This window comes from Veillonella sp. ZSJB6, assembly GCF_051549505.1.
Classification (GTDB): domain Bacteria; phylum Bacillota; class Negativicutes; order Veillonellales; family Veillonellaceae; genus Veillonella.
Genome location: NZ_JBPUGE010000001.1, coordinates 403,700 through 519,042 on the forward strand (window position 1 = coordinate 403,700; position 115,343 = coordinate 519,042).

The 115,343-nt window shown below is 36.6% G+C and carries 113 protein-coding genes, 5 tRNA genes, 1 pseudogene and 1 riboswitch (2 of these 120 running past the window's edge); of the genes and pseudogenes, 5 read left to right on the forward strand and 114 right to left on the reverse strand.

Translation table 11 applies throughout. From position 1 onward, the window contains the following. From ACSV5T_RS01860 to cobU, 11 genes are all read right to left on the reverse strand, one after another. Positions 1 to 265, reverse strand: the 5' portion of a protein-coding gene (locus tag ACSV5T_RS01860; RefSeq protein ID WP_178884980.1) for an Asp23/Gls24 family envelope stress response protein. 116 nt of this gene lie to the left of the window's left edge; 265 of the gene's 381 nt are visible here — the first part of the coding sequence; it begins with the start codon at positions 263 to 265; its stop codon lies off the left edge, out of view. Between the two features lie 145 nt (positions 266 to 410). Next, on the reverse strand, positions 411 to 968 hold the full coding sequence (gene efp, locus ACSV5T_RS01865) for an elongation factor P (protein ID WP_005386642.1): 558 nt from the start codon (positions 966 to 968) through the stop codon (positions 411 to 413). A 15-nt stretch (positions 969 to 983) separates the two neighbouring features. Beyond that, on the reverse strand, positions 984 to 2,057 hold the full coding sequence (locus ACSV5T_RS01870) for a M24 family metallopeptidase (protein WP_438320139.1): 1,074 nt from the start codon (positions 2,055 to 2,057) through the stop codon (positions 984 to 986). A 70-nt stretch (positions 2,058 to 2,127) separates the two neighbouring features. Continuing rightward, the gene (locus tag ACSV5T_RS01875) at positions 2,128 to 2,826 is read right to left on the reverse strand and encodes a pseudouridine synthase (RefSeq protein ID WP_438320140.1); all 699 of its coding nucleotides are present in this window, start codon (positions 2,824 to 2,826) and stop codon (positions 2,128 to 2,130) included. Beyond that, positions 2,826 to 3,464 (reverse strand): alpha-ribazole phosphatase, encoded by a 639-nt coding sequence (cobC, locus tag ACSV5T_RS01880; RefSeq protein ID WP_438320141.1) that lies wholly within the window; start codon positions 3,462 to 3,464, stop codon positions 2,826 to 2,828. The genes ACSV5T_RS01875 and cobC overlap by 1 nt, the downstream gene beginning before the upstream one ends. 7 nt (positions 3,465 to 3,471) lie before the next feature. After that, complete coding sequence (locus tag ACSV5T_RS01885) at positions 3,472 to 4,602, reverse strand: pyridoxal phosphate-dependent aminotransferase (RefSeq protein ID WP_438320142.1); 1,131 nt, start codon at positions 4,600 to 4,602, stop codon at positions 3,472 to 3,474. Between the two features lie 24 nt (positions 4,603 to 4,626). Beyond that, the gene (locus ACSV5T_RS01890) at positions 4,627 to 5,511 is read right to left on the reverse strand and encodes a GHMP family kinase ATP-binding protein (protein WP_438320143.1); all 885 of its coding nucleotides are present in this window, start codon (positions 5,509 to 5,511) and stop codon (positions 4,627 to 4,629) included. 63 nt (positions 5,512 to 5,574) lie between these two features. Next, positions 5,575 to 6,468, reverse strand: a complete 894-nt coding sequence (cobS, locus tag ACSV5T_RS01895) for an adenosylcobinamide-GDP ribazoletransferase (RefSeq protein WP_438320145.1) — start codon at positions 6,466 to 6,468, stop codon at positions 5,575 to 5,577. Beyond that, positions 6,468 to 7,460, reverse strand: a complete 993-nt coding sequence (cbiB, locus tag ACSV5T_RS01900) for an adenosylcobinamide-phosphate synthase CbiB (RefSeq protein WP_438320146.1) — start codon at positions 7,458 to 7,460, stop codon at positions 6,468 to 6,470. The genes cobS and cbiB overlap by 1 nt, the downstream gene beginning before the upstream one ends. Positions 7,461 to 7,472: 12 nt before the next feature. Beyond that, the gene (locus tag ACSV5T_RS01905) at positions 7,473 to 8,990 is read right to left on the reverse strand and encodes a cobyric acid synthase (protein ID WP_438320147.1); all 1,518 of its coding nucleotides are present in this window, start codon (positions 8,988 to 8,990) and stop codon (positions 7,473 to 7,475) included. Continuing rightward, positions 8,983 to 9,561: a bifunctional adenosylcobinamide kinase/adenosylcobinamide-phosphate guanylyltransferase gene (gene cobU, locus ACSV5T_RS01910; RefSeq protein ID WP_438320148.1), complete on the reverse strand. Its 579-nt coding sequence runs from the start codon at positions 9,559 to 9,561 to the stop codon at positions 8,983 to 8,985. The genes ACSV5T_RS01905 and cobU overlap by 8 nt, the downstream gene beginning before the upstream one ends. Positions 9,562 to 9,624: 63 nt before the next feature. Here cobU and ACSV5T_RS01915 point away from each other — a divergent pair, with 63 nt between their 5' ends. Beyond that, positions 9,625 to 9,960, forward strand: coding sequence for a hypothetical protein (locus tag ACSV5T_RS01915; protein WP_438320149.1), 336 nt, complete (start codon positions 9,625 to 9,627; stop codon positions 9,958 to 9,960). A 47-nt stretch (positions 9,961 to 10,007) separates the two neighbouring features. Here the strand turns inward: ACSV5T_RS01915 and ACSV5T_RS01920 are convergent, their stop codons facing one another. The 11 genes from ACSV5T_RS01920 to ACSV5T_RS01970 form a co-directional block, all read right to left on the reverse strand. Continuing rightward, positions 10,008 to 10,523, reverse strand: a complete 516-nt coding sequence (locus tag ACSV5T_RS01920) for a cob(I)yrinic acid a,c-diamide adenosyltransferase (RefSeq protein WP_156719116.1) — start codon at positions 10,521 to 10,523, stop codon at positions 10,008 to 10,010. Positions 10,524 to 10,588: 65 nt separating this feature from the next. Continuing rightward, positions 10,589 to 10,996 carry a nucleoside-diphosphate kinase gene (gene ndk / locus ACSV5T_RS01925; RefSeq protein ID WP_105089180.1) on the reverse strand — a complete coding sequence of 136 codons (408 nt, stop codon included), beginning with the start codon at positions 10,994 to 10,996 and terminating at the stop codon, positions 10,589 to 10,591. A gap of 22 nt (positions 10,997 to 11,018) precedes the next feature. Beyond that, positions 11,019 to 11,894, reverse strand: a complete 876-nt coding sequence (gene htpX / locus ACSV5T_RS01930; RefSeq protein ID WP_105089179.1) for a zinc metalloprotease HtpX — start codon at positions 11,892 to 11,894, stop codon at positions 11,019 to 11,021. Positions 11,895 to 11,949: 55 nt separating this feature from the next. Continuing rightward, entirely contained in the window at positions 11,950 to 12,864 is a 915-nt protein-coding gene (gene thrB, locus ACSV5T_RS01935; protein ID WP_438320150.1) for a homoserine kinase, read from the reverse strand. A 3-nt stretch (positions 12,865 to 12,867) separates the two neighbouring features. Continuing rightward, positions 12,868 to 14,157 (reverse strand): homoserine dehydrogenase, encoded by a 1,290-nt coding sequence (locus tag ACSV5T_RS01940; RefSeq protein WP_295804108.1) that lies wholly within the window; start codon positions 14,155 to 14,157, stop codon positions 12,868 to 12,870. A gap of 24 nt (positions 14,158 to 14,181) precedes the next feature. Beyond that, the gene (locus tag ACSV5T_RS01945; RefSeq protein ID WP_005386672.1) at positions 14,182 to 14,631 is read right to left on the reverse strand and encodes an ACT domain-containing protein; all 450 of its coding nucleotides are present in this window, start codon (positions 14,629 to 14,631) and stop codon (positions 14,182 to 14,184) included. A gap of 15 nt (positions 14,632 to 14,646) precedes the next feature. Then, positions 14,647 to 15,639, reverse strand: a complete 993-nt coding sequence (locus ACSV5T_RS01950) for a lysylphosphatidylglycerol synthase transmembrane domain-containing protein (protein ID WP_005386673.1) — start codon at positions 15,637 to 15,639, stop codon at positions 14,647 to 14,649. Further along, entirely contained in the window at positions 15,636 to 16,490 is an 855-nt protein-coding gene (locus ACSV5T_RS01955; RefSeq protein ID WP_039969208.1) for a ChbG/HpnK family deacetylase, read from the reverse strand. The genes ACSV5T_RS01950 and ACSV5T_RS01955 overlap by 4 nt, the downstream gene beginning before the upstream one ends. 185 nt (positions 16,491 to 16,675) lie before the next feature. After that, positions 16,676 to 17,470 carry a TrmH family RNA methyltransferase gene (locus ACSV5T_RS01960; RefSeq protein WP_438320152.1) on the reverse strand — a complete coding sequence of 265 codons (795 nt, stop codon included), beginning with the start codon at positions 17,468 to 17,470 and terminating at the stop codon, positions 16,676 to 16,678. Between the two features lies 1 nt (position 17,471). Beyond that, a complete protein-coding gene (locus ACSV5T_RS01965; RefSeq protein WP_438320154.1) occupies positions 17,472 to 19,217 on the reverse strand; it encodes an ABC transporter ATP-binding protein in 1,746 nt (581 codons plus the stop codon). Then, positions 19,210 to 20,931, reverse strand: coding sequence for an ABC transporter ATP-binding protein (locus ACSV5T_RS01970; protein ID WP_438320156.1), 1,722 nt, complete (start codon positions 20,929 to 20,931; stop codon positions 19,210 to 19,212). The genes ACSV5T_RS01965 and ACSV5T_RS01970 overlap by 8 nt, the downstream gene beginning before the upstream one ends. Before the next feature lie 282 nt (positions 20,932 to 21,213). Between ACSV5T_RS01970 and tpx the strand changes: the two genes are divergently transcribed. Together tpx and ACSV5T_RS01980 are read left to right on the forward strand one after the other, a co-directional pair. Continuing rightward, positions 21,214 to 21,729 (forward strand): thiol peroxidase, encoded by a 516-nt coding sequence (tpx, locus tag ACSV5T_RS01975; RefSeq protein WP_438320157.1) that lies wholly within the window; start codon positions 21,214 to 21,216, stop codon positions 21,727 to 21,729. A 110-nt stretch (positions 21,730 to 21,839) separates the two neighbouring features. Then, the gene (locus ACSV5T_RS01980; RefSeq protein WP_438320158.1) at positions 21,840 to 22,235 is read left to right on the forward strand and encodes a phosphate-starvation-inducible protein PsiE; all 396 of its coding nucleotides are present in this window, start codon (positions 21,840 to 21,842) and stop codon (positions 22,233 to 22,235) included. A 92-nt stretch (positions 22,236 to 22,327) separates the two neighbouring features. Here the strand turns inward: ACSV5T_RS01980 and ACSV5T_RS01985 are convergent, their stop codons facing one another. The 50 genes and pseudogenes from ACSV5T_RS01985 to ACSV5T_RS02230 form a co-directional block, all read right to left on the reverse strand. Then, positions 22,328 to 24,232, reverse strand: a complete 1,905-nt coding sequence (locus ACSV5T_RS01985; protein ID WP_105094355.1) for a glutamine synthetase — start codon at positions 24,230 to 24,232, stop codon at positions 22,328 to 22,330. Between the two features lie 238 nt (positions 24,233 to 24,470). Beyond that, positions 24,471 to 24,914 (reverse strand): GatB/YqeY domain-containing protein, encoded by a 444-nt coding sequence (locus tag ACSV5T_RS01990; RefSeq protein ID WP_105094354.1) that lies wholly within the window; start codon positions 24,912 to 24,914, stop codon positions 24,471 to 24,473. Positions 24,915 to 25,103: 189 nt separating this feature from the next. Then, a complete protein-coding gene (rpsU, locus tag ACSV5T_RS01995; protein ID WP_004695751.1) occupies positions 25,104 to 25,283 on the reverse strand; it encodes a 30S ribosomal protein S21 in 180 nt (59 codons plus the stop codon). Positions 25,284 to 25,440: 157 nt separating this feature from the next. Continuing rightward, complete coding sequence (locus ACSV5T_RS02000; protein WP_005386682.1) at positions 25,441 to 25,785, reverse strand: histidine triad nucleotide-binding protein; 345 nt, start codon at positions 25,783 to 25,785, stop codon at positions 25,441 to 25,443. Positions 25,786 to 25,796: 11 nt separating this feature from the next. Further along, positions 25,797 to 27,092, reverse strand: a complete 1,296-nt coding sequence (mtaB, locus tag ACSV5T_RS02005; RefSeq protein ID WP_438320159.1) for a tRNA (N(6)-L-threonylcarbamoyladenosine(37)-C(2))-methylthiotransferase MtaB — start codon at positions 27,090 to 27,092, stop codon at positions 25,797 to 25,799. Between the two features lie 24 nt (positions 27,093 to 27,116). Continuing rightward, complete coding sequence (locus ACSV5T_RS02010; protein WP_438320160.1) at positions 27,117 to 27,848, reverse strand: RsmE family RNA methyltransferase; 732 nt, start codon at positions 27,846 to 27,848, stop codon at positions 27,117 to 27,119. Next, positions 27,845 to 28,708, reverse strand: coding sequence for a 50S ribosomal protein L11 methyltransferase (locus tag ACSV5T_RS02015; protein WP_438320161.1), 864 nt, complete (start codon positions 28,706 to 28,708; stop codon positions 27,845 to 27,847). The genes ACSV5T_RS02010 and ACSV5T_RS02015 overlap by 4 nt, the downstream gene beginning before the upstream one ends. Before the next feature lie 55 nt (positions 28,709 to 28,763). After that, positions 28,764 to 29,921, reverse strand: a complete 1,158-nt coding sequence (dnaJ, locus tag ACSV5T_RS02020; RefSeq protein WP_005386692.1) for a molecular chaperone DnaJ — start codon at positions 29,919 to 29,921, stop codon at positions 28,764 to 28,766. Between the two features lie 16 nt (positions 29,922 to 29,937). Further along, positions 29,938 to 31,788 carry a molecular chaperone DnaK gene (dnaK, locus tag ACSV5T_RS02025; protein WP_438320162.1) on the reverse strand — a complete coding sequence of 617 codons (1,851 nt, stop codon included), beginning with the start codon at positions 31,786 to 31,788 and terminating at the stop codon, positions 29,938 to 29,940. Positions 31,789 to 31,816: 28 nt separating this feature from the next. Next, positions 31,817 to 32,362 carry a nucleotide exchange factor GrpE gene (grpE, locus tag ACSV5T_RS02030; RefSeq protein WP_005386696.1) on the reverse strand — a complete coding sequence of 182 codons (546 nt, stop codon included), beginning with the start codon at positions 32,360 to 32,362 and terminating at the stop codon, positions 31,817 to 31,819. Next, a pseudogene (hrcA, locus tag ACSV5T_RS02035) lies at positions 32,362 to 33,391 on the reverse strand (heat-inducible transcriptional repressor HrcA). The gene grpE and the pseudogene hrcA overlap by 1 nt, the downstream one beginning before the upstream one ends. 408 nt (positions 33,392 to 33,799) lie before the next feature. Beyond that, entirely contained in the window at positions 33,800 to 34,402 is a 603-nt protein-coding gene (locus ACSV5T_RS02040; RefSeq protein WP_295232032.1) for a nitrite/sulfite reductase, read from the reverse strand. Positions 34,403 to 34,483: 81 nt separating this feature from the next. Next, entirely contained in the window at positions 34,484 to 35,668 is a 1,185-nt protein-coding gene (hemW, locus tag ACSV5T_RS02045; RefSeq protein ID WP_438320163.1) for a radical SAM family heme chaperone HemW, read from the reverse strand. Between the two features lie 4 nt (positions 35,669 to 35,672). Further along, positions 35,673 to 37,472, reverse strand: coding sequence for a translation elongation factor 4 (gene lepA, locus ACSV5T_RS02050; RefSeq protein ID WP_005386704.1), 1,800 nt, complete (start codon positions 37,470 to 37,472; stop codon positions 35,673 to 35,675). Between the two features lie 38 nt (positions 37,473 to 37,510). After that, complete coding sequence (gene mnmA, locus ACSV5T_RS02055; RefSeq protein WP_039969211.1) at positions 37,511 to 38,572, reverse strand: tRNA 2-thiouridine(34) synthase MnmA; 1,062 nt, start codon at positions 38,570 to 38,572, stop codon at positions 37,511 to 37,513. Positions 38,573 to 38,773: 201 nt separating this feature from the next. Further along, the gene (locus tag ACSV5T_RS02060; protein WP_438320164.1) at positions 38,774 to 40,012 is read right to left on the reverse strand and encodes an aminotransferase class I/II-fold pyridoxal phosphate-dependent enzyme; all 1,239 of its coding nucleotides are present in this window, start codon (positions 40,010 to 40,012) and stop codon (positions 38,774 to 38,776) included. Next, the gene (gene miaA / locus ACSV5T_RS02065; protein ID WP_438320165.1) at positions 40,009 to 40,938 is read right to left on the reverse strand and encodes a tRNA (adenosine(37)-N6)-dimethylallyltransferase MiaA; all 930 of its coding nucleotides are present in this window, start codon (positions 40,936 to 40,938) and stop codon (positions 40,009 to 40,011) included. Before miaA ends, ACSV5T_RS02060 begins: the two co-directional genes overlap by 4 nt. Beyond that, entirely contained in the window at positions 40,935 to 41,747 is an 813-nt protein-coding gene (locus ACSV5T_RS02070; protein WP_438320166.1) for a class I SAM-dependent methyltransferase, read from the reverse strand. Before ACSV5T_RS02070 ends, miaA begins: the two co-directional genes overlap by 4 nt. Position 41,748: 1 nt before the next feature. Further along, positions 41,749 to 43,764 (reverse strand): DNA mismatch repair endonuclease MutL, encoded by a 2,016-nt coding sequence (gene mutL / locus ACSV5T_RS02075; protein WP_438320167.1) that lies wholly within the window; start codon positions 43,762 to 43,764, stop codon positions 41,749 to 41,751. Continuing rightward, on the reverse strand, positions 43,764 to 46,397 hold the full coding sequence (gene mutS / locus ACSV5T_RS02080) for a DNA mismatch repair protein MutS (protein ID WP_438320168.1): 2,634 nt from the start codon (positions 46,395 to 46,397) through the stop codon (positions 43,764 to 43,766). Before mutS ends, mutL begins: the two co-directional genes overlap by 1 nt. 2 nt (positions 46,398 to 46,399) lie before the next feature. Continuing rightward, positions 46,400 to 47,716 (reverse strand): tRNA (N6-isopentenyl adenosine(37)-C2)-methylthiotransferase MiaB, encoded by a 1,317-nt coding sequence (gene miaB / locus ACSV5T_RS02085; RefSeq protein WP_438320169.1) that lies wholly within the window; start codon positions 47,714 to 47,716, stop codon positions 46,400 to 46,402. Positions 47,717 to 47,724: 8 nt separating this feature from the next. Continuing rightward, positions 47,725 to 48,600 carry an Asp23/Gls24 family envelope stress response protein gene (locus ACSV5T_RS02090; RefSeq protein WP_129822993.1) on the reverse strand — a complete coding sequence of 292 codons (876 nt, stop codon included), beginning with the start codon at positions 48,598 to 48,600 and terminating at the stop codon, positions 47,725 to 47,727. Between the two features lie 15 nt (positions 48,601 to 48,615). Then, positions 48,616 to 49,443, reverse strand: coding sequence for a PHP domain-containing protein (locus tag ACSV5T_RS02095; RefSeq protein ID WP_438320170.1), 828 nt, complete (start codon positions 49,441 to 49,443; stop codon positions 48,616 to 48,618). 117 nt (positions 49,444 to 49,560) lie between these two features. Next, a complete protein-coding gene (locus ACSV5T_RS02100; RefSeq protein WP_438320171.1) occupies positions 49,561 to 51,279 on the reverse strand; it encodes a proline--tRNA ligase in 1,719 nt (572 codons plus the stop codon). Beyond that, complete coding sequence (gene ispG, locus ACSV5T_RS02105; protein WP_105085573.1) at positions 51,273 to 52,358, reverse strand: flavodoxin-dependent (E)-4-hydroxy-3-methylbut-2-enyl-diphosphate synthase; 1,086 nt, start codon at positions 52,356 to 52,358, stop codon at positions 51,273 to 51,275. The genes ACSV5T_RS02100 and ispG overlap by 7 nt, the downstream gene beginning before the upstream one ends. 18 nt (positions 52,359 to 52,376) lie before the next feature. Beyond that, on the reverse strand, positions 52,377 to 53,393 hold the full coding sequence (gene rseP / locus ACSV5T_RS02110; protein ID WP_438320172.1) for an RIP metalloprotease RseP: 1,017 nt from the start codon (positions 53,391 to 53,393) through the stop codon (positions 52,377 to 52,379). An 8-nt stretch (positions 53,394 to 53,401) separates the two neighbouring features. Continuing rightward, on the reverse strand, positions 53,402 to 54,547 hold the full coding sequence (locus ACSV5T_RS02115) for a 1-deoxy-D-xylulose-5-phosphate reductoisomerase (RefSeq protein WP_438320173.1): 1,146 nt from the start codon (positions 54,545 to 54,547) through the stop codon (positions 53,402 to 53,404). An 18-nt stretch (positions 54,548 to 54,565) separates the two neighbouring features. Beyond that, entirely contained in the window at positions 54,566 to 55,390 is an 825-nt protein-coding gene (locus tag ACSV5T_RS02120; protein ID WP_438320174.1) for a phosphatidate cytidylyltransferase, read from the reverse strand. Between the two features lie 3 nt (positions 55,391 to 55,393). Continuing rightward, positions 55,394 to 56,158 carry an isoprenyl transferase gene (locus ACSV5T_RS02125; RefSeq protein WP_303940410.1) on the reverse strand — a complete coding sequence of 255 codons (765 nt, stop codon included), beginning with the start codon at positions 56,156 to 56,158 and terminating at the stop codon, positions 55,394 to 55,396. Next, entirely contained in the window at positions 56,139 to 56,390 is a 252-nt protein-coding gene (locus tag ACSV5T_RS02130) for a hypothetical protein (protein ID WP_105085568.1), read from the reverse strand. Before ACSV5T_RS02130 ends, ACSV5T_RS02125 begins: the two co-directional genes overlap by 20 nt. After that, entirely contained in the window at positions 56,390 to 56,950 is a 561-nt protein-coding gene (gene frr / locus ACSV5T_RS02135) for a ribosome recycling factor (protein ID WP_005386731.1), read from the reverse strand. The genes ACSV5T_RS02130 and frr overlap by 1 nt, the downstream gene beginning before the upstream one ends. 5 nt (positions 56,951 to 56,955) lie before the next feature. After that, positions 56,956 to 57,681, reverse strand: coding sequence for a UMP kinase (gene pyrH / locus ACSV5T_RS02140; protein ID WP_024066541.1), 726 nt, complete (start codon positions 57,679 to 57,681; stop codon positions 56,956 to 56,958). A gap of 62 nt (positions 57,682 to 57,743) precedes the next feature. Continuing rightward, complete coding sequence (gene tsf, locus ACSV5T_RS02145) at positions 57,744 to 58,424, reverse strand: translation elongation factor Ts (RefSeq protein ID WP_105085567.1); 681 nt, start codon at positions 58,422 to 58,424, stop codon at positions 57,744 to 57,746. 115 nt (positions 58,425 to 58,539) lie between these two features. After that, positions 58,540 to 59,253, reverse strand: coding sequence for a 30S ribosomal protein S2 (gene rpsB, locus ACSV5T_RS02150; protein WP_060924643.1), 714 nt, complete (start codon positions 59,251 to 59,253; stop codon positions 58,540 to 58,542). Between the two features lie 246 nt (positions 59,254 to 59,499). Continuing rightward, entirely contained in the window at positions 59,500 to 60,150 is a 651-nt protein-coding gene (gene rpe / locus ACSV5T_RS02155; RefSeq protein WP_438320175.1) for a ribulose-phosphate 3-epimerase, read from the reverse strand. Position 60,151: 1 nt separating this feature from the next. Beyond that, entirely contained in the window at positions 60,152 to 61,015 is an 864-nt protein-coding gene (gene rsgA / locus ACSV5T_RS02160; RefSeq protein ID WP_438320176.1) for a ribosome small subunit-dependent GTPase A, read from the reverse strand. Between the two features lie 7 nt (positions 61,016 to 61,022). Beyond that, positions 61,023 to 62,948, reverse strand: a complete 1,926-nt coding sequence (gene pknB, locus ACSV5T_RS02165) for a Stk1 family PASTA domain-containing Ser/Thr kinase (protein ID WP_438320222.1) — start codon at positions 62,946 to 62,948, stop codon at positions 61,023 to 61,025. 27 nt (positions 62,949 to 62,975) lie between these two features. Beyond that, positions 62,976 to 63,677: a Stp1/IreP family PP2C-type Ser/Thr phosphatase gene (locus ACSV5T_RS02170; protein WP_303940418.1), complete on the reverse strand. Its 702-nt coding sequence runs from the start codon at positions 63,675 to 63,677 to the stop codon at positions 62,976 to 62,978. Then, positions 63,670 to 64,716 (reverse strand): 23S rRNA (adenine(2503)-C(2))-methyltransferase RlmN, encoded by a 1,047-nt coding sequence (gene rlmN / locus ACSV5T_RS02175; protein ID WP_438320178.1) that lies wholly within the window; start codon positions 64,714 to 64,716, stop codon positions 63,670 to 63,672. Before rlmN ends, ACSV5T_RS02170 begins: the two co-directional genes overlap by 8 nt. Before the next feature lie 18 nt (positions 64,717 to 64,734). Then, positions 64,735 to 66,090, reverse strand: a complete 1,356-nt coding sequence (gene rsmB, locus ACSV5T_RS02180) for a 16S rRNA (cytosine(967)-C(5))-methyltransferase RsmB (protein ID WP_438320179.1) — start codon at positions 66,088 to 66,090, stop codon at positions 64,735 to 64,737. Then, complete coding sequence (locus tag ACSV5T_RS02185) at positions 66,083 to 66,865, reverse strand: DUF116 domain-containing protein (RefSeq protein ID WP_105094328.1); 783 nt, start codon at positions 66,863 to 66,865, stop codon at positions 66,083 to 66,085. Before ACSV5T_RS02185 ends, rsmB begins: the two co-directional genes overlap by 8 nt. After that, the gene (gene fmt, locus ACSV5T_RS02190; protein ID WP_438320180.1) at positions 66,849 to 67,859 is read right to left on the reverse strand and encodes a methionyl-tRNA formyltransferase; all 1,011 of its coding nucleotides are present in this window, start codon (positions 67,857 to 67,859) and stop codon (positions 66,849 to 66,851) included. The genes ACSV5T_RS02185 and fmt overlap by 17 nt, the downstream gene beginning before the upstream one ends. Then, positions 67,852 to 68,340, reverse strand: coding sequence for a peptide deformylase (gene def, locus ACSV5T_RS02195; protein WP_005386746.1), 489 nt, complete (start codon positions 68,338 to 68,340; stop codon positions 67,852 to 67,854). Before def ends, fmt begins: the two co-directional genes overlap by 8 nt. A gap of 13 nt (positions 68,341 to 68,353) precedes the next feature. Beyond that, positions 68,354 to 70,537, reverse strand: coding sequence for a replication restart helicase PriA (priA, locus tag ACSV5T_RS02200; RefSeq protein ID WP_438320181.1), 2,184 nt, complete (start codon positions 70,535 to 70,537; stop codon positions 68,354 to 68,356). A gap of 62 nt (positions 70,538 to 70,599) precedes the next feature. After that, the gene (gene metK / locus ACSV5T_RS02205; protein ID WP_438320182.1) at positions 70,600 to 71,790 is read right to left on the reverse strand and encodes a methionine adenosyltransferase; all 1,191 of its coding nucleotides are present in this window, start codon (positions 71,788 to 71,790) and stop codon (positions 70,600 to 70,602) included. A gap of 49 nt (positions 71,791 to 71,839) precedes the next feature. Beyond that, a riboswitch (SAM riboswitch) is annotated at positions 71,840 to 71,940 on the reverse strand. A gap of 101 nt (positions 71,941 to 72,041) precedes the next feature. Beyond that, positions 72,042 to 73,235: a bifunctional phosphopantothenoylcysteine decarboxylase/phosphopantothenate--cysteine ligase CoaBC gene (gene coaBC, locus ACSV5T_RS02210; protein WP_438320183.1), complete on the reverse strand. Its 1,194-nt coding sequence runs from the start codon at positions 73,233 to 73,235 to the stop codon at positions 72,042 to 72,044. 54 nt (positions 73,236 to 73,289) lie between these two features. Beyond that, positions 73,290 to 73,505, reverse strand: coding sequence for a DNA-directed RNA polymerase subunit omega (gene rpoZ / locus ACSV5T_RS02215; RefSeq protein ID WP_004695660.1), 216 nt, complete (start codon positions 73,503 to 73,505; stop codon positions 73,290 to 73,292). A 4-nt stretch (positions 73,506 to 73,509) separates the two neighbouring features. Beyond that, a complete protein-coding gene (gene gmk, locus ACSV5T_RS02220) occupies positions 73,510 to 74,139 on the reverse strand; it encodes a guanylate kinase (RefSeq protein WP_005386752.1) in 630 nt (209 codons plus the stop codon). Between the two features lie 8 nt (positions 74,140 to 74,147). Beyond that, complete coding sequence (gene remA / locus ACSV5T_RS02225) at positions 74,148 to 74,417, reverse strand: extracellular matrix/biofilm regulator RemA (RefSeq protein WP_005386753.1); 270 nt, start codon at positions 74,415 to 74,417, stop codon at positions 74,148 to 74,150. 14 nt (positions 74,418 to 74,431) lie between these two features. After that, complete coding sequence (locus ACSV5T_RS02230; RefSeq protein WP_005386754.1) at positions 74,432 to 75,313, reverse strand: YicC/YloC family endoribonuclease; 882 nt, start codon at positions 75,311 to 75,313, stop codon at positions 74,432 to 74,434. Between the two features lie 127 nt (positions 75,314 to 75,440). Here ACSV5T_RS02230 and ACSV5T_RS02235 point away from each other — a divergent pair, with 127 nt between their 5' ends. After that, the gene (locus ACSV5T_RS02235; protein ID WP_438320184.1) at positions 75,441 to 77,156 is read left to right on the forward strand and encodes an Rqc2 family fibronectin-binding protein; all 1,716 of its coding nucleotides are present in this window, start codon (positions 75,441 to 75,443) and stop codon (positions 77,154 to 77,156) included. A gap of 42 nt (positions 77,157 to 77,198) precedes the next feature. On the opposite strand, the gene ACSV5T_RS02240 is transcribed toward ACSV5T_RS02235, so the two are convergent. The 13 genes from ACSV5T_RS02240 to ACSV5T_RS02300 form a co-directional block, all read right to left on the reverse strand. After that, on the reverse strand, positions 77,199 to 77,666 hold the full coding sequence (locus ACSV5T_RS02240) for a hypothetical protein (protein ID WP_005386756.1): 468 nt from the start codon (positions 77,664 to 77,666) through the stop codon (positions 77,199 to 77,201). Positions 77,667 to 77,677: 11 nt separating this feature from the next. Then, positions 77,678 to 78,169, reverse strand: coding sequence for a pantetheine-phosphate adenylyltransferase (gene coaD, locus ACSV5T_RS02245; RefSeq protein WP_005386757.1), 492 nt, complete (start codon positions 78,167 to 78,169; stop codon positions 77,678 to 77,680). 4 nt (positions 78,170 to 78,173) lie between these two features. Then, positions 78,174 to 78,725: a 16S rRNA (guanine(966)-N(2))-methyltransferase RsmD gene (gene rsmD / locus ACSV5T_RS02250; RefSeq protein WP_105089132.1), complete on the reverse strand. Its 552-nt coding sequence runs from the start codon at positions 78,723 to 78,725 to the stop codon at positions 78,174 to 78,176. 67 nt (positions 78,726 to 78,792) lie between these two features. Then, a complete protein-coding gene (locus ACSV5T_RS02255) occupies positions 78,793 to 79,791 on the reverse strand; it encodes an NAD(P)H-dependent glycerol-3-phosphate dehydrogenase (protein WP_303884884.1) in 999 nt (332 codons plus the stop codon). A gap of 3 nt (positions 79,792 to 79,794) precedes the next feature. Continuing rightward, positions 79,795 to 80,391: a glycerol-3-phosphate 1-O-acyltransferase PlsY gene (gene plsY, locus ACSV5T_RS02260; protein ID WP_438320185.1), complete on the reverse strand. Its 597-nt coding sequence runs from the start codon at positions 80,389 to 80,391 to the stop codon at positions 79,795 to 79,797. Next, complete coding sequence (gene der / locus ACSV5T_RS02265; protein WP_005386761.1) at positions 80,391 to 81,725, reverse strand: ribosome biogenesis GTPase Der; 1,335 nt, start codon at positions 81,723 to 81,725, stop codon at positions 80,391 to 80,393. Before der ends, plsY begins: the two co-directional genes overlap by 1 nt. A gap of 114 nt (positions 81,726 to 81,839) precedes the next feature. After that, on the reverse strand, positions 81,840 to 83,738 hold the full coding sequence (locus ACSV5T_RS02270; protein WP_295868950.1) for a bifunctional 4-hydroxy-3-methylbut-2-enyl diphosphate reductase/30S ribosomal protein S1: 1,899 nt from the start codon (positions 83,736 to 83,738) through the stop codon (positions 81,840 to 81,842). Further along, the gene (locus ACSV5T_RS02275; RefSeq protein WP_105089128.1) at positions 83,729 to 84,349 is read right to left on the reverse strand and encodes a lysophospholipid acyltransferase family protein; all 621 of its coding nucleotides are present in this window, start codon (positions 84,347 to 84,349) and stop codon (positions 83,729 to 83,731) included. Before ACSV5T_RS02275 ends, ACSV5T_RS02270 begins: the two co-directional genes overlap by 10 nt. Position 84,350: 1 nt before the next feature. Then, a complete protein-coding gene (gene cmk, locus ACSV5T_RS02280; RefSeq protein WP_438320186.1) occupies positions 84,351 to 85,025 on the reverse strand; it encodes a (d)CMP kinase in 675 nt (224 codons plus the stop codon). Positions 85,026 to 85,033: 8 nt separating this feature from the next. Next, the gene (locus ACSV5T_RS02285) at positions 85,034 to 86,281 is read right to left on the reverse strand and encodes an NAD(P)/FAD-dependent oxidoreductase (protein ID WP_438320187.1); all 1,248 of its coding nucleotides are present in this window, start codon (positions 86,279 to 86,281) and stop codon (positions 85,034 to 85,036) included. Then, on the reverse strand, positions 86,278 to 87,006 hold the full coding sequence (locus ACSV5T_RS02290) for a pseudouridine synthase (RefSeq protein ID WP_005386768.1): 729 nt from the start codon (positions 87,004 to 87,006) through the stop codon (positions 86,278 to 86,280). Before ACSV5T_RS02290 ends, ACSV5T_RS02285 begins: the two co-directional genes overlap by 4 nt. A gap of 1 nt (position 87,007) precedes the next feature. Then, a complete protein-coding gene (gene scpB, locus ACSV5T_RS02295; RefSeq protein WP_295805256.1) occupies positions 87,008 to 87,517 on the reverse strand; it encodes an SMC-Scp complex subunit ScpB in 510 nt (169 codons plus the stop codon). 12 nt (positions 87,518 to 87,529) lie between these two features. Then, positions 87,530 to 88,255, reverse strand: coding sequence for a segregation and condensation protein A (locus ACSV5T_RS02300; protein ID WP_105089124.1), 726 nt, complete (start codon positions 88,253 to 88,255; stop codon positions 87,530 to 87,532). A gap of 166 nt (positions 88,256 to 88,421) precedes the next feature. Between ACSV5T_RS02300 and ACSV5T_RS02305 the strand changes: the two genes are divergently transcribed. Beyond that, entirely contained in the window at positions 88,422 to 90,254 is a 1,833-nt protein-coding gene (locus ACSV5T_RS02305) for a phosphoethanolamine transferase (RefSeq protein WP_438320189.1), read from the forward strand. 125 nt (positions 90,255 to 90,379) lie between these two features. On the opposite strand, the gene ACSV5T_RS02310 is transcribed toward ACSV5T_RS02305, so the two are convergent. From ACSV5T_RS02310 to secA, 29 genes are all read right to left on the reverse strand, one after another. Beyond that, complete coding sequence (locus ACSV5T_RS02310; protein ID WP_325191852.1) at positions 90,380 to 90,835, reverse strand: DUF523 domain-containing protein; 456 nt, start codon at positions 90,833 to 90,835, stop codon at positions 90,380 to 90,382. Positions 90,836 to 90,907: 72 nt separating this feature from the next. Then, a tRNA-Leu gene (locus ACSV5T_RS02315) sits at positions 90,908 to 90,996 on the reverse strand. Positions 90,997 to 91,010: 14 nt separating this feature from the next. Further along, positions 91,011 to 91,085, reverse strand: a tRNA-Cys gene (locus ACSV5T_RS02320). 9 nt (positions 91,086 to 91,094) lie between these two features. Then, positions 91,095 to 91,169 (reverse strand) — tRNA-Gly (locus ACSV5T_RS02325). A 7-nt stretch (positions 91,170 to 91,176) separates the two neighbouring features. After that, positions 91,177 to 91,252 (reverse strand) — tRNA-Phe (locus ACSV5T_RS02330). Positions 91,253 to 91,257: 5 nt separating this feature from the next. Next, positions 91,258 to 91,333 (reverse strand) — tRNA-Asp (locus tag ACSV5T_RS02335). A gap of 50 nt (positions 91,334 to 91,383) precedes the next feature. Next, a complete protein-coding gene (locus tag ACSV5T_RS02340; protein ID WP_295793409.1) occupies positions 91,384 to 91,980 on the reverse strand; it encodes an MBL fold metallo-hydrolase in 597 nt (198 codons plus the stop codon). Between the two features lie 12 nt (positions 91,981 to 91,992). Further along, the gene (locus tag ACSV5T_RS02345) at positions 91,993 to 93,480 is read right to left on the reverse strand and encodes a TrkH family potassium uptake protein (RefSeq protein WP_105089120.1); all 1,488 of its coding nucleotides are present in this window, start codon (positions 93,478 to 93,480) and stop codon (positions 91,993 to 91,995) included. Positions 93,481 to 93,492: 12 nt separating this feature from the next. Then, on the reverse strand, positions 93,493 to 94,833 hold the full coding sequence (gene trkA, locus ACSV5T_RS02350) for a Trk system potassium transporter TrkA (RefSeq protein WP_438320190.1): 1,341 nt from the start codon (positions 94,831 to 94,833) through the stop codon (positions 93,493 to 93,495). A gap of 5 nt (positions 94,834 to 94,838) precedes the next feature. Further along, positions 94,839 to 95,747 carry a CvfB family protein gene (locus tag ACSV5T_RS02355; RefSeq protein WP_039969222.1) on the reverse strand — a complete coding sequence of 303 codons (909 nt, stop codon included), beginning with the start codon at positions 95,745 to 95,747 and terminating at the stop codon, positions 94,839 to 94,841. A 1-nt stretch (position 95,748) separates the two neighbouring features. Next, positions 95,749 to 96,111 (reverse strand): ribosome silencing factor, encoded by a 363-nt coding sequence (gene rsfS / locus ACSV5T_RS02360; RefSeq protein WP_005386808.1) that lies wholly within the window; start codon positions 96,109 to 96,111, stop codon positions 95,749 to 95,751. Between the two features lie 12 nt (positions 96,112 to 96,123). Beyond that, the gene (locus ACSV5T_RS02365) at positions 96,124 to 97,245 is read right to left on the reverse strand and encodes an LCP family protein (protein WP_005386809.1); all 1,122 of its coding nucleotides are present in this window, start codon (positions 97,243 to 97,245) and stop codon (positions 96,124 to 96,126) included. A 12-nt stretch (positions 97,246 to 97,257) separates the two neighbouring features. Next, complete coding sequence (yqeK, locus tag ACSV5T_RS02370; RefSeq protein WP_005386810.1) at positions 97,258 to 97,827, reverse strand: bis(5'-nucleosyl)-tetraphosphatase (symmetrical) YqeK; 570 nt, start codon at positions 97,825 to 97,827, stop codon at positions 97,258 to 97,260. Between the two features lie 3 nt (positions 97,828 to 97,830). Then, complete coding sequence (gene nadD, locus ACSV5T_RS02375) at positions 97,831 to 98,445, reverse strand: nicotinate-nucleotide adenylyltransferase (RefSeq protein WP_119206729.1); 615 nt, start codon at positions 98,443 to 98,445, stop codon at positions 97,831 to 97,833. A 139-nt stretch (positions 98,446 to 98,584) separates the two neighbouring features. After that, positions 98,585 to 99,844 carry a glutamate-5-semialdehyde dehydrogenase gene (locus tag ACSV5T_RS02380; RefSeq protein ID WP_438320192.1) on the reverse strand — a complete coding sequence of 420 codons (1,260 nt, stop codon included), beginning with the start codon at positions 99,842 to 99,844 and terminating at the stop codon, positions 98,585 to 98,587. 9 nt (positions 99,845 to 99,853) lie between these two features. Next, positions 99,854 to 100,975 (reverse strand): glutamate 5-kinase, encoded by a 1,122-nt coding sequence (proB, locus tag ACSV5T_RS02385; RefSeq protein ID WP_438320193.1) that lies wholly within the window; start codon positions 100,973 to 100,975, stop codon positions 99,854 to 99,856. A 67-nt stretch (positions 100,976 to 101,042) separates the two neighbouring features. Next, positions 101,043 to 101,330, reverse strand: a complete 288-nt coding sequence (gene yhbY / locus ACSV5T_RS02390) for a ribosome assembly RNA-binding protein YhbY (protein WP_438320195.1) — start codon at positions 101,328 to 101,330, stop codon at positions 101,043 to 101,045. 8 nt (positions 101,331 to 101,338) lie between these two features. Next, on the reverse strand, positions 101,339 to 102,610 hold the full coding sequence (gene obgE / locus ACSV5T_RS02395; protein ID WP_005386821.1) for a GTPase ObgE: 1,272 nt from the start codon (positions 102,608 to 102,610) through the stop codon (positions 101,339 to 101,341). Between the two features lie 17 nt (positions 102,611 to 102,627). Beyond that, positions 102,628 to 103,767, reverse strand: coding sequence for a S41 family peptidase (locus ACSV5T_RS02400; protein ID WP_438320197.1), 1,140 nt, complete (start codon positions 103,765 to 103,767; stop codon positions 102,628 to 102,630). A 1-nt stretch (position 103,768) separates the two neighbouring features. Further along, positions 103,769 to 104,974: a murein hydrolase activator EnvC family protein gene (locus ACSV5T_RS02405; RefSeq protein WP_374047433.1), complete on the reverse strand. Its 1,206-nt coding sequence runs from the start codon at positions 104,972 to 104,974 to the stop codon at positions 103,769 to 103,771. Continuing rightward, entirely contained in the window at positions 104,974 to 105,861 is an 888-nt protein-coding gene (gene ftsX, locus ACSV5T_RS02410) for a permease-like cell division protein FtsX (protein WP_303931671.1), read from the reverse strand. The genes ACSV5T_RS02405 and ftsX overlap by 1 nt, the downstream gene beginning before the upstream one ends. After that, positions 105,851 to 106,537 carry a cell division ATP-binding protein FtsE gene (ftsE, locus tag ACSV5T_RS02415; protein WP_119206734.1) on the reverse strand — a complete coding sequence of 229 codons (687 nt, stop codon included), beginning with the start codon at positions 106,535 to 106,537 and terminating at the stop codon, positions 105,851 to 105,853. Before ftsE ends, ftsX begins: the two co-directional genes overlap by 11 nt. Positions 106,538 to 106,551: 14 nt before the next feature. Next, the gene (locus ACSV5T_RS02420) at positions 106,552 to 107,484 is read right to left on the reverse strand and encodes a transketolase family protein (RefSeq protein WP_005386832.1); all 933 of its coding nucleotides are present in this window, start codon (positions 107,482 to 107,484) and stop codon (positions 106,552 to 106,554) included. Then, the gene (locus ACSV5T_RS02425; RefSeq protein ID WP_438320200.1) at positions 107,484 to 108,320 is read right to left on the reverse strand and encodes a transketolase; all 837 of its coding nucleotides are present in this window, start codon (positions 108,318 to 108,320) and stop codon (positions 107,484 to 107,486) included. Before ACSV5T_RS02425 ends, ACSV5T_RS02420 begins: the two co-directional genes overlap by 1 nt. 33 nt (positions 108,321 to 108,353) lie before the next feature. Then, entirely contained in the window at positions 108,354 to 109,454 is a 1,101-nt protein-coding gene (gene csaB, locus ACSV5T_RS02430) for a polysaccharide pyruvyl transferase CsaB (protein WP_346660675.1), read from the reverse strand. Beyond that, the gene (locus ACSV5T_RS02435) at positions 109,447 to 111,489 is read right to left on the reverse strand and encodes a DUF5693 family protein (RefSeq protein WP_295824333.1); all 2,043 of its coding nucleotides are present in this window, start codon (positions 111,487 to 111,489) and stop codon (positions 109,447 to 109,449) included. The genes csaB and ACSV5T_RS02435 overlap by 8 nt, the downstream gene beginning before the upstream one ends. A 12-nt stretch (positions 111,490 to 111,501) precedes the next feature. Then, positions 111,502 to 112,197 (reverse strand): LmeA family phospholipid-binding protein, encoded by a 696-nt coding sequence (locus ACSV5T_RS02440; RefSeq protein WP_295793022.1) that lies wholly within the window; start codon positions 112,195 to 112,197, stop codon positions 111,502 to 111,504. Positions 112,198 to 112,205: 8 nt separating this feature from the next. Then, positions 112,206 to 113,313 (reverse strand): peptide chain release factor 2 gene (prfB, locus tag ACSV5T_RS02445; protein ID WP_295793020.1). Its coding sequence is split into 2 segments (ribosomal slippage): positions 112,206 to 113,255 and positions 113,257 to 113,313, totalling 1,107 coding nucleotides; the frame shifts between segments, so codons are not numbered across the junction. 121 nt (positions 113,314 to 113,434) lie between these two features. Next, positions 113,435 to 115,343, reverse strand: the 3' portion of a protein-coding gene (gene secA, locus ACSV5T_RS02450) for a preprotein translocase subunit SecA (RefSeq protein ID WP_126413452.1). Its footprint extends 527 nt past the window's final position; the window shows 1,909 of its 2,436 coding nt (coding positions 528–2,436); its start codon lies beyond the right edge, outside the window; it ends in the stop codon at positions 113,435 to 113,437.

The window sequence follows — 115,343 nt, forward strand, 5'->3', positions numbered from 1 at the left end:
AACGTAAGGCCACATCAGGGATACGATACCCATATTGAATGCAAACATATAAAGTAACAGAAATTGCTCCTTCATCATTAAATGATATCTTTACACCTTCATGATCAGATTTACGTCTAAAGAAGGTATTAACACCATCATTAAAGGTGGAGCTCATATGATGTATACCCTTTGTTTCAAGTGCTGCCATAGTGACAATCGTAGCATATACATCTTCACTAATCTTAATTTTACCCGACTCTAGTTCAGTATTTTTCTTGGTCATACTGGCCTCTTTCAAAAAAAGCACTTGTCCCTATATATAATTACATAGACGACAAGTGCTTACAGTGCAAATGTTAGGATATATGGGGAATAAGATTCCATGAAAAGATCTTGCCCCAATACATATCAATACGTATCAATACGTATTAGGCACGTTCGATGTATTGACCTGTACGAGTATCAATACGAAGTACATCATCTACTTCAATGAAGAGAGGTACTTTTACAGTGTAGCCTGTTTCCAATACAGCTGGTTTGTTACCACCAGTAGCAGTATCACCACGGATACCAGGATCTGTTTCAACTACTCGAAGTTCAACAGCTACAGGTAAATCGATACCGATTACGATACCTTGGAAGAACATGATGGATACTTCCATATTTTCAAGAAGGAAGTTTTTAGCATCACCTAATTGTTCAAGGTTAAGTTCAACTTGATCATATGTTTCGTTATCCATGAATGTGTAGGAGCCATCAGACTCGTACAAATATTGCATACGACGACGATCAACATGTGCTTTAGGCACTTTTTCACCTGCATTGAAAGTACGCTCTACTACAGAACCAGTTTGCAAATTTTTCATTTTAGTACGTACGAATGCAGCACCTTTACCTGGTTTAACGTGTTGGAAATCAACTACTTGCCATACATTACCGTCGATTTCAACGGTTACACCTGGACGAAAATCATTACTGGAAATCATCTAACTCTTCTCCTTCTAAATACCTATTTCAATTAACTCTTTTGGACTATGTGTCAACACCTCATAGCCGTCAGATTTGACGATGACACTATCCTCTATTCTCAATCCGATAGTACCTGTAATATAAATGCCAGGCTCTACCGTAATGATCATATTTTCTGTAAATACCGTATCGGATTTAGTATTCGCTACTGGTTCTTCGTGAATCTCAAGACCTACGCCATGACCAGTGCCATGATTAAATTCCTTGGTATATCCATGTTCTTTAATATAATCACGACAGACTGCATCAAGTTCTTTGCCAGTTATACCAGCTCGAACTGCAGCTACGCCACGTTTTTGTGCTTCTAAAACTATACTATATAACTTCTTTTGTAATTCAGAGGCAGGCCCCATCACAATAGTTCTAGTCATATCGGAATGATACCCCTTATATACAGCACCAAAGTCAAAGGTAACAAAATCACCTGCTTCGATGACCTTATCACTGGCTACACCATGAGGCATACTAGACCGACTACCAGAAGCTACAATGGTTGCAAAGGAAGGTTCCTCAGAACCACGTTTTAACATTTCTGATTCTAATATGATACGTGCTTCGTTTTCAGTCATTCCTACTTTTAGTTGTGGTAGCAATGCGGCGAAAGCTTCATCACCAATGTTAGCTGCTTTACGCAATAATTCCAATTCATCTTCACGCTTGACTGCTCGTAGTTTAGCAAAATTGATAGACGTAAAATTAAAGCGTTCATCTAATGTATCACATAAGGTTTCGTATGTATCAACAGGCATTTGTTTGCCCTCAATACCAAATAAACCTTCGTGAATATGATGTTCATTGAATATGTCTACAAGAGTATCCATAACAGAGGATTCATATTGAATGACTGTATACCCTTCACATTGTTTTGTAGCTTGCTCAGTATATCTGAAATCAGTAATCATAAAAGCTTTATCTTGAGTAATGATAGCAAACCCTGTTGTACCAGTAAAACCAGCAAAATAATGTAAATTTATAGGGCTCATCAAAATGACGCCTGTTAATTCTTGCTCTTTAATATACTGTTGTAGCAGATTTAATCCATTCATAATCATGCTCCTAGTCTATAAAGTACAATTAATCTTACCATAAAATACCTATATTGAATAGAATTTTATGCTATTTTTTGAAAGCCTCTATATCATCTGAGGATAAGTCCTGTACAGAACCAACCTTTTCAATACCGGTTAAATCTATATGACCTATAGTTAGACGCTTTAAATAGGTAACAGTGCCACCAGCAGCACCAATCATACGTTTTACTTGATGATATTTGCCTTCTTCAATTGTAATATGTAAAGATTTGGGAGATAAAACATCAATTAAAGCGGGCTTACAATGGGTTCCATCGCCTAGGACGATACCCTCTTTAATACGTTGAATGCCTTCTTCGGTTAACTCACCTTCGAATTCTACGTAATAAACCTTTTCTACATGCTTATTGCCATTGATAATAGAATGTCCCCAAACACCATCATTGGTAAGTAAAAGTAGGCCTTCTGTATCCTTGTCTAATCTTCCAACAGGGACCACGCCCATTTTTATATATTCAGGGGGCAATAAATCCATTACGACAGGATGACTTGCATCCTCTACAGCAGTAACATAGCCTTTAGGTTTATGAAATTTAACATAGTAATGTTGTTTGGTATTAACAATTTGACCATCGACTACAATGACATCAGATTCAATATCTACATGAATATCTTTTTTTCTTGCTACTTCACCATTAATGGTAACTCTCTGATCCTTTATGAGTTGATGAACCTCTTTTCGACTACCGTAAGCCTTATTAGCTAATAATTTATCAAGTCGCATTATACATGTCCTTGTAGTAACTCAACATGGGCCGTATCATTGAGCAAATTCAAAATATTATGATCATATTCGCCCATACCGTTATAGAAAATACGGTTAATAGCCGTATTACCCTGGCTAAAATTCCAACAATGACTAATTGAAATGTCTAGTAATTTACATAATAATGTTCGAATAGTTCCGCCATGACATGCAACTAAAAGTGTTTCCTCTTCATCATTTTCGTTGAGAAATTCTTCAAGTCCTGCCCATGCACGATCTTGCAAATCTTTAAAGCTTTCTCCGTTTGGAACTTTTACAAGATGAGGTCTCAAATACATCTCATCAATTAGGCCTGGCCAGCGTGCTTCAATATCTGAGAATAGCATAGCTTCCCAGTCACCAAAATTAAGCTCTCGTAATCGTTGATCCACTGTAATAGGTGTAGTGCGATCACCTCGAATTGTTTCAGCTGTAACCAAAGCACGACTTAAATCACTGGATAATATACGGTCAAAGGTAATGTCTTTAAGAGCTTCACCACAGGCTTTGGCTTGATTTAAACCGTTTTCATTTAGAGGAACATCTGTAATGCCTTGATATTTCCCCATTTTATTCCAATCAGTTTCTCCATGGCGCACAATATATAATGTCTTCATAATCTTCCTATACTTTCAAAATATCTGTTAGTTTCTCTACTAATTTGATATTAGTAGCATGATCTTTAATAGCAATGCGTACCCATTGATTATTGAGACCTACATAAGAGTCACAATTGCGTACAATCATGTTATCTTTCTTTAGATTTTCATTAATCGTATTTGCTGTAATACCTTCACGATTTACTTTGAACAAGATAAAATTGGCAGACGGTGGATATACGGTAATCCCTTCTATCCCATCTAATGCATTATACATAAAGGCTCTTTCCTCATTTAATTCTTGCTTTGTTCTTTTTATATAATCAACATCATTCAAAGCAACCTCAGTATAAGTTTGGGCTAATGTATTTACAGACCAACTAGGAATATATTGATGTAAGTGACTAATTACTTTTTTGTTACCAAAAGCAGCACCAATTCTGAGGCCTGGTACAGCGTAAAACTTCGTGAAAGAATGAACTACGATGATATTATCGAATTCATTAATCAAAGAACGCATAGATTGGTCATTATCACGTAATGGATCATTGCCAACAAAGTCAATGAAGGACTCATCTATAACTAGTAAACTATTGGCATCTTTTAACATGCTCGCTACAGTTCGAATGTGTGCTTTATCAAGCAATGTTCCATCCGGGTTGTTAGGATTACCTAAAAATACAATAATGCGACCATCTTGACCTTTAAGCTCAGCAGCAAATGTTTCTAATGCTAAATAAGGTACTTCAAAATAAGGTTTTCCATTATCATCTTCACGAGGGCGATAGAAAATATCGCGTACAGGAATATTACTAGCTTCAAGAGCTTCTTTATACTCAGAAAAACCAGGCGCTGGTACAAAAGCACCAGTATATCCAGGTAAACGACAAATGGCATACAATAACTCAGCTGCGCCATTACCAACTATAATTTGATTCTTATCCATCCCATATGTATCAGCAATAGCATTTAACACATCATCATTTGTAGCATCTGGATAATGAGAAATATAACGTAATTGATTATTTAATGCATCCAATCCACGTTGACTAGGTCCAAGAGGATTAATATTAGCGCTAAAATCAATTACCTCATATGGTTCAATTCGTTGTTCATGGGCAAACTGAAATATATTGCCCCCATGTATCTTAGACATTTGATTCTCTTTCTATTAAATATATTATCGTTTGATATAGGTCAATCCTTCGTTTGTTGTTTCTACAGTATCCACATAGGATAACTGTGGTAATTTACGCATAATCTCTTGTTTACAATCATCGATTCGCCCATAATCTACTGGAAATAAAAGGCCCATAATGGTCCCACTATGAGCTATGATTGTACCAACACTATTGTAGTAATTACCTATATCATGAAAATCATATAAATTCGGTTTATACAATATACGTTGATTACCAAAGGCACTTAATGTAGCTGCTTGACCTATTAAATTTATATCATGTGTATTTAATCCCCGTTTGAATAGATCAAGTGACTCTTCTATGATTGATTCTTTTTCTAAAATCTTAGTTTGTAAATCTACTTGTTGATTAAAAGAGACCGTATCTATACTCCCACCCTCATCAAATACAAGGATTTTCAATGGAGGACACATGCCTAGTGGTTGAGAAATAGTGCCTTTTATATAATCAAACTGAGTTACACCTTGATAAAATGAAGCATCTGTAGGCTCTACAGATAAGCAAATTTGCTCTAATTCCTTTAGTGATAGATCATAATTCATGGCTAACGCTGTTGCCATAGCCGTCACAGATATATCCGCAGAACTTGAGGCCATCCCCTTACCTTGTATAATGTCAGAACGTACATATACAGGTGGACAAGCTTGGTCTTTATTATTTTTTTGTAATAATTGCTGTACTAATTGTCTTGCCTTAGCAGACTTAGGCTGTAATGCACAATAGTGCTGTGAAAACGGATGTGTTACATTACTTAATGCGTAGGAGTATCGATTAATAGGACAAGTCACTAAGAATGACTGACCATTAATAGAACCTTGTAGAAATTCCCCACATGTACCTGGGGCTCTTACATAATAGGTCACATTGAACTCCTTTCACATTAAATAAAAACAGTAACTTATAAGAAGCCATTAGGCAGAACGTTATTAAAACATAGTCGTATTGGATGCGACAGTAGCAGATAATATGGACAAGATAATGATATATACAAAAAGTAATAATACCTCTGTAACCTCTACAACAAATCCATATGTGTCACCAGTAGTACCACCAAGTTGCTTAACAATATAACGATTAAGCAAACGATTGATAATATAGGTAATTATCATGCTTACAATATTGATTTGGAAAATACCTAATGTAGCGTAAGCCAATACACCTAATCCAACAACATAACCTACATCAGCTATGGAAAAAATAGAATATACACCATATAAAAGGGTATATAAGATTACACCAATTAGTAATATCACAATAGGCATAAAGAAGGTAGAAAGTGTATTGTACGTAATAACATGCTTTGGTGCTAAATTAGCGAATGCAGCCCCCATCCCCTGCTCTCGTGCATAGGGATAGGATCGAATACTCAAAACAAGGGACCAACGACTCATTAATGGCATCATAATTAGTGCCATTGGAATAAATTCCGCTGTTGGAATCGCTGTTAATAATTGCCATTTTAAAAGTGTGACAAATACAAAAGCAACAACACCAAAAGAGCCTATACGGCTATCTTTCATAATTTCTAACTTACGGTCCCTTTCACGTCCAGAAAATAAACCGTCACTGGTGTCCATTAGGCCATCAGCATGGAGACCACCTGTAATTAAGAATTCCGCTATCACAAGGATTAACATCAATGGTACTAACGGTATAAATGGTGATAATATACCATACAATAATGCTAAAATAAGGCCAATAATTAAGCCTACATAGGGAAAGGCTACAACGGATTTACCAAAATCTTCTACAGACCATTCTGTTTGATTAACGATTTTTAAACGTGTTAGAAACTGTAATGCTATGAAAAAAGGTGTCATTATACATTCATCCCATAAGTAATAGCTGTACTAATTATAATCATTAGTATAGTCGTAAAATACATCATATAAATTGTGCGTGTAATGTGGTTACGATTTAATTTTTCAATAGGATCTCCCATGTATTCACGGAAGGTCATTTTCTTGAAATATTGATTGTAACCACCTAAACGAATATGTAAAGCCCCTGCAACTGGTGCTTCTGCATAACCACCATTAGGACTGGGATGTTTATTAGCATCACGCAATCCAATTTGTAGGGCTTTCTTTGCGTCAAAACGTAAAAAGAATGCAGATATGATTAACAATATAAAGGTAATTCGAGCAGGAACCCAATTGAGTACATCATCAAAGCGGGCGGCTACACGACCAAAGTACAAATACTTTTGATTTTTATAGCCTAGCATAGAATCCATAGTATTGGCCGTTCTATATAGAATTGCTCCCATTGGACCGCCAATGATAAAGAAAAATAAAGGTGCAATAATCCCATCTACTGTATTCTCCGCAATTGTTTCTACAGTAGCTCGTGTAATTTCACTTTCATCTAAGTCTTCTGTATCGCGACCAACAATCCAAGATAATCGCTTGCGCGCTTCTTCAATATTATCTTGCTTAATTAACTGGCTAATAGTAAAGCCTGCACCAGCTAGTGAACGTGGAGATATAGCAATATATAAGATAATTACTTCAAGAGCATATTCTACCCATTCATCAACAACGCCACCAAGCCATAGTATTAAAGACACTACAATATATACAGAAACGAGGATTAAGCCAACTGCAATACCACCGTACCATAATTTTTTAGTATCGTTGTCAGTATCTTTATAGAGAACTGCTTCAAAAAAAGATATGATGCGACCAATAATAGCTACAGGATGGTATTTACTATTAGGATCCCCAATGAGTAAATCTAATAAAAATGCTAAGACTGGTATACATACAAAGCTATACTTTGTAAACCAATGCAAGATTGTTAAATGTTCCATATATCTCCCCTATTACCCCAAGGTAGACATAATATAATCCATATCTAAGTGTTCTTCTACAATATCAGCTAATCGATTATAAGCTGCATTCTTGTGTTCGAAATAATGGAATACTACATCTAATGGTTCTAACCCCTTACGTTCACGCAACTGATTGATAATAAAGCGTCTAAATTCATCATTATCAAACACACCATGAATATATGTCCCCATTACTTGGTGATTACCATCGATAAAACCATCAACTACATTAACGGCTTCTTCACTGCGACTTGTAATGGTGAAACAACGGCGCACAGTATCTACTAATGGTGTAGTATCACCCATATGGATTTCATAGCCTACTAGTTTTTCACCTGTAAATGTACCATTTAAAAATTGAAGATTTGAAACATTGAATTCTACTTGATGTGTTGTTTTTTGATCCTTCATAGTCGTAGAAGAATCGACTAAACCAAGGCCTTCAATTTCTTCAATATCTCCTTCCATATGATGCGGATCATAAATCGTTTTACCCAACATTTGATTGCCCCCACATACACCAATAACAGGTGTACCTTGGTCAGCAAGTTTTTTTATTTCATCGGCAAAACCAGAGTTACGAAGATATGTAAGATCTGCTAGTGTATTTTTGGAGCCCGGTAAAACAATTAAGTCCGGATTGCCAATAACATCGCCAGGGCCGACGAATCGAACAGATACATCTGGTTCATAATTTAATGCATCAAAGTCAGTAAAGTTAGAAATTTTAGGTGTTTGCATAACCACTACTTGAATTTCTTTAGCTCCATTATTGCGTTTGTTTTCCAGTGCAACAGAGTCTTCTTCATCAATATCAAGGTTTTCAATGGCAGGAATGACACCAACTACCTTTTTTCCTGTTTTTTCTTCAATGAAGGTAAGTGCAGGTTCTAATAGTTTAATATCACCGCGGAATTTATTGATAACAATACCTTTAATAAGATCTCGTTCTTCTGGTTCGAGCAATTCTAATGTACCCACAATAGATGCAATAGCACCACCACGATCGATATCAGCGATGAGATATACAGGTGCTTTCGTCATCTTGGCAATGCGCATATTTACGATATCATTAGCCTTGAGATTTACCTCTGCAGGGCTACCTGCACCTTCAATAACCATCATATCAAAATTGGAATCTAAGAAATCGATAGATTCTTTTACCTTATCAAGAGCGGTTAAGGAATATTTTGTATGGTATTCTTTAGCACTATAAACGCCCACAGGTTTACCCATCAATACAACTTGAGAAGATTGATTACCTGTAGGTTTTAATAACACAGGGTTCATTTGTACAATTGGATCTATGCCAGCAGCCTCAGCTTGCGCTACTTGAGCACGACCAATTTCATCGCCCCATTTTGTCACATAAGAATTGAGGGCCATATTTTGAGCTTTAAAGGGAACAGTTTTAAAACCTCTTCTATAAAAGATACGGCATAATGCAGTACATAAAATACTTTTGCCTACATTGGAACTTGTTCCTTGGAACATAATTTTCTTAGCCATTTATATGAACCTCCTGGGATTTTAATTCAATGGTAACGCCACTAATCGTTAGGTATAATTTGTCAGCTTCAGTTGCTACTGTTCGATTGACGCGGCCTGCAATATCTCTAAAATATCTTGCTAGCTTATTATCTGGTACAATACCAAGACCAATTTCATTAGTTACAAATATAACTATTTTATCATCACTTACTTTGATTAGATTTAATAATGCTTCTAATTCTGAAAGTACCATATCTTCTAACCGATTTGCATCTTGTTGGCCTTGAATTGACCCATGAGCCATCATATGATTTGTTGTAAACATGGTTAAACAGTCTATGAGTATTACATCCGCTACACTGCTAATATGTTGCCACTCTACGGCCAAATATAATGGTATTTCAAAATTCGTCCATATATTACCACGTCGCTCTTGATGTTTCTTTATACGATCAACCATTTCATCATCAAAAGCTTGTCCTGTTGCTACATAAGCTTTTCGACCTTCTGTAGCAAGGGCTAAACGTTCTGCAAATTCACTTTTTCCACTTCGTGCCCCACCGGAACACAATATAATTTGTGATTTCATAATGCACCTATACAAGAATTTATAATTTCAGTATCATTATAAGTATAACAAAGGAGCGATACTATGGAAATTATGAATATGAAACTAAAAATGATGGCTACTTTATGGGATAATACCTATCGTGTTGCCATTGACGATGGACAAGGTAAATATATTGGCACCGTACGTGTAGTAGTAAATGTTCCACTACCACCAGAAATGTTACCAGAAAATGCACCTCAAGTAGAACCACAGTTATTGGTTTTGGTAGAAGATTTTGATTTCGGAGCTGATAAAATTATAAACTTCGAAACAACACTTTCTGATCTATTGAGAGAAAAATTCCGTTATGAAATTCCTCATATTTTCTTCTACTATCCAAGTCCTCACGATGTTTTAAATCAAACAATTTCACAATAAGGTCTATAACGAGCAAAAAGCTATGTAAAATACATAGCTTTTTTTGTTTATTCAGCTCCAATTTCCTCTTCTACGCGACACATAATAAAGCAAAGGTCGGATAGACGGTTTAAATATTTTAAATTAGATTCGTGAACGCTTTCACCAGCATCTAATACACGCCATAAAGCACGTTCAGCACGACGAGTAATCGTTCTCGCTACATGTAAATAAGCTGAAGATTGTTTTTCACCAGGAATCACAAAATTAGATAATGGTTCAAGCTTTTCGTCAAAGCGATCAATAACCTTTTCTAAATGTTTAACATGTTGCTCTGTAATGACTGGCGCCGCATTTAAACTAGCAATATCTGCCATTAAAGTCCATAAGTTGCGCTCAATATCATATAATTCAGTAGCAACTCGTGCATTTTCAGCATAGGAACGAGCCAAGCCTAAAAAGGCTTGTAATTCATCGATTGTACCATAAGCTTCTACGCGTAATGAGGATTTAGGTACTCGTTCACCGGTATATAAACCAGTTGTACCAGCATCGCCTGTTTTTGTATAAACACTACTTGCCATATGTATTACCTCCTATAGAAATACATAAATGTAGAATGAAAAGCTATATGTTCTCAACCTTGAGATTATTTATATTCTGGGAACCAAAGATGAATTTCACGAGCAGCAGCCTCCGGAGAATCAGACGCATGTACTACGTTAGCATCCATTGTTAGGGCATAGTCACCACGAATACTACCAGGGGCAGCATCTACAGGATTTGTGGCACCGTTTAAAGCACGTACGGATACGATGGCATTATCTCCGGCCAATACGAAAGCAAGAACTGGACCAGATGTGATGAAATCAACTAATTCACCGAAGAATGGTTTTTCTTTGTGCTCAGCATAATGCTCTTCCGCTAGTTCACGAGGTACTTGTAAAAGTTTTAACGCTTTAATGACAAGACCTTTACGTTCATAACGGCTAATAATTTCACCACTTAATTGACGCTTAACTGCATCTGGTTTTATTAAAACTAATGTTTCTTGCATGATATCCTCCTGTAGATATTAATTAAAATAATGCTTTCTCTTTATATTTAGGATTCATTGCTTGTTGTTTCAATTTTGCAATACGTTCCTCTGTACGAGGATGTGTACTAAAAAGATTGCTCAAGCTTTCACCAATACCAACCATAGGGTTGATGATAAACATATGGGCTGTTGCATTACTTGCATTTGGCAATGCACCATGTTTTGAATAGTAATCAATTTTTGCAAGGGCAGATGCCAAAGCTAAAGGATTGCGACACATCTCTCCGCCCCCCTCATCAGCTAAGAACTCACGAGCTCGAGAGATACTCATTTGAATGAGTCCTGCTGCGATAGGTGCAATAACTATGGCGCCTATTAACTCTAACGGGTTAGAGCCTTCACGGTCATCTGAACGACCAAATATAGCTGAGAATTGAAGCACATAGGCAATCATAGAAATTGCGCCTGCCATCATAGCAGCAATAGTACTGATCAATGTATCGCGATTCTTAACATGGGTTAATTCATGTCCTAGAACACCTTCTAGCTCGTCATCTGTTAATAGTCGTTGAATACCTTCTGTAACCGCAACTGCTGCATGACTCGGATTTCTGCCTGTTGCAAATGCATTAGGTACATCACTTGGAATGATATACACTTTTGGCATTGGTAACTTACCATTCTTAGCCAAACGTTCTACCATGCCATATAATTTTGGGTTAGATTGTGCAGTAACTTGTTGTGCATCATATTGTGCTAAAACGATTTTGTCGCTATACCAATAGGACATAAAATTCATGCCCATGGATATAACGAACATAATCATCATACCACTTCTACCGCCAATCATATCACCTAAGACCACTAAAATGGCCGTCAAAGTCGCTAATAAAAGCGTTGTTTTTATATTGTTCATAGTTTCCTCCAATTATAGTTATGGACTATGCCTAACACTATAATTATACCACAAACTAAATAATTGATGCTCCTTTACTATCGGCTTCTAAGCAATATGTTCTATTTTCAATTCCATTAGATGTAAATACAGCACCCATAGCATCTGCCACAGCTTGTACATGGGCCTTATCTACATAGGCAATTAGAGTGGAACCAGATCCACTAATAGTTGCACCATATGCGCCAGCAGCTTTAGCTGCCTCAAAGGCTGCCTCACAATGTGGTATTAATGTTTTACGATATGGTACATGCAAATTATCATCTAATGCAACAGATAAATTGTTTAATTGATGTGTGATCAAACTAGTTACAAATAAAGATGCATGGCTCACATTTTGCACAGCCTCTTTAAATGGTACATGATTAGGTAACACAGAACGAGCGTATTCTGTAGAAACCATAACCTCAGGTACGACTACGGCAAAATGCAATTCAGATGGAACAGAGATAACCGTATTTAATACCTTTGTTTTTAAGCCTGTAGCACAGCATAAATTACCGAAAATAGCAGGTGCAACATTATCTGGATGACCTTCCATACGGTTTGCAATGACTAACAATTCCTCTTTTGAAAGTGGATGTTTAACTAACGCGTTAGCCAATAATAAGCCGCCTACAATTGCTGTACTACTACTACCGAGCCCACGAGATGGAGGAATTAAAGTTTCAGACGTAATATGTCCATATTGAATTGGTTCTTGCACAGTAGCAAAAACTTGATCCATCGCAAAGCCAATAAGATTTTTTTTAGGATCTTCAGCACGTAAAATGTCTGCGCCAAAGCCTTCAAAAGTATAGGTGTATTCAGTAGCTTTTACATCAGGTGTAAAGCTAAAAATATTGTATAGATTGAGTGCCAAACCTAAGCAATCAAAACCAGGTCCACAATTAGCACTAGTGGCTGGTACTTGTACGCGAACAGTGTTCATAGTTTAAGCTTCCATAATACGAATTACACTATTAACAGACTTAACGGAACGCAAGCTGTTAAAGGAATCGATAAGATTTAAAATATAAGATCTAGGACATTTGGACGTAACAATTGCAAGAACCGCAGTTTCTGGATCCATATTGCGTTGAACAATGGATAACACAGAAATCTTTTGCTCTGCTAATTTTGCAGAAATTTTTGCTAACACACCTGTTTTATTATCTACTTCTAAACGCAAGTAGTAGCTAGATTGAATCTTGCCAGGAGAGTAAATGTTCTTTTGATCGTAATAGAATGGTTTCAAACGACCTGTTTCATTATATGAAACATTTTTTGCTACTTCCATAATATCGGATACAACAGAGCTACCTGTAGGCAAGCTACCAGCACCGCGACCATATAACATTACATCATCGATACCATTACCTTTAACATAAATAGCATTATAAGAGCCACGAACGGATGCTAAAGGATGTGTTGTAGGAATAAATGCAGGGTATACGTTTAAAGATAAACCTTGGCTAGTTTCCTTAGCAATACCTAATAATTTAATATTGTAGCCAAACTCTTTACCAAATTTGATGTCTTCTGTATCTATGCTTGTAATACCTTCTACAGAAACATCTTCAAAGAAGATGCGACGATTGAAACTAATAGAGGCAAGAATAGCCAATTTACGTGCTGCATCTAGACCCTCAACGTCCGCTGTAGGATCAGCCTCTGCATAACCTAGATCTTGTGCTTCCTTTAGTACATCTTGATAGCTTAAACCTTCTTCAGACATTTTCGTTAAAATGAAGTTTGTCGTACCATTCATAATACCGATGATCTCAGTAATACGATTGCCCGCTAAGGATTCATATAATGTACGGATGATAGGAATACCACCTAATACAGATGCTTCAAAGCGCAAATCCACTCCATTTTTGCTAGCTAAATCTAATAGGTATGGGCCAGATTCTGCTAATAAATCTTTATTCGCTGTTACTACATTTTTCTTGGCCTTTAAAGCGCCTTCTACACAGTCTTTAGCAAAGGTTGTACCACCCATTAATTCCACAACCATTTGAATGGAATCATCTTTTAATACTTCATCAATATCAGTTACATATTGAGCTGTTTCAGGCAATGTAATATGGCTATATTTATCAGGATTACGCACAAAGATTTTAGAAATTTCTACATTAACACCTGTACGATTTCTAATTAACTCAGCATTATCTTGCAACAAATTAAATGTACCTTGTGCAACAGTACCAAAACCTAATAACGCAATTTTTATAGTGGTCATAATTGTCCTACTCTCTTCAATAGCCTATGCTTGGCCTAAAATTTCTACCTTAATAATGCCCTTCATAGAGCGAATATCTAATAATAAATCTTCTAATGATCCTTGTAAATCTTTCGTTTCAAAGGAAATGCTACTGTTTGCAATACCCTGTAAAGGAATATCTTGATTGATTGTCAAAATACTACCATTCCGTTCTGCAATGGCTTTTAAAACACTAGATAGCATGCCAGATTCATTAGACATGGAAACATAAATACTAACGATTTTACCTTGGGCAATTTCAAAAAATGGGAATACATAATCTTTGTACTTGTAATATGCAGAACGACTCAAATCCATTTTTTCAACTGCTTCATTAATCGTTTTAACTTCACCTAGCTTCAAAATCTCTTTTACCTTGATCGTCTTTTTTATCGCTTCTGGTAAAATATCTTCTTGCACCAGATAAAACTTATCTTTTTTTGGTTTAGTCATAGAACACACACTCCCTTATTGTTCTTTTGAAGTTTCTTGGGCCACAAATTGACGCCCATATAATGTTAATACTGCATACATACCGATAAAAAATGGCAAATATTCTGCCATAACTCGCCATGCTACAGCTACAATACCAACAGTTCCATTAGGTACAAAGGTACTAAACAATACTACAAATAGTCCTTCTGCAATCCCTGTTCCCCCTGGTGTTGGTGCGAAATATAAAATTAAATTTAATAGAATCATTCGATCTAATATATCAATGATAGGAATATCTGGTGTGAAAGCATACATCAATGCAGGTGCAATACAGTATAAGCATAATAAACTCAATCCAGACTCAATAAATACAATAAAAGATTGAATCGGTTGTTTATATAGTAATCCTAAACCTTGATTCAAGGTTTCTAATTTAGAGAGCCAATCTCTTGTTTTATGTGCTTTAAAACGTTGCGCTAAATTATATACAAATTGACGCATATATTTAGTCTGCAAGATATATGTACCTAAAAACGTGGCAATAACAGCTAATACAGCGAAAATTAACAGCATATCTCGTGAGATATAAGGGATTTCAATGGCATCACGTAAAAATACTAAAGGTAACATGATGACCAAGAACATAATAGAAAATACAGTGCGTATTAATACGATTGGCGTGCCTTTAGATATGGGTACACCATAACTTTTTAATACTAGAACTTGCGCTACAGCACCTCCACTGGCACCTGGTGTCAACATGGCCATAAAATAATTACTAAAAATTACGCGAAGTACCGCCTTTATGGATAGCTTGTACCCACCGATTTTTACAAGTCTTTGTAACCGTAGGCCATCAAAATACATACCTGCTGCTAAAGCTATCAAAGCTAATAATAAAGAAATACTATTAAATGATGAAATTGTTTTTAATGCATCTAAATCAATAGTGTAGTAAATGATACCAATTGACACAGCCAATAGTAAGAGAAACATAAAAATGCCTCTCTTCATCATTTTACTCATATCAAGTCTCCATAATTAATTAGCTCAATATTATGTTGTCTAATATATAAACGCGTATGGTTAGAACAAACAGCTTGTAATTCATCCTCCCAATGATAGCCCCATTTATATTGATTTCCCAAAATCGTATTATTTAAACCTGGATGAATCATCAATTCATGAGTACCTGATTTTTTAGATACGGATTTTAATATACCCATTAACGTTTTCTGGTTAATGTGTCCCCCGTTTACCATACCCCAAAAATATTGTGTGGAATACATACCATTATCCCGCACTGTAGGCCTTGCCTTTGCCGCTACAGTAGATAAACCGACCTTGCCTAGTAATCGCACTGGCGAGTACATATAATTGACAAATAAAGAGGATTCATCTGGAATGCGTATTGCATTAATACCATAGTGTTTCGCTTGCTCAATAACGATTGGTAGTACCGTTGGTAATACATGCATATGTTGATGACCATCAATATGCGTTACGTGCAAACCGGACTCCATGATCCGTTCCATTTGAGCGTGAATTTCTTTGCGCAACTCACTATAGTTAATCTTTCCAGTATAAATTCGTTTCATAAAATCGATATATGTTTCTGGAAAGACGCCTTCGGATGTAAGCAGAGATGGTACTTCAGATGGATTACATACCGGTTTTAGCCCACCTACTAAGGCGATATGAACACCAATGCCCAACTTAGGGTTATTTTTTGCCATACTTACGGCTTCTGTAAAAGCTTCGCCTCCCGCTAATAGAGAGGTGCTCGTAATGATACCTGTACGGTGGCCATCAATGACTGCTGCATTAACTGCACTATGAAGACCAAAATCGTCGGCATTTACTATTAATTTGGACATAGTTTTCTTCCTTTTCATTAAAAAAGGGGAGAACTTTGTTCTCCCACAAAGGATATATGTTATTGTACCAAATACAGAACTATAAAATCAATACAAAAGCCCCCTACTTGTATACTAGTAGAGGACTTTCGATATACTTATAAATTTTTATCATAAATACTTGATCTGATTCTCAAGTATTTTAATTATGACATCAATTGCTCTTGAGCTTTATACATACATAGAGCTGCTGCTACACTCACATTTAACGATTCAATGTCACCATACATGGGGATCATGATTCGGTGCTTACATAGATTCATAACCTCAGGTGTTACCCCATTCCCTTCATTGCCTAAAATCAACATACATCGTTTATCGTATGTAACCATGTTATAAGGTTTTGATTCCTCTAAAGCAGTTACATAGGTAGACATATTGGATTCTGCAATCAGATCATTAAGCATAGATAATGTCACGTCTTCATAGACAGGTATTTTATGTAACGAACTCATTGTACTACGTACCGTCTTATCATTAAAAGGATCTACTGTACCTTTCATCAAGAATATGCCCTTCACACCTGCTGCTACAGCAGTACGTATAATCGTACCTAAATTACCGGGATCTTGGACACCATCTAGTGTAATATAAACACCATCTTCAATAGAGATAGATTCAATACTATGATTGGGTTTCGCTACTATGGCAATAATACCTTGTCCATTTACGGTATTATCGATTTTATCAAATATTGGATCTTGCGCAATATAAGTAGGAATTGATTGCATAGAATCTAAAGCTAATAACGCTTCGATATTATTATCTTTAAATTTAGACTCTCGTATAACAATTGTTTTTATTACACCATTAGATGAAATATCACGGATAGAACGGATACCTTCAACAATATACTCACCATGTTTATTACGATTTTTACGTTGTCCTAGAGAAACTATACGTTTAATAGTCTTATTATCTTTAGATTGGATAAATTCCATGCTAACTCCCGCTTTTTTGACGAATCCATAGATTATAAAAAGCCCCTTTTAACTCAATTAATTCTTTGAAAGAACCTTTTTCTATTATTTTACCATATTCAATATAAACAATTTCATTTGCTTCTTGTACTGTGGATAATCGATGAGCAATGCTTACGATTGTTTTACTACCACGAATATTTTCAATACTCGCTTGTATTTGTTTTTCCGTATGACTATCTACGTTAGCCGTTGCTTCATCTAATAATAGAATAGGCGTATTTCTTATGAGCGTACGTCCAAAGGCTAGTAGTTGCTTTTGACCGTCTGATAATAGTGAACCTAAGTACCCTACAGGTGTATTATAGCCTTCTGGTAATTGTTCAATCATAGTATCTAAATTAACTTGTTTCGCTGCTTTTACCATTTCATCATGACTGATAGAAGTATCAAACAGCGTAAGATTATCTTTAATAGATCCTTTAAACAAATACGCTTGTTGGAATACATACCCCATTAAGTGACGGAGTACAGAGCTATCGTATTTAGCAATATCAATACCATTTATATAGATGGCACCCTTTGTAGGTTTATAAATACCCATTAATAAGGATAACAATGTGGATTTACCACTACCAGAGGGACCAACAATGCCTGTAAAATCACCAGACTTAATATGTAAGGTGAAATCTTGTAATGCATAGGTATCATTATTTTCATAAGAGAACCAAACATGATCAAATTCAATTGATTCAACAGGAATCAGTTCTTTCGGAACTTCATCGACCATATTCCGCTCTTTCTCTTCTAATAATGGTACTAATCGTTCAGCACCAGCTAATGAACTTTGCAATGAATTATATTTGTCCGCAATTTCCTTTAATGGCTGAAAGAATCGATCCATATATTGAATGAAAGCAAATACTGTACCTGCATCGGCTACAGAATCTATTAAATTTGTAGTAGTAAATATGACAATTAAAGCTACGAAAAACAAGCCATCAACGAGAGGTCTGAAAATAGAAAATGTTGTTACTTCAAATAGACCAGCTTCCAAAAAACCTTTGTTAACAGTTTCATATCTACCTTCTATGGCTTTTTCTCCACCGTAGGATTTAACTATAACAATATAGTTCAGCAATTCCTTAATGCTCGAATTGGAGGCTGCTACAGACCGTCTTACTTGACGAAAAGCCTTTCTGGAAAACTTTTGATATACCCAAATAATCCCGCCCATAATAGGTACTAAAATTGTCATAATAATAGCTAACGGTACATTAATGGCATACATGAAGGCTAATATACCAATAATCATTAATCCGCTACTAGCTAAGTTTAACAATACATCGGTATATAAGGTACGCAATGATTCCACATCATTAGTAATACGAGTTACCCAATTACCAATAGGCAATTTATAAAATTCATCATGTGGTTTATGTAGAATTTTTTGGAACACAATATGGCGAATATTATAGATAATTTTTTGACCAAAGCTTTTTAAAAAGTAATTTTCTACGAAAATAAAACATACACTACCAATGATTGTTAAGCCATATAAGACAGCATAATATTCAATGACATGAATATCATTAGTGGCAAATCCTAGATCAATTACTTGTTTTGTAAGATACGGTCTAAATAACAATAATATAAGATTTCCAGCGAGTGCAATCGTTGCTATTAATAAGATGCCTAAATAGGGTTTAATATATGCAGTTATATAGGAGAATAGAGCCCAATCATTTCTAACGTTATGCTTATTCATTATGACTCTCTCCTTTCTGCGCTTCATAGAGGGTTTTATATAATCCATTTCTAGTTAACAATTCTTCATGTGTACCCTCTTCAACTATATGCCCTTCATCAAAGACAATAATTTTATCTGCTTTTTCAATAACCTCTAATCGTTGCGAAATACATAATATTGTTTGATCATTTACCGTATGCAATGTGTCTAAAATGGTGTTAACGGTTACTGCATCTAACGCAGAGAAACAATCGTCTAATAATAAATATGGTGCATTCTTGTAAAAGCCTCGAGCCATATTAATGCGTTGTTTTTGGCCACCCGATAAGTCATGACCTTCCTCCGCAAGATTATGTAAATCATTATGTAAAAAATCTCCTAAATCTCTATATAAGTCTGCTTTTTTTGCGGCTACCTCAACCGATTCATGCATAGGTAAGTCTTTACCAAATTTAATATTATCTTCGATGGTAGTGCTCAATAAATAAGATTGAGTTGGCACATAAGCAATTGAGTTTCTAAGCTTAGATAATGGTATATCTGATATATCTTGATTTCCAAAATATATAGACTTAGGCGGACACTCTTGTAGACCAATAAGTAGTTTAAAGAGTGTGCTTTTACCAGAACCAGGTTTACCTACTATACCAATAAAAGAGCCTTTACGAATAGTTGTAGATACTTGAGATAATGCATGCCCTTTAGAGTTTTCATAGTTAAAATCTAAATAACGTATATTGATATCTTCAAGTGGTAATACTTCCGTAGTGTCATCAATTGACTCGATTGGTAGCTGTAAGAAGTCCGTAATACGATCTAAGGAGGCCAAACCTTTTTGGACAATAGAAATGAGCCCACCAAAGCCAATTAAAGGTCCTACTATTAACATAATAAATGAATTTATGGTTACAAATTCACCTATAGTCATATTGCCTTCGACAGCTAGATGTCCACATATGAAAATACTAATACTAATACAAATAAACGGTGCAATTCTTGTTAAAGGGGTTAGTACAGAATCTAATAATGCAACATCCATATTTTTCTTATAGTTCAATTTATTTATTTTTTCAAAAGAATTAGAAATAATACGTTCCCTATTAAAAGCTCTAATTACATCTATACCTTGAAATAATTCTTGGCCAAATTCTGTCATGTCACTATACGTTGCCTGCGCACTACGCTGTTTAGCACGTAATTTCCGACCTAACACAAAGATAGCTACAATGATGAAAAATACAGGTGTCATAATTTTGAAAGCTAATAGACCATCTATCTTTTGTATGAGAATAATTGATCCTACAATGGAATAAAATATGATATCCACCACAATCATTACACCTAAACCTAACGCTACACGAAGAGATGTAACATCATTCGTCATTAACGCCATTACTTTACCAGGTCCATTTGCCTCATAGTATGTTGTTTTTATTTGTAATGCTTTTCTACACAAAATTTCACGAAAAAGGTACTCCATACGACGGATGGAACCAAGTAAGGTGCGTCGTGAAATAACTTTTAGAATCGTTATGATAATAAATAATAGAATAAAGTAAATAATATAATTGACTAAGCCTTCTTTATTGTGACTTAGTGTATCGATGGCATTACCAATAAATTGTGGCACAAATAAAAATGCTATATCAATAGCAATTAGCATGGTTAAGCCGATGGCATAAACCCAGCCTTCTCGGCGGAAAAACTGCATAAATAGCTCTATAGGTTTCATAGGACCTCTCAGTTAAATTTCTATATTACAGGATTATCATTATTTAAATATACTCCTTATAGTATACACATTTTTTTCATATATCTTAATACACCTATACGTATATAATGTAGTTATAAGATATTTTCTTGATTATGAAGCCAATAATATACTATTTATTCCCTTAAAAACACTATATCGAATTTTTTAGTTTACTTATAGTAATGTAAGTGTTATACTATGCATAGATACAAAACGTATCCTTATAAACATTAGAATTAAAACTCTTAGGAGGAATACAACATGGAAAAACGTACTGGCGTAGTAACATTTGCAGGTGGCCCTATCACATTGGTTGGTCCAGAAGTTAAAGTAGGTCAACAAGCTCCTGACTTCACAGTTTTAAGCAACGACTTACAACCAAAAACATTAAAAGATTTCGAAGGTAAAGTAAAAGTTATCTCCGTTGTTCCTTCCCTTGATACAGGCGTTTGTGACGCTCAAACTCGTTGGTTCAACCAAGATGCTACTGCACTTTCTGATGATGTTGAAGTATTGACAATTTCTATGGACTTGCCTTTCGCTCAAAAACGTTGGTGTGGTGCTGCTGGCGTTGATAAAGTTATTACTTTATCCGACCACAAAGATGCTTCCTTCGGTGAAAACTATGGTTTCTTGATCGAAGAACTTCGTCTTTTGACTCGTGGCGTAATAGTAATCAACAAAGAAGACAAAGTTACTTATGTTGAATATGTACCTGAAGTAACTCAAGCAGTTAACTTCGATGCTGCATTAGAAGCAATTAAAGCTGATATCTAATTCTTAGATATGCTGTTGATTATACTGTGGTGTAATCGAAAAAAGACCGTACGGTGTACGGTCTTTTTTATGTGGTATAGTATTTAAAGTTTTATTTTAGGTGAATTATAATGTGGATTCGTATTTCTAAACTATTATTAACGATAAAAAATATAGCCCTTATAGGCGTTGGTATTTCACTTTGTATTGCCCTTATCAATACATTAATAAGTCTTGGCTATGTTACGTGGGCAAATATTCAAGGATATAGCACATACTCTTTATTAATTGAAGAATTAATTACCTTCTTTTTATACTTTGAGTTTATTGCACTCATCGTAAAATACTTTAAAAATAACTTCCACTTCCCGCTTAATTTCTTTTTATATATTGGCATAACTGCAATTGTTAGACTGCTAATCATCGATCATGAATCGTCATATGATAATTTAATCTGGTCTGTTGCAATTTTTGTACTTGTATGTAGCTTAGTACTAGTAGAAAAGTTTATAGGACATAACGAGTAATAGCTTTAACGACTAAATTATAAAAAGTTAATATGAATAAAAGGGCTCCTACAAATGTAGGAGCCCTTTTTGAGTAATAAAATCAACCGATATTAGAAGATATTTTTTGCATAGTTAGCATATTTAGCTTCTAATTCTTCCATTTTATCGTTCATTTCAATTTGCAATTGAGATGCTAAGTCATATTCACCAGAGTTAAGTGCATCGATTAAACGAGTGAATAAAGATTTGCGATCATCGCTATCTTTAGCAAGATAGAAACGTAAGTCATTAACTTCTGCAAAACGTTTATCATCTACACTATTACGGCTATCAGTATGAATAGCTACCATCTTACGAACTGTATCAAGATTATCAGGAATTAAGCGGTGAGCCAATACAAGTTTCCAACGTTTCAAGATAGAAGCGATAAAGGAATCCATCAAATCTTTTGCAAATGCATTGCCTTGAGCTAATGTTTCAACTAATTCAGGATTGTTATGGTAACCTTTAATGTTTTCCCATACAGTGGCTGGTGCAACACCAAACATTTGATTACGTTCTTCTTGAGTGAAATCATCGAATACGTCTTTTTCTGTACGATATGCACGATTTGTAGCAAGGTAATCAGCAGATTCCCCCACTTCTTTGGAAAGCTCTGCTTCTAATTGTGCTTGTGTTTTACCAGATGTAATAGCATATTTCATACCATCAAATGCAGAGATGAAGATCAATGCTAATGCAGTATATGTATTTGTATAAGGGTTAGGAGAACGCAATTCATAACGTGTAGCCATAGGATTATCGATATCACGAATCAAACCACAAAGGATTGTACGGTTACGGCTAGGTTCAGAAGGATCAGTACCTAAAGATGTAACGATACATACTGGAGCTTCGAAACCAGGTTTTAAACGATTTAAGGAGTCTGTTGTGGAGCTGATGAATGGATTAATTGCTTCGTAGTGTTTCAATAGACCCATGATTGCACCAATACCTAAGGAGCTAGCAGATTCTTTACGCATATCTTCTGGGCTGAACAAGTTAACAAGTTTACCAGATTTCAATTTAGCCATAACACCAAAGTGTGTATGTTCACCAGAACCAGCTACACCAATAATAGGTTTCGCATTGAATGTTACATCAAGACCGTTTTCACGGAATACTTCACGAACGATAATACGAGCTTGTAATTCATTATCTGCTGTTTGTAATGGGTTACCAGAGAATTTCCAGTCGATTTCCAATTGTTCTAATACTACTGCTTCATGACCATCTTCATCAAGTTTAGCTTTAACGCCACCTACTTCTTTATGGCCCATCTCTGCTTCCATACCATATTGATCAAGACGTTCTACCGCTTGTTCTAATGCAGTACGAACTGTACCATGAGTACGTTGCCAGTATTGTTCTTGTAATTTTTGAGATACGGATAATTCTTTTTTAGTAACTGTTCTAGATGGAGTTTTTACCCAGAATTCCAATTCAGTAGCAGATGTGAAGATAATATCTACAACGTCATCAGCTTTCACATGAGGCATACCAGGTAGACCATGTTCTTTAATCAAAGATAATAATTCTGCACGAACATAGTCACAGCTATTTTTTAAGATAGAACGAGAATCAACATAACGATAGTTATGCATCAAGAATGCAGGAATACGAAGTGTACCAGTTGGCAAACCTGTTGCTTCATCGATATTTTCATAGTTATAATCAACAAACCAGTTTACACTTGGGTCGCCCCACATATCTACACGTGCATTATTCAAAGTGGCAATATTTGTAAGTACTACAGAGGAACCGTCAGTTTGTACTGCACGACCTTCAAAGAATGCTTCATAATCATCAAAGAATGCAGACATAGGAATTTTTTCGTCTGTATCATTACCTGCTAAATCGATACCTACAAGAGATACGAATTTAATTTCTGGATGTTGTTCTAATAATGCGAGAACGCCTTCCTTACCATATTGACCAGCTGGAATATAATACAATAAATCTTTAGTATTTGTCATAATGGTTCCTCCTAAAAATAAAAAGACTCCAACAAATAGATATATATTTCTATATATCTAAAGTGGAGTCTTCGTTGACCAATTATTTTGTTGAAATCATAATATCATATAGTGAAAATACATGTCAATAACTTTCTATAGAATTTCATAATTCTCTTAACTATGGGGTTAAGAGTTCAATTTTAATGTATCGAAAATACTGACTATATGAAATGTTTACTTCTATATTTATAATTGATTATCCAAGTAATTCTTTAACGATATTATTAACTACTTTACCATCTGCACGGCCTTTAGTTTTTGGCATTACATGTTTCATAACATTACCCATGTTTACAGCATCGCCACAAGCTGCAATAGCTTCTTTTACAACAGTGCGGATTTCATCTTCACTCATTTGAGCTGGTAAATATTTTTGAAGCACAGCCATCTCTTCTTTTACATGAGCGATCAAATCTTCACGGCCAGCTTTTTCAAACTCAGTTAAAGAATCTTGACGAGTTTTCATTTCTTTTGCCAAAATACCAAGAATACCATTATCATCAAGTTCTACTTTGTCATTGATTTCTGTATTTTTAATAGCACTATTAACCATGCGAATAACAGAAAGAGCAGTTTTACCTTCTTCGCGTGCTTTCATAGCCGCTTTCATATCTTCTTTTAATTGATCTTTTAAGCTCATTGTATCCTCCTGATCTATTTTAATTAGTAATAATCTACATCATACTATTATAAAGGTTAATCTTCACAGCATGCAAAGATATAACACATTTAGTCATACAACATTATTATATTATAGATAAAATAATATAAAGAAACCCTAATCCTGGATTTCATGAAGCCATGAAAAGGCAGAATTAGGGTAATCATCTTATGCTCTGAATTTGCGTTTTCTTGCTGCTTCAGATTTTTTCTTTCTTTTTACGCTTGGTTTTTCGTAGTGTTCGCGTTTTCTTACTTCAGACAAAACACCCGCTTTTTGGCAGGAGCGTTTGAATCGACGAAGAGCACTTTCAAGCGTTTCGTTTTTACCGACTTTGATTTCAGACATCTATATCCCTCCCTCCAAAAATAATCTCGGGAAGTGCTGATAATTTACATACGCACATATAATATTATATGTATAGGTATAGATGTTGTCAATATTTTCCGGTATATTTTATAGGAATTTTAATAAGTATTATAAAAAGAATACATTATACTCAATATTAAGCTTCTGGCCAGCCCATTTCTTCGCCACCTAAAAGATGAGCATGCATATGGAATACAGTTTGACCTGCTTTTTTACCAGTATTAAAAATCAAACGATAACCATCTTTAGAAATACCAAGTTCTTTAGCTACATCACGAACAAAAGGCAATAAACCTTCTACATAGTCTTCGTTATTTTCATTAAGATGAGCAATATTGGAAACGTGGTTTTTAGGTACAATTAAAACATGTACTTTTTTCACTGGTTCAATATCATGAAATGCATAGAATTTATCGTTTTCTAATACTTTTTTAGAAGGAATTTCGCCGTTGATAATTTTACAGAAAATGCAGTCACTCATACTATAGCTCCTTATTCAATAATCAAATAATTATCTTCTAAACCTACAACAGTACCACCGATGAGATCACCTATCTTATGTAATCCATCAGACTTTACTTTACCATTTACATACTCATTTGTTAAGCCCATGTAGTATCCATTCTCTTCCTTTTCAATGAGAATCTCACCAGGTTTACCAATGCGAGATTTTGCGTATGCATCATAACCAGATTGGCTAAGACCATTTAAAAGCGCTACACGAGTTTTCTTTACAGCTTCTGGTACTTGATCTGGCATAGTCGCTGCAGGTGTGCCCTCACGAATAGAATATGGGAAAGCGTGAATATGGGTAAACCCAATTTCACGTACTGTATTTAATGTTTCTTCAAAGTCTTCATCTGTTTCTTGCGGGAATCCTGCAATGATATCAGTAGTAATTGATAAATCCTTAATACGAGACCGTAAACTTGCAATCAAATCTTTATATTCTTGCAATGTATAATGGCGTTTCATCAACTTTAATACATGATCAGAACCGGCTTGTAGAGGTAAATGTAAGTGTGGACAAACACGTTTATTGGTAGCCATTAACTCTACTAACTCATCAGAAACTTCTACTGATTCAATAGATCCAAAACGAATGCGGTATAAATCAGGAATCTCTAATAAAGCTTTGACTACATCAGCCAACGTAGGGCGACCTGGCAATTCAACGCCGTAATTTCCCAAATGAATACCCGTTAACACGATTTCATGGAATCCATGTTCTACTAATCGTTTTGCTTCTTGTACAATATCATCAACTTTACGAGATTTTAATTTTCCTCGAGTATACGGAATAATACAAAAGGCACAGTAGTTATTACAACCTTCTTGAATTTTCATGAAAGCACGAGCTTTATCAGATTCATTACCATATAAAGGCATTTCTTCAAAGTTGGATTCGTTCATGATATCCCGTACAGCATTGATTTGACGCTCTGTAGATTCCAATTGTTCTACGAGCTCAACGATTTTTGACCGGTTATTAGTGCCGATAACGAGATTAACACCATCGATAGCTGCAATCGCATCAGGATCAAGCTGAGCATAACAACCAGTTACAATCACATAGGCATCTTCGTTTTGACGCTTCGCTTTACGAATTAATTGACGAGATTTCTTTTCCCCCATATTCGTTACAGAACATGTATTAATTACATATATATCTGCTTTTTCATCGAAGTCTACTGCTTCGTAGTTATTTTGTAAAAATAAACCCTTCATAGCATCTGTATCATATTGATTGACACGACACCCTAAGGTTGTAAACGCAACGGTTTTCATTGCACCTCTCTATTCTTGTTTAATTTATAGTTCTAATCCATATTGAATCATCGCTAATGATCCAATAGCAGCTGTTTCAGCTCGCAAAATAGTATTGCCTAACGAAACTGATTTACCGCCACTCTCTATAATAGCATTGATTTCCTTCTCTTGATAGCCCCCTTCTGGACCAATACAAATTAGTATGTCTGTAATTGACTCATCAGAGTTGACCTGCGAAAGAACATCTTTAATAGTATGTCCATCTTCATTTTCATAGGCTACCAATTTTAATGCGTTGGATTCTATTTCTAATACTTGTGAAAGCGTTTCACCGACTACAAGCGTTGGCAGTTGATTACGACCACATTGTTGAGCCGCTTCTAGCATTATTTTCTCCCATCGAGTAGCCTTTGTTTGTAATTTCTTGTCATCATATTTAGCAACACAGTTAGCAGTAGATACAAGATAAATTGTATCTACATTTAACTCTGTCGCTTTTTGTAATACCCATTCTAGCTTTTCACCTTTTAATAAAGATTGAACAAGGATAGTACGATAAGAAGATACATTTGATTCTACATATTCAATAAGTTTTGCTTGAGCTTTACCATCTATTTCTTCTGTAATTTGATATGTACCACACCGATTGTCACTGCCGGTAACAGTTATGGGTTTCTCCATATTATGACGAAATACATGTAACACATGATGTGTAACATCCGTTGGTAATTCTATGGTTTCACCTAATGGTGTAGAAATAAAAATCTTTTTCATCGTTTTTCTAGCGCAAATGTATGCCAAGGCCCTGCAATGCGCTCCTCAATAATATGCCAATTAGCCTTAATATATGGCATGATTTCATCATACCGATCATCTATAATACCACTAATAATTAAAATACCCTTATCATCAAGTTTATTACCAATTTGAGGTAATAGTATTTTAAGAGGATCTACTGTTAGGTTCGCTAAAATTATTTGAGCAGTACCATTGAAATCACTATCCAAATTACCACAAATTATTTCTGCTGATACATGATTATTCTCACAGTTAATGCGCGCTTGATTAGCAGCATACTCTTCTATATCAATACCAACTAAATGTTTGATGCCTAACTGAGCTGCTACCAATAAAAGGATACCAGTGCCAGTACCAATATCTAAACAAGTAACAGTGTCAAGATCCATAGATTCACTATAAGATTTCAATAACTCTGCACAAGTCCGTGTAGTCTCATGGGATCCAGTACCAAAAGAAATATCTGAATCGATTTCAATAATAGTTTTATGATCCACATTATCGTATTCCTGCCAAGCTGGTTTAATAATCAAATTTGGTAGGATTTCTGTGGGTTCAATATATTGTTGCCAAGAATTAAGCCATGTAGATTCATCTAATATATTAGCATTAATTGATGTAACACTAATATTTGCCTCTGTAAGACGATTTTCTATATCTGACTTAATTGTATCTACATCCAAAGATGGATCCGCATACATTGTTAATTTAATTAAATTGGGCTGATTTTCTACATCTTCTTCTATAATTCCATTGTCTGCATAATCGTCAAAAAGAGTAGTCACCTCATCGGTGGCTACTCTTTCACAGACAATGGATACTTCTATCCATTGCATATATGCTCCTTTATAGGGAATGTGATGGAACAAACCATTCCTTCACATGAGCTGTTCATTTAGTCAAACAGTCCTTAATTTTTTCAAAGAGACTCTTGCTCACTTGTAAGTTATTTACATCTTCGTTACTTTCATTTGCAAAGCGTAATAATAACTCACGTTGAGTGTCTGTCAACTTCTTAGGCGTTTGGACAGTTACTACAATATGTTGGTCCCCCCGTTGTTTAGGGTTACGCAAATATGGAATACCTTTGCCCTTTACGCGGAATGCCGTTCCCGTTTGAGTACCTTCCGGAATCTTTAACTCTACTTTACCATCTAAGGTGTTAACTTGTATAGTCGCACCTAATGCAGCTTGAGCAAAGCTAATATTCACACGGCTAATAACGTCATTGCCATTTCGTTCAAATTCCTTATGAGGACGAACGAAGATATAAACGTAAAGATCGCCTTTAGGACCACCTAAGATACCAGGTTCACCTTCATTAGCAACGCGTAAGCGGGAACCACTATCTACACCTGCTGGAATTTTGATAGAGATTTTACGTTTTGCCAACATTTCACCTGTTCCACGACATTTGGAACAAGGTTTTTCGATGCTTTTACCAGTACCATGACAGCGGGAACAAGTGCGAACGGATTGCATACGTCCAAATGGAGTATTTTGAATAACCGCTTCTTGACCAGAACCATGACAGTTTGGACAAGTATCGACACGAGATCCTGGTTCACCACCAGTACCATGACAGTGATCACATTCTTCATGACGATGCACTTCTATTTCCATAGATTTACCAAAGGCTGCATCTTCAAAGGAAATATCAATATCTTCGCGCAAGTCATTGCCTTTTTGAGGGCCTTGTTGTTGGCGTCCGCCACCAAACATGCCACCAAAAATATCGCCAAAGATATCACCAAAGCCGCCAGCTTGACCACCGAAACCGCCAAAGCCACCTTGGAAACCACCGGCGCCAGCGCCGCCTCCTTGTTTGAAGGCGTCGTGGCCGAATTGGTCATATTGAGCTTTTTTAGTTTCGTCAGACAATACTTCGTAAGCTTCGTTAGCTTCTTTAAACTTTGCTTCCGCTTCCTTTGGATTATCTTTATTTACATCTGGATGGTATTGGCGTGCCTTTTTACGGAAGGCTTTTTTGATTTCATCTTGAGAGGCATTTTTGCTAACCCCTAGGATGTCATAATAATCACGTGCCATTAGTTACCAACCCTTCTTATTTCTTGTCGTCATCCACTACTGTGTAATCAGCATCAACTACATTGTCATCTGATTTTGTTTGTTGTTGACCTTGATCTGCACCACCAGCTGCTTGTTGAGCTTGTTGTGCTTGTTGTGCTGCTGCATACATTTGTTCTGCTAATTTATGCAATGGTTGTTCCAAAGCTTCACTATCTTTTTTGATGTCTTCAATGTTGCCAGCTTCGATAGATTTTTTCAATTTATCCTTAGCTTCTTCAACTTCTTTCAACAAAGCAGTATCGCCTTTGCCATCAAGTTCTTTCAATGCTTTTTCAGCTTGGTAAACCAAGGAATCTGCATTGTTTTTAACATCTAATTCTTCTTTTCTAGCTTTATCTTCTGCTGCATGAGCTTCAGCTTCTTTAACCATGCGTTCGATTTCGTCTTCTTTCAAGCCGCTAGAAGATGTAATTGTAATTTTTTGTTCCTTTTGAGTACCCAAATCTTTAGCTTTTACGTGTACGATACCGTTAGCATCGATATCGAATGTTACTTCGATTTGAGGAACCCCACGAGGAGCTGCTGGGATACCATCCAAGTTGAAGCGACCCAATGTTTTATTATCTGCTGCGAACTCACGTTCACCTTGCAATACATGGATATCTACAGATGGTTGGTTATCTGCTGCAGTAGAGAATACTTGAGATTTAGATGTAGGAATTGTAGTGTTACGATCAATAATACGTGTGAATACACCACCCATTGTTTCGATACCAAGAGACAATGGAGTTACATCAAGTAACAATACGTCTTTTACTTCACCTACTAATACACCACCTTGAATAGCAGCACCGATAGCTACACATTCATCAGGGTTAACGTTTTTAGTTGGTTCTTTACCCAATACTTTTTTAATAGCTTCTTGTACAGCTGGAATACGGCTAGAACCACCAACTAACAATACTTTATCGATATCGGATGCAGATAAACCAGCATCGTTCATAGCTTTACGAGTAGGTTCAATAGTAGCTTGTACCAAATCAGCTGTCAATTCTTCGAATTTAGCACGAGTCAATGTTACATCCAAGTGTTTAGGACCTGTAGCATCAGCTGTGATGAATGGCAAGTTGATATTTGTGCTAGCTACGCCAGACAATTCAATTTTAGCTTTTTCAGCAGCTTCTTTTAAACGTTGGTCAGCTAATTTATCATTAGATAAATCGATACCAGTTTCTTTTTTGAATTCTTCAATAAGGTAGTTCATGATACGTTGGTCGAAGTCATCGCCACCAAGATGGTTATTACCAGATGTTGCCAATACTTCGAATACGCCATCACCAAGTTCAAGGATAGATACGTCGAATGTACCACCACCAAGGTCAAATACAAGAACTTTACCGTCTTCATCTTTATCTACACCATATGCAAGAGCAGCTGCTGTAGGTTCGTTGATGATACGAAGTACTTCAAGACCAGCAATCGCACCAGCGTCTTTAGTAGCTTGACGTTGAGCATCTGTAAAGTATGCAGGAACTGTAATAACAGCTTGTTTTACAGGTTCGCCCAAGTAAGCTTCTGCATCAGCTTTGATTTTTTGAAGAATCATAGCAGAAATTTCTTGTGGTGTATAAGATTTACCTTCTACAGTTACTTTGTAGTCAGTACCCATGTGACGTTTAATAGAAATGATTGTGTTTTCTGGGTTAGATACAGCTTGACGTTTAGCTAATTGACCAACTAAACGTTCGCCATTTTTTGCAAAACCAACAACGGAAGGAGTTGTACGCGCGCCTTCTTGGTTAGTAATAACCGTAGGTTCGCCGCCTTCCATAACCGCAACACAAGAGTTTGTAGTACCTAAATCAATACCAATTACCTTTGCCATAATATATGCCTCCTAAAACCTTTATAATCTATTCAACAACTTTTACCATTGCTGGACGAATACAACGACCATCAACAGTATAGCCAGTTTGCAATACTTCACATACCGTATCAGATTCATATTCATCTGACGGCACTCGCATAATTGCTTGATGGAAATTTGGATCAAATGGTTTGCCAACCGCATCGATAACGGCTAAACCATGTTTAGATAACATAGCCATCAAATTTTGATGAATCATGATAAATCCATCAAGGAATACCTTAGCATCACCTTCTGCTGGACTTTGAACAGCTCGTTCAAAGTTATCTAATACAGGAAGTAAATCTGTAAGTACATCCCCTTTAACATATCCTGCAAGTTGCTCTTTTTCTTGGTTAGTACGACGTTTGAAGTTTTCAAAGTCAGCTTGCAAACGCTTATACCGATTATCGAAATCTGCTTTAAGCTCATCTAATACGTGAGCAGCGTCAGCAACAACTTCTTCAGTTTCTTCCACAGCCGGTTCCTCTACATTAGTAGCATTTGCTGTTTCGTCTACTGTTTCTTGTTTAATGTCTTGTTCTTCAGCCATTATATACCCTTTCTATTTTTGTTCTTTTACCATAGATTCCATCATATGTTTCATGTGAGACAACATTCCAATAATACGACCATATTCCATACGTGTCGGTCCTAGAATAGCAAGTGTACCTATAGGCTGATCTTGATTTGTGAAATCAGCTTGTACCACACTCATAGAATGTAGTGCTTCAGTATCATTTTCATCGCCAATCTTTACCTTCACAGGTGTAGGTGAATCATCCTTTAAAAGTTGTCCCAATTGATTTTGCTCTTCCACTAATGAAAGTAAGGGTTGTACTTTTTCAACAGACTTAAACTCTGGTTGATTTAACAACTCCGTGGTACCTACAGAATAGAACAACTTACGTTTATTAATTGCTCGTAATAATGTTTCTGAAAGGATCATCAAAATCCCTTGGGGTCCTTCCATATGAATCAAAAGTGTTCCTAACACTTCAGCCGTTACATGACCAATACTTACATTCTGTAATGCATTGCTAAATTGCATAGCCAAACTTTGTAATACATCAGGCGAAACACCATCACTAAAGTAAATCAATTCATTATCTAGAGCACCAGTTTCAGTAATGACAACCATGACAGCTTGATATGAATCGAGCGGCAATACATGAATGTATTTAATTAATGCTCTATCATGGGCTGGAGCTAAGAATAAACTCATACTATGGCTTACTTGTGATAATAATTTAGCCATATTTAAAAAGAGCTCACTCGTCGATCCATTGGAATGTTTCCATAACATTTCAATTTTTTCAGCATCCTGTAATGGAACAGGTTGTTGACTCAACATAGAATCAACATATAAGCGATAGCCTTTTGCTGAAGGAATACGTCCAGCCGATGTATGAGGTTGCTCTAAATAGCCTAACTCCTCTAAATCGGACATTTCATTTCGCACTGTTGCCGGACTAATACCAAGATTATAATTCTTGGCAATGGTTCTTGACCCTACCGGTTCAGCAGATTTAACGTAGTCTTCAATTATGGCTCGCAAGATGCGCTGTTTTCTTTCATCCATAATGACACCTCTTGTTAGCACTCATAAACTTTGAGTGCTAATCGCATGTATAATATTATCACATTGGAAAAAATTGTCAAGCAAAAAAAACCTTAAAAAGTCAAATAATATCTATTTAGTCAAAAAGACAATTCAATATTTTTGATTAATTAGTCAAAAAATCAAAGTATAACAATAAGAAAACACTTATACTATCTACGTTTATGTCATATCCTAAAATTTCAATATTAGAATATGTTGGTCTAATAAAATTTATGTTATTAAAACCTGAAATAGTATAAGTGTTTATATTTGTAATAATTTTATTGTAATTTTGTTTTTTATGAACTCTTAGTTTGAATACTTTTTAGTCTCTACATGTTTACAGATAAAGAACCATAAATCAATAAATACTATAAATATAATAATTTATAGTTCTACACCTTCTAATGGATTACCAAGTCGTTCTAAGAGTTTTCCCATACGCTCACGTGGTTCCCCATGTTCCGCATACCAATCAACTAAAATATCTACAGCTTTTTTAGATTGCTCTACAGTAAGCTGTCTAGCCAAAATTTTGCCAGCTTCTGGTCTCATACCTGTATTACCGCCAACAGCCAACATAAAACCTTGGGATGTACCAATAAAAGCAATATCTTTTACCATTGCATCTGGACAGTTACGACCACATCCACTGATGCCAATTTTGCACTTATGTGATGTTTTTCGGCCGTAATGTTTTCTCTCCACATAATCAGCTAACTCTTTTGTTTCCATTTGGCCATTTTTACAATAGCCTTTACCAACGCAAGCAATTAAGGAATTAACCCCTCTATGAATAACCGTAGTTACACCTTCAGGTAATTCGGAAATAAGCTGTTCCTTATCTTCTTTTTCAATACCTGTAATTTGTATACCTGTTACAACATGACGGAAGGATCCACCATATTTTTCAGCTAATTCTATGCATGCCTTCATTTGGTCTAAAGTAAATTCATTATGTAAACCGTGTAAAATAACCGATGTCTTCATCGTTCCTCCTCAAATCTAGCATGCTTATTCATCATCATCCTATTTATACTAACATATTAGATTTTGAGAAACTGTGAAAAATTACTCACGAATAAATTGACTAAATACATAGTTACCATGTTTTGCCCCTTCCGAGGTTAAATGATAACTATCATTTTCATATTCTAATAGGTCTTTGCTAACTAAATCGTTCAAAGTAGTACCAAATAAATTAACCACAGATATGCCAAATCGCTTTTTAAACGTATGTTCATCAAGGCCCCATTTAGTGCGAAGTGCTAAAAAACAAAAATCCTCTTGGGCCCGCTCTACCGTAATAGTCTCCGTATCGATAATAGGCATAGTATATCGATCAACAGCTTGTATATAAGGCATTACATTACGATTGTTACTGCGGCGTACTCCGTCATAAAAAGAATGAGCACCTGCACCAAAGCCTAAATAATCTACATAGTGCCAATATTTTAAATTATGACGACTATAGGAATTATCCTTACTGAAATTAGAAATTTCATATCGCTCAAAACCTAAATCTTTTAACCCAGCCATCATCATGTCATACATAGATTCATCAATGGTTTCACTAGGAATAGAAATAAGGTTCTTTTCTACTAAATGATATAAATAAGTCCCTACCTCAACTTGAAGTCCATACGTTGAAATATGATTAATCGGTAAATCTTTTACAATATTTAAATTATGCTGAATATCCTCTAAGGTTTGTCGTGGCAAACCATAAATCAAATCAATATTGATATCAGTAAATCCAGCCTCTTTAGCATCGTAAACAGCTTGTTTAGCCTTTTCACCATTATGACTGCGATGCAGCATAGTAAGTGCCTTATCATTAAAGGTTTGAACACCAAAGCTAATACGATTGAAACCAAGTTTAACCAATTTCGTTAAATAATGTAAATCTACTTCTCCAGGATTTGATTCAATAGTCATATGACAATCATCAGTAATTGTAAAAGTGCTTTTAATTTTATCAAGAATCATCTTTAGTTGTTGAATTGACAATTCAGTCGGCGTACCACCACCAAAGTAAATGGTATCAATAGGTCTAGATTTAGATTCTGGGTGTTCTGTAACCCATAGATCTATTTCTTGTACTAATGCATATACATAGGTTTCATAATAATCTTGTAAATTTTGATAAGCTGGAAAATCACAGTACATACATTTCTGTTTACAAAAAGGGATATGGACATACAAGCCCATATCCCCAAGTGTAGACAGATTCAAAGTATTAGAATCTGTTTTCATTATATTAGTCCTCAACCTTGAGAATAGCCATGAATGCTTCTTGTGGAATCTCTACAGATCCTACAGACTTCATGCGTTTCTTACCGGCTTTTTGTTTTTCTAAGAGTTTACGTTTACGAGAAATATCGCCACCATAACACTTCGCTAAAACGTCTTTACGCCAAGCTTTTACAGTTTCACGAGCTACAATCTTCGTACCTACTGCTGCTTGAATAGGAATTTCAAACATTTGACGAGGAATGAGTTCTTTTAATTTTTCCGCTAATGCACGTCCACGTGTAGCAGCACGGTCTTTGTGTACGATAATAGACAAAGCATCTACAGGATCACCATTTAAGAGAATATCCATCTTAACCATTGGAGATTGTTTATAGCCAATCAATTCATAGTCAAGAGATGCATACCCCTTTGTAGCAGATTTTAATTTATCAAAGTAATCGTAAATGATTTCACTTAAAGGTAAGTGATATACAACGGATACACGTGTTTCATCCAAATATTCCATGGATTGATATTCACCGCGTTTATCTTGAGACAATTCCATAATAGTGCCAACAAAATCTTTAGGTACGATTGTAGTAGCCTTTACATAAGGCTCCTCAATGTAGTCGATTTCTGTTGGTGGTGGTAATTTAGCAGGATTGTCCACTTCGAGCATTTCCCCATTTGTCTTGTAAACCTTATAGTTTACAGATGGAGCAGTTGTAATAAGGGATAAGTTATATTCACGTTCCAACCGTTCTTGAATAACATCCATATGTAATAGGCCGAGGAAACCACAACGGAATCCGAAGCCCAATGCCAAAGATGTTTCTGCTTCGTATTCTAAAGCAGCATCATTAAGTTGTAACTTTTCAAGTGCATCCCGAAGATTTTCATAGTCTTTAGAATCTGTTGGATATAAGCCACAATAAACCATAGATACAGCTTTGCGATAGCCAGGTAATGGTTCTGGAGCTGGGTTACTAGCTAATGTTACAGTATCACCAACGTGACAATCAGCTACATTCTTAATGCTAGCCGCAATACAACCTACAGAGCCACAGGGTAACTCCTGAACAGGTACAAGATTTGGTGTAAAGATACCAAGTTCTGTTACATCAAAATCCTTTTTATCATGCATCATACGGATTGTATCTTTTGCTTTAATCGTACCTTCTTTTACACGTACATAAGCAATAGCGCCTTTATACGCATCAAAACGGCTATCAAAAATCAAAGCTCTAGTTGGTTCATCAGATTTATCTGGCGGTGCAGGCACCTTATTTACGATAGCTTCCAAAATATCTGGAATGCCAATACCAGATTTAGCAGAACATAAAACTGCTTCTGATGCATCTAAACCAATAATATCCTCAATTTCATGTTTAACTCGATCAGGATCTGCAGAAGGCAAATCAATTTTGTTAATAACAGGAATGATTTCAAGATCATGTTCTAAAGCGAGATACACATTTGCCAACGTTTGTGCCTCTACACCTTGTGCAGCATCTACTACGAGTAATGCGCCTTCACAAGCTGCAAGAGAACGAGATACTTCATAGCTGAAATCCACATGGCCCGGAGTATCAATAAGGTTCAATGTATACTCTTCACCATCTTGTGCTTTATACAAAATGCGAACAGATTGGGCTTTAATGGTAATGCCCCTTTCCCGTTCTAAATCCATAGAGTCTAGAACTTGGGCTTCCATTTCGCGTTTTTGTAATGTGCCAGTATATTCAATTAATCTATCGGCAATGGTAGATTTACCATGGTCAATATGAGCTATAATACAGAAGTTTCTAATCTTTTTCGTTGACATATTATGTGAACAAGTTCAAAGAACTTGTTTTCTCCTTTCTAACATACGCGATCGATAACAGCACCTCCTAATAATTGAGTGCCATTATAAAAGGCTACGGACTGACCTGGTGTAATAGCCCGTTGTGGTTCTTCGAAGATAACTTCCATCGTATCATCATCTAAGATACGTGCAGTACAAGGTGAAGGGTTCGCAGCATAGCGAATTTTACCTTCTGCTTTTAATTCTTTATGAATTGTATCATCTAAGAAGTTATAGAACTTACAAATCATACGATTTGTAAAGAGTCGTTCATTAGGACCTACGATAACCTCATTGCGTTCACCATTAAAGCCAATAACATATAATGGGTGCTTGTATGCGATACCAAGGCCCTTACGTTGGCCAATAGTGTAGTTAAATAAGCCATTATGCTTACCTAATACTTCACCATCTTCAGTAACGATATTACCAGATTTAGGTTTATCCTTCATTTCTTCTACCACGAGCTTTTGATAGTTCCCGTGAGGTAAGAAACAAATATCTACACTATCTGGTTTTTTAGCTACTGGTAAATCATATTCAGCAGCTAATTTACGTGTTTCGGTCTTACATTGACCACCTAGTGGGAACATAAGATGACTCAAGATGCGTTGGTTCATATTATACATAACATAACTTTGATCTTTTGTAGGATCTACGCCTTTATGTAACTCATATAAACCTGTTTCTTCATTATAATTAACTTGTGCATAGTGACCAGTGACCATATGTGTAGCACCAAGTTCAAGTGCACGATTAAGCATCAAATCAAACTTGATATTTTTGTTACAGAATACACAAGGATTTGGTGTACGACCATAGGCATATTCTTTTACAAAGTAATCTACCACATTATCGTAGAATACATCGCGAGCATCGATAACGTGATGCTCGATACCAAGAAAATCACACATCTTCTTAGCATCTGTTACAGCGAGGGGAACTGAATCATAAGGTGTACCACTCACCCACAGCCACAGGGTAATACCAAAAACTTTATAGCCTTGTTTTAGTAGCATTGCAGCAGTTAAAGAACTGTCTACGCCACCACTCATAGCTACAGCGATAACTTTTTCCATACTTTCTCCTTTTAATGATCTCTTGATCATAAAACTAATCAGGGTGAAAGCCTGACGTGTAAAAAACACTAGTTCGGTGTAAAAGTCCGAGTAGTATTGCTATGAAATTATAGCAACTTATATTATAGCCTAGAACTAGGTATATTGAAAAGATTTGAAACAAAAAGAATCCCTTTCTCAGAGAGAAAGAGATTCTAACTGTTATCTATGTTTTAATATTTCTTCTGCAGCACCTAAAATGCCAAGCATGGAATGTTCAAACACAAGACCACCTTGCATAAAAATCGTATACGGTGGACGAACAGGACCATCTGCACTTAATTCAATGGAGGAGCCTTGTACAAAGGTACCACCAGCCATGATAATTTTATCTTCATAACCAGGCATATCGCCAGGGATTGGATGTACATGAGCATCTACAGGAGAATAGGCTTGCATACCTACACAGAAGTGCTCCATTTCTTCCCCATTTTTTAGATTGATGGCTTGGATCAAGTCATAGCGATCAGCATTTACCTTAGGGAATACATCATAGCCTAACAATTCACCTACCGCAGCCGTATATACGGCCCCTTTAAGTGCTTGCAATACTACGTGAGGTGCCATAAATAAACCTTGGAAAAACAAGCGATAACCAGGAGCATAGGAGCCCATATGATCGCCAAGTCCTGGAGCAGTAAGTTGATAGGCTGCATCTTCTACAAGGTCTTCTCTACCAACAATATAACCGCCAGTTGGCGCCAAACCACCCCCTGCATTTTTAATGAGAGAGCCCGCCATAATATCGGCACCAGCTTCTAATGGTTCTTGTAACTCTGTAAATTCGCCATAGCAATTATCTACAAAACAAATGGTGTTAGGATTTTTAGCTTTTACAGCATCTACAATGATCTTAATATCGGCAATAGATAATGGTTCACGCGTACTATAGCCGCGAGAACGTTGAATGACCACTACCCGCGTATTATCATTCACAGCATTAGCGATAGCCTCCACATCATAGGTATTATCTTTTAAAGGCACCTCAGTATAGATAAACCCTTTTTCTACTAAGGAACCACGTACTTCACGAGCAGCACCAATTACGGATTGCATTGTATCGTAAGGAGCCCCAACGGCATAGATAAATTCTTTACCTTTAGAACCATTCCCCATTAAGGAAATCAACGTTGTTGCTAGTGCGTGTGTACCAGATACGAAATGAGGACGAACGATGGCTTTTTCACCTTTAAATACATAGGCAAATACTTCATCTAATTTTTCACGGCCCACATCGTTATATCCATATCCAGTAGTACCTGTGAAGTGATAATCAGATACTTGGCATTCTTTAAAGGCTTCTAATACTTTTTTTGTATTAGCCAAAGCAATAGGTTCAAATTTCTTAAATTCTGGTTCAGCCATCTCAAGGGCTTTACTACGTATTTCTTCTAATGTCATGCTAATCCTTCTCTACGGATTAAATCCATAGCTTTATTAAATATAAAATCTTTAGATGTATCGTTATCAATATGTATCCATTCAATATATGGCATACGTTTATACCAAGTAATTTGGCGCTTTGCAAAATGGCGAGTATTCTTCTTGATTAAATCACGACATTCATCAAGGGTAATACGGCCATTCATATATTCTACAACCTCTTTATAACCAATGCCTTTAAAAGCTTGGCAATCTGGATTTACTCCAGATTTGAGAAGTTGCTCTACTTCTTCAATCAAACCTATATCAAACATCATATCAACGCGTAAATTAATGCGTTCATATAACTTATCACGGTCTCTCATAAGACCTATAACAGGTCCTTTATAAGATACACCATCTTTTGTTTGATTACGTAATGAATCTACATCACCATGATGCAATATCTCAATAGCTCGATATAAACGATGTTTATCACTATATTGAATTTCTATGTTATGTGCTTTTCCCAATGTGAAAGCATAGTCTCGTAAGCCTTCAATACCTTTTGTATTATAAAGCTCATCAAGTTTTGCTCGTAAATTTTCATCAGGCTTAACATCATTAAAGTTATAGTTCTCCAATAATGATTGAACATACAGTCCTGTGCCACCAGATAAAATAGGAAGAATATTCTGATCTTTTAAACTAGCGATAATCTCTTTCGCTTGGTCTTGAAAAATAGATACCGAATATGAATCATTTGATTCTAGTATATCAATGAGATGATGTTTTACCCGATTAAGTTCATCCATCGATGGTTTAGCGGTACCAATATTGAGTTGTTTATATACTTGGTAAGCATCACCAGAAATAACCTCAGCATTAAGTTGTTCAGCTAATTCCAAGGTAAGATCAGTTTTGCCTACCGCCGTAGGTCCAACGATGGTAATTAAGGGATTCACAATAACTCCTTCATATATACACCATAGCCTATGCGGCTATACTTTCCCCCCACCCATTGATGAGGTGGATACTTTTGAAAGACCGAACTAAAGGGTCGTTCTTTTATAATAACACCATATCTAGCAACGCGCATAGCTTGCGACATAATTATATCATCAATATGACTTTCTACAGTATGACCACGAAGAGGTTTGAATTGAGGACTATCCTCTACAGGTACTTCAAACATGGGATCAAAATAAATAATATCAACACTATTACCCGGTATGTTTGGTAAATAGTTTTCAAAGGTATCATGATGGACCTGAATACGACGTAACGCATTTGTTACACTATCCTCACTATGAATATAATGAGCCAATCCATAGGAAGTAGCAAGCCATATAGGAAACGAACCTTCTAATCCTTGTATTTGTGCATTAGGAAAAGCATAACTAACAATTATGCTATCACTAGCTAAGCCTATAGTAGAGTCGAGAAATTTAAACTGCTGTCCATCAAATATGCCTTTTTTATCCAGAATAGTTTGAACAGCATTAACTAGATGATCTCCTTCACCACGTTCTATACGTAATATACGTAGTTGTGCCATAGAAAGATGAAAGCTATGTTGTTTGTTTTCAGGAAAGTGGATGGTTAAACCAGAGCCTGAAAGAACTGCAATATATTCACATTGATGTTCTCTAAATAATGCCGGTATAGATGATTTTCCACGTTTTATATAGGTCATATGCATAGAGGAAGCCAATGCCTTGGCTTCCTCCTGAATGGCCTCATTAGATTTTTGAGATGTAGTTAAAATATTCATATTAAGACCGTAAGAATAATTTACCTAATTCATCAGGTGTAAATTTAATAATTGTTGGTCGACCATGAGGACATACATAGGGCTTTTCAGTACTAAATAAATCCTCAATTAAGGTAGTCATTTGATACATGTTTAAATTATGACCGGCCTTGATGGCCCCTCTACAAGATGCATAGGCTAGCATTTCATGACGCAACTGAGCCTTTGTAGGTTGTTGGTGGTCATGTAAGTAAGAAAATACATATTGGAGAATTTCAAACGCCTTAGATTCTACTAAATCTACAGGAGCGCCTACAAGTTTTATCTTTGTAGGACCACCTAATTCGACATCAAATCCAAGATCCAGTAATATTTCTCGTTCTTCCTCAACTAAATTCATTTCATCATCTGTGGCCTCACTATATTGAGGTACTAGTATAGATTGCATAGGAATTGCTTCAGAGGACTTACAAAGCTTATCATAACGTACACGTTCATGCGCCGCATGTTGATCTATAATATAGAGATCATCACCCTTTTTAGCCAAAATATAACAAGAAGCAACTTGTCCCATAGGTAAGAATCCAGAATTTTGAATCGTACGTTCTTCTGTATTATCTTCCCGAATATCGTGAGCTAAGGACTTAAATCTTTCTACATCCTCTTTCGTATAACTAGTATATTCGGTAGGGACAGCATCAAAACTTTCATCTGTAAAGGAAGACTGTTCATACGTCGTCTTTGGCGCAGGTGGTGTGTAGCCCTTAGTTTTAAGATTCTCCACAAACTGCGCAGTTTCACTGCGCATGACTTCATACCCTTTTGTACGTCGTCCACCAAAAACCTTATCATAATCTACCGCTGTTGCTATATGCTCAGCAGACTGCATTTTATCTTCTACCACAGAAGGTGTTCGATACGAATCATACGTACTATTGTCAGCGAAAGATGAACTACTATTACTATCCCTATTGTTACTATTGAAGTCAATTCCATTAGTGACTGTACCATTTATATAAGAGGATGATTCTCGTTCATAACGCTCATGAAGGGGATTATTTAAGGCATTCAAAATACCATGGTAAACTGCTTTAAATATAATCTTATCGTCAGAAAATTTTACTTCACTCTTGCGAGGATGCACATTAATATCAACCATCTCAGCAGGAACAGTAATATTTAGGACTACTAAAGGATGACCATTTTTCGGCAATAATGCGTGATATGCATTGTCAATAGCCTTCATTATGGTTTTATCAGAAATAACCCGGTTATTAACGATAATAGTCTGCCAAATTCTCGTACTTTTTAGAAGTGTAGGTTTACTCACCACACCGTCGATATAGATAGAGTCACTTTCATAAGCAACAGTGAAAATATCATCCTTAGTTTTATAGCCATATAAGGCCGCTACAGTATCACCAATATTGCCATTTCCAGGCGTAATAATAGCCACTCGATCATCGATGATGAGCTTAAAGGAAATGTGTGGATTACTAAGGGCTAATTTCCCCACAATATCTTGAATCTTAGACGATTCTGTACGTTCTGTTTTCAAGAATTTACGACGAGCTGGCGTATTATAGAACAAATCTCTAATCTCAATTGTTGTGCCGGGTGCAGCACCGTAAGGAATACAATCGGTAAAAGTACCACCGTCTACGGTAATACGAGTCCCTAAATCAGAATCTGCTTTGCGTGTAGTCAAGGAAAAATGAGATACAGAGGCAATACTAGCTAATGCTTCACCACGGAAGCCGAGGGATGCAATATCAAATAAATCCTCTACATGTTGAATTTTAGATGTTGCATGTCGTAGGATTGCTAACCGCGCATCCTCTTCAGTCATACCAATGCCATTATCGGTAATGCGCATATACGCCACACCACCATCTCCAATTTCTACCTCTATATTAGTAGCAGAAGCATCGATAGAGTTTTCAATGAGCTCTTTAATGACTGATGCGGGGCGCTCAACGACTTCACCAGCAGCTATCTTATTGATTGTGGTTTCATCCAATACATGAATGGTAGCCATTATTTCCCGCCTCCTTTACGAGCCTCCTCTTGTAGTTCATATAATTTATTTAATGCTTCAATAGGTGTCATGCTCATTACATCCACTTCCAGTAAGCTATCAACTACTGAATGAGTAAATAAGTTACCTAGTGGAGAATCACTCGCTTGTTTAGTGGTTGGTTTAACCACATTAGTAGGTTGACCGCCAATCACACGATTATTTAAATCACTAGCATCATGACTTTGATCTTCCAAGGATTCCAAAATTACTTCTGCTCGTTTTAATACAGAATTCGGTAAGCCTGCCAATCTAGCTACATGAATACCATAGCTACGGTCTGCACCACCTCTAATAATACGGCGCAAGAAGGCCACATCCTTACCTTTTTCTTTTACTGCTACAGTATAATTTTTTAATTTACTATAGCTTTCTTCTAAACAGATTAACTCATGGTAATGTGTAGCAAATAATGTTTTGCCATGAATATGCTTGCAAATATGCTCTACTACAGCTTGGGCGATACTCAATCCATCAAAGGTACTCGTACCACGACCAATTTCGTCGAGAATAATCAAGCTATTGTGTGTGGCATTTTCTAATATATATGCTACCTCTTTCATTTCTACCATGAACGTACTTTGACCAGTAGAAATATCATCACTTGCACCTACGCGCGTAAAGATACGATCTACAGATGAAATAGATGCCTCCCGAGCAGGAATGAAAGATCCGATTTGAGCCATAATCATTAAAATTGCCGCTTGACGCATATACGTTGATTTACCGGCCATGTTAGGTCCTGTAATGAGCAAGAACTCCTCATCATCATGATTTAAAACGATATCATTCGGTACAAAGACCTCACGTTTTAAGAATTTTTCAATAACAGGATGACGACCATCGCGAATATTAATTTGTCCATTCATTACAATGGTAGGACAAATATAATTCTCTTCATAGCCTACAAGTGCTAAGGAAGCTAATACATCAAGCTCAGCAAGAGCACGAGCTGTCTCTTGTACATCTTTTATAACGAGTTTAATATCATTTCGTAATTGTTGATATAGTTCATGTTCTAATGCGATTATCTTGTCTTTAGCACTGAGAATTTTGATTTCAAACTCTTTTAATTCCGGTGTAATATAACGCTCTGCATTGGCTAAGGTTTGTTTTCGAATGAAATAATCCGGTACTTGTTCAGATTTACTATGAGATACTTCGAAATAGTAACCAAACACTTTATTATAGCCAGTTTTAATTTTAGATAAACCGGTAGCCTCTTTAATATCAGCTTCCATCTTGGCTAACCATTGTTCGCTATTCGTAGCCAATGAACGTAGTTCATCTAAATCCGGATTAAAACCATCTTTAATAACTCGACCCTCTTTTAATGTCAGTGCAGGCTGATCAGCAATAGCACGACATAATAGATCATATATATCTTTATGATCTTGAATACGATCATTGATAGAAGTTAATGATAAACTGGCACATGTACTTAATACATTTTTAATATCTGGTAAAACAGCTAATGATTCACGAAGTGCTGTTAAGTCCCTTGGGGACACAGATCCAGTTTCTACACGCCCTACAATACGCTCAAAATCATAAATGCAATCCAGTAAGCTACGGATATGGGAACGTTCTGCACCACGTGTAATCAGTTCTGCTACAGCGGCTTGTCTACGCTGAATTTGATTAACATCCGTCAATGGACTTTCGAGCCATTGTTTTAATAGACGTGCACCCATTGGTGTCAACGTACGATCAAGTACATCAAGTAATGTACCTTTTTGACCACCATCACGTAAGTTATGAGTAATCTCTAAATGACGCAAAGAAGATGTATCTAAAATCAAACGATTTCCGACACTCAATTGATGAACATAGTTAATGTGAGAAATTTCAGACTTAATGCTATCCTCTAAATATAAGAGCATATAGCCCAAAGCTTCCCATACATCCTCTTCCATGAGACCTAGATCACCAAAGTGAGTAACAGCCTTTTCCGCTACTTCGCGCTGTGTATGATATGTACTAAATGGAGATAATACAATATTACTGAATTGATTATCCATAAAGTCTTTTATATCTTGCGGTAATACTGTTCCCTCAGGCAATATAATTTCACTTGGACGATACATGCTGAGAGCATCAAACATATCGCTTCGTTTTTCACAATCAGTAATGCGATGCCAAATAACTTCCCCTGTAGATACATCAGAAAATACAAGTATCCATGCATCTTTTACCATATAAAATAACGATAAAAAGTTATTTGACCGTGCATCATTACCATTTTCAGTCATTACAGTCCCTGGTGTAATGACCTTAATAACGTCACGCTTAACGATGCCCTTAACTGCTTTAGGGTCTTCTAATTGTTCACAAATAGCAACCTTATAGCCTTTTTTTACCAAAGTTTCTATATAGCTTTCAGCAGCATGAAAAGGAACGCCACACATCGGTGTGCGTTCCTCATCTCCTGTTGGGCGACCGGTTAAGGTTATATTAAGTTCACGAGATGCAATTAATGCATCATCATTAAATAATTCATAAAAGTCACCTAATCGAAAGAACAGTAATTCTTCAGAATATCTAGATTTAATATCTAAATACTGCTCCATCATAGGTGTTTGCTTTTTTGCCATACTTACCCCTTTTGTATTGTACCGTAGCAAACCCAAGTTTGTGCTTTATCAATATATGCAGGTACAGTTTCGCCAATTGCTAAAGAATCGTCTTTCGGGAATAATACCATTTTATTGCCCGATGTCCGACCAAACCACATATCTTCATCGCGAGGACTTGGCCCCTCAACAATAATATCGAACACTTGTCCTTCCATAGGTTTATTTAACTCATAAGAGATTTCGTTTTGCACATCCATCAATGTTTGCAAACGTACACGCTTAACCTCTTCAGGAATTTGATCATCCATAGTCGCTGCTGGCGTACCAGAACGTTTGGAATAGATGAAAGTATACGCCATATCATAACGTACGTCTTTCAATAATTGTAATGTAGCTTGGAAATCTTCCTCTGTTTCCCCAGGAAAACCGACAATAATATCTGTAGTAACAACTACATCTTTAATTTTCTCACGACAGTAAGAAAGTAATTCTTTATAATGCTCCACTGTATAATGTCGGTTCATTTTCTTCAAGATACGGTCCGAACCAGATTGAATCGGTAAATGTAAATGAGTAACAATATTAGAAGATCGACCAAGGGCATCTATCATAGATTTAGTCATATCTTGAGGATGACTCGTCATATAACGGATCCGTTCTATGCCAGGAATGCCATCTAAAGCATCTATGAGTGTCCCAAAATCGGTACCATCTTTAAAATCTAAGCCATAAGAGTTTACATTTTGCCCCAATAAAGTGATCTCTTTAAACCCTTTTGCACCTAGTTCAGTCACTTCTTTTACGATGGACTCTACAGGACGGCTAATCTCTCTACCGCGAACGTGCGGAACGATACAATAGGTACAAAACTTGTTACAACCATTCATAATTGGTACCCAAGCATAGAATGTACCATTTGGCTTTGCTTCTAATTCAGGAAGTACAGTGTTATCCATATCTACACTAATTTGATGCGTATGTCCACGCTGTACTTCTTCAATCATTTCATTAATATGTTGAATATTATGAGTACCTAAGACAATATCGATATGAGGAGCGCGTTTAAACATTTCAGCTTGATTCTTCTGTGCCATGCATCCTGTAACAGCAAGAATTAAGTTTTTATTTTTTCTCTTCAGTCTCATTAGCTCACCTATGCGGCCATAGACTTTTGTTTCTGCATTCTCACGTACTGCACAAGTATTTAATAAAATTAAATCTGCAGTTTCTACGTCCTCTGTAGGTGTATAGCCAACAGATTCTAACTGATGCGATAAGCGCTCAGAATCAGCAGTATTCATTTGACAACCATAGGTGTAAATATAATAAGACTTCATTCTAACTCCTATACTTTAACAATCTTACGTTTTGTTTCTATAATATTTTTAACTTTTATGGACATCCGTTCAATAGACATGCCAGTAATATATTCGATTTCATTACGAACAGACTTTTGCACCTGTTGCATTAATGATTTAACAGGATAACCATGTTCAATAACAACAGCCATATCTACGACTAGACCATTTTGGCCTTTATCGCTTTTTTTGAAAGAAATAACACTTGATTCATCAACACCGACAACTTTTTTTAAGCCATTGCGAATCAATTTAATAATTACATCATCATCAAAGGTGAGTCGTCCATAATAGCTGAAAGCAGGGCGTACTACTGAACGTTCAAAGCCTTCTGACCCAATTTGCCCCAATGTATCTTGGTCTTGTTTTTTTAATGTACGTCGACGCCACATAGTTTTGATTGGATCAATTAAGTACCCTCTAAAATGAGGTTTCAATTCCATCGTTGGAACTGGAATAATATGTTTACCTTCTTTTAGACGAGCATGTTGTGCCTTTTCAATCTCTTTAGGTGTAGCAACGTCCTCAATGCGAATATATCGATCAGGATCTTGCAAGCCTAATGCTTTCGTAATTTTCTTAACCATATTATCGGATGTACCAATAATCATAAGTTTATTAGGATTGATTTTATCTAATTGCTCACGTACTGATTTTACTTGTACTTCATCTTGGAAAATGGCACGACGAACAGCTTTTAATCGGCTAGATTCCTTTTTAGCAGAAAAACCAGCTACAATCTTATTATCGTGAATTAAAATACCATCATCGATAATACATTCAATATTGTTTTCATGAGCAACTACGAGCGCACGATGGCTTTTACCAGTGCCACTACTACCTACAAATGCAACGACTTCCATAGTCAACCTCATTATTTATAACAAACTAATAAATTCTGATACATCATGTCCAGATACTAAATAATCACCAAATTTATCTGGTTCTTTTCCTGGAATTCCATGATAATCAGAACCACCTGTAATAAACAAGTTATGTTCTGTAGCTAATGCTTTATATCGTTTCACATCATCATCATTATGTTTAGTATGGTAGACCTCCATACCATCAAAATCATAAGCTAACATTTCCACCACATACTCATCACTAGTTACCAACTTGGGATGAGCCATAACGGCAAGGCCTCCAGCTTTATGAATTATGTCTATAATATATGGTACCTCAACCTTAACCTTAGGCACATAGCAAGGACTGTTCTTACGTAGAATTCCTCTAAAGACTTCATTAACATCCTTAGCATATCCACCATCAATTAAAAGTTTACCAATATGTGGACGTCCATAAGCTTTAGTATCAGGAAATTGTTTGATTAATTCTTCTTTTGTAATATGATATCCTTCGCTATTACAGCGTCTTATCATTTCATCAACACGTTCTTCACGTTTTCCTTTAAAGAACGTAATAAAATCATTTAACTCTTTATTATTTTCATCAAAACAATAGCCTAAAATGTGAATAGACTTATCTTTATAATCAGCACTAAATTCACAGCCGTTTATAATTTTAATCGTTTTATTAGGATCTAAATCTTGTTGAGCAGTACGCAATACTTTTATGCCATCAATTTCATCATGATCAGTTAAAGCCATCATAGACACATTACAATCTAAGGCATGACGCAATAATGCCTTTGGTGTTTCAATACCATCGGAATAAACGGAATGCATATGAAAATCTACAAGCATAGAGCACCTCCCATTACAAATATCCTATCTTTTAATTATGACTGATTTAGTCTATTAATTCAAGTTTAGAAAGAAAAATTGCGACCCTAATGAGTATTCACTAGAATCGCAATTTAATTATAAATCTTGAAGCAATTCAGTAACCTTAGTTGCTACAGAACCAATGGCACATGTAATGGCCTCTCCAGACTTACGAATTTGAATTTCTACTTCATTATTTTCAAGTGTATTTTTACTTACTGTAATACGAAGTGGATAACCAATTAAATCAGCATCCTTAAATTTTACACCAGCTCGATCTTTACGGTCATCAAGTAACACATCTACACCTGCATTTTGTAATGCAGTGTAAATAGTTTGACTTGTGGACATCAATGCTTCGTCTTTAGCATTAATAGGTACGATAACAGCTTCAAATGGAGCAATAGAACGTGGCCAGATGATACCATTTTCATCATGGTATTGCTCAATAGCAGCAGCTAATGTACGGGATACACCGATACCATAGCACCCCATAATCATTGGATTAGGACGACCATTTTGGTCTAAGAATGTAGCTTGTAATGCTTCAGAATATTTTGTGCCTAATTTAAATACTTGACCAACTTCAATACCTTTAGCATGTTCCAAGGCACCACCACAAGTTGGGCAAACATCGTCATCTGTAATTAAACGAATTGGTGCAACAATAATATCTTCTACATTAAAGTCACGTTTAGGGTTGATATTAACATAGTGCGCATCTTTTTTATTGGCACCGCCACAAACATTGTAAGTTTCCATAACAGATTCATCTACAACAATAGCAAACTCCTCTGTTTGTTTTAATCCTACTGGGCTGATAAAGCCTGCTGTTAAGCCAACTTTTTCTAATTCTTCAGGTGTAGCCATTTCTGGCTCTACAGAACCAAGTACAGCATGTTGTACTGCCACTTCATTTACTTCATGATCGCCACGAACAATTGCTAACACAACTTTACCATCAATGGAGAATACTACAGCTTTAATCGTTTTCTCTAGTGGTAAATTTAACATATCTGCAACGGCTTCAATAGTGCTTGCATTTGGAGTATCTACAACGGATAACTCTTGAAGAGCTTCTTCTGCTTGTTTCATGATGCCCGGCTTACCGATTTCGATATTAGCAGCATAATCGCATTTAGTGCAATATACGATATCAGCTTCACCTGCTTCAGCAATAGCCATAAACTCGTGAGTACCGCTACCACCAATAGCACCACTATCAGCTTCTACAGGACGGAATGTAAGACCACAACGCGTAAAAATACGTGTATATGCATCATACATAGATTTATAAGATTCGTCTAAACCAGCTTCATCTACATCAAAAGAATATGCATCTTTCATAATAAATTCGCGACTACGCATCAAACCATAACGTGGACGACGTTCATCACGGAATTTACTTTGGATTTGATATAAATTTACTGGTAATTGACGATAGGAGTTAATCTCATTTTTTACAAGAGTTGTAATCATCTCTTCATGAGTTGGCCCCAAGCAGAATTCATTATCATGACGATCATTGATACGCATCATTTCTGCGCCATATGCATTCCAACGGCCAGACTCTTTCCAAATTTCTGCAGGTTGTAAGATAGGCATCATGATTTCTTGAGCACTAGCACGATCCATTTCTTCACGTACAATGGCTTCAATTTTTTTGATACTTCTCCACCCCAATGGCAAAAAGCTATATAAACCATTTGCAGTTTTGCGCATAAAACCTGCGCGAAGCATAAGCTGTTGGCTAACTACATCAGCGTCAGATGGAACCTCCCGCAATGTAGGTGCATATAATTTAGTGGCTAACATAAAGACTCCTCATTTAAGTTTTCTAAATATTGATCAATTTCTCTAAATAATGTATCTACTAATTCAGCTTCTGGTACAGTCTTGATAACTTCACCCTTTCGGAAAACAATACCCTGACCATTACCACCAGCAATACCAAAATCAGCTTCACGAGCCTCACCAGGCCCATTTACAACACATCCCATAACAGCAACTTTAATCGGTGCTTTAATAGATGCTAAGCGCTCCTCTACAATTCCCGCCATGTCAAATAGATTGACTTGGCATCGGCCACATGTAGGGCAGGAAATCATTGTAGCACCAAAGTTGCGTAATCCCAAGTTACTTAAAATACTTCGGCCTACTTCTATTTCATGTATTGGATCACCCGTTAAAGATACCCGTAATGTATCACCAATGCCGTCTAATAATAAAGCACCAATGCCCATAGCAGACTTGATGGTACCTTGTTTTATCGTCCCAGCCTCAGTAACACCTAAATGCAAAGGATAAGGAATCTTATCGGATAACTTACGATAGGCTTCTACCATTAAAGGAACTTCCGTTGCTTTAATGGATAATTTCATTTGGCGATAGTCGAGCTTTTCAAGAATTCGCACATGTTCTAATGCAGTCTCTACCATGCCATCTGCTGTAGGATGGCCACCATGAGCATCGAGGATATGCTTAGGTAAAGAACCAGCATTGACACCTATACGAATTGGGATTTGTTTAGGTTTAGCTTTTTCAATAACAGCTAACACTTTATCCTCTCCACCAATATTTCCCGGGTTAATACGCAATCCATCAACATTATTCTCAATAGCTTCTAAAGCTAATTTATAGTCGAAATGAATATCAGCAATTAAAGGAATATCGATACCAGCACGAACTGCTTTTAAAGCTTTTGCAGATGCCATTGTAGGTACTGCAACACGTACTAATTCACAACCAGCCTCAGCTAAGCGATTTATTTCAGCAATAGCCTTTTCCGTGTGAACCGGATCAGTGGTAATCATTGATTGAATGCTTACCGGTGCATAATCACCTATTTTAACTGTACCTACATAGATACCATTTGTTGGTTTACGTACAATCATTGTAATCTCCCATCTATCTTATAGTAATCGGAATATATCCTGAGTTGTTACATATAAGAATAATGCTACCATCAAAGCAACACCAACCATTTGAATATACATAAGTGCCTTAGCAGGTAACTTACGACCTGTGATAGCTTCAGCCAAAATAATAATTAAATGACCACCATCTAATACAGGTAATGGCAAAAGATTAATAACCCCTAAGTTAATACTTAAAAATGCTGCAAAACCTAATAGTGGCGCAAAGCCAGATTGTGCAATAGTACCAGCCATTTGTGAAATCCCTACAGGGCCAGATAGCTCTGCTGCCTGTGTGCCTCGAATCATATCATATAAGCCACTTAACATAGCAACAATTGTTTGACCTGTGCGAGTAACGGCTAAACTAAAAGATTCTCCAATACTATAAGTTTCTCGAGTATAACTAGGATAAATACCAATTTTAGGACTATCCTGTTCCATTTTTGGAATCACTGTAGTTTCTACAGTTTCCCCTTCTCTATCTACTACAACAGTAACACCATGATTGGCAGTACCTTGTAGGCTAGGACGGATTTCATCCCATGTAGAAATCTTTTTACCATCGATGGTAAGAATTCTATCGTTAGATTGTAAATGTGCCTGTTCAGCGGCGCTACCTGGGATGATATTACCAATAACAGGATCATTTGTATACGTGAGATTACCTACTGTTGCATTGAGACCAAAGAATAAAACTATGGCCAATAAAAAGTTAAATACAGCACCTGCAGAAATAACAATAAATTTCTTCCATGCAGGTTTAGTATAAAATGAACGCTCATTAAGAGGCTCGTCAGGTGTCATACCTGCAATACGATTAAATCCACCAAGAGGAATGATACGAATCGAGTATAAAGTTTCCCCTCTTTGAACCTTGAATATGGCAGGTCCAAAACCAATGGCAAATTCGTCTACTTGCATACCTGACATTTTTGCTGTAATAAAATGGCCTAATTCATGAATAAACACGATTAAACCAAATACAAATATTGTGGCTAATGCCGTTGTCATATATACTCCTATACCATCAATGATGTGGCCTTTTCTCGAGCCCATCTATCAATAGCTAATAAATTGTCTAATGTAAAGTCATCTTCATGTCCCATAGATTCAAGGACTGATGTAACGACTTTATAAATATCACCAAAGGCGATTTTATCATCTAAAAATGCATAAACTGCAGTTTCATTTGCAGCATTAAACACAGCTGGTTTAAAACCGCTTGATCGGCCCACTTCATAAGCAAGACGAAGAGCCGGAAAATCATCATATCGAGGTGGCAAGAATTCTAATTGTAAAACCTTTGAAAAATCTAAGTGATTCATATGTAAAGTTTCACGTTTAGGATATGTCAAAGCATACTGAATAGGCTCCCTCATATCAGGATTACCCATTTGAGCTAAGATAGCCCCGTCTTTCATTCGTATCATTGAATGAACAATGCTTTGTGGATGTACCACTACGTCAATATGATCAAAATCAAAACCAAATAGCCAATGAGCTTCAATTACTTCTAACCCTTTATTAAATAGAGATGCAGAGTCAATCGTAATCTTGTTGCCCATATTCCAAGTTGGATGTCGTAAGCAGTCTGCAGCTGTAGCAGTTTGAATTTTATCAGAGTCCCAAGTGCGTAAAGGGCCACCAGAAGCAGTAACAATTAAGGAATCAACATTCTCGCGATTTTGCCCTTCTAAACACTGGAATATTGCGCTATGTTCACTATCAATAGGTAGAATTTGTACGCCATACTCCTTAGCCAAAGATGTAATCAATGGTCCACCAGCAACTAATGTTTCCTTATTAGCTAGACCAATAGTCTTACGTTTCTTTATAGCCTCTACAGTAGGTTCAATACCTGCAGCACCAACAATAGCAGTTACAACCATTGTTGCTTCTTGAATTGTAGCAGCAGCTATGAGTGCTTCCTTACCGCCCACAAGTTTTGTAGGACCTGTATAGCGTCCTTGTAGTTCTTTAAAAGCACTTTCATCAACTAGACCGGCTATTAATGGCTGATATTCTTTAATCTGTTTTTCTAAGAGGTCAATATTATGATGTGCCACTAAGGCAACCACCTTGAATTGATCTGGATGTTGAGACACTACATCTAGTGTCTGTGTACCGATTGAGCCAGTACTGCCAATAATACTTAGGTATTTCATAAGCTTACCTCTATTAGATTAGAACGAGAATAGTAATATATAAATCAATGTAATAGGTGCCGTAAATAATAAGCTATCAAACCGATCCAATACACCGCCATGACCTGGTAATAAAGTACCAGAATCTTTCACATTACATAATCGCTTAATCTTTGATTCAAATAAATCACCTAATGGTGCAAGTATACCGCTAATCATACCAACATGAATACCCATCCACCATGGAATACCCACGATATACGAAAATACAGCACCTGTAATAATGCAGCCAATAAAGCCACCAATAAAACCTTCTAAAGTTTTATTAGGACTAATGGATGGAACAATTTTATGTTTACCAAAAGCACGACCCGCAAAGTACGCAAAAGTATCACTAGCCCATGTAGTAAACAATACTAGCCAAAGAGTAATTGTTCCCCAATTATATAATTCAAATGGCATTGATAAAGACATGTAAATTGAGTCATGACGAATCATGAGCAATGAAATCATGCCAATACCAACATATAATAAACCAAATACACTAAAAGAAACGCTAGCTAAAGAGTATTTATTTTCACCAAATGTACATAACATATAATTGGCTGATAAACTCAATACTAATATAGCTATTGTTAAAATATACTGATGACATGCAAAGGCAATCATCAATAATAAAATACTAATATAACCCCATAAAATGGACATTCGTACATGTTTAGCCTTGCCGAGCAAAACAAACTCACGCCATCCCAATAGAGCTAATAATGTAATAAGAACATCATACACAGATCCGCCTAATGTAATGGCCCATAAGGCAATAATAAAACCTATAACAGCGGTTATAACACGTGTTTTTAACATTTTTTATTCCTCATCGCGTAAGCCACCAAATCGGCGTTCTCGTTTTTGATATGCTGCAACAGCCTCTAATAATGTTTCTTTAGTGAAATCCGGCCAATGTAAATCAGTAAACCAGAATTCAGCATAAGCTAGCTGCCACAATAAAAAGTTACTAATTCTAAAATCACTACTTGGACGAATTAATAAGTCTACGTCACTAAACTCCTTAGTGAAAAGTTGAGAACTAACATAGTCTTCTGTAATATCGTCTGTAGTAATAGATCCATCTACAACAGAATTGGTGATGTTGCGGATAGTCCTAACTATTTCATCACGCCCACCATAGTTAATAGCTAACTGTAAAGTAAGACCTGTATTATTCTGAGTTAACAGTTCTGCATCTCGAATGATTTGTTGTAACTCCTCTGAAAGAGCGCCAATATATCCAATAAATCGAATGCGAACATTATGTTCATGCATATACTTAACATTATTGTTTAAGTATTCTTTGATGAGAGCCATAAGTAAAGAAACTTCCTGTTCAGGACGTTTCCAGTTCTCTGTGGAGAAACCATATACCGTAAGAGCTCTAATTCCAATATCGTCAGCAGCGATAACGATCTGCTTTAATACGTCTGCCCCTGCACGGTGACCCATAGATCGTGGCATCCCTCTTCGTTTAGCCCAACGACCATTGCCATCCATAATAATAGCAACATGTTTTGGTATCGCATTACTATCAATATCAGGCGTATCAGATGGTTTACGGTTAAATAATTTCTTTAGCATAGTCTACCTCGATAGAATTTCCGAAGTCGCTGGCAATCATTGGTCTATACACTAGTATATGTAAACACTCATCAACCTTGGTAATACGTGCTACATAAAGTCCTTTATCGGCAATATCAAAAAAGCGATTAAAGGATCCCCCAATCATTACCTTAAAAGGAATATGGGCAGCCTGCAAACGAGACTTTGCAAGCTGCCATGGCATTCCAATAAGGCTATTAGAATCTAACATTATACTTCTAATACGTCCTTTTCTTTTACTGCTTTTAACTCATCAATCTGCTTAATTTTAGCATCTGTAAGTTTTTGGATTTGATCTAAACCGTCTTTAGCATCATCTTCAGTAATTGTTTTAGCTTTTTCTTCTTTTTTCAATGCATCATTTACATCACGACGAATATTACGTACTGCAACTTTAGCATCTTCAGCTTTTTTATGAACAACCTTAACGATTTCTTTACGGCGCTCCTCAGTTAATTGAGGAATAGTTAAACGAATTTGAGCACCATCATTACCTGGGTTTAAACCAAGATCGGATTGTAAAATTGCCTTTTCAATGGCACCAATCATAGTTTTATCCCAAGGTGCAATTACGATCATACGAGGCTCAGGTACAGAGATATTCGCAACTTGGTTAATTGGAGAAGGGCTACCATAATAATCAACCATTACTTTATCAAGCAATGCTACACTAGCACGGCCTGTACGAATAGATGCGAATTCATGTTTTAAAGCCTCAATAGACTTATTCATGCGTTCTTCTGCTTGTTGTAACAGTTCTTTAATTTCCATTTGAATTATTCTCCTCGAACAATGGTACCAATTTCTTCACCTTTAGCGGCTTTTGTAATGTTACCCGGAATGTCCATGCTAAATACGATAATAGGAATATTATTATCTTTACATAAAGTTGTGGATGTTGCATCCATAACCTTTAATTCTTTTGTAATGATATCATTATATGTTAATTCATCAAATTTAACGGCATTAGGATTCGTTTTAGGATCGGAATCATATACACCGTCAGCAAATTTCTTCGCCATCAGAATTGCATCTGCTTCAATTTCAGCAGCGCGTAATGCAGCAGTCGTATCTGTAGAGAAATATGGTTTACCAAGACCAGCACCGAAGATTACGATACGTTTTTTCTCTAAGTGACGAATGGCACGACGACGAATATAAGGTTCTGCAATTTCTTGCATTTCGATAGCAGTTTGAACGCGAGTATCTACGCCTGCTTGTTCTAATGCATCTTGCAATGCTAAGGAGTTCATTACTGTTGCTAGCATACCCATATAGTCAGCTGTAGCACGATCCATACCTTGGTTACTACCAGCTAACCCTCTCCACAAGTTACCGCCACCAACAACAATTGCGATTTCTAAATCGGTGGATTTTGCTAAAGCCGCAATTTCTTTTGCAAATTCTTCAACAACATCAGGGTTAATACCAAAACCTTGTTCACCCGCTAATGCTTCACCACTTAACTTCAAAACAATACGTCTAAAGTTTCTCTTTGCCATGTGTTTACTCCTCTATTGCAAAATAAGAGAACACTGTACGGTGTTCTCTTATTATATCTTAATTATTTACCAACAGATGCCATTACTTCAGCTACGAAGTCATCTTGGCGTTTTTCAATGCCTTCACCCAAACCGTAGCGAACAAAACGACGTACGTTGATGTTTTCACCGATTTTTGCAATATTTTCATTAATGATATCAGTAACGGTTTTGTCACCATCTTTAATGAACGCTTGTTCTAATAGGCAATTTTCTTTATAGAATTTTTCAATACGGCCATTAACCATTTTTTCCAAAACAGCTTCAGGTTTTGGTTTACGACCTGCTTTAACGTCTTCTTCAGCTTCTGCTTTAGCTTGTTCCAACAATACTTGTTTTTCATGTTCGATTACTTCAGCAGGAACTTCTTCACGATTTAAGTATGTAGGATTAACAGCTGCGATTTGCATAGCGATATCGCGTGCCAAGTTTTGGAAATCATCAGTTTTAGCAACGAAATCAGTTTCACAGTTAACTTCTACCAATACGCCGATACGACCACCAGCATGGATGTAAGATTGTACAACACCTTCAGCTGCGATACGACCAGCTTTTTTAGCTGCAGCAGCTAAACCTTTTTCACGAAGAAGGTCAACCGCTTTTTCGATATTACCGTCAGTTTCAACCAATGCTTTTTTAGCGTCCATCATACCTGCGCCAGTCATGTCGCGCAATTCTTTTACCAAAGCAGCAGTAATTGCCATTATTTTATTCCTCCTAGTACTAATTAAGGTAAGGATATAGTCCTTACCCTAATTATATATGTTATAGATTTATCTTTCAAATGCTAATCAGAAATGATTAAGTAGCTTAACAGAATTATTCTGCAGCTTCAGCACCGTCTAAGGATTCGCCTTGACGACCTTCAAGAACAGCGTCAGCCATTTTACCAGCCAATAATTTTACAGCGCGGATAGCGTCATCATTTGCTGGGATTGGGAATTCTACTTCATCAGGGTCACAGTTAGTGTCAACTGTTGCAACAACTGGAATACCCAATTTTTTAGCTTCTGCAATAGCGATTTTTTCTTTTTTAGGATCAACTACGAAAAGAGCACCTGGCATTTTAGGCATATCTTTGATACCGCCAAGGTATTTTTCCAATTTTTCCATTTCATGACGAAGACCGATAACTTCTTTTTTAGGCAATACTTCGAAAGTACCATCTTCTGCCATAGCTTCCAATTGTTTTAAACGTTTAATACGAGTTTCAATTGTTTTAAAGTTAGTCAACATACCGCCCAACCAACGTTCGTTAACGAAGAACATGTTAGCACGGATAGCTTCTTCTTTAATAGCTTCTTGAGCTTGTTTTTTAGTACCTACGAACAAGATTACTTCGCCTTGGGAAGCAACTTCGCGTAAGAAAGAGTAAGCTTCTTCTACTTTTTTAACTGTTTTAGACAAGTCAATGATATAAATACCATTGCGTTCAGTGAAGATGAATTTCGCCATTTTAGGGTTCCATCTTCTAGTCTGATGACCAAAGTGTACACCAGCCTCTAATAATTGTTTCATTGATACTACTGCCATTGTGGCACCTCCTGTTAATTAACCTCCGCCGCTTCATCCTTCGGGTCACCCAAAATTAGGCACAGTACCGAAGTCCACCGACGTGCATATTTTTCATACTTGATAATTTTAACAAAAATTTATGGTAAAAGCAAGCAAGGAGTGAGGATTTCTTTAAGAATTCCTCACTCCTTAAATTTATAAAATCTATAGAGTTTACAATATGGATTAGTTACTATATATATCAGTACTTTATCAAAAATAATATTAATTATTTCTAATAGCTTCAATCATATGTGCTCGGTCATCAGCACCAAATACAGCAGATCCTGCTACTAAAACAGTAGCACCTGCTCTTTTAATTGGGACACATGTAATATCATTAATGCCACCATCTACTTCAATAACTGCCGTTGTATTATCTACTTCCTCTAGTAGCATTTTAGCTTGCTTAACTTTTTTAATAGCATTTGGAATAAAAGATTGCCCACCAAAGCCAGGATTTACAGACATAATTAAAATCATGTCTAGGTCAGCAGCCACATCCTCTAACAAGGACACTGGTGTACCCGGATTAAGTGCAACCCCTGCTTTCATGCCACATTGTTTAATATGCTGGATTAAACGATGCATATGTGGCACAGTTTCTTGATGAAATGTAAAATACTCTACACCAATCTTTGCAAATTCTTCTACATAGTCACCAGGATTTGTAACCATTAAGTGAACATCAAATGGTAATTGTGTATAAGGACGGATTGCTTTCACGATAGGTGCACCAAATGTTAAGTTTGGTACAAAATGACCATCCATAATATCAATATGCAATAAATCAGCTCCAGCTAATTCAATAGATTTTATTTCTTCACTTAATGTTGCAAAATTTGCAGAGAGCATAGATGGTGCAATTTTAATCATTTTAAAACCTCTTTCGTTGACTTTCTATGTCATTACGTATAGACATATATGCATCATATCGTCCTTGATGAATATGGCCTGCATCTAAAGCATCTTTTATGCCACAAATAGGTTCATGTTCATGATAACAAGGATTAAATTTACATGTATCAACATAATTACTAAATTCAGGGAATAACGTGGGTAACCGTTCTAATGAAACATCGTTAAACTCAATCGCACTAAATCCAGGTGTATCCATAATAAAAGAATCTGAATCCAAACTATATAAAGAAGCATGACGAGTGGTATGTTTACCGCGCTTTATTTTGTCACTAACCTCCCCCGTTTGGAATGCAAACTTAGGATCAACAGCATTTAATAGACTACTTTTACCAACACCAGAAGGGCCTGCAAAGGCAGTTACCTTATGCTCTAACACATGACGTAACTTATCAATACCTGTCATATTATATGTAGATGTCATCAATACTTCATAGCCGATAGATTTATAAAGCTTTACCATGGCTTCTGTATCTGGATCCATCAAATCACATTTGTTAATACATAATACAATCGGGATATCTGCATGTTCAATCATGACAAGCATTTTATTTAGTAAAAGCTCATTAATATCTGGTTCATGAGCAGCTACAACCAATACAACTTGATCAATATTAGCTACTGCAGGTCTAACCATGGAATTATGACGATCGAGGATGGATTCAACGAATCCATCCTCAGAAATCGTAACACGATCACCGACAAGTAAACTATAGCGACCTTTCTTTAATCTACCTCGAACTTTACATTCATGAACAGTACTTGCATCATCTTGTACATAAAAGTAACCATTCATATTTTTGACAACAATACCTGTAATCATAATTCCCCTATAATGCTGTTTCTTGTACTAATGCACCATTGAGATAAACCTCAATACGAACATTACCTACACCAGACACTTTTTTAACAATACGATCTCCAGGTTTATTTGTATCATCGTAGATAACAGCTGAACCGTCATCATCTTTTACGACAATTTTTAACTCTTGGTTTTTAGAGCCTGCCGGTACTGTAATATCTACCGTACCAGTGGTTTTATTACTACTACTGTCAGATTTTTTATCATCTTTCTTTTTGCCATCTTTATATTCAGTAGTTAGATTTACTGCAGTACCTTCATCAATTTCATCGCCAGCTTTTATGCTTTGTTCTGTTACAATAGATTTCTCCTCTACAGAACCAGCGACTTGATTAACACCAAGATGAGCATTACTCAATGTATCTCGTGCATCTTTTAAAGTCATACCAATAACATTTGGCATTTGAATCTTTTTAGCTTTTGCTTTATTTACAACGAGATCAATTGTTGTGCCTTTAGAAACTTTAGAATCACCAGATGGACTTTGAGCTATGATAACACCATCAGGTTTATTATCTACAGACTGTTGTGTTACTTTACCAACAACTAAACCAACATCTTTAAGTCGTTGTCGAGCTTGGTCTACTGTTAAACCAGACAAATCCGGTACTGTAATATCACCAACACCTTTAGATACAACAAGGTGAATTGTACGTTGTTCTTTAACCTTCTCTCCTGCACCTGGTGTTTGAGAAATAACTTGACCAGCTGGTACATCAGGATTAGTAACCTCGCTTGTAGAAACACGCAAATGTTTATCTTCTAAAATATTTTTAGCTACAGAAACTTGTTTCCCCACAACATTAGGTACATCTACAGTTGTGTTACTCCAGAAATTACCATAACTCAAGAAGGCACCTAAGAAAGCTACTAAGAAAATTACGGCAGCCCCTAGGACGATATATTTTTGTGGGATAGATGCTATTTTACTTAACATGCTCTTCTTTTTACCCTCATCTTTTTGATCTTCTTGAATATCACTGAAATCCTCAAGTGCTTCAGGATCAACAGCAGGAATCATTTGAGTTGCAAAATCATATGGTTCATGACGTTGAGTTTTACCCATTGTAAAGCCTTGAGACAATCGTAAATCACTTATCATGTCAGAAATAGAATCAAAACGATCTGCAGGGTTTTTAGATAATGCCTTCATTACGACAGCTTCTAAAAGCGGTGGGATTGAAGGATTATATCGAGTTGGAGGAGCTACTTTTTCACGTACATGTTTTAATGCTACTGCAATTGGAGTCTCCCCTTCAAAAGGAACTTTACCTGTAAGCATTTCATATAAAACTACGCCTAAAGAGTAGATATCAGTATTACCATCTACTGGTTTCCCACTGGCTTGTTCAGGTGATAAATAGTGAGCAGAGCCTAAAATTGAATTCGTGTACATAACTGTATTGGTAGCATTCATAGCTCGAGCAATACCAAAGTCAGTTACTTTTACACGCCCCGTACGAGTAATAATGACATTATGAGGTTTAATATCACAATGCACAATTCCCATCGTATGCGCGTGTTCTAACCCCTCTGCGATAGCAATAGTGAATTTTACAGCCTCGTCTATGGATAGTCTTCCATGTCGCGTTATATACTCTTTTAATGTTTCACCATCTACATATTCCATAATGATATAGTGTAAATCTTGATCAAACCCTACATCATACATATTTACAATATTAGGATGATTTAGTTTGCCCGCCGCTTGTGCTTCTCGTTTAAAACGCGTAACAAACTCATCATCATTAGCAAAGTTAGCATGCAATACTTTAATTGCTACTTGTCTACCTAATAAGGTATCTTCTCCAAGGTATACGTCAGCCATTCCGCCAACGCCAATTTTGTCAACAATTCGGTAGCGGTTATCTAGAAGTATACCTTTTATATTCATAGTACTCATTATTTCTCCATTTCTAGATTAGATTGTTCCCACCACAATGGTCACATTATCTCCTGCTCCGACATCATATACGGCTTTCATCAATGATTCTACAACCTTCATATCATCATTATTAGATTGTAATGCACTAGCAATAACATCATCTGATACATAACCACATAGGCCATCAGTGCAAAGTAAAATACGATCACCTGGAAGAATAGATTCTACACCACTATCAACCTCTAAAGTATCATCAACCCCAACTGCACGGGTCAATAAGTTTCGTTGAGGGTGATTTAGCATTTCATCCTTTGTAATCTCTCCAGCAGTTAATAATTCTTGTACCATAGAATGATCTGTAGTAATTTGTCGTAAAAGACCATCTCTATATACATACAAACGACTATCACCAACACTTGCCCAGTATAATTGGTCACCATTAACGGCCGTAACAACAGCAGTAGTGCCCATACCAGCAAGACGTTCTTCATGAGCTACGCGATTGGCTATACGTTCATTGGCATGAATAATAGCATCACATAAATCTTGTTGCCCCACTGTTTCAAGGGAGGCCAAATACTCTTTAATTTCATCAACAGCATAGGTACTAGCGATTTCACCGCCACTATATCCACCCATGCCATCAGTGACAGCACAAATAGGACCGTCTATAAAAAATCGATCTTCATTGCGCTGACGCACAAGTCCAATTTTACTTAAACCAACAAAATTATTCATGATTCTCCTTTTTCCGACCATGAGCTGCTTTTAATTGCCCACATGCGGCTTGGATAGCATCGCCCATTTCCTTTCGTACTGTTACAGATACTCCATAGGAACCAACGATGTCTTTAAATGTATTCATATTCGTAATAGATGGTTTATATAATTCTATATGTTCATTGCCATTAACAGGTATTAAGTTAACATGGCAATTTGGGAAATCTTTACAGATTTTCCCCAATGCATGAGCCTCCTCCATAGATGCATTTACTGAATCTATAAGAATATACTCAAAGGTGATACGACGTTGAGTCGTATCATAATAATATTTTACCGCATCTAAGACTTCCGTCAATTCATAACGAGCCCCAACTGGCATAATACTACGACGCACTTCATTATTTGTAGCATGTAATGAGAGTGCCAAAGTTATAGGTAATCCTTCATCAGCTAATTTATAGATGTTCGGAACCCACCCACAAGTGGAAATAGTCATCTTACGATAACTAATATTACAAATCATAGGATCATGTAATAGTTGCAGTGACTGCAAAACATTATCATAGTTTTGTAATGGTTCCCCTGCCCCCATAACTACAACAGAGTGAATTTGCTCGTTTGTAAGAGCTCCAAAAATAACGACTTGTCCAATGATTTCAGACACTGTTAAATCACGATATAAACCACCCTGTGTAGAGGCGCAGAATACACAGCCCATAGCACACCCTACTTGAGAAGAAACACATACAGAGTATCCATAATGTTGCTCCATTAAAACGGCTTCTACCCGGCTTTGATCTGTCATTTCAACAAGAATTTTACGAGTCTTCCCATCAGGGGAAACAGACTCAGTAATTAACGTTGGTAAAGAAATAACACAGTTATCACTTAACCACTGACGCAATTCTTTTGGAAATTGTGTCATTTCTTGAAAATCGAACACATATCTATGATAGATATAGTCGATTAATTGTTTCGCTCGAAACTTTTGTATATTATGGGTCTTAAAGATAGATTGTAACTCTTCTAAAGACTTACCCAATAATTCTATCATGGTACTCCATTTCTATTATTATGATATGCGTTTTACACGAGCCATAAAGAATCCATCCATTTGATCTCGTGGTGGATATGTACTAATCATACCATCTGCAGCTTGTGGCAACCCTTCAAATGATACAGGATCAATGATAAAGTTCTTATGAGTTGCTAGGAATTTTTCTAGTACATCCTCATTTTCCCCACTATTGATAGTACAAGTAGAGTATACTAAATATCCATTAACTTTAACCATTTCAGCAGCTTTTTCTAATATTTCAAGCTGTAATGGAGGTAAGTCAGTAAGTAAAGATTGTGTTTTACGCCAACGCATATCCAACTTTTTTTGTAAAATGCCAAGTCCAGAACACGGTACATCTACTAAGACGCGATCGAATTGTTCTTTCCAATTATCAGGTAAATAACGACCGTCTTGTAGCTTAGTTAAAACTATGGATACTCCAAGTCGCTCAGCATTTTGATTCATAAGCTCTAATTTGTGATCGTATATATCACAACTCATAATAGCACCCGTATTATTCATGAGACTTGCCATATGCATAGACTTACCACCTGGTGCAGCACAACAATCTAATATGCGCTCTCCTGGCTGAGGATCAACTACATGAGCAACTAACATAGAGGCTTTATCCATAAAGGTAATATGACCTTCCATAACAGGTTTTGCTTTTTCCAAATACCCTTGATGTGCATCAATATAAACTACTTCAGGAATATCTTTGTCCTGTTCAACAGTCCAACCTAAATCTCGTAGTTCTTTTAAACAATCCTCAATAGATACTTTTACAGTATTTATACGTGCTGTCAAACGAGGTTGTTCATTAAACCAAGCACAAAGATCTATAGTCTTATCCTTCCCCATTTCATTCATCCATAAATTAACTAACCATAAAGGTTGATTATAAATGAAAGAAATTTCTTCAGCCTCAGACTTAGCAAGTTCACCAATAGAAATACTATCACTTTCACGTAATACTGAACGTAATACGGCATTTACAAATCCAGATAATCCTCTAGTTAACTTTTTTGCCAGTTTTACAGATTCATTGACAGCTGCACTTTCAGGTACCTTATCCATATAGATAATTTGGTAAATACCTAGTCTAAGAATTTCTACAACCATTGAAGATAATTTCTTGAGAGGTCGTTTTGCAAAGTGAATAATAATGGCATCAAGATAATTTTTTCTACGAATAACACCATATACCAACTCAGTAAAAAATCGTCTGTCTAAATCGGATAGATGATATTTCTGTAAATACTCTTGTAACTTGATATTGGCATAAGCACCATTACGATTAATATCACTCAAAGCTTTCACGGCGAGCAATCGAATATTTAGTTGTTGATTCGTTTTAACTTCAGTCATCGTTTTTCCTACCAATTAATTGTTCAACTGCGGCTCGAACACGTTCAGGATCTACTGTAGTATTGCAACAAGGTCCATTAGGTCTTTCATTTAAAACGCCAATGACAGGTATCGGAAATACATCAGCCATACCACTTGCTAAATCACGTTCACAAGCAATAGCTACAATAGCCTTTGGTCGTGCTTCTTTTACCTTCATTCGCGCTAATGTACCACCTGTTACCACTATAAATTGACAGCCATACTCTTTAGCAATTTGCAATAAACTTCCAACTTGGCATCTACCACATTGTTTACAATTGTATACATCATGTGTAACCTTATGAACACATGAACTTTCCTGTAAACAATGAGGTGTCAATAACAATATACGTTCTGGATCAACTGTATACATATCAAGCATCACTAGATGATTAATCAAGTCAATCATAGACTGACGCAATTGATCCTTAGTAACCCCTCTCACTTTACCAATCAATAGGGACACCGGAAACAGTCCATATATAAACTGGTTAGCAAGCCTTAAAACAATAGGATGTAACCGTAGTATACCGAAACTAGCAATAATCAAGGATGCGCACAATAACCATATAACACAAATGCATACCGAAAAAATCACTGTACTTATTATGGGTGCAACAGGATGTAATTGTGAAAGTCCAGGCTCTAATATATACATTAGAAATCCCATAATTACAGTAATTATGGCACATGTAATTGATGACAATATCAGGTATAACGGATACGTTTCGTACTGCTTATATTGAGTCTCCAAAAACGATACCTTCCTTTATCTGATGTCCATTAATAAAATCAATAGCAGAAATACGTTTTTTATTTTCTGGCTGAACCTCTGTCAATAGAATTATATTTCCATCACCACAATATACACCTAAACCGGCTATTTTAGATACGATTGTACCAGGTATAGTTGTGGCTGATATAGCAATTGGTACATGTTTACCATGGATATCTATCAAACAGTGAGTCGTATCACTTGGGACCACTTCACCAGACCATACTTTTAAACGTTTTCCATCGAGATACGTATAACATCCAGGAGCTGGATTAAGACCTCTAATAAGATTGACAATTTCATGGGCTGACTTAGACCAGTCTATATGCCCCATTTCCTTTGTAATCTTAGCAGTATGTGTAGCCATTGTATCATCTTGTGGCGTAGCCACAATTTCTCCATTAACCCAACGAGTTAATACTGGAACAATAGTTTCGCCACCAAGCACCGCCATACGTTCAAATAATTGACCCGTTGTTTCACCAGGTAAAATATCGGTCTCTACGATATCGATGATATCACCAGTATCAAGACCATCATCCATATGCATAATGGTAACACCTGTTTTAGTATCCCCATTTAAAATAGCATAGTGAATCGGCGCAGCCCCTCTATACTTAGGTAAGATAGATGCATGGACGTTAATACATCCATATTGAGGTAAGCGAATAAGCCATGGCGGTAAAATTTTACCGTATGCAATAACCACTACTACATCTGGTTTTAATGCTTCTAATTCAGCTTGCACTTGCTCATCCCGTAAGGTAACAGGTTGGAAAACAGGTAAATTATGTTCCAGAGCTGCCACTTTTACAGGTGGCATTTGAACTTGTTTACCGCGACCTTTTTGTTTATCAGGCTGACAGTATACACCAACTATAGAGTGTCCAGCCTTAATTAATGCTTCTAAAGTAGGAACCGAAAAGTCTGGCGTCCCCATAAATACGACGCGCAATTGTTTTTGATTAGACAATTTCTTTCTCCTCTGGATGATCCGTAATCAATCGTAAATTAGTTGCTTTTTCAATAAACAAATGCCCTTCTAAATGGTCAATTTCATGTTGAAAAATACGCGCCAAGAACCCTTCAGCTTTAATTGTTACCTTTTTATTATGAGGGTCAATACCTTTAACTGTGATTTTATCGAATCTTTCAACATCACCAAAATAACCAGGTACACTCAAACATCCTTCTGGGCCCACTTGGGAGCCTTCAGCATGAGTAATCTCAGGATTAATTAAAGCAATGAGACCACTACCAGCATGATCATCTACGACGATAATTCGTTTAGATACAGCTACTTGAGGTGCAGCAAGTCCAACGCCTTCGGTTTCATACATTGTCTCAGCCATATCATCGATAAGGGCTCTAAGTTTTTTATTAACATGTTCTACAGGTTCCGCAATTTGTTTTAAAACGGGATGACCTGCTTTCACAACATCTAATACTGCCATTTATACTCCTATACTAAACTGGATCTACATCAATCAAAAGTCCTTCTTGTGTAAAGATCCATGAATTATATATATATTCTTTTAAATTTGATAAATCGGTACCGCGAATCATAATCGCTAAACGATACATGTCTCGTACCTTTTTAATACTTGCTTCATAAGGTCCATTGATGAGCATATCGCTATCACCTTTATGAGTCTCTAAATCGCTTACAATGCGATTAGCAATGGTCTCCAAGGTGTCCATATTCTGATGACGCACTACCATATGTATCATCTCCCTAAATGGAGGATATCCTAAGGCTTTACGATTTTGAATTTCTTCATTGTAAAAGCCTACATAATCATGAGCCTTACTCTTTATTATAGCATAATTTAAAGGATTATATGTTTGTATAACTACACTGCCCGTTTTATCACCTCGACCAGCCCTACCAGAAGTCTGAGTAAGCAGATCAAAAGTTCGTTCAGATGCAGTATATACAGGAATATTTAAAACGGAATCAGCCGTTAAAATACCAACAGCTGTTACATCTTTAAAGTCATGCCCTTTTGATACCATTTGAGTTCCCAATAAAATATCATATTTATGAGCCCCAAAATCATGTAAAATATCTTCTGCTAATTGCTTATTCTTTGTCACATCTTGATCAAGTCGAGCAATACGTGCAGACTTAAAGTGCCGTCGTAATTCTTCTTCAACCTTTTGTGTGCCTGAGCCAAAGAACTTAATACGTTTGCTATGACATTTTGGGCATACTGTAGGAATTGGTTCATGATGTTCACAATAATGACAACGTAATTCCTCACCAGCCTGATGATACACCATGGCCACATCACAATGTGGACACATAATAGTTTCCCCACAATCTCTACACATAACAAATGTATTGTAACCACGTCTATTCAAAAGAATAATCATTTGATTATGTTCATTCAATGTTTTTTGAATCAAGCTACTCATAGCATCAGAAAAAACAGAATAGTTACCATGAAGAATTTCTTCCTTCATATCAACAATCGTTACCTTTGGCATTGGTTGTTCAAAAATTCGGTGCGGTAACTCTAGCAACTGATACTCCCCTTGCTTGGCTTTATAATACGAAGTAACAGATGGTGTAGCAGAGCCCAATATGACAGGACAACCATGTGCTTCTCCACGCCATAAGGCAACGTTGCGGGCATGATAACGAACCATATCCTCTTGCTTATAAGATGTATCGTGTTCTTCATCGACTACGATTAGACCAATATCCTCTGCTGGAGCAAAAACTGCTGATCGAGCACCAATAATAATATGGCTATCCTTACGACGCAAACGCTCCCAGTTATTATTGCGTTGTTGAACAGTTAATTTACTATGAAATACTACAACTTCATCACCAAAGGTTTCTACAAAGCGCCGTACAATTTGATCTGTCAAAATAATTTCTGGAACCAGTATAATGGCTGTCTTATCTTGACTTATACAGCGGGCTGTGGCTTTTAAATACAGTTGCGTTTTCCCACTACCTGTTACACCATGCAATAAAAAGGTTTTATGTTGATGTGAATTCATCGCCTCTTGAATAGGCTCATATACCGCTTGTTGTGCATCAGTTAATGGTATATTGACTTCTTCTGTAAACAGTTCATCAAAGGTAGTCTTTGTAGCTTTAAATCTAGATTCAATGGTAATCCCCTGAGCTTCACTCACTTGTTTAATGACCATACGGGAAAATCCTTTGGCCAATAATAAAGCTTTTGATGCACCACCTACTTCAAGTAAATATTTGGCTAACTCTCGTTGCTTCTTTTTTCGCTCACTAAATTGTTCTACAGAAAAAGCAAGCGTAACAACAAGCCATTCTTCCTTAGGTGCTTCATAGGATTTAAGAGTTTTATTAACTGTAAACAAACGTAATGCATCGCCATAAGAGAATAAATAATATTCATTTAAACGACGTGCAGTATCCATCATTTCAGGAGTAAACCACGGTTCATTGTCTAATACTTGAACAATATTTCGCAATGTGAACTCAGGGGGCTCGCTTAAATCTTCATAGCCAATCAGAATTCCCTCTTCGCGACTATTGCCTAAAGGAATAAGTACGCGTGTACCGGGTAAGATATTGCCAAACTTTTCAGGCATTAAGTAGCTTAACGGTTTATGAAGTTGTTTAGCAGGTCTATTGATGATAACTTTTGCGACACGCATACATTATATCCTTTCATTTACTATAAAAGGTCTCAGTAGAAATTCTACTAAGACCTTTTGTATTATAAGCCAGCTTCAGCTTTTAAAATTGCTGCTTTGTCAGTACGCTCCCAAGGTAAATCTACATCAGTTCTACCAAAGTGACCATATGCTGCAGTTTTGCGATAATGAGGTTTTAACAAATCAAGCATTTCAATAATACCTGCTGGACGAAGGTCGAAATGTTTCTTAATAAGTTCTTGAATTTTAGTTTCCTCAACATGACCTGTACCAAAGGTATCAACTAAGATAGATACAGGATGTGCAACGCCAATAGCGTAAGCAACTTGTACTTCACACTTATCAGCAAGGCCTGCTGCTACAACATTTTTAGCTACATAACGAGCTGCATATGCTGCAGAGCGGTCAACCTTAGATGGATCCTTACCAGAGAAAGCACCGCCACCATGACGAGCCATACCACCGTAAGTATCTACGATGATTTTGCGGCCAGTCAAGCCAGCATCACCATGAGGACCACCGATTACGAAACGGCCAGTTGGGTTAATGAAATATTTTGTATTTTCATCAACAAATTCAGCAGGCAATGCTGCATCGATAACAAAGCGTTTTAAATCAGCTTTAATTTGTTCTTGCGTAACTTCAGGGCTATGTTGTGTAGAGATAACAATTGTATCAATACGTTTTGGTTTACCATCAACATATTCAACAGTCACTTGAGTTTTACCATCTGGACGAAGATATGTTAAAGTGCCATCTTTACGAACTTCTGTAAGACGACGGGATAAACGATGAGCCAAAGAAATAGGCATAGGCATTAGTTCAGGTGTTTCATTAGATGCATAACCAAACATCATACCTTGGTCACCAGCACCGATTTTATCAAGTGCTTCACCATTACCATCTTTAGATTCAAGAGCTTCATCAACGCCCATAGCAATATCAGCAGATTGTTCATCAATAGAAACTAGAACACCACAAGTATCGCAGTCAAAACCAAATTTAGCACGTGTATAACCGATATCTCGAACAGTATCACGTACGATGCGAGGAATATCCACATATGTGTTTGTAGAAATTTCGCCTACTACATGAACTAAGCCAGTAGTAACTAAAGTTTCACAAGCTACACGAGCAGTTGGATCTTTTTCAATAATCGCATCCAAAACAGCATCAGAAATTTGGTCAGCTATTTTATCTGGATGGCCTTCAGTAACAGATTCAGAAGTAAAAAACATATGTTTTTCAGCCATTTTATCCTCCTAATACGAAAAAAAGCCTCTCATGTACTCATGAGAGACCCTCCCATCTAACGACATTTGTCATAGGAATTAGCACCTTTTCCTCTTGGAATGGTTGCTGTAGCTTCATAGGGCCTATCCCTCCACTACTCTTGATGAGTTACAGAAATATTATAGTGTATTTACATTGATAAAGCAAGTCATTATTACATATCTTTCTATCAATTACAAACTACAAACATAAGATTCTCTCATGTATGGTGTTATTTATTTTTTACTAATTCCACAACTTCTTTCATAATATTATGGGCCAATTCAGATTTTTTCATATTCGGCATTTCTTTTGGATCTTTATGAGGATATAAGAAGTATCCTTCATTTGTATCTACATTAAAGCCTGCATTAGATTTACTAACATCGTTTGCTACGAGCATATCTAAATTTTTTCTAGTAACCTTATCTTGACCATACTCGATTACATGTTCTGTTTCTGCTGCAAACCCCACAAGAATTTGATGTTTCTTTTTAGCACCTAAACCTTGTAGGATATCTGGATTTTTAACAAGTTCTAATGTCATGGACTCCATTTTCTTTATTTTTTGTTCTGCCTTGTGAAGGACTCTAAAATCAGATACTGCTGCCGCCATGATAACCACATCTACCTCGCCATATAGAGATTCAACAGCATTTTGCATAGATAAAGCAGAGTCAACAGGAACAAAATCTACTCCACTAGGTACAGCTAAAGATGTAGGAGCACTAACTAAAATAACATTAGCCCCCATGTGTGCTGCTTGTTCAGCAATGGCGTACCCCATTTTGCCGCTAGAACGATTCCCAATATAACGAACAGGATCGATATTTTCTTGCGTACCACCAGCTGTAACAAGTACTGTGGTACCTTCAAGTTCATTAGATTTGCACATCTGCGATTCAAGCCATTCTACAATGGCTTCAGGCTCTGGTAGACGCCCTACACCTGTAACACCGCAAGCAAGCCAACCTTCAGCCGGTTCCATAATATGGTACCCCAAAGCCTGTAATCCTGCTAAATTTCGTTGCGTAATGGGATTATTATACATTTCTGTATTCATAGCAGGACAAAGATATTTTGGCGCCGTAGTAGCCATTATTGTTGTCGTTAGCATATCATCTGCAATACCGGCATAGATTTTGCCAATCACATTTGCTGTAGCAGGTACAACCACATATGCATCTGCCCATGTTGCTAGTGCAATATGCTCCACATCCCATTGGTGTACTTGTTCAAACATGTCGATAGCTACAGGATGTCCACTAATTTCACCAAATGTAAGTGGTGAAGCTATATGAGTGGCGTTTTCAGTCATAACAACCTTTACTTCAGCACCCTTTTTACGAAGTCGGCTTACTACTTCAATTGCCTTATACGCTGCAATACCTGCAGATACAGCGACAATGATATGTTTTCCGCGCATGTTCTTCTCCTTTTAAAAATTCCTTGTATCAAGGATACAAGGAATTGATTAATCTTATTTAATGCCTTCTTTTGTGCGTTTATAAGTCACTTCACCTTCGGCAATTTCATAGAATGCCAAGGATACAGGCTTGTCAGTTGCATGTGTAGATTCAGCTAAGCATGGTTCGCCATCTGTTAATTCACGAGCACGTTTAGCTGCCAATGTTACCAAAGTATATTTGCTATCAACTTGACTTTCTAATTTTTTCAATGGAGGTTTTACCATCATACTATCACTTCTCCTTAGACTCTTGATACTGTTTATAAATAAATTGAATTTGCTCTTTATTACGACTAATCTTACAGGATTCTGCCCGTAAAATAGAAGCAACCTTCTCTGATGCCTCTCCGAGATCATCATTTACAACTATATAGTCATATCGATGAGCTAATGCCAATTCAGAACAAGCTAATGACAGCCGTTTATCAATAACTTCTTTCGCATCTGTACCGCGGTTATGTAAACGCTCAGATAACTCAGTTAAAGACGGTGGCACTATATAAATAAATACAGCATCACTAAAACGTTCTTTTACTTGCATAGCACCTTGAATATCAATTTCTAACAGTACACTTTTACCTTCATCTAATAAATCCATTACATGTTGTTTCGGTGTACCGTAGTAATTATCATATACTTTTGCATATTCTAAAAAAGCATCTTCACTTAATAGAGATTCAAACTCTTCTTTTGAGCGAAAGAAATAATTGACCCCTTCCACTTCACCAACACGTGGTGCCCGTGTTGTCATAGAAACGGAATAAACTAGATTAGGCATTTCTTTTCGAATATTCGCACAAATCGTACCTTTACCTGCGCCAGATGGCCCGGATATAACGATTAATAATCCTCTGTCTGACATATGTACTCCTATGATTCTACTGTATCTTCGTCTACATCATATTGCACAAGTCGATGTGCTACGGTTTCTGGTTGAATTGCAGATAATACAATTTGACCACTATCCATAACTAATACAGCACGAGTCTTACGACCATATGTAGCATCAATGAGTAGGCCCTTATCACGTGCATCTTGAACCATACGTTTAATTGGCGCAGATTCAGGACTAATGATAGCCATAACACGGTTAGCAGATACCATATTACCAAAGCCTATATTCAATAATTGAATACTCATTTATGGACCTCCTATTACTCTACATTCTGTACTTGTTCTCTAATTTTTTCTAACTCACATTTAAGTTGAACCACAAACTCTGTAATACTTGAATCCATAGCTTTGGAACCAATTGTATTCACTTCACGATTCATTTCTTGCAAAATAAAATCCACCTTACGACCGATGGAATTCTCATCTACAAGTGTGTTTTTTAATTGTACCACATGTGAGGTGAATCGGACAATCTCTTCCGTAATATCAGTCTTATCAGCCAGTAAAGCTATTTCCTGCAAAAAACGATCTTCACTGATACTCGCTTCCAAAGAAACTAAGTACTCTTGAATTTTACCTTTTATATGCTCGCGATATGCTTCTACGGCTCCCGCCTTATTCTCATCAATATGTTTGATGACATTTTCTAATGTAGAGATACGTGATAATAAATCTTGTTCAATATGTTTACCTTCTACCGTACGCATTGCTATTAGAGCATCTAATGCTTGAGTTGTAGATTCTTTTACTATTTCTGAAAGAACATCTTCTGCAATCGGTGTATCTTGTTGTTGTATCCATTCGTTAGAAACAGAATTAACGGCTTGTAAAGGTACCTTTTTAGGATCATCATAAAACTCTTCTTGAACAAGTAATTCTTGTATCTGTTTTCTCAATACACTATTTATGGTAAAAGTTTTTGGTCTCTCCCCTGCATCTTGGATAGAAACCGATACTTCAACCTTACCGCGGGTAATTCGATCCTGTACTAATCCGCGAATAATAGTTTCAAAAGGGTTTATTTGCTTTGGACTACGTATAAATAAATCAAGAAATCGCGCATTTACGGACTTTATTTCTACCGTGCAGGTAATGCCATCTTTGGTTGCCGTGCCAGAACCAAAACCGGTCATACTTTTCATGTGATATCCTCCTTAGCAGTTTTTATTATTGTACCACGAATTATACATTCCGTGTTTAAATACTAAGAATTATATGTACATTATGTTATACTAAACTATACTTCTAAATAAAATTGAAAGGAGTACTATGAATTTAGACGGACTTACCATGTCTGTTCTCGCTAAAGAACTAAATGAGCGATTACAAACAGGTCAAATACAAAAATTATATCAAATAGATAAAACTACATTACTATTTAAAATTCGAGCCCTTAACGAAGATCAAAGCTTGGTCATCACTGTTGGTGCAACCCCTGCGATGTATCTCAGTAAACCGATTCAAGATTTACCAAAAGAACCTAGTTCTCTATGTATGTTTCTTCGCAAACATATTGAAGGAAGCCGCATTGTAAAGGTTGAACAAATCAATGGGGACCGAATCATGTGTATCCAAACGGATAAGCTTGAAATGGATGGTTCTATTACGAGCACATTTATTTATGTAGAATTAATGGGCAAATATTCAAACTGTATTTTTGTGCAAGATGGAGTGATTTTAGAATCATTAATTCACGTATCACCTTTAATGAATCGTGAACGTTCTATAAGTCCTAAACTACACTATGAATTACCACCTAATGCTAATCGTGTAAGTTTAATGGATTTTGATTATGATGAAATCAAAAATTTACTTACCTCCTTCGGTGATGGCACTGTACAACAATCTATACGTGCCATCTTTAACGGTTTTGGCAAACCCTTATTAGATGAAGTATTATGGACTGCCAATCTAGATGGTGATGAATCTATAACTGATTTAAGTCCAGATCAATTAGATACATTAGCCAAGTCATTATATGAGCTAAAAGCAAAACTCCAAGACAGTCATGGCTTGCTTACTTTAATCAATGAGAATAATAAAAAAGCACACGCTACCTTTACGTTACACAATTATAAAGTACTAAAAGAATATAGTACGATTTCAGAGGCTCTAGAAGAATCGATTCACAATACAAAATCAATTCACACTGCTGATAAGGAACTAGAAAAGATCTTAACAGCGGCTATCAAGAAAGAAGAAGTTCGTCATCAAAAAATCAAAGATGAATTAGATGACACCAATAAAATGGATACCTATAAACTGTATGGTGATATCTTAATGATCAATGCTCACTTACAAGTACAGTATGAACCTTCTATTCAATTACCAAATCTTCTTTCTGAAGATGGAGAGTTATTAACAATCCCTCTAAAGCCAAATCTTACGATTGTAGAAAACGGTCAATGGTATTATAAGCTCTATACGAAATTAAAAAATCGTATGGTCAGCGGTGAATATCAACTGAATGCAAGTACTACAAAACTTGAATATCTCAAATCGATTTTATATAGTATTTCATTAGCCACTACCCGTGAAAGCTTAGAAGAAATTCGAAAAGAATGTATGGATGCGGGCATTATAAAGAAATCCAAAAAGCCACTATCTTATAAGCTAGGTAAATCGAATTACATTCATTTAACCATTGATGAAGGTGAAATATTTATTGGTCGTAACAATCAACAAAACGAATATTTAACCCATCGATTTGCAAAACCAACCGATATTTGGTTCCACACTCAAGATATTCAAGGTTCTCACCTCATATTAAGACTTAATGTAGAACCTGATGATATGATTTTATCTAAGGTTGCTCAATATGCAGCATATTTTAGTAAGGCTCGTGAAACTAGTAAGGTACCTGTAGACTACACATATATTAAAAATATCAAAAAACCACCTGGGTCTCCTCTTGGATTTGTTATTTTTAATACTCATCAAACAATGATTGTAGAGCCTAAAAAACCCGATAATTATACTGAATAAAAAAAGAAGCGAAGGAAATCCTTCGCTTCTTTTTTATTTATATTATTGGTTTTCTTCTGTACGTTGTTCAGTTTGTTTCAAACTTTCACGATTTTGACGTAAGCTTTCCAATGTTTTCTCTAAGTTGTTTTCCACATATTTAAGAACATCACCAGCATATTGAATAGAGCTAGATTTCAATTCTTCAGAGGATTGGTTAGCTGCATTGATAATTTGATTGGCTTGTTCTTGCGCTTGTTTTACAAGTTCGCTTTCAGCAGTTAATTTAGCAATGTAGTCTTTTGCTTGATCAATTAAAGTTTCAGCTTGACGTTGAGCATCAGCTAATACTTTATCTTTATCAGCTACAATACGACGAGACTCTTCAAGTTCCAATGGTAAGGACTCTTGAATAGAATCAATAATACGCATAATTTCGTCTTCCTCAACCATACGTTTTGTAGTCATAGGAATACGGCTGCTAGATTCAATAAGAACCTCTAAATCTTCTAATAATTTTTCTGTTTTCATACAATTCACCCCTATTTATTATGGACCGTATTAAAGCGTTCTTCAAGTTTTTCCTTAACATCATCCGGAACTAACCCATCTAGCTTACCGCCAAATTTTGCAAGTTCACGAATACCTGTGGAGCTGACGAAAGAGTATTTATTATTAGTCATAATAAATACAGTTTCAATATCATCATCCAAATATTTTGCAAACAACGCACGTTGAAATTCATATTCAAAGTCACTTAACGCGCGCAAACCACGAATGATTATAGTAGCATTCTTAGATTTAACATATTCGTTAAGCAAACCGCCTGTACAATCAATCTCAACATTAGGAATATGTTTGACAGAATTTCGAATCATCTCAACCCGTTCTTCCATGGTAAACAAGGAATTTTTATTCGGATTAGAGCTAACAGCAATGATTAATTTATCAACTAATCGACTGCCGCGTTCAAAAATATCAACATGTCCATTTGTAACTGGGTCAAAACTACCCGGACACACACCTATACGCACAGGTTTAGCTCCTTTCAGCTGTGTTTACAAAATAGGAAACCATCGTATAACCAAATTTCTGTTCTTTTATACACTCCCATGATTCAGGCAAGGTAAAGGCCTCATCCTTGTGGTGTTCTAATAGTAAAACACCGTCAGGCTTTAATAAATCATAGGTCACAACCAAATCTATGGTGTCTTGTATAAATCCATTTTCATATGGTGGATCAGAAAAAATATAATCGAACTGTTGTCCCATTATATAGTTTTTTAATTGTGAAAGTTTCCTCGGAATGATTTCTAACCGATCTTCCACATGGCAGTGTTTAGCATTCTCTAAAATCAATTTTCCTGTTTTAAAGTCTACCGCTACTGCATGTGCTGCACCACGACTTAAGGCTTCAATAGCTACTGCACCTGTACCAGAAAATATATCTAATACACGAGTACCAAATATACCTCTATTAGATAATACATTAAACACACTTTCACGAACACGATCAAGTGTAGGTCTTGTATCTACCCCTTTAGGTGCTTTTATAGTATGTCCCTTTGCAGTTCCGCCAATAATTCGCATACAACCCTCACAAGATTATACTCATTAATTATAGTATATAAATAACCAAATTAAAAGTATCTTTTATTTATGATACTTCAATTTTAATATCTCGTCCCATCAATTCAGCTAATGCCAAAGCTGGAGATTTTTCTTCATATAAAACTTCATATAAAGCCTTAGTTATAGGCATTTCAATATGATGTTCACAGGCCATCTTATAAACAATGTCCGTAGCAAAAAAGCCTTCTACAACCATATTCGTATGATTAATGATATAGTCCATTGTTTTTCCATCTGCTAATTGTTGACCAGCGGCTCGGTTACGGCCATGTGGACTCATACAAGTGGCAATCAAATCCCCCATACCAGCAAGGCCAGCATAAGTTTCCTTTTGCGCCCCTAAGGCTACACCAAAACGAGTCATCTCATGTAAACCGCGTGTTAAGAGTAATGCTTTGCAGTTATCCCCTAATGCCAGTCCGTCAACGATACCTGCGGCAAGAGCAATGATATTCTTCGTAGCCCCAGCTAATTCAACACCAGTAATATCGGTATTTGCATAAATCCTAAAATTCTGGCTACACAATGCTTTTTGTAGCATAGTAGCCACTTCAAGATTTTCTGTACTCAATACAGAGGCAGCAGGCAAATCGCGACCAATTTCCTCAGCATGATTTGGACCAGATAAAACTGCGAGATGACATCCTACAGGACCTAGTACCTCTCGCATAACTGTAGTCAATAACTTGCCAGTAGTACGTTCTACACCTTTTGAGCAAAGTATATAGGATTGTTCTTTATGCGCATATGGTTTAAGAGACTCTAAGCTAGTGCGTACATGTACAGACGGTGTAACCATTAAAACGATATCAGCCGCTTTGATACAAGTAGCAAGATCTGAGCTATATAGTAATTCCTTTGGTAATGTTACACCTGGTAAGTACTCTTTATTCTCTAAATCTTCTGCTAATTGTGTAGCAAATTCTGGGCGTCGACAATATAAAGTTGTAGTATTTCCAGCTAATACGGATTTAATAGCAAGAGCAGTACCCCAGCTACCAGAGCCGACAACAACAACATTCATAGATTAATCCTTTTTGATACGTTCTACTTTTAACTCATTACCTGCAAGTAAACGTTTAATATTATCCCAATGTCGAATAATAACAAATAAAGCTGCCAAAGCGCCAAAGCCTACGAACCAATAAGATTCTCCTGTAAAATACATCAAAATTGGTACTAAAGCTGCCGCTATAATAGATCCTAGTGATACGAGTTTAGTAAAATAGACTATTACGCCCCATACCAAGAAGGCAATCAAAGCCACTAATGGTGATAAAGCAATTAGAACTCCTAGTCCTGTAGCTACCCCACGACCACCTTTAAAGCCTAAGAAAATAGACCAGTTATGACCCATCATAGCTAGGATACCACCTAAGATCATATACATAGGTCCATAAGAGGATAACAATACAACCCCAGCTGCCCCTTTTAAAGCATCACAGAGAAATACTGGTAATGCAGCTTTGAGACCTATAACACGATACGTATTAGTAGCACCAATATTTTTAGAACCGTATTGACGTACATCCGTATTAAAGAAGGTCTTACCAATAATCAGACCACTAGGAATTGAACCAATAACGTATGCCAACACGGCATATACAACAATCATAATATCCATTAGTCTTCATCATCCCGTTTCTTACCACGCAATACTAAACGAATTGGTGTTCCTTCAAAACCGAAGGACTCTCGTAATCTATTTTCTAAGAAACGCATATATGAGAAGTGAATTAATTCTGGTTCATTAACAAACAAAATAAATGTAGGTGGTTTAACACTAGCTTGCGTCATATAGTAAATTTTTGGAATTCTACCATTACGAGAAGGTACAGGATTTACTGTTTGAGCATCTTGTAATAATTGATTCAATGTACCTGTAGACACGCGACGATATTGTTGTTCAGATACAAACTTAAGCATATCTGCTAAACGGTGTATACGTTGTTTTGTAAGTGCAGAAGCAAATAGAATTGGAGCAAATTGCAAGAAACCTAATTCATCATAAATATCTTCAGTAAAGCGCAATGTTGTTTTGTCATCTTTTTCAATAAGATCCCATTTATTAACAACAATAATTACACCCTTGCCGGCTTCATAAGCATAACCAGCAATTTTCTTATCTTGTTCTGTAACTCCATCTTGAGCATCAAGAACAAGAACGACGATATCTGAACGGTCTACAGAGCGCAAGGAACGAACAATACTATATCGTTCAACAGCTTCTTCGATTTTAGACTTACGACGCATGCCTGCTGTATCGATAAGAACAAACTTTTGATCGCCATGAGTCCAATATGTATCGATAGAGTCACGTGTTGTGCCCGCTACATCTGATACAATTACACGGTCTTGACCCAATAAAGCATTAGTTAAAGAAGATTTGCCTACATTAGGACGACCAATAACTGCGACATGAATAGTATCTTCGTCATCAACATTTGTCCCAACTGGAGGGAAATGTTTAACCGTATCATCTAGTAAGTCACCTAAATTCATTAGATTTTTGGCGGAAATACCGATAGGATCACCTAAGCCAAGATTGTAGAATTCATAAATATTAGGTTCCTGATTAACACTGTCGATTTTATTAACAACTAATACTACAGGTTTACCGCTAGCTCGTAAGATATTAGCAACCTCTTCATCAGCAGGTACAATACCTTGTTTGCCATCTACAACAAATAAAATTACATCTGCCTCTTCAATAGCCAATTCAGCTTGTAATCGCATCATCTTAGGAATAACATGACTATTATCTGTAATAAATTCAATACCGCCAGTATCGATCATTGTAAATTCACGATTTAACCACTCTGCGTCAAAGTAAATACGATCCCGTGTTACACCAGGGATATCTTCAACGATAGAGATCCGTTTATTAACAATGGCATTAAAAAGTGTAGATTTCCCTACATTTGGACGACCTACAACGGCCACTAATGGTTTTGCCATGGTTTCACCTCATTATCTAATCTAATACATTACTATATTTTATCATATTCTACGTATAGTACGCAAAAAGGCTAACCAAGGAAACCTTGGTTAGCCTTTATATTAGACAATGAATTATTCAGCGTCTTCTGCAGTTTCTTTTGCTTCCATCAATTCAGTTAAAGCCAAGCCCAATTTCTTTTCATCTTTGTTAAGAGAAATGATTTTAACTTCAACTTCTTGACCGCGGTTTAAGTAATCTTCAACTTTCGCATTACGTTGTTTTGTAATTTGAGAAATGTGAAGTAAACCTTGGATGTCGTCGTTAACAGCTACGAATGCACCGTAAGCTACCAAACGAACAACTTTACCGTTGATAACATCGCCAACGTGCAATGTTTCTTCAGCTACGTCCCATGGGCTCTTAGATAAAGCTTTTAAGGACAAGGATAATTTGTTGCTTTCAGCGTCGAAGGATTGTAATTTAACTTCGATTTCTTGACCAACGGAAAGAACATCTTCCACTTTTTTGATTTTTTGCCAAGAAATGTCGGAAATGTGAAGTAAACCTTCAATACCGCCGATATCTACGAAAGCACCATAAGGCATGATTTTACGAACGATACCTTTATAGTTGTCGCCAACGTTGATGTTTTTCAATGCTTCAGCTAATTTAGCTTGACGTTCTACTTCCAATACTGCACGACGGGAAAGAACCAAACGGTTTTTCTTTTCGTCGATTTCAAGTACTTTAGCTTCGAATTCTGTACCAACCAAGTTGTCCAAGGATTTTACGAAATGAACATCACCTTGGGACAATGGAATGAAACCACGAAGGGATTTAACTGTTACTACCAAACCTGCTGGGATAGCATCAATACCTTTACATACGATAGCTTCATCTTTTTCTTGTGCTTCGATAACATATTGCCAATCTTCATCTTTAGCCAAGCGAGTCATGGAAAGATAAATAGGATTATCTTCTTTGATGTGGTTCATGATAACTGCTTTAATTTCATCACCATTTTTCAACACATCTTTGGCAGATTCTGGTGCTGGATAAGAAATTTCAGTTCTGTTCAAAATGGCTTCAGTTTTGTAGCCAAAAGATACATATGCGCGTTCATCTTCAACTTGAACTACTGTACCTTCTACAACGTTCCCTTTCTTAAATTCTTCTTGACCTTCTGCTGCTAATAATTCTGCAAAATCTTTCATTGTCTCAATGACCTCCTTAATAATCCAGTCGGGAGTCGATGCTCCTGCTGTAACTCCTACCGTCTGTACTCGGTTAAACCATTCCAGTTGTAATTCAGTAGAAGTTTCAATGTGATATGTTGTACATCCAACGTCACGACAAACCTCTGCCAATCGGTTTGTATTGCCGCTGTTCTTACCGCCTATCACTATCATAAGATCTACATTACGTGCTAAGTCAACGGCAGAGTTCTGTCGTTCTTGCGTTGCATTGCATATCGTTTTGAAAATCTTAAGATTCTTAGATTTTTTCTCTAATATCTCTATTATACTGTTAAATTTGAATTGTGAAAAGGTAGTTTGTACAACAACGCCCATTTTTTCCACAATTTGTAGTTTTTCAGCGGATTCTTCATCTTCGATGATTATTCCTTTATTATTTGCCCATAAATTGATACTTTTAACCTCAGGATGGTTTTTTTCGCCTAAAATCACCAATGTCATGCCATCTTCAATGACAGACTTAGCATCTTGTTGTGCTTTTTTTACATGAGGACATGTAGCATCTAAAATATGTAAGCCCTTTTCTTCGGCTTCAGCATAAATAGCAGGACCTACACCATGAGATCTAATAATCATAGTTCCTTCATCGATATCAGCAACCTCTTGAATGGGGCTTACACCTTTACTTTCTAAGCGCCCTACAACTTGAGGATTGTGAATGATAGGACCTAATGTATAACTTTTACCCTCGCTATTAGCAGCTTCATCAGCCATTTCAACAGCTCGTTTTACGCCATAGCAAAAGCCGTGGTTTTCAGCCAAAATTATTTCCATAAAGTCTCCTCTATACGATTTTCATGATACGAATCTATCATGCGTTGGATTTCACCTTTCACACGATCATTAACTTCTTTTATTGCTTCTGGTGTAGGCTTTGCTTTACTTACAGGAACTTGTTTACCAATAATACATGCGACTTGATTTTTCTTCATATTATGAGATCCAATAATCGCAACTGGTGTAATGCCAATACCCGTACGCAACGCAATGGATGCAGCTCCGTCATGGAATCTTCCAAGTTTTCCACTCTTTTGTCGATTCCCTTCGGCAAATATACCTAGCACCTTATTATCTTTCAATAAGCCTAATGCATGACGAATAGCTACTTTATCTATAGCTCCGCGGTTTAGAGGAAACGCACCAAGCCAAGTACAGAAAAATCGAGAAATAGGATTTACGAATAATTCCTGCTTTGCCATAAAGTGCACATGTCTTGGTAATGCATACCCACAAATTGGTGGATCATTATTACTCAAATGATTTGGTACAACAATAACGGGACCTTCCATAGGGAAGTTATCACGACCGTATACCTTTAATCCATATCCGACTTTATAACGCAACCAAAAGGCAGTACGCCAAAGCCATGTAGAAAATTTATTCATCTTAGATTCGCTCCTGTACTAGATGCAATATATATTTCACTGTTTCATCAAATGTCATATTACTAGAATCCACAACAATGGCATCCTCAACACATACAAGTGGAGATTCATCACGATTTTTATCCATTTCATCGCGACTTTCTACGTTCTTTTTAATGTCTTCTAATGGTTGCTCATTAGAAGTACCTTGAACTTCAAGCCATCTACGTTTAGCTCGTGCATCTACAGAAGCAGTTAAATATATTTTCAATTCTGCATTCGGTAATACAACAGAACCTATATCACGACCATCTAAAATAACACCACCAACAGCTGCCATTGCTTGTTGACGTTCAACTAAGTATTCACGTACTCCTTTATAAGAAGCAATGGTTGATACATTTTCATTGATTTGTTGTTGTCGAATTAAATCAGTTACATCTTGACCTTTTACATACACTTTACAAGCACTTGCCGTAGGCTCTAGTGTTAAATCTAATGAAGGGAGTAAAGCCTCAACCTCCTTTTGATTGTTAACATCTACATGACTATCAAGGACAGCCCATGTAACGCCTCGATACATAGCACCTGTATCAATATATAAATAACCTAATTCATTAGCCACTACTTTTGAAATACTACTTTTACCAGCCCCTGCAGGACCATCAATAGCAATGGCAATTTTTTTAGTATTCATAATAACCTCTATTCTTCATCACCATGTACAGCATGCATAGCCGCTACATAACCAGTGGAAAAAGCTGCTTGTAAATTATAGCCACCCGTAAAGGCATCAATATCCAAAACCTCACCGGCGCCATATAAACCTTTCACTAATTTAGATTCCATTGTTTTTGGACTAAATTCTTTTAACGAGATTCCCCCTGCTGTCACAATGGCTTCTGCCACCGGACGCAATTCTTTAACGGTTAATGTCATATGCTGTAATACATGACATAAACGCAAACGTTCTTCTTTTGTAATTTGATTAATTGGCTTACTAGGATCTAATTCAGCAAGCTTTATAACAATAGGAATAAGATTTACCGGCAGTAAATCCTTCATTCCATTAGACAATTGTTTCTTAGAATATAAATCAAAATCTTTTTGTAACCGCTTATCTAATACTTCTGCAGTTAATGCAGGCTTAAGATTTATTTCAATAGTAATTTGAGGATTTTTCTTACGCAATAATTTACCTACCGTATGACTTAACGACAAGATGGTAGGACCTGTAAGGCCGAAATGGGTAAACATCATTTCCCCAAATTGCTTGGCCTGTACCTTATTTTTAGAAATAACAGATACCTCAACATTACGAAGGCTAAGCCCCATAATATCTTTTACCCAAGACTCCTCAGTTACAATAGGTACTAAAGAAGGTCTAATATCTGTAATGGTATGCCCTATTTTCTTAGCTAAGGTATATCCATCACCAGTCGAACCTGTTAAAGGATAAGAAGCACCACCAGTACATATAATAGCAGCATCACAAGCATATTGTTCTTTATCTGTTGTGACACCCACTACTCGATTATCTTTTACAGTAATAGATGTAACAGGTTCATTTAAATGAACTTGAACATTATACTTTTTCAAGATTTTCATGAACGTATTGCGTACTTCTAGAGCGGAATCAGATTCAGGGAATACGCGTCCACCACGTTCTACCTTAGTTTTCAAACCCCAACTATGTAATAGTTCAAGCAAGTCTTCATTACTAAAGCGTTCATAAGCACCGTAGAGAAACTTGCCATTACCTGGCGTATTTTTAATAAACTCGGACATATCAGCATTATTTGTAATATTGCATCGACCTTTACCAGTAATGCCCATCTTCTTACCAACCATATTCATTTTTTCAAGTAATATGACACGAGCACCTTCACGACCTGCTATAACAGCCGCCATAAGACCTGCCGCACCACCACCAATGACTATGATTTGTTTCATTTCTTATCAGTCCCCAACGCTTTAAGTGCTTTAACCTCTCTAATAGTAAGTTGACGAGAAGCACCACGTTTTACACCGCCCAATGTGAGACCTGCATAAGCAATACGTTTTAAGTTATGAATGCGATACCCAAAGTGTTCAAACATACGACGAACTTGGCGATTACGACCTTCATGGATGGTAATCTCTACTTCATGAACACCGTTATGATCGTCAAAACCTAAGTCTACAATTGTAGCAGGTGCTGTCATTCCGTCTTCAAGTTTAACGCCATTGGCAATGACTTGTAAATCTTCATCACGAACGCGACCTTTAATGCGCACTTCATAGGTTTTTTCTACACCTTTAGATGGATGTGTTAAGTTTTGTGCTAACTCACCATCATTGGTAAGTAATAATAAACCTTCAGTATATAAATCGAGACGACCAATAGGATAAATGCGTTTAGATTCGTTTTTGATATAATCTAAAACAGTTTCTCGACCTTGAGGGTCAGATACAGATGTAATGACGCCCTTAGGCTTATTTAATAAATAATACACAGGCTTTTCTTGCGCCAATAATTGGCCATTAACCTTAACCTTATCTTTTTGAGGGTCGATTTTAACGCCCAGCTCAGTTACCTTGCGGCCATTAACTTGAACTTTCCCCTCCGTAATTAATTCTTCTGCCTTACGTCGTGATGCAACACCACAACTAGCAATAAATTTTTGTAATCGTTCCATATTATCCTTCTGTTTCTGAAACTTCTTGATGTAAAGCTTCAATAGATTCTACACCAGCACTTCTTAAAAACTCGTCGGTTGTGCCATAAAGAATAGGTCTACCTACAGTGTCTTTATGACCTAGCTCAGCAATAAGAGATCGAGTGAGTAATTGTTTAATAATCTTATCACTATTTACACCGCGGATTTCTTCAATTTCAGCTTTAGTTATAGGTTGTTTATAGGCTATAACAGCTAATGTTTCCATCGCTGCATTAGATAGTTTATCTTCTCGCTTACGTATATGACCTACATAATCAGCGCTTTCCATAGCGCTAACTAACTCAACACCAGCCCCTGATACTCTCAATCGGATACCTCGGTTTTGGTCTTCAAGCTCACGTTGTAATGTTTCTATATAGTCCTGTACTTCCTCTGTTGAAAGTCCGAATACTTCTCCAAGCATATCGATTGATATAGGCTTTGCCGATGAAAACAATACGGCCTCTAAATGCATTGTTGGTAAGCTCATATAGCCCCCTTTCTATACGGTACCTTCTAAGGCTGCAGTGAATACAATATCATCCTCTTCATAGCGCATTTCCATGATTTGTTGTTTCAACAATTCTAAAACAGCCATAAAGATCGTTACCATACCACTTTTTGTTTCAATTGCTACTAATAACTCTCTAAAGTGTAAACTTTCACCACGACGTATACGACTAGATAAAGACAGAATCATATCTTCTAAGCTATAACTGTCTTTTTCAACCTTTACTTCACGAATAGGTTCCTCTTCAGGTAATTCCTTAGCTCGCTTTAAGGTTTGATAAAAAATTTCGTATAATTGGGAAAGTTCTAAATTATATACATTATCTAATCCAAGTACGCTTGTTTCTTCAGGTCTACTAAATATATTGGCAGAAACAGCTGTACGCTCCATTAATAGAGCTGTAAAATCCTTGATTTTCTTAAACTCTACTAATTTTGCTACCAATTCATCACGTGGATCCTCAGCTTCATCTGGCTCAGGTTCAGCTTTAGGCAGTAACATACGCGATTTAATCTGCAATAAGGTAGATGCCATTACAAGAAACTCACTACTATAATGAATATCAAAGTGATTCCAATTATCTAAATATTCCAAGTATTGACTCGTAATTTCAACGATAGGAATATCGGTGATTTCTATTTTATGTTTTTCAATGAGATGTAAAAGTAAGTCTAAAGGACCTTCAAAAACATCTAACTTATAATTATAATCTCCCATAAACCCCAATCCTTAGAAAATATACTTTAACTATATAATTATAAAGCATTTATAGTAGTACTTTCAAATAATTGTTTTTTTTACAGTCATCTGCTATCTTTATTATAGTAATTATTATATATTATGAAAAAAATTTATTGTGTATTCCTACAAGAGGGGATTTATTATGTTATCTAGTTTAAAGCAAATTGGGAGAAACCCCATCTTTCGCTTTGGTATCATTGGTATTGTTTTATATATAGCTCTATTTTTCATCTATGAACCTATTACACTAGGACTAGATGTTGAAGATATAACGATTTTAGCAGTACCAACAATTGTAGGTACTTTTTTATTTCAATACTTTATGGGGTGTACCGTTTTTCATAGACCATTTTTAGGATATGGATTAGTTGGTATTCTTTGGGCTCTTACATTCCCACTCCTTTTCCACTGGTCCTATGTTAAGCCTTTATATTTCTATGAATTCGCTAATGACTTCTTATTTGGCCTACTCATTTTTATGGGCTTATCTGGAATTCAATTCTTACTAAATCAAACGAATCGCCTTCATAAAACCACATCATTAATCATGGCAATCATTACCATGATATTAAGTCTTATTCCATTCTTACAAATTGGATACTACTTAACTACATGGCATTGTTTAACGCCAGCTAGTTTACTAGCAGTATATATGACAAACCCTGAGGAAGCCTTTGGATTCTTAAAAAATGCTGCTGGTATTCCTGGTCTTATCGCTGTTGGTATCGGTCTAGTAGCTTGGACGTATCTACTCTACTGGTCTAATCTAGGAATGAAAGCAGTGGTAAACTTAAATACTACACGACCTATGCGCTCTACATTGCTAATTGCATCTATAGTAGCATTCTTAGTATATGTACCATTCTTCTTATTCCCTAAAACATGTATTGTAGCAAACTGGATTGCTGCTGGCGATTATGTAAAACAGATGCAACAATATAATGATAACCATCATTTAGTTTTCGATTCCTTTAATTTAGATACAAAGGAAACCTCTGCCAATAAAACACCAGGTACGATCATATTAGTAATTGGTGAGTCTAGTTCTCGTGATTATATGAAGGTTTATAATCCAAACTTCCCTTATGACGATACACCATGGCAAGGTAATATGCGCTCTGATAACAAAGATTTTGTGTTCTTTGATAACGCATATTCATCCTATGTACAAACAGTACCTACTCTAGAACGCGCTTTATCTGAACGCAATCAATATGATGATAAACCATTCCTTGATTCAGCAAACATCTTAGACGTAGCTAAAAAGGCTGGTTATACTACTTCTTGGTTTAGTAACCAAGGTGTATTTGGTGAATACGATACAGCCATTTCTCTAATGGCCAAAACAGCAGATACTACAAAATGGTCTCACGAATCATATGCATTCTCTGACCGCTATGATGAATCTTTATTGCCTTTATTACAATCTGTAGATCCTACGAAAAATAACTTTATTGTTATTCATATCATGGGGAGCCATATTTATTACAATGACCGTTACCCTCATGAGTTTAGTAAATGGAAACAAGGCCCGTATCCAGATGGCCAAGAAGCATATGCTAATAGCCAACTTTATACTGATTGGTTATTACAACAAATCTATACGTATGGTAAGGAAAAATTAAACTTACAAGCTATGGTCTATTTCTCTGACCACGGTGAAAGTTTAGATAAATCTCATAACCCAGATACATTTGACTTTGTTATGACTCACATTCCATTCTGGATTTATTTATCTCCTCAATATCGTGCAGCGTATCCTCAAACTGCAGAGGAACTTACTAAGCACGAACATCAATACTTTACAAATGATTTACTATATGACACATTAATCGGTCTTATGCATGCACCTAACCAACGTTATGATGCAACACGAGACTTCAGTAATGATAAGTATCGATTTAATTTACATAACCTTACTACCTTACTAGGGGAACAACCATTAACTAACGATCCTGTAAATGCAGGTAAATAATCTGGACTATTTCTTGTACTGAGTTAAGCATATTAATCTGTTATCAGTAAAGCATATAATTATGTAATAATAGCCAGTTAAGGTTATAGTAAAGTAATAAAAAACAAAAAGAGATGAGTTAAAACTCATCTCTTTTTTTGTCCTATTAATAGATCAATATCATCTTCTGTATACACTTCAATATTATTCTTTAATAGAGCCTCTACAGTGCATCCATGACCATCCCGTAGGGTTTTACTAAAGGTGCCATCGTAAATACGCTTATAGCCGCAACTAGGGCTTTTTGCTTTCATTAGAGCCCGATTACACCCATTTTGAAAAGCTATATCTAATGTATTCTGAGCGCCTATAAGGAATTCTTTAGTTACATCAGTCCCATTAGCCGTACATATACGTTCTCCTTGTCGCTCTGCAGGATCACGCGGTGTACTAAGTCCACCTAATACTTCTGGACATACAGGTACTAAATCAAACATTTCTTTTAACAATGGTAATTTCCCTATATAATTATCTTTTCCATCATAACGACATGATACGCCGCATAGACATTCACTAATTAGCAATTTAGGTTTCTTATTCATAGTATTATTTAATATGTAGTATTAAAACTTAATTTACATAAGAAAAAAAGACTAACCGAAGTTAGTCTTAATTGGTGCCGAGGACCGGAATCGAACCGGTACGGTTGTTTCCAACCGACGGATTTTAAGTCCGTTGCGTCTGCCTGTTCCGCCACCCCGGCATGGGTAACGTTTGTGGAGGCGGCACCCAGAATCGAACTGGGGAATAAAGGTTTTGCAGACCTCTGCCTTACCGCTTGGCTATGCCGCCATATAAAGTTGGAGCGGGAAACGAGATTCGAACTCGCGACCCCCGCCTTGGCAAGGCGGTGCTCTACCGCTGAGCTATTCCCGCATGTACATGGTGCCTCAGGACAGAATCGAACTGTCGACACACGGATTTTCAGTCCGTTGCTCTACCAACTGAGCTACCGAGGCATGAATGGCGACCCCGATCAGATTTGAACTGACGATCTTCGCCGTGACAGGGCGACATGTTAACCGCTACACCACGGGGCCGTATCCAAAGTACTTGCTTAGTATATCGGTTATCAGTACTTTTGTCAACACTATCCTACAATATTTTTGATGAATTCTTCTTCATCTTTTAATGTTGTGGATTCTTTATGTCCTGGGTCGATTATTAAATCCTTAGACAAAGTTAATATATACTTCAAACTATTAATCAAATCTTCTGGATTACTATTATAATTGTCAGTATTCCCTACATTTTGTTTGAATACAGTATCCCCTGAAAATAGATGTCCTTCAATTTCAAAACAAACAGAACCAGCACTATGCCCAGGTGTGTGATGGACAATAACTTCAAAGGGTCCTAATTGTAGTTTACCTATTACTAAATCGTTACAATTAGTATACATTTTCTTCTTGTAAACACTTGGTCTGCGACGAATTAATTGTAACAATTCTTGATCTAAAGGATGTAAATAAGCAGGAATATTATAATGCTCACATACCTCATCAAGAGCTGACACATGGTCACAATGACCATGTGTTAATAGAACTGCTATTGGTTCAGAATCCCCTACCATTTCAATGATATGCTTACTATGAAATCCAGGATCAATTATTAAAGATTTACCCTCTTTAACAAGTACGTAGCAATTCGCTTTATAAAGCCCTAGAGGGCGTTTTATAATATTCATATTATTCGCCCCCTATAAAATACGATACCGCTTGGAAGATTGTTTTTTTATAAAATACCCTTCCCAGAATTGAGGATGAAGCATAACAAGAATGGTAAATAATTCTAAACGCCCCAATATCATATCAACAATAGCTATACATTTTGCTGAGTCAGGCATAGCACCAAAGGAATCAGTGGGACCGAATCCACCAAAACCAAGGCCAACATTACTTAAGAATGCTGTTATCACTTGCATAGAATCATATGTGGATAAACCAGTGCAAGTCATCAAAAAGACAGAAACAACATAAATCATTAAGTATAAAAATAAAAATTGTTGTGTCATTTGAATCCACTTGGTAGGCATTGGTTTACCATTGATGCGTACAACTTGAACCATATCTGGATGAATCGATTTACGCAGATAAATGATACTACTTTTAATTAAAATAATGAGACGTATAATTTTAACGCCCCCTGTGGTAGAACCACTACAACCACCAAAAAATGATGAAATAAAGAGCATCATCTGAGCTGCAGCAGGCCATAAATCATAATCGCTAACAGCAAATCCACTACCAGTTTGAATCGATACAAGATTGAAGGACGCATCCCTAATAATTTGTATTGGATCATTTATAGTAGATTGTAAGGCTAATGATAATCCAATAATTATAATGCCTATTAGAATTACAAGCCAATACATGCGTGTTTCAAAATCATCAATTAAAATACGAATCCCTTTATGAAGAGCATTATAGTATACAGAAAAATTTCCGCCTGCTAATATCATAAAGAATATAAATACAAAGCAAATATAGTTATTCTGCTCATAAACAAACGTACCAGCTGATGTAGGTGTAAAACCACCTGTAGATATAATAGAAAATGCATAATTAAGTGCATCAAATGGTTCGATTCCACCCGCCCATAGCATGAGGAAACAAACTCCAGTGAACACAATATATAACCGCCAAAGTTTTGTAGCCATTGATTGAATACGAGGCATAACTACACCTGGTTTTGGTACCGAAGCTTCTGCATTAAACATATGAGCTGCGTCAGCACCAAGATTTTTTAAGAAGGATAAAATAAGGACGATAATACCCATCCCACCAATCCAGTGCATAAGTCCACGCCATAATACAAATGTATTCGGTAAATCATCTACACTATTAATAATAGTAGCACCAGTTGCAGTAATCCCAGATGTAGCTTCAAACAGCGCATCAAATACATTGACTAAAATACCACTACCAAGAAATGGTAAGGAGCCTAAGATAACGGTTAATATCCATGTAGCTGATACTACTAAAAACCCATCGCGAAGACTAAAGCTTTGACTTTCTTTGCCATAATAAGATAAAAGTCCACCTAAGCCGAATGAAATACCGGTGGTAATCAAAAATGACCAATATGCAGTTTCAAATACGACACCATATATAAAGGGTATCAATGTAAAAATCCCAAATATATATAATAGCCGCCCCACTAAGGACATGACAATTTGAATGCGCATAGTCCCTCCAAACTAGGTTAGATATTTAAGTAATTTACTTACTGATTCAGGTAACGCAAAGAGAACAATGTGATCTCCATCTAAAATCTCAGTATTACCACGTGGCACAATGGCTTCATCACCACGCAAAATAACACCTACTAAAGCCTTCCCTGGTAAACGTATATCTTTCAATTGTTTACCGGCTACAGGTGATTCACTTGTAATAGCAACCTCAATAGATTCCGCTTTTCCACCTTCAAAGGTAGAGATTGATAAAACACCTTCTCCGCTTCGAACAAAACGTAAAATTTGACTAGCTGTAAATAAACGTGGAGAGAATACGACATCAATGCCTACTTGTTCCATAAGCATAATGTATTCAGGTCGCCCTACACGTACTACAGTCTTAGGGATCCCCATATGCTTACCTACAAGAGCAACTAATAGATTGAGTTTATCATCATCTGTAAGTGCAATAATAACATCACTATCAGCAATTTCTTCTGCTTCTAAGAGATCGAAATCCGTAGCATCCCCATTAATAACAATTGTCTTATCCACAAGGTTTGCTAGCTGTTCACAACGGTCAAAATTCTTTTCAATAACTTTAACCGAAAATCCAGCTTGCTCCAAAAGGACCGTTAAATTTCTACCTAAAAGGCCAGCTCCAATGATAACAGCTCTTTTATAGAATGTATTATGATTATGGAACCAAAGACTTTCTACCTCTTCAACGGCATCTTTCAAGCCTAAAAAGAATACACTATCATCAGGCTGTAGAATACTTTCACCATGAGGAATAATCATTTCACCATAGCGTAAAACACCTACTAGTAAAACACCTTCAGGGAATTGGATTTCTTTTAAAGGTTGTCCTATTAATGGAATATCATCTGTAATCTTAAATTCCATGAGGCGCACAGCGCCTTGACCAAAGTCCTCAACATCAATAGCTGAAGGCGTTTCTAAAATTTGTAAAAGCTCTTGAGCCGTAACCATTTCAGGATTAATGAACAAATCTACGCCTAATTTGGCACGCATCTCATCATCCATATGTTCTGCTACAGTATTATCCCGAACACGAGCAATCGTTGTAGGAACACCTGTCATTTTAGCTACAGCACAGGATAGCATATTTACTTCATCAGAATCGGTAACAGCAATAAACATTCCTACATCTTCCATACCGATTTCATTGAGCAATTGTATATCACTGCCGTTACCTTGAACAAGGCTAACATCTAAGGTATTTTCAAGATTTTGTATGCGTTCTGATGACCGATCGATAACGTACACATCATGATCATCTTGTATCAGGCGTTGTGCCAAGGAATAGCCAACCTTACCAGCACCTACAATGACAATTTTCATCGTCTTTATTCCTCTTCTTGTGATTCATTACTAACAGGAGGTGTCCATTGACGGCCTATTTCAGTTAATAATGTCCAACCATCATCTTGAACAATCTTTTTCTCTTTCATCAAATGCCCTAAAGCACGTTTAAACGCGGCTTTGCTGATGTTAAACTTATCTTTAATCAACATAGCAGAAGATTCATCACTATACGGCATCTTACCACCACGGTTAAGAAGATATTCCATAATAATATCTCCATCAGATATGAGGGCCTTTTCCTTGGTAGGGCGCATGGATACATTGATTCGGCCATCATCACGTTTAAAGGTAACGCGACCTTCAACCATCTCCCCAACCTTTAGTTTTCTCGTCATTTCTGAGCGATGTAAAAAGGCTATCCATCGTTCTGGAGTAATAAAGAATGCCCCATCACTAGTTAAGTTATAAATAGCACCCTTAACTAGTTGTCCTACCTTAGCCTCTGTAGCGGCCTTAGAAGCACGACGCATTTCATCATCTACATCCATAGATACTGCAAATCGACCAGATTTATCAGTATATAGGCGAACCCAAACCTTTTCACCAACTTGAGGACGTCCACGCATCTCAGCATGTGGCATAAAGATACCACGCTCAGTGCCAACCTCAACGAAACAGCCAAAGTTTGTAGTGTTGATTACCTCAACATAGCCAATTTGACCTACCTTCATCGCAGGTAAACGCATAGACGCAGTTAAACGTCCTTTTGGATCGCGATATAAAAATACCTCTACCTCATCACCAATAGCAACTGGAGATGTTTGTTGATCCTTATGAAGCAAAATATCATCATTTGTATTGCCTGTTTGACCATCTAGAAAGGCCCCTTGGTCACTAGTACGCAATACTTTTAATGTGGCAATTGTATTTTCCAACAATTCTGTAGCCATATTATACTCCTTCAAATGGAACTCGAACTGCATCATTCCACAACTCTTCTAAACCGTAGAATTCACGCAATTCATCACCACCAAAGACATGACAAATAACATCGCCAAAATCAAGTAAAATCCATTCCCCTTCACGGTAACCTTCTCTGTGGTTGACTGTCATGCCCAATTCTGCTGCTTTATCTTCCATTTCATCAGCAATACTTTGAGATTGCTTGATATTATTCGCACTAGCAATTAGGAAGTAATCACCTAACATAGATACACCTTCTAAATCGAGGATTTCAATATCTCTACCTTTTTTATCGAAAGCAGCTTGTGCTAATTGTAATACGATTTCTTTAATTTCTTCTTTATTTTTCATACTATTCCCCTTTTACCGTTTTTTACTACTCTCATCACCAGGTTCTGTTGGCTTTGTAATAGTCCCACCATTATGTTCTGATTCAGGCGCAACCTTGGCTGTACTATTAGTTGGAGCTGTTACAAATTGTGTCATTTCATTAGCTGGTAAATTTCCCATCGTAATGCCTACTAATCGTTGTGCTTCCGTAGGATTTACCTTCCAATATGTCATATCTCCTACTAGCTCTTTTTCTCCAGGAAGAATGTAGAAATGGATTTCTTCCTTATTGATTTTGCTAGCATTATACACAAGCTTAATAGCATCTAAAGTAGAAATATTGCTATCATAATGATCCCAAATACGCCAAATATGCCATGCATTTGTTAAGAAGAATGCATTATGCTCTTCTTCTACCCATAGTTTTAAAAAGCGTTCTTGTCGTTGTACACGTGTAAATGTATCATGTTTTGGATCAGAATATCTTAAATAAGCCAATGCTTTATCACTATCTAATGTTTGATAGCCTCGTTGCAAATCGATATCTTTATTTCCGTCTGCATCCACGTGTTCCATATTTTGTTCTACATAGATTTGTTGATTTCCTAATACATCATTCGTTTTTTTGAAAGCATTTTGGTTAACGACAACATAATATGGTATAGAAATATGGAACATATCTTCAATAACAGCTTTTGTTAAATCAATACCACCTTTTTCATAGATGCTATTGAGCATTGTTGCATCAGTCTGATCTCTGTTATCAATTTTACTATTACTAGGGATGCCAATAACATCCATAGTCTTTTGATCTAAATTAATAGACAACAAGAATAAGCTATCACTTTGACTTGGATTATTATCATCAGTACCGACAACAAGAATATATAACGGTTTATCTAAGCCTTTTTGCTCTACAGATACAGTATTACCATCTTGTTTATTTCCATTATCTCCAGATGCATCAGTTGATTCGGTAGTACCTACAATAGCTCTATATGCATAAGATACACCAGTATACAAACCGTATCCTATACCGCCAAGTAATGCTACTAGTACAATAATAGCTAATATAATTCTAGGCCATTTAACAGATGACTTTTGTTGACGTCTTCTTCTTCGACGGCGAGCTCTTGCTCGTTCACGTTCTTCCATATATAAACTCCATTATTTACAAGATTGTAACACATCATTACGACCAAGAATGGTCAAAGGATAAATAGATTGTTTTTGCTCAATAAGATGAATAATAGTGTTATCAAAACCAAGCAATACAGCTTTATCTAAATTTTGATCCGCTACTTTACGCAATTCATCAACACCTGGAAAATCTCGATTAGGTTCTATATAGTCTGCTAAGAATATAACTTTATCTAGTTTAGACATATGTACCTTACCAGTCGTATGAACCCTAATGGCTTCCAAAACCTCATTATCAGATATGGAAAATTCTTGTTTAGCACGAATCATACCGGCTAGTCCATGTAAAAGATTACCATTGCTTAATAATTCTTGATCAGCCTCATAAGATTCAGCACTAACTAGCTTTTGCATTTCCTTCAGCGAAAGCTCCTTTGCGCAATCATGCAACAATGCGGCTAATCTAGCCTTTTCCACATCAACGCCATAAAGCTCAGCTAAATGAGTGGCTGATTCAACAACGCCAAGAGTATGCTTAAAACGTTTTTTACTCAACCATTGACTCACGCTAACTTGTATTTCATCAAATGATAACATCCTTTATTCCTTCCCATAAATATGGTTTTCTTCTATATACTCCACTACACATTTAGGCAACATGTACCGAACAGTTTTTCCAGAACGTAACCGCTCTCGCAAATACGTAGCAGATAATTTCATCTCAGGAACCTCCATAAGATGTATTTTTTCTCGTGCTTTTGGTCCTAAAATATCTAATGTTTCATCAATAGCACTAGATCCATCAGGTCTTGTAGCGCCAATAAAGTGGACCTCATCTAATAATTCCTCAATAAATTTCCACGTTGGCAACGCACGAATTGTATCGGTTCCAGCTATAAAGTAAAATTCAACATTTGGTCCATAGATCACCTTAAAATGTTGAATCGTATCAACTGTATACGAAGGGCCTTCTCGACGCATTTCTACATCAGAAATTTCAAAATTTGGATTATCTGACACAGCCGCTGCTGTCATAGCATATCGATGATGGCTATCTATTACATCATGTTGCTTATGAGGTGGTATCCGTGCTGGCACAAAAATAACCTTCTCAAGGTTAAAACTTTCACAAGCCACTTCAGCAATCATTAGATGCCCTAAATGGATAGGATTAAATGTTCCACCTATGATACCTATACGACGTTTCTCTACCATAATAATGTCACACCCTTAATGACAATGACACAAATAATGATAAATAAGAGCAGTGCTGTTCCATAGGATATCCATTCGTATCGACCTTTTGGGGTATGAATATATCTGTAGTATGCCCTTATTAAGTAATATACTGTCTTCACTTTCGAACTTGGCCTTCTCCAAATACAAAGTATTTATATGATGTTAGTGCTTGTAATCCCATTGGCCCACGAGCATGGAGCTTTTGAGTACTAATACCGATTTCAGCACCAAAACCAAATTCAAAACCATCAGTAAAACGCGTTGAAGCATTATGATACACAGTAGAGCAATCTACTAAGTTCATGAATACTCTTGCACGCATCGGTTCATCTGTTACGATAGCCTCAGAGTGATGTGTGGAATAACAATTAACATGATTGATAGCTTCTTCAAGATTTTCAACAATACGTACATTTAAGTCCATATCGTTATATTCGGTATGGAAGGAATCCTCTGTTAAAGGAATTGTATTCTCCATATATTGAGCTACATCTGTATCACCGTGAATGCGAACGCCATATTCTTGTAGAGCCATATCAAGACGTGGTAAAAATTCACCGGCTACCGCTTGGTGTACTAGCAATGTTTCCATAGAGTTACATACAGACGGACGTTGTACCTTTGCATTAATTGCAATTTCTAATGCCATATCGAGATTAGCATATTCATCTATATATGTATGACATACACCACTACCAGTTTCAATAACAGGAATACTACTTTCCTCTACAACACGACGAATGAGTCCAGCTCCACCACGAGGAATGATGACATCAATATATTCACGTTGGTGTAATAATACACCAACCATATCCCGATCTAGAACTTCAACAAGTTGAATAGCATCTGGCGTAATTCCTAAAGATTCTAAGGTATTGCGCATAATAGTTACGATAATTTGGTTGGTATGGAAGGCCTCCTTACCACCTCGCAATATCGTAGCATTTGCAGTTTTTAAACAGAGGACCCCTGCATCAATTGTTACATTTGGACGAGCCTCAAAAATAATACCAATGACACCAAAAGGTACCGCTCTTTTTTCAATAGTCAAACCGTTAGGTCGTGTAATTGTTTCTATAACCGAACCTACTGGACTTTCAAGAGCAGCTACTTGACGAACACCTTCAGCCATTTGAGAAATACGGCTAGGTGTCAATGTTAATCGATCTATCATGGTTTGAGGCACATTATAATCGCCAGATTTATCTAAGTCTAACTTATTAGCGGCCATAATTTCATCGGTTTGTGCTTCTACAGCATCAGCGATTGCTAATAATGCAGAATCTAATGTACCTTGATCAATTTGAGCTAATTCAAAGGATGCCGCTTTAGCTCTTTGACCCATATCTTTACAAATTTCTTCATACTGGTTCATAGTATATCCTCAATGTAATAAAACTAGATTATTACGATGTACTGCTTCATCATAGGTTGTATTAATACCTAAAATTTGAGCTATATCATTTGTATTATGACCTTTTATGGCCTTCATATCTTCGATGCCATAGTTGATAAGTCCACGGCCAATTTCTTTACCATCATGATAAATAGAAATTGTATCACCAGGTCCAAATGACCCATCTACATCAATAATACCAGCTGGTAAAATGCTCGCCCCTTTATCTAATACAGCACGTGCACAACCATCATCAATAGTGATTGACCCTTTCAATCGTTTACCAAAGGCAAGCCAATGATGTTTTCCTGATAGCCCAGCATCATGCGCTTCAAAGAGAGTACCAATTTGTTCACCCTTACATACACGACGAACAGAATCTTCCAATTCACCAGATGTGATTACCATAGGTACGCCAGAGTTTGTAGCCATATGAGCCGCTTTAATTTTAGTATACATACCACCAGTGCCCATGTTAGAACCAGCACCACCTGCAATAGCATAGGTTTCATCAGTAATTTCAGAAACTGTATCTATCAAAGTCGCCTCTGGATGAGTTGCTGGATTAGCTGTATATAAACCTTCAATGTCAGACAAAATGATAAGTAAATCAGCATCTACAATGCCTGCCACAGTAGCAGATAGAGTATCATTATCGCCAATTTTAAACTCTTCAATGGCAACCACGTCATTCTCATTAATAATAGGAATAACATTAAGTTGCAATAACGTATGTAATGTATTACGCAAATTAAGATAACTATGACGCCCAGTACTATCTTCTTTTGTTAAAAGGATTTGACCTACTGTACGACCATATTCACGAAACATACGCTCATACATATGAATGAGAATACCTTGTCCTACTGCTGCTGCAGCTTGTTTTAAGACAAGGTCTCTAGGTTTTTCCTTAAATCCTAAAGGGGCCAGTCCAGCGCCGGTGGCCCCTGAAGAAACAAGGATAACCTCTTTACCTTGGTTAGCCAAATCAGATAATTGACGAACTAATCGTTCAATGCGCTCTAAGTTTAAATGACCATTAGCATAACAAAGCGTACTACTGCCTACTTTAACTACTATTTTTTTTGCGTTGATGATAGTACTGCGCATAGAATAACCTCCTAGGGCTAACAGGTTATGAAGACCCCCATACAATACATGTTAGTAATATGACGATTTATTTAGGTAGAATAATTTTTGGTTCTTTTTTAGCTTTATATAAAACACCGTTAAAACCAATGACTTGTACTAATTCAGCACCAAGCATATCAGCTAACTCTTGGAAAATCGTCTTATCTTCAGGGCTATTATTGTTGTGTAGTTTAACCTTGATTAACTCACGAGCCATTAATGCTGCACGAGCACTATCAATAACACTATTTTCTAAACCATTTTTACCAATTTGAACTACTGGTGGCATTGTTGCTGCCAAAGAACGTAAATACCGTTTTTGTTTTCCTGTCATTATTACTCCTACTCTTGGAATGTAAAGCGTTGATCGCCAATCACAACTTCATCACCGTCTTTACAACCTTTTTCTTTCAATTTAGCATCGAGCTCCATAAAACGCCAAATGCGTTGGAATCTGCGAAGAGATTGATCATCACTTAAGTTTGTCATTGCCACTAAGCGTTCAATACGTTTACCTGTAATATAGAATGCAGCATCATCACCACGTGTAATAACGAATTCCACATCAGGTTTTGCTTCGTATACTACTGTATCATCAGTTGCTTCCGGTTCTGGTTCATAATTTTCTACATAGTAGTAAGCTCGTTCCATAAGCTCTGGTAAACCTTCACCACTTAATGCATTGATAAGGAATACTTCATATCCTTTATCTTCAAAATATTTTTTTGTATCAGGAATTGTTGTATCATCAAAGACCATATCAATCTTATTGAGTGCAACAATTTGTTTTTTATTGGCTAATTTTTCAGAATATTTACGAAGTTCTTCATTAATAGCATCAAAATCAACCTTTGGATCGCGCCCCTCCATACCAGATACATCAAGGACGTGAATTAAAATATTAGTCCGTTCTACATGACGCAAGAAGTTATGCCCTAGGCCAACACCTTCGCTAGCCCCTTCAATAAGGCCTGGAATATCGGCTAATACAAAACTGCGATCTCCAGAGATTGTTACTACCCCAAGTACAGGTGTCAATGTAGTAAAGTGGTAAGCAGCTACCTCTGGTTGAGCTTTAGAAACCTTACGTAAAATACTAGACTTACCAACAGATGGATAGCCTAATAAACCAACATCTGCCAATACTTTAAGCTCTAGTTGCAACCAGAACTCTTCACCAGGTTCACCCTTTTCTGCGAATGTAGGTGCACGGTTAGCACTTGTTTGGAAGCGTGCATTACCACGGCCACCACGACCACCTTTAGCAATAACAAACGTATCACCATCGTTAACGAGGTCACAGAAAATTTTACCTGTTTCTTCTTCTTTAATTACAGTCCCCAATGGAACCGGGATAATCAGTGGCTCAGAACCGCGACCATGCTTGTTGGAGCTTTCACCATTACCACCAGCAGGTGCTTTAAACTGACGTTTATATCTAAAGTCTACAAGAGTATTAATATTCTTATCCGCTTTAAATATAACGTCTGCCCCTTTACCACCATCGCCGCCACTAGGGCCGCCATTTGGCACGTATTTCTCACGGCGGAAGCTAGACATGCCGTCCCCACCGTCACCGGCCTTAACAAAGACACGCGCTCTATCTATAAACATACTTTAACTCCTATGCATTATTGCTGTAATAACTCTAATGCCTTTTTAATTTGAATATCATCTAATGTACTAGATGGATTTACACCTTTTGGTAAATCCAGTTCTACATCAGGTTTAATACCAATTCCGTCAATAACACGATCATTTGGTGTATGGTATTTGGCAATAGTTACCTTAACACCTTCATTATCAAGGCTAGGGTAAATAGTTTGAACTGTACCCTTACCATATGTATTAGTACCTAAAATAGTACCTAGTTTACGGTCTTGAATAGCACCAGCTATAATTTCAGATGCACTAGCAGACCCTTTGTTAACAAGAACTACTAATGGCATAGCTACTTCTGGCCCATTAGACTTATAAACCTCTTTTTTCCCAGCTCTATTTTGTACGGTTACTAATGTTCCTGGAGGCATAATATAATTAGAAATCTTTTCTGTAGTAGATAATAAACCACCAGGATTATCTCGAAGGTCTAAAATTAATTCCTTCATACCTTGAGATTGTAATTCTTTAAATTGTGTTTCGAAATCATCAGCCGTATTTTCTGCAAATTGACTAATCCTAATATATCCAACTGTACTTGTGAGCATTTTGCTTTTAACAGTAGGTAACACAATGGATTCACGAGTAATATCAAAGTGTAATTTTTCACCATTACGCTCTATATCAAGGGCCACAACGGTACCAGCCTCTCCGCGAATTCGAGAGGATGCATCTTCTACAGTAATATCACTTGTAGATTGACCATCGATAGCAATAATATGATCACCAGGTTTTATGCCCGCTTTGAAAGCTGGTTGATCTTCCATAATACTAACTGCATATAAACCTTTATCATCATGACCAAGAACCATGCCTACACCTGCATAAGTGCCAGATGTTTGCATTTTCATGGATTTAAATTCGTCAGCATCTAAATAAATACTATGGGGCTCTCCCAAAGAGCCAATTAAGCCTTTAAGCATACCATCATAAAGGGTCGCTTTAGACATCGGTGTCATAAAGACTTGACTCGCAGCATAGTAGGCTACAAATAGTCTTGGTAATCCCCAGAATGAACCAGATAAGTACCAAAACGTGAGCCACATAATAACGATGCCGGAGCCTATATATTTCAATAGACTCCATAACACCATACGTGTATCAAATTTCATATTATAAATATCCCATAGGATCAACAGGATCCCCACTTATACGAACTTCAAAATGTACATGTGGCCCAGTACTATTACCAGTGCTACCAGCATAAGCAATAACTTGGCCTTTAGATACATCTTGTCCTTCAGAGACAGCAAGTTCAGAATTATGGCCATAAAGGGTGGACATACCATTACCATGGTCGATAACTACGGCGTAACCATAGCCACCCATCCAACCAGACCAAACAACAGTACCTCCATCTGCAGCATGAACTGGTGTACCTTCATCAACACCAATATCAATGCCAGAATGGTAGATAGTTGTACCCCAAATTGGATGTGTACGATAACCATATGGTGAAGTAATTTCACCACTTACAGGCCAACCAAGTTGACCAGACCCTTGTACCCAAGAGTAGCTTGGTGCAGACTGTTGAGCCGCAGCTGCCGCCGCTGCTTCTGCCGCTGCACGAGCCGCCGCACGTTCCGCTTGACGCGCTTTTAAGAGAGCTGTAATTTGAGCGGAAGAAGCATTAAGTTCTTCCACAGCTTGCATTGCTGTAGCACGATCATTTTGTGCCTTCTGAAGAACTACTTCTCGTTCTTTTTTCTTTTGTTCAATTTCAGCTTGTTTTGCTACAGCAGCTTTTTCAAGCTCTACTAACTTAGCTCGAGATTGCTCAAGAGCCTGTTTACGTGCAGCAATTTCAGCACGTTCTTTTTTTATTTCATCGATTAACTTGATATCAGAATCAATGATGCGTTTTAAAATCTCTAATCGATTTGCAAAATCGCTAAAGTCTTTAGAGCCAATGACAACATCTAAATAACTTAGCCGTCCATTGATATAAATATCTCGTACACGCTTATAAAATACGGATTCTCGTCCTTCCAAGCGTTTTTGTGCTTCTGCGAGTAACTTTTCATTAACAGTAATATCATTTTCAACGGCTACACGTTGCTGTTGAATAGATTCTAACTGTTGTTGGGCCTGACGTAATTGCTCTTCAATTTGTCGCAACTGTTCAGATACACTTACAATGACAGTTTCTGCATCCGCTTTGATAGAATTTTGTTGATTAACTTGTTGTTGAATTGAATCTAATTGATTCGTTAAATCCTCATCTTCTGCAACGATGTATAGTGGTGTTCCCAGTACCACCATACCTGTTAAAATTGTTGCTACAAGGCGAGATTTGATTGTGTTGTATTTCATAAACATTACACCTTCATGTATTGTTTTAAAGAAATCGTACTACCAATAGCACCTACTACTATGCCACCACCTAAAATATAGATAGCCACATCATAGAAGAATGGGAACATTGGTACTAATGGGAAGAATGCTAAGGACTCAGAAACTTCCATAGTAATGAAATGGTAAAACTCACCTACACAAAGTACGGCAATTACAGCCCCCACTAAGCCCAACAACATACCTTCGATCAAGAATGGCCAACGAATAAAACCATTGGTTGCACCAACATATTTCATGATGGCAATTTCTTTACGACGGGCGAATACAGTCAAGCGAATTGTATTAGAAATGATAAATAATGTAGCTGCTGCTAAGAATGCGATTAATACAATACCACCAATTCTGATTACTTGAGTAATGCGGAATAGTTCTTCTACAATATCTTGACCATAATGTGTACTTTCAACACCTTGGAATGTAGTGGCTAATTTAGCTGTAGCCTTAACATCACTTGGGTTATCAAAGGTTAATACATAAGAGTTTGGCAATGGATTTACATCACCTAATGCATTTACTAATTGTTGTTGATCACCGAGGCGTGCTTTGAATTCCTTCATAGCTTGCTCTTTATTAACAAACTCTAAATGCTTAAGATTTGGTATAGCTTTAATTTGCTTACCTACCGCCATAATTTGGTCAGTTGTTAACCCATCTTTTAAATAAATACTCAATTGAACTTGGTTTTCTAAACTAGATGCCATGTTATTTAGATTGATAACACCGCAAAGGAATACACCAAGCATAAATAGAGATAAAGCCACTGTAGAAATAGATGCTAACGTCATAAGACCGTTACGCTTCATAGATTTGAGGGCTTCTTTAAAAAAGTATTTCAATGTTCTAGGCTTCATTAATTTCTGCACCTCTCATATTATCACTTTGAACGCGACCATCTTTAAGACGAATAACACGTTTATTTAAATACGAAACAAGATCCATATTATGGGTAACCATAATAACAGTTGTGCCAAAATTATTGATATGCTTAAACAAATCTACAATACCTTTACTTGTATCAGGATCTAGGTTACCAGTCGGCTCATCAGCAATGAGTACAGATGGACGATTTACAATAGCGCGAGCAATAGCAACACGTTGTTGTTCACCACCAGATAGATCCTCTGGTAAATCATTTGCTTTATCAGACAAGCCAACAAGCTCTAGTACATGACTCACCTTTTCCTTAATTACCTTTGGTTTTTCTTCAATTACTTCAAGAGCAAAGGCAATATTTTCTGATACCGTTTTGTTTGGTAATAAACGGAAATCTTGGAATACAACACCAAGTTTTCTACGTAATTTTGGAATTTTACTACGCTTCATACGCGTAACATCAAAATCATCAACAATGACAGTACCAGAATCAGGTACCACTTCATGAGTTAACAATTTAAATAGAGTTGATTTCCCTGCACCGCTGTGACCACAAATGAGGACAAATTCGCCCTCATTTATAGTTAAACACACATCGTCTAATGCAACAGAACCATTATCATAGACTTTACTAACATTCTTAAATTCAATCATGGGATCCCCTTTGATTATTTACGAGTGATTACACGTTTTACTGCTTCTACAATGTCTTTTGCTGTCAAACCATATTTAGCCATCAATTCTTTTGGTGTACCACTCTCCCCAAATGTATCTTGGACACCAACGAATTCCATAGGAACAGGCTTATTAGCCACAACAACTTCAGACACAGCAGAACCAAGACCACCAATGATATTATGTTCTTCTGCTGTTACAATAGCACCTGTTTCAGTAGCTGCTTTTACAATTGCCTCTGCATCGATAGGCTTAATAGAAGCCATATTGATAACCCGAGCAGACACATTAGATTCAGCTAATGTTTTAGCCGCCTCAACAGCAGGTCCAACCAAGGCACCACAAGCGATGATAGTTACATCAGAACCGTCTACTAATGTAGTAGATTTACCAGGTACGAATGTATAACCTTCCGCAGTTACATCATCTACACCAGCACGGCCTAAACGAACATATACAGGACCTTCATAAGATGCAGCCCATTCAACTACTGCTTCTGTTTCACGTTCATCAGCAGGTACTACTACAGTCATATTAGGTAAAGTACGCATACAAGAGATATCTTCCAAGCTTTGATGTGTAGCACCATCTTCACCTACGGTAATACCAGCATGTGTAGCACATACTTTTACATTCAATTTTGGATAACATACAGCATTCCGAATTTGTTCAAATGCACGACCTGTTGCAAACATAGCAAAGGAAGAAACAAATGGAATTTTGCCTGCTGCTGCAAGTCCGGCACCAACAGAAATCAAGTTTTGTTCTGCAATACCTACATTAAAGAATCGATCAGGGCAGACATTTTTAAATGTATCAGTTTTAGTAGATTTAGATAAATCTGCATCTAATACGATAATATTTGTATTTTCTTTACCAATGCGAGCTAACGCATTACCATATGCTTCACGTGTTGCTTTACCCATTATTGTACCCCCATAATTTCATTAACAAAGGTTTCACCTTGCTCTGCACTAGGTGCTTTACCATGCCAACCTGCTTGGCCTTCCATTTCAGCTACGCCTTTACCTTTTACAGTATGCATTACGATACAAGTTGGACCTTCTGTGAAAGCTTTAGCAGATTCAATAGCATTATGAAGTTCATCAAGATCATGACCATTGACTTCAATAACATTCCAATTGAATGCTTTAAATTTCTCAGGAATTGGCAATGGAGAAAGTACTTTAGTAATATCACCATCGATTTGAAGGCCATTAAAATCAACAAAAGCAGTCAAATTATTGAGTTTATAATGACCACCGAACATTGCTGCTTCCCATACTTGACCTTCTTCAAGCTCGCCATCACCTAAAATGGAGTAAACGCGATAATCAGCATTGTCAATTTTGCCTGCCAATGCCATACCACATGCGGCAGAAATGCCTTGGCCTAAGGAACCTGTAGACATATCTACGCCAGGAGTATGTTTCATATCAGGATGGCCTTGTAACATATGGTCAATTTTACGTAAATTCAAAAGTTCTTCTTTAGGGAAATAACCTTTTTCAGCCAATGTAGCATATAAAGCAGGAGCTGCATGACCTTTAGAAAGGACAAAACGATCTCTATTTGGAGCTTTTGGATTTGCTGGATCTACATTCATTTCTACATAGTACAACAAGGCCATCACATCAGCGATAGATAAAGAACCACCTGGGTGACCGGATTTTGCTGCCGTTACAGACTGAACAATACTAACGCGAATAGCTTTTGCCTTCTCTTGAACTAGTTGTTTAACATCTTGTGTTAATGTAGCCATAGAGACCTCACTTTCTGGATTGGATCCAATATATTAATAATCTTTAAGTAATGAAATAGCGATTTCTGCATTGCGTTGAGAGTTTAAACGCAATGCTTCAATACGATCATAAGAGGATTGATACTCTTCTCTGGAATTTAAGAGCTTATGACATCGCTGATATAGCGCCTCTTCTCTAAGATGTGTCATTGTTCCTATTGGTTCCTGACCAATCATATGTAAGAAGCTTGTAATTTTAGGATCGTAGGAAATACCAATAACAGGTTTCCCCATTAAAGAGCTAAATACTAGAGCATGAAGACGTATACCAATCATTAGATCCACATTCCCCGATAAGGATACTTGTTCCTCTGTAGAGAATGGGCCTTCAAGAACAATAGCCCCCTTTGGCATATAACTAGCGATAATTTTAGCTTCTTTTGTATCCTCTGGATGAGACATAGGAATAAAAATAATTTCTACCTCATCTTGCTCTTGTAATCGGCTCAACACATTGGCTAATGATTCACGATATTCTGTATCATCTTTCCAACTACGAACAGCAACACCAATTCGTTTTGGATTCTCTATAGATTTAGGTAGTTTAGATGTATAGCCTTCTAAAATACGTTTACCAATAGACAAATCTGCCGGTTGCATAGCCAAAACAGCATCAGCTGTAACCTCTACATCTTCAATTCCTAAGGACTCTAATTCAGATTTTGAAATAGAATCACGAACTGTAATGGTATCCACAAATCGCAATATAAAGCTAACAGCTCTTCGTGTAGAGGGACGATTTAAAGGCCCAATACCTTGAGAGTAAAGCATTACCTTTTTTCCCATCATTTTAGCTAAAGCCATAATACTTAAATAGTAATATGTATTACGAATACTTGTAGCATCTTGTAAAAGACTGCCTCCACCACTGATCACTAAATCAGAATTGGCAATTGCCTTTAAAATACCAAATGCGGAAAATGTCCCCACTGCATGAATGTTATGTTTTTTGCTTGTCTCTGTAGGATTACCAGAAATAACCGTAATATGCGCATCTGCTTCCTCTTTGCGAATGGCATCGATAATGGCACAAAGCATTGCTTCATCGCCAGCATTACCAAAACCATAATAACCAGAGATAACAATATTACTCATGGTCAACCTCCCGCGCTTGGAACCATTGTGTTACATACATCATGAAACGTACAGCAATGATAAGAAGCAAACCTAAGAGAGCACCAATTAATAAACCATCATATCCACGCATAATAGACATGAATACAGGAGTTCTAATATGACAGAATGTTTCAACCATTGAAGCTATGCCGATAACACCTGCAATAGTTAATAAGAAATGGATTACTGTAGGCCATTTACGTAAGAATGCAAACGTAGCCAACATTAATGCTGGGTGACCAATAATGAACTCTTTTTCTCTAGGTCTTGCATACAATGTATTTTCAAGGAAACGACGAAGCATAAGTTCAAATCCTGGTACAGGAACACCTGCTGTATGACCACTGCGGCCAACAAATACCCATGCCACGCCACCAAGAGCAGCCATTACAAAGAATACGTAAAATTTAACATCCATTGTTAAGAATTCAACTACAAATTTCTTTGCTTCTTCTTTAGAGTTAATCATACGACCTTTCCACAAAGGGAAACGTTGTAAGTACGCGATGATCACCAATACAATTGGAAGTACAAATGTTAACTTAACACCTCTAAAGATAGCAAATTCCATAAAGAATTTCGTATTTCCTAATAAAGATGCAATATACATACCGCCAATAGCCGCAAATAATGCAGCAATTACGAGATAAAGCACTGCTAATACGGTAGATTTAATAGCACCTAATGGACGAGCTCCATCATAACGACGCCATTCCTCCATCAAGCGAATCATGGCACCTACAGGAGCCATAATAGCACTAGATAAAGCCCAGATTTGAGTAATCAATGTACCACTTGTAATGATGAATAATACTACAGATACAAGGGAAATGCCAAAGAATGCTACCAATTGTGTATGTTTACGCATTGGAACTAACATTTGAGCAACATAAACGAATAGCGCAATAGCACCAATCATTGTGATGACTACTAATAAAGGATTTGGCGTATAAGGAGGATAAATATCAGCAGGACCGAATTCATAACCTTTAGTAGATAATTTTTCAGTGGTCATCCCAATATAGTTAATAGTTGTTTGTAATACTGTTTCATTGTTTACACCTGTTTCATACATAGGGAATAAGTTAAAACGAATATTACGTTCAATATCACTAATATAGAATCGTTGAGCTGCTTCTTCTGGAGTGATTTTCTTTAATTCATCCTTAGCAATTGTATATACACGGCCCACACTATAATTATCTTTAGCAGCCATTTCCAAGAAACCTTGTTGTGGCTCATATTGAAGTTGGTTAACGGCTTCAATACCAACTAGAGGAATATGATTCTTATGTAATAGTTCTAATGTTTCATCCGTTAAATTAGGAGCTCCTAGGGCCTCTTTACCAGCAAAGATCATGCCTGTTACATGTGGAATTCCTTCAAGACGCTTAAACACATATTGGAGGTCATCTGATGTTACATTTCTGTAGTTTGTAGGACGAACTATAACATTAAATCCACGATTAGCAACTTCTTGAGCTTGTAGCTTAGAAATACCAAGATTCATTTTTAGATAGCTATCTGCAGTAGCACCATATAATTCAAGGACTGGACCAATACTAGTATTAAGCTCTTTAACTTTATCCTTACCAATACGATGATATAAGTCTTCACGAATTTCTTTATAATAGCCTTCTTTACCTGAAATTAATGCTACATAGGTTGCACCATTTTTAACGGATGCCCCATTAATACGGACTGCATCCATCTCTTCGGAGCTTAATACCTTAACCTGACCTGCATCTTTAGCTTTTTCTAAGGTACGATCATAAATGGCAAATGCTGTTACACCTGCATTACGAAGTGCATCAAAAGCCTCTTGTTGACTGCGCTTTTCAAAGGCATTAGCTCTTAGAACAGCATCATAATCTACGATATTTTCAATATGATTTTGAGATTTTTCAATCTGATGGCGTTCAAATACCAAATATAAAGAGGATACAAGTCCCACGATAATACAGAGTATTAGAATCCAAGAGTACTTACTTTTTTGTGTATTCCGATGATTCACGATAAATCCTTTCTAGTTAAGTACAGGTTTAACTTTGATGTGAATTTCACCATTATCAACAGTTAAGCTTTCAGCTTTCACAGGAATTGGGAAGTTATTAAAGTTATAAACTTCTGTAGCCTCTAATACATTAGATGTCAAACCTGGGATAGTAGCACCATTAATGGTGAACTTTTTAGGTGCAAATAGTAAAGTATTATCCTTTAATTCTAAGTTGCCATCTAATTTAACAGAACCTTTAAATACCATACCAACATTCATGTTACCAGTTAAGCTGATGTTATCTTTATTGATGTTTACTTTTACATCTTGAATTTCACTACCAGCTTGAGTGCTTAAGAATTTAGCCAAATCTTCATTAGTTACAGTACCTTCGATACTAGAACTACCTACACTTACTACATCAATTTCTTGGCTAGCCAATAATGAAATTGGATTTACAAGAATTTGTGTTGCATCATAATTGAAGTTTGCAAAGTTTAATTTACCAAGTTTTACATCATCTAAAGAACCATATACATGATCAGCTTCACCATAGAGTAATTTAAATCCTGGTTGAGACTCAACATTTACCGTTTGAGCAGATGGTTTTAGTGAATCATTTAACTGTTTTTCAATACGGGAACTAATATAAGAAGGTAATAAAAATTGAGTTGCTGCTGCTAAAGCAATAATCAGCACTAATAGGAATAGTAAAAACTTTTTCATAAGAACTCCTAAATTGTTAAATTCGCTTCTTTTTTCAAGAAACCTTCCATAAATTGATCTAAATTACCATCCATAACGGATTGTACATTCCCTGTTTCAACCCCTGTGCGATGATCCTTAACGAGATTATATGGGTGGAATACATACGACCGAATTTGACTACCCCATTCAATCGCTTGATAGGTACCACCAATTTGCTCTTTAAGTTCTGCTTGTTTTTCTAATTCTAATTCAAATAATTTGGCGCGCAATAATCGTAATGCTTGTTCCCTATTTTGCATTTGAGAACGTTGAGTTTGACACTGTACTACGATACCTGTTGGTCTATGCGTCATACGTACAGCAGAATCAGTTTTATTAATATGCTGACCACCAGCACCGCTAGCTCTATATGTATCTACTTGTACATCTTTCATATCAATATTAATTTCTACTGTATCATCAATTTCCGGCATTACATCAACAGCAGCAAAGGATGTATGACGACGTGCAGCAGCATCAAATGGTGAAATACGTACTAGACGATGTACACCTTTTTCAGATTTCAAATAACCAAAAGCATTTTCACCTTTAATTAAAAATGTAGCAGATTTTGTGCCCGCCTCATCACCTGGTTGTTCATCCATCAATTCAATAGAGAATCCTGCTTTTTCAGCCCAACGCAAGTACATGCGAATTAGCATGGAACACCAATCTTGTGCCTCTGTGCCACCTGCACCGGCATGGAATGTTAAAATCGCATTATTAGCATCATATTCACCACTAAGCAATAAAAGAACTTCTTGTTTCTCTACAGTTTCTTCTATTTGTTGAACATAATCCTTGATTTCACCTTCTAGAGAACAATCATCTTCCTCTATTGCCATCTCAAGCATTACATTAGCATCTTCAATATCACTAACAAGTTGTTTATAGCTTTCTACAGCATTTTTCAATTGTGTGGCTTCTTGAGAAATCTCACGAGCCTTGTCTGGGTCATCCCAAAATGTAGGGTCGCTCATTTGCACATCAAGTGTAAAGATTCGATCTTCTTTCTGAGCGATGTTAAAGTGAATCCCTCATTCCATAAATACGTTCTTCTAGATTAGAAATAATAGGTTTTAAATCTTCTAACAATTTATGTTCACCACCTTTAACTTATTAGCTTATTACATCGATAAACTATCACCTTAATAAAATAGAAAAATGGCCGTTGCCCAGAAGGAAATCCCATTGAGCAACGTGCCATTCACAAATCTTAATCTATGTTTTGTGGCTCCAACACATCTTCATGATGGGGTTGTGCACCTTCTAAGTGGTCAACTGGTTCTTCAATTTCTTGAATCAATTGTGCACGAATTTTGTACAACGCCATGATTGTTTCATCTTGGATAGCAGCAATCATGTTTTGGAACATATCAAAGGCTTCAAATTTATATTCCACCAATGGATTTTTTTGGCCATATGCACGAAGGCCGATACCTTCACGCAACATATCCATATTATCCAAATGTTCCATCCATTTGTTATCAACAACGCGCAACATAATAGCCTTTTCAAGTTGGCCAAACATAGCATCACCAAGCATATCAACGCGATCTTGGTACTCAGCATGAGCAATTTCAAGCAAGCGTTCTAATAATTCTTGACGACTATATTCTTCCATATCTTGAGGAGTCATAATATCTTCGGTTAAGAAATATTGACTCAAGTGCTTGTAGAGACCTTCGTAATCCCATTCTTCTGGATATAATTTTTCATCTGCATAAGCATCTACAGATTCAGTAACAAGTTTATCAATCATTTCATTGATTGTGTCACGTAAGGACTCATTACGTAAAATACGACGGCGTTGTTCGTATAATACTTCACGTTGTTGATTCATAACATCATCATACTCGAGTACATATTTACGAATATTGTAGTTATGATCTTCTACTTTCTTTTGAGCACGTTCAATAGATTTAGTAATCAAAGAATGCTCAATAGGTTCATCCTCTTCCATGCCAAGTTTATCCATGATGCCTGTAATATTGTCAGCACCAAAGATACGCATCAAATCATCTTCTAAGGATAAGAAGAATTGAGAGGAACCTGGGTCACCTTGACGACCAGCACGACCACGCAACTGATTATCGATACGGCGACTTTCATGACGTTCAGTACCTAGGATAGCTAAGCCACCTAATTCAGGTACACCTTCACCTAATGTAATATCAGTACCACGACCAGCCATGTTTGTAGCAATTGTTACCATGCCCATTTGACCAGCATTGGCAACAATTTCAGCTTCTTTTTCATGATGTTTTGCATTCAATACTTTATGTGGTACGCCTGCACGTAATAACATATCTGAAAGCTCTTCAGATTGTGTAATAGATGTAGTACCAATCAAAATAGGTTGACCAGTTTGATGTCGTTCTACAGCATTACGTACTACGGCACGATATTTAGCAGCCTTAGTTTTAAAGATTTGATCTGGCAAATCTACACGGGCTAATGGTTTATTTGGAGGAATAGGCAATACTTCCAAACCGTAAATATCGATGAATTCTTTTTCCTCAGTCTTAGCTGTACCAGTCATACCAGCAAGCTTTTTATACATACGGAAATAGTTTTGGAATGTAATAGAAGCCAATGTTTGACTTTCACGTTCAACCTTCAAGCCTTCTTTAGCTTCGATAGCTTGATGTAAGCCATCAGAATAACGACGACCAAACATCAAACGACCTGTAAATTCATCGACGATAACAACTTCACCATCTTTAACTACGTAATCAGTATCGCGATGCATCATAGCATAAGCACGTAAAGATGCACCAAGTAGATGGTTTAACTCGATGTTTTCTGCATCATACAAGTTTTCAACACCAAGCATTTTTTCGACTTTTGCGATACCAGAATCAGTAGGTGCAATAGTCTTTTGTTTTTCATCAATTGTATAATCTTCATCTTTTACAAGATGAGGAACAATTTTAGCTAACTTGTAGTAATTATCTGTGGAACGTTGACCAGGACCAGAAATAATTAATGGAGTTCTCGCTTCATCGATAAGAATAGAGTCAACTTCATCGACAATTGCGTAATTCAATGGACGTTGTACCATTTGAGATACATCAGATACCATGTTATCGCGCAAATAATCAAAACCAAACTCATTATTTGTA

Excerpts from the sequence above, each read along its gene's own strand:
- ACSV5T_RS02090 (WP_129822993.1), bottom strand. The coding sequence starts at position 48,600 with ATGGAAGTCGTTGCATTTGTAGGTAGTAGTGGCACTGGTAAAAGCCAT.
- csaB (WP_346660675.1), bottom strand. The coding sequence starts at position 109,454 with ATGAGTAATATTGTTATCTCTGGTTATTATGGTTTTGGTAATGCTGGC.
- mtaB (WP_438320159.1), bottom strand. The coding sequence starts at position 27,092 with ATGAAAACCGTTGCGTTTACAACCTTAGGGTGTCGTGTCAATCAATAT.
- ACSV5T_RS02230 (WP_005386754.1), bottom strand. The coding sequence starts at position 75,313 with ATGAAAAGTATGACCGGTTTTGGTTCTGGCACGGCAACCAAAGATGGC.
- ACSV5T_RS02310 (WP_325191852.1), bottom strand. The coding sequence starts at position 90,835 with ATGAATAAGAAACCTAAATTGCTAATTAGTGAATGTCTATGCGGCGTA.
- ftsX (WP_303931671.1), bottom strand. The coding sequence starts at position 105,861 with ATGAAGCCTAGAACATTGAAATACTTTTTTAAAGAAGCCCTCAAATCT.
- ACSV5T_RS01960 (WP_438320152.1), bottom strand. The coding sequence starts at position 17,470 with ATGGAATTTATCCAATCTAAAGATAATAAGACTATTAAACGTATAGTT.
- nadD (WP_119206729.1), bottom strand. The coding sequence starts at position 98,445 with ATGGTAGAGAAACGTCGTATAGGTATCATAGGTGGAACATTTAATCCT.
- ACSV5T_RS02000 (WP_005386682.1), bottom strand. The coding sequence starts at position 25,785 with ATGAGTGACTGCATTTTCTGTAAAATTATCAACGGCGAAATTCCTTCT.
- ACSV5T_RS02235 (WP_438320184.1), top strand. The coding sequence starts at position 75,441 with ATGAATTTAGACGGACTTACCATGTCTGTTCTCGCTAAAGAACTAAAT.
- ACSV5T_RS02345 (WP_105089120.1), bottom strand. The coding sequence starts at position 93,480 with ATGCGCATTCAAATTGTCATGTCCTTAGTGGGGCGGCTATTATATATA.
- ACSV5T_RS02130 (WP_105085568.1), bottom strand. The coding sequence starts at position 56,390 with ATGTTAGATTCTAATAGCCTTATTGGAATGCCATGGCAGCTTGCAAAG.
- rpsB (WP_060924643.1), bottom strand. The coding sequence starts at position 59,253 with ATGGCAGTAGTATCAATGAAACAATTATTAGAGGCTGGTGTACACTTT.
- mutS (WP_438320168.1), bottom strand. The coding sequence starts at position 46,397 with ATGGCAAAAAAGCAAACACCTATGATGGAGCAGTATTTAGATATTAAA.
- cobS (WP_438320145.1), bottom strand. The coding sequence starts at position 6,468 with ATGACACCTTTTTTCATAGCATTACAGTTTCTAACACGTTTAAAAATC.
- ACSV5T_RS02290 (WP_005386768.1), bottom strand. The coding sequence starts at position 87,006 with ATGGAACGATTACAAAAATTTATTGCTAGTTGTGGTGTTGCATCACGA.
- ACSV5T_RS01990 (WP_105094354.1), bottom strand. The coding sequence starts at position 24,914 with ATGAGCTTAAAAGATCAATTAAAAGAAGATATGAAAGCGGCTATGAAA.
- plsY (WP_438320185.1), bottom strand. The coding sequence starts at position 80,391 with ATGGATATTATGATTGTTGTATATGCCGTGTTGGCATACGTTATTGGT.
- ACSV5T_RS02015 (WP_438320161.1), bottom strand. The coding sequence starts at position 28,708 with ATGCAATGGATAGAAGTATCCATTGTCTGTGAAAGAGTAGCCACCGAT.
- coaBC (WP_438320183.1), bottom strand. The coding sequence starts at position 73,235 with ATGCGCGGAAAACATATCATTGTCGCTGTATCTGCAGGTATTGCAGCG.
- ACSV5T_RS02440 (WP_295793022.1), bottom strand. The coding sequence starts at position 112,197 with ATGAAAAAGTTTTTACTATTCCTATTAGTGCTGATTATTGCTTTAGCA.
- cmk (WP_438320186.1), bottom strand. The coding sequence starts at position 85,025 with ATGAATACTAAAAAAATTGCCATTGCTATTGATGGTCCTGCAGGGGCT.
- ACSV5T_RS01915 (WP_438320149.1), top strand. The coding sequence starts at position 9,625 with ATGGAAATTATGAATATGAAACTAAAAATGATGGCTACTTTATGGGAT.
- cobC (WP_438320141.1), bottom strand. The coding sequence starts at position 3,464 with ATGAAGACATTATATATTGTGCGCCATGGAGAAACTGATTGGAATAAA.
- ndk (WP_105089180.1), bottom strand. The coding sequence starts at position 10,996 with ATGCAAGAAACATTAGTTTTAATAAAACCAGATGCAGTTAAGCGTCAA.
- frr (WP_005386731.1), bottom strand. The coding sequence starts at position 56,950 with ATGGAAATTAAAGAACTGTTACAACAAGCAGAAGAACGCATGAATAAG.
- miaB (WP_438320169.1), bottom strand. The coding sequence starts at position 47,716 with ATGAAGTCTTATTATATTTACACCTATGGTTGTCAAATGAATACTGCT.
- gmk (WP_005386752.1), bottom strand. The coding sequence starts at position 74,139 with ATGTCAGACAGAGGATTATTAATCGTTATATCCGGGCCATCTGGCGCA.
- yhbY (WP_438320195.1), bottom strand. The coding sequence starts at position 101,330 with ATGACAGGAAAACAAAAACGGTATTTACGTTCTTTGGCAGCAACAATG.
- thrB (WP_438320150.1), bottom strand. The coding sequence starts at position 12,864 with ATGAACACTGTTCGCGTACAAGTACCAGCCACTAGTGCTAATTGTGGA.
- ACSV5T_RS01985 (WP_105094355.1), bottom strand. The coding sequence starts at position 24,232 with ATGACAAATACTAAAGATTTATTGTATTATATTCCAGCTGGTCAATAT.
- ACSV5T_RS02305 (WP_438320189.1), top strand. The coding sequence starts at position 88,422 with ATGTTATCTAGTTTAAAGCAAATTGGGAGAAACCCCATCTTTCGCTTT.
- rpe (WP_438320175.1), bottom strand. The coding sequence starts at position 60,150 with ATGATTAAAATTGCACCATCTATGCTCTCTGCAAATTTTGCAACATTA.
- ftsE (WP_119206734.1), bottom strand. The coding sequence starts at position 106,537 with ATGATTGAATTTAAGAATGTTAGTAAAGTCTATGATAATGGTTCTGTT.
- dnaK (WP_438320162.1), bottom strand. The coding sequence starts at position 31,788 with ATGGCAAAGGTAATTGGTATTGATTTAGGTACTACAAACTCTTGTGTT.
- rlmN (WP_438320178.1), bottom strand. The coding sequence starts at position 64,716 with ATGATAGAATTATTGGGTAAGTCTTTAGAAGAGTTACAATCTATCTTT.
- ispG (WP_105085573.1), bottom strand. The coding sequence starts at position 52,358 with ATGATTGTACGTAAACCAACAAATGGTATCTATGTAGGTACAGTTAAA.
- ACSV5T_RS02100 (WP_438320171.1), bottom strand. The coding sequence starts at position 51,279 with ATGTTAGCCACTAAATTATATGCACCTACATTGCGGGAGGTTCCATCT.
- rsmB (WP_438320179.1), bottom strand. The coding sequence starts at position 66,090 with ATGACTGAAGTTAAAACGAATCAACAACTAAATATTCGATTGCTCGCC.
- ACSV5T_RS02275 (WP_105089128.1), bottom strand. The coding sequence starts at position 84,349 with ATGAATAAATTTTCTACATGGCTTTGGCGTACTGCCTTTTGGTTGCGT.
- ACSV5T_RS02120 (WP_438320174.1), bottom strand. The coding sequence starts at position 55,390 with ATGTTAAAAACACGTGTTATAACCGCTGTTATAGGTTTTATTATTGCC.
- rpoZ (WP_004695660.1), bottom strand. The coding sequence starts at position 73,505 with ATGATGGTAAAACCTCCATTGAAAAAATTAGAAAGTCAAGTTGATAGC.
- der (WP_005386761.1), bottom strand. The coding sequence starts at position 81,725 with ATGGCAAAACCATTAGTGGCCGTTGTAGGTCGTCCAAATGTAGGGAAA.
- trkA (WP_438320190.1), bottom strand. The coding sequence starts at position 94,833 with ATGAAAATTGTCATTGTAGGTGCTGGTAAGGTTGGCTATTCCTTGGCA.
- dnaJ (WP_005386692.1), bottom strand. The coding sequence starts at position 29,921 with ATGGCACGTGATTATTATGACATCCTAGGGGTTAGCAAAAATGCCTCT.
- ACSV5T_RS02400 (WP_438320197.1), bottom strand. The coding sequence starts at position 103,767 with ATGAAATTTGATACACGTATGGTGTTATGGAGTCTATTGAAATATATA.
- ACSV5T_RS02285 (WP_438320187.1), bottom strand. The coding sequence starts at position 86,281 with ATGAAACAAATCATAGTCATTGGTGGTGGTGCGGCAGGTCTTATGGCG.
- remA (WP_005386753.1), bottom strand. The coding sequence starts at position 74,417 with ATGAGTATTCAATTATTGAATATAGGCTTTGGTAATATGGTATCTGCT.
- mutL (WP_438320167.1), bottom strand. The coding sequence starts at position 43,764 with ATGGCTACCATTCATGTATTGGATGAAACCACAATCAATAAGATAGCT.
- ACSV5T_RS01955 (WP_039969208.1), bottom strand. The coding sequence starts at position 16,490 with ATGTCCAAATTAATAGTAAATGCCGACGATTTTGGTCTTCATAGTGCA.
- pknB (WP_438320222.1), bottom strand. The coding sequence starts at position 62,948 with ATGAATATAAAAGGTATACTTCTAGATAACCGCTACCGAATTGTTGAC.
- metK (WP_438320182.1), bottom strand. The coding sequence starts at position 71,790 with ATGGCTGAAAAACATATGTTTTTTACTTCTGAATCTGTTACTGAAGGC.
- ACSV5T_RS01940 (WP_295804108.1), bottom strand. The coding sequence starts at position 14,157 with ATGACCACTATAAAAATTGCGTTATTAGGTTTTGGTACTGTTGCACAA.
- tpx (WP_438320157.1), top strand. The coding sequence starts at position 21,214 with ATGGAAAAACGTACTGGCGTAGTAACATTTGCAGGTGGCCCTATCACA.
- ACSV5T_RS02040 (WP_295232032.1), bottom strand. The coding sequence starts at position 34,402 with ATGAAGACATCGGTTATTTTACACGGTTTACATAATGAATTTACTTTA.
- ACSV5T_RS01875 (WP_438320140.1), bottom strand. The coding sequence starts at position 2,826 with ATGCGACTTGATAAATTATTAGCTAATAAGGCTTACGGTAGTCGAAAA.
- priA (WP_438320181.1), bottom strand. The coding sequence starts at position 70,537 with ATGCGTGTCGCAAAAGTTATCATCAATAGACCTGCTAAACAACTTCAT.
- pyrH (WP_024066541.1), bottom strand. The coding sequence starts at position 57,681 with ATGGCAAAGAGAAACTTTAGACGTATTGTTTTGAAGTTAAGTGGTGAA.
- ACSV5T_RS02300 (WP_105089124.1), bottom strand. The coding sequence starts at position 88,255 with ATGGGAGATTATAATTATAAGTTAGATGTTTTTGAAGGTCCTTTAGAC.
- rsgA (WP_438320176.1), bottom strand. The coding sequence starts at position 61,015 with ATGATTACAGGTATTGTTGTCAAAAATATGAATGGTTACTTTTATGTA.
- cobU (WP_438320148.1), bottom strand. The coding sequence starts at position 9,561 with ATGAAATCACAAATTATATTGTGTTCCGGTGGGGCACGAAGTGGAAAA.
- ACSV5T_RS02255 (WP_303884884.1), bottom strand. The coding sequence starts at position 79,791 with ATGAATGTTGTTGTTGTCGGCTCTGGTAGCTGGGGTACTGCTCTTGCT.
- mnmA (WP_039969211.1), bottom strand. The coding sequence starts at position 38,572 with ATGGAAAAAGTTATCGCTGTAGCTATGAGTGGTGGCGTAGACAGTTCT.
- ACSV5T_RS01950 (WP_005386673.1), bottom strand. The coding sequence starts at position 15,639 with ATGAGTAAAATGATGAAGAGAGGCATTTTTATGTTTCTCTTACTATTG.
- ACSV5T_RS02240 (WP_005386756.1), bottom strand. The coding sequence starts at position 77,666 with ATGAAAACAGAAAAATTATTAGAAGATTTAGAGGTTCTTATTGAATCT.
- rsmD (WP_105089132.1), bottom strand. The coding sequence starts at position 78,725 with ATGCGAATTATTGGCGGAACTGCAAAGGGACATACTATAAAAGCACCT.
- scpB (WP_295805256.1), bottom strand. The coding sequence starts at position 87,517 with ATGAGCTTACCAACAATGCATTTAGAGGCCGTATTGTTTTCATCGGCA.
- rsfS (WP_005386808.1), bottom strand. The coding sequence starts at position 96,111 with ATGAAAAATAAAGAAGAAATTAAAGAAATCGTATTACAATTAGCACAA.
- obgE (WP_005386821.1), bottom strand. The coding sequence starts at position 102,610 with ATGTTTATAGATAGAGCGCGTGTCTTTGTTAAGGCCGGTGACGGTGGG.
- proB (WP_438320193.1), bottom strand. The coding sequence starts at position 100,975 with ATGCGCAGTACTATCATCAACGCAAAAAAAATAGTAGTTAAAGTAGGC.
- ACSV5T_RS02380 (WP_438320192.1), bottom strand. The coding sequence starts at position 99,844 with ATGAACCAGTATGAAGAAATTTGTAAAGATATGGGTCAAAGAGCTAAA.
- ACSV5T_RS01920 (WP_156719116.1), bottom strand. The coding sequence starts at position 10,523 with ATGGCAAGTAGTGTTTATACAAAAACAGGCGATGCTGGTACAACTGGT.
- tsf (WP_105085567.1), bottom strand. The coding sequence starts at position 58,424 with ATGGCAATTACTGCTGCTTTGGTAAAAGAATTGCGCGACATGACTGGC.
- ACSV5T_RS02420 (WP_005386832.1), bottom strand. The coding sequence starts at position 107,484 with ATGGGTAAAGCAACACGTGAAGCATATGGTAATGCGTTAGCTCGCATT.
- ACSV5T_RS02070 (WP_438320166.1), bottom strand. The coding sequence starts at position 41,747 with ATGAATATTTTAACTACATCTCAAAAATCTAATGAGGCCATTCAGGAG.
- ACSV5T_RS01905 (WP_438320147.1), bottom strand. The coding sequence starts at position 8,990 with ATGGCTAAGAAAATTATGTTCCAAGGAACAAGTTCCAATGTAGGCAAA.
- ACSV5T_RS02355 (WP_039969222.1), bottom strand. The coding sequence starts at position 95,747 with ATGGCTACAGAATTGTTGGAAAATACAATTGCCACATTAAAAGTATTG.
- efp (WP_005386642.1), bottom strand. The coding sequence starts at position 968 with ATGATTTCCAGTAATGATTTTCGTCCAGGTGTAACCGTTGAAATCGAC.
- rpsU (WP_004695751.1), bottom strand. The coding sequence starts at position 25,283 with ATGTCTGAAATCAAAGTCGGTAAAAACGAAACGCTTGAAAGTGCTCTT.
- rseP (WP_438320172.1), bottom strand. The coding sequence starts at position 53,393 with ATGACAACGGCATTAGCCACAATATTTGTATTTGGTTTAATCGTGTTT.
- lepA (WP_005386704.1), bottom strand. The coding sequence starts at position 37,472 with ATGTCAACGAAAAAGATTAGAAACTTCTGTATTATAGCTCATATTGAC.
- ACSV5T_RS02340 (WP_295793409.1), bottom strand. The coding sequence starts at position 91,980 with ATGAATATTATAAAACGCCCTCTAGGGCTTTATAAAGCGAATTGCTAC.
- yqeK (WP_005386810.1), bottom strand. The coding sequence starts at position 97,827 with ATGTTATCATTTGATGAAATACAAGTTAGCGTGAGTCAATGGTTGAGT.
- ACSV5T_RS02170 (WP_303940418.1), bottom strand. The coding sequence starts at position 63,677 with ATGAATAATTTTGTTGGTTTAAGTAAAATTGGACTTGTGCGTCAGCGC.
- ACSV5T_RS02095 (WP_438320170.1), bottom strand. The coding sequence starts at position 49,443 with ATGCTTGTAGATTTTCATATGCATTCCGTTTATTCCGATGGTATTGAA.
- ACSV5T_RS02405 (WP_374047433.1), bottom strand. The coding sequence starts at position 104,974 with ATGTTTATGAAATACAACACAATCAAATCTCGCCTTGTAGCAACAATT.
- ACSV5T_RS02365 (WP_005386809.1), bottom strand. The coding sequence starts at position 97,245 with ATGGAAGAACGTGAACGAGCAAGAGCTCGCCGTCGAAGAAGAAGACGT.
- ACSV5T_RS01965 (WP_438320154.1), bottom strand. The coding sequence starts at position 19,217 with ATGAATAAGCATAACGTTAGAAATGATTGGGCTCTATTCTCCTATATA.
- grpE (WP_005386696.1), bottom strand. The coding sequence starts at position 32,362 with ATGGCTGAAGAACAAGACATTAAACAAGAAACAGTAGACGAAACAGCA.
- ACSV5T_RS01945 (WP_005386672.1), bottom strand. The coding sequence starts at position 14,631 with ATGACTAAACCAAAAAAAGATAAGTTTTATCTGGTGCAAGAAGATATT.
- ACSV5T_RS02425 (WP_438320200.1), bottom strand. The coding sequence starts at position 108,320 with ATGGCTACATTAACACAAGATGTTAAACAACTAGTTCAAGAGAAGGCA.
- hemW (WP_438320163.1), bottom strand. The coding sequence starts at position 35,668 with ATGAAAACAGATTCTAATACTTTGAATCTGTCTACACTTGGGGATATG.
- ACSV5T_RS02115 (WP_438320173.1), bottom strand. The coding sequence starts at position 54,547 with ATGAAATACCTAAGTATTATTGGCAGTACTGGCTCAATCGGTACACAG.
- ACSV5T_RS02010 (WP_438320160.1), bottom strand. The coding sequence starts at position 27,848 with ATGAAAAAGATTTTTATTTCTACACCATTAGGTGAAACCATAGAATTA.
- cbiB (WP_438320146.1), bottom strand. The coding sequence starts at position 7,460 with ATGGAACATTTAACAATCTTGCATTGGTTTACAAAGTATAGCTTTGTA.
- ACSV5T_RS01980 (WP_438320158.1), top strand. The coding sequence starts at position 21,840 with ATGTGGATTCGTATTTCTAAACTATTATTAACGATAAAAAATATAGCC.
- ACSV5T_RS01885 (WP_438320142.1), bottom strand. The coding sequence starts at position 4,602 with ATGTCTAAGATACATGGGGGCAATATATTTCAGTTTGCCCATGAACAA.
- ACSV5T_RS01870 (WP_438320139.1), bottom strand. The coding sequence starts at position 2,057 with ATGAATGGATTAAATCTGCTACAACAGTATATTAAAGAGCAAGAATTA.
- ACSV5T_RS02125 (WP_303940410.1), bottom strand. The coding sequence starts at position 56,158 with ATGCTAAAGAAATTATTTAACCGTAAACCATCTGATACGCCTGATATT.
- ACSV5T_RS01970 (WP_438320156.1), bottom strand. The coding sequence starts at position 20,931 with ATGAAACCTATAGAGCTATTTATGCAGTTTTTCCGCCGAGAAGGCTGG.
- ACSV5T_RS02060 (WP_438320164.1), bottom strand. The coding sequence starts at position 40,012 with ATGACATTAGAAGAAATACGTAGTAAAGCCCTTGAGATGGCTGAACCA.
- htpX (WP_105089179.1), bottom strand. The coding sequence starts at position 11,894 with ATGAACAATATAAAAACAACGCTTTTATTAGCGACTTTGACGGCCATT.
- ACSV5T_RS02270 (WP_295868950.1), bottom strand. The coding sequence starts at position 83,738 with ATGGAAATAATTTTGGCTGAAAACCACGGCTTTTGCTATGGCGTAAAA.
- def (WP_005386746.1), bottom strand. The coding sequence starts at position 68,340 with ATGGCAGTATTAGATGTTGTGAAAGCAGGTCATCCCGTTTTAAAACAA.